This is a genomic window from Flavobacterium sp. 9R, assembly GCF_902506345.1.
Lineage (GTDB): Bacteria > Bacteroidota > Bacteroidia > Flavobacteriales > Flavobacteriaceae > Flavobacterium.
In genome coordinates this window covers 2,552,954-2,668,296 of sequence record NZ_LR733413.1, presented here as the reverse complement: position 1 = coordinate 2,668,296, position 115,343 = coordinate 2,552,954, and the positions used below count along the sequence as shown (strand labels likewise).

At 36.1% G+C, this 115,343-nt stretch carries 96 protein-coding genes, 2 tRNA genes and 1 pseudogene (2 of these 99 running past the window's edge); 54 read left to right on the top strand and 45 right to left on the bottom strand.

Features of this window, described 5'->3' with window-relative positions; all coding sequences use genetic code 11:
• The 4 genes from FLAVO9AF_RS11870 to FLAVO9AF_RS11855 form a co-directional block, all read left to right on the top strand.
• A protein-coding gene (locus tag FLAVO9AF_RS11870; protein WP_159688912.1) for an Ig-like domain-containing protein crosses the window boundary here: on the top strand, nucleotides 1-9,103 show its 3' portion. Its footprint begins 464 nt before the window's first position; 9,103 of the gene's 9,567 nt are visible here — the last part of the coding sequence; its start codon lies off the left edge, out of view; it ends in the stop codon at nucleotides 9,101-9,103.
• A gap of 45 nt (nucleotides 9,104-9,148) precedes the next feature.
• Complete coding sequence (locus FLAVO9AF_RS11865; RefSeq protein ID WP_159688909.1) at nucleotides 9,149-10,060, top strand: type IX secretion system membrane protein PorP/SprF; 912 nt, start codon at nucleotides 9,149-9,151, stop codon at nucleotides 10,058-10,060.
• Between the two features lie 78 nt (nucleotides 10,061-10,138).
• The gene (locus tag FLAVO9AF_RS11860; RefSeq protein ID WP_159688906.1) at nucleotides 10,139-11,530 is read left to right on the top strand and encodes a S9 family peptidase; all 1,392 of its coding nucleotides are present in this window, start codon (nucleotides 10,139-10,141) and stop codon (nucleotides 11,528-11,530) included.
• 129 nt (nucleotides 11,531-11,659) lie between these two features.
• Complete coding sequence (locus tag FLAVO9AF_RS11855; RefSeq protein WP_159688903.1) at nucleotides 11,660-12,577, top strand: hypothetical protein; 918 nt, start codon at nucleotides 11,660-11,662, stop codon at nucleotides 12,575-12,577.
• Nucleotides 12,578-12,695: 118 nt separating this feature from the next.
• Here FLAVO9AF_RS11855 and FLAVO9AF_RS15705 read toward each other — a convergent pair whose 3' ends face one another.
• Entirely contained in the window at nucleotides 12,696-12,866 is a 171-nt protein-coding gene (locus tag FLAVO9AF_RS15705; protein WP_236552315.1) for a hypothetical protein, read from the bottom strand.
• 74 nt (nucleotides 12,867-12,940) lie between these two features.
• Between FLAVO9AF_RS15705 and FLAVO9AF_RS11845 the strand changes: the two genes are divergently transcribed.
• Complete coding sequence (locus FLAVO9AF_RS11845) at nucleotides 12,941-13,783, top strand: site-2 protease family protein (RefSeq protein ID WP_159688900.1); 843 nt, start codon at nucleotides 12,941-12,943, stop codon at nucleotides 13,781-13,783.
• Nucleotides 13,784-13,923: 140 nt separating this feature from the next.
• Here the strand turns inward: FLAVO9AF_RS11845 and FLAVO9AF_RS11840 are convergent, their stop codons facing one another.
• Nucleotides 13,924-16,578, bottom strand: a complete 2,655-nt coding sequence (locus tag FLAVO9AF_RS11840; RefSeq protein WP_159688897.1) for a glucosidase — start codon at nucleotides 16,576-16,578, stop codon at nucleotides 13,924-13,926.
• A gap of 261 nt (nucleotides 16,579-16,839) precedes the next feature.
• Here FLAVO9AF_RS11840 and trpS point away from each other — a divergent pair, with 261 nt between their 5' ends.
• Nucleotides 16,840-17,820: a tryptophan--tRNA ligase gene (trpS, locus tag FLAVO9AF_RS11835; protein WP_159688894.1), complete on the top strand. Its 981-nt coding sequence runs from the start codon at nucleotides 16,840-16,842 to the stop codon at nucleotides 17,818-17,820.
• A 118-nt stretch (nucleotides 17,821-17,938) separates the two neighbouring features.
• On the opposite strand, the gene FLAVO9AF_RS11830 is transcribed toward trpS, so the two are convergent.
• Nucleotides 17,939-18,217, bottom strand: coding sequence for a DUF1294 domain-containing protein (locus FLAVO9AF_RS11830; protein WP_159688891.1), 279 nt, complete (start codon nucleotides 18,215-18,217; stop codon nucleotides 17,939-17,941).
• A gap of 55 nt (nucleotides 18,218-18,272) precedes the next feature.
• Between FLAVO9AF_RS11830 and FLAVO9AF_RS11825 the strand changes: the two genes are divergently transcribed.
• Complete coding sequence (locus FLAVO9AF_RS11825) at nucleotides 18,273-20,396, top strand: Tex family protein (RefSeq protein WP_159688888.1); 2,124 nt, start codon at nucleotides 18,273-18,275, stop codon at nucleotides 20,394-20,396.
• 413 nt (nucleotides 20,397-20,809) lie between these two features.
• On the opposite strand, the gene FLAVO9AF_RS11820 is transcribed toward FLAVO9AF_RS11825, so the two are convergent.
• From FLAVO9AF_RS11820 to rseP, 4 genes are all read right to left on the bottom strand, one after another.
• Nucleotides 20,810-21,307 (bottom strand): DUF4411 family protein, encoded by a 498-nt coding sequence (locus tag FLAVO9AF_RS11820; protein WP_159688885.1) that lies wholly within the window; start codon nucleotides 21,305-21,307, stop codon nucleotides 20,810-20,812.
• A 4-nt stretch (nucleotides 21,308-21,311) separates the two neighbouring features.
• Entirely contained in the window at nucleotides 21,312-22,442 is a 1,131-nt protein-coding gene (locus FLAVO9AF_RS11815; RefSeq protein ID WP_159688882.1) for an ImmA/IrrE family metallo-endopeptidase, read from the bottom strand.
• Between the two features lie 410 nt (nucleotides 22,443-22,852).
• Nucleotides 22,853-22,926: transfer RNA gene (locus FLAVO9AF_RS11810), tRNA-Asn, on the bottom strand.
• Between the two features lie 133 nt (nucleotides 22,927-23,059).
• Entirely contained in the window at nucleotides 23,060-24,403 is a 1,344-nt protein-coding gene (gene rseP, locus FLAVO9AF_RS11805; RefSeq protein WP_159688879.1) for an RIP metalloprotease RseP, read from the bottom strand.
• A 198-nt stretch (nucleotides 24,404-24,601) separates the two neighbouring features.
• Here rseP and FLAVO9AF_RS11800 point away from each other — a divergent pair.
• The 9 genes and pseudogenes from FLAVO9AF_RS11800 (at nucleotide 24,602) to hflX (ending at nucleotide 35,661) form a co-directional block, all read left to right on the top strand.
• A pseudogene (locus tag FLAVO9AF_RS11800) lies at nucleotides 24,602-25,672 on the top strand (NADH:flavin oxidoreductase/NADH oxidase).
• 25 nt (nucleotides 25,673-25,697) lie between these two features.
• Nucleotides 25,698-26,750 carry a Gfo/Idh/MocA family oxidoreductase gene (locus FLAVO9AF_RS11795; protein ID WP_159688876.1) on the top strand — a complete coding sequence of 351 codons (1,053 nt, stop codon included), beginning with the start codon at nucleotides 25,698-25,700 and terminating at the stop codon, nucleotides 26,748-26,750.
• A gap of 293 nt (nucleotides 26,751-27,043) precedes the next feature.
• The gene (locus tag FLAVO9AF_RS11790) at nucleotides 27,044-28,255 is read left to right on the top strand and encodes an MFS transporter (protein ID WP_159688873.1); all 1,212 of its coding nucleotides are present in this window, start codon (nucleotides 27,044-27,046) and stop codon (nucleotides 28,253-28,255) included.
• A gap of 420 nt (nucleotides 28,256-28,675) precedes the next feature.
• Entirely contained in the window at nucleotides 28,676-31,513 is a 2,838-nt protein-coding gene (locus FLAVO9AF_RS11785; protein WP_159688871.1) for a TonB-dependent receptor plug domain-containing protein, read from the top strand.
• Between the two features lie 24 nt (nucleotides 31,514-31,537).
• Complete coding sequence (locus tag FLAVO9AF_RS11780; RefSeq protein ID WP_159688868.1) at nucleotides 31,538-32,893, top strand: DUF5689 domain-containing protein; 1,356 nt, start codon at nucleotides 31,538-31,540, stop codon at nucleotides 32,891-32,893.
• A gap of 102 nt (nucleotides 32,894-32,995) precedes the next feature.
• Nucleotides 32,996-33,124, top strand: coding sequence for a hypothetical protein (locus FLAVO9AF_RS15720; RefSeq protein ID WP_255478099.1), 129 nt, complete (start codon nucleotides 32,996-32,998; stop codon nucleotides 33,122-33,124).
• A 32-nt stretch (nucleotides 33,125-33,156) separates the two neighbouring features.
• Nucleotides 33,157-33,399: a DUF5053 domain-containing protein gene (locus tag FLAVO9AF_RS11775; RefSeq protein WP_159688865.1), complete on the top strand. Its 243-nt coding sequence runs from the start codon at nucleotides 33,157-33,159 to the stop codon at nucleotides 33,397-33,399.
• Nucleotides 33,400-33,494: 95 nt separating this feature from the next.
• Nucleotides 33,495-34,403 (top strand): hypothetical protein, encoded by a 909-nt coding sequence (locus tag FLAVO9AF_RS11770; protein ID WP_159688862.1) that lies wholly within the window; start codon nucleotides 33,495-33,497, stop codon nucleotides 34,401-34,403.
• Nucleotides 34,404-34,428: 25 nt separating this feature from the next.
• Complete coding sequence (gene hflX, locus FLAVO9AF_RS11765) at nucleotides 34,429-35,661, top strand: GTPase HflX (RefSeq protein ID WP_159688859.1); 1,233 nt, start codon at nucleotides 34,429-34,431, stop codon at nucleotides 35,659-35,661.
• A 200-nt stretch (nucleotides 35,662-35,861) separates the two neighbouring features.
• On the opposite strand, the gene FLAVO9AF_RS11760 is transcribed toward hflX, so the two are convergent.
• From FLAVO9AF_RS11760 to FLAVO9AF_RS11730, 7 genes are all read right to left on the bottom strand, one after another.
• The gene (locus tag FLAVO9AF_RS11760) at nucleotides 35,862-36,791 is read right to left on the bottom strand and encodes a DUF3078 domain-containing protein (protein ID WP_159688856.1); all 930 of its coding nucleotides are present in this window, start codon (nucleotides 36,789-36,791) and stop codon (nucleotides 35,862-35,864) included.
• A 277-nt stretch (nucleotides 36,792-37,068) separates the two neighbouring features.
• Entirely contained in the window at nucleotides 37,069-37,578 is a 510-nt protein-coding gene (locus FLAVO9AF_RS11755) for a DUF2480 family protein (protein ID WP_159688853.1), read from the bottom strand.
• An 82-nt stretch (nucleotides 37,579-37,660) separates the two neighbouring features.
• On the bottom strand, nucleotides 37,661-37,984 hold the full coding sequence (locus tag FLAVO9AF_RS11750) for an SUF system Fe-S cluster assembly protein (RefSeq protein ID WP_159688849.1): 324 nt from the start codon (nucleotides 37,982-37,984) through the stop codon (nucleotides 37,661-37,663).
• Nucleotides 37,985-38,124: 140 nt separating this feature from the next.
• A complete protein-coding gene (locus FLAVO9AF_RS11745) occupies nucleotides 38,125-38,514 on the bottom strand; it encodes a GxxExxY protein (protein ID WP_159688846.1) in 390 nt (129 codons plus the stop codon).
• Between the two features lie 30 nt (nucleotides 38,515-38,544).
• Nucleotides 38,545-38,967, bottom strand: coding sequence for a SufE family protein (locus FLAVO9AF_RS11740; RefSeq protein ID WP_159688843.1), 423 nt, complete (start codon nucleotides 38,965-38,967; stop codon nucleotides 38,545-38,547).
• 2 nt (nucleotides 38,968-38,969) lie between these two features.
• Nucleotides 38,970-39,395, bottom strand: a complete 426-nt coding sequence (locus tag FLAVO9AF_RS11735; protein WP_159688840.1) for a hypothetical protein — start codon at nucleotides 39,393-39,395, stop codon at nucleotides 38,970-38,972.
• A gap of 13 nt (nucleotides 39,396-39,408) precedes the next feature.
• Nucleotides 39,409-40,623 carry an aminotransferase class V-fold PLP-dependent enzyme gene (locus FLAVO9AF_RS11730; RefSeq protein ID WP_159688837.1) on the bottom strand — a complete coding sequence of 405 codons (1,215 nt, stop codon included), beginning with the start codon at nucleotides 40,621-40,623 and terminating at the stop codon, nucleotides 39,409-39,411.
• A gap of 199 nt (nucleotides 40,624-40,822) precedes the next feature.
• Here FLAVO9AF_RS11730 and FLAVO9AF_RS11725 point away from each other — a divergent pair, with 199 nt between their 5' ends.
• Nucleotides 40,823-42,169 carry a serine hydrolase gene (locus FLAVO9AF_RS11725; RefSeq protein ID WP_159688834.1) on the top strand — a complete coding sequence of 449 codons (1,347 nt, stop codon included), beginning with the start codon at nucleotides 40,823-40,825 and terminating at the stop codon, nucleotides 42,167-42,169.
• 63 nt (nucleotides 42,170-42,232) lie between these two features.
• On the opposite strand, the gene FLAVO9AF_RS11720 is transcribed toward FLAVO9AF_RS11725, so the two are convergent.
• From FLAVO9AF_RS11720 to FLAVO9AF_RS11685, 8 genes are all read right to left on the bottom strand, one after another.
• On the bottom strand, nucleotides 42,233-42,808 hold the full coding sequence (locus FLAVO9AF_RS11720) for a chalcone isomerase family protein (protein ID WP_159688831.1): 576 nt from the start codon (nucleotides 42,806-42,808) through the stop codon (nucleotides 42,233-42,235).
• A gap of 233 nt (nucleotides 42,809-43,041) precedes the next feature.
• Nucleotides 43,042-43,797: a DUF5995 family protein gene (locus FLAVO9AF_RS11715; protein ID WP_159688828.1), complete on the bottom strand. Its 756-nt coding sequence runs from the start codon at nucleotides 43,795-43,797 to the stop codon at nucleotides 43,042-43,044.
• Nucleotides 43,798-43,967: 170 nt separating this feature from the next.
• The gene (sufD, locus tag FLAVO9AF_RS11710; protein ID WP_159688825.1) at nucleotides 43,968-45,281 is read right to left on the bottom strand and encodes a Fe-S cluster assembly protein SufD; all 1,314 of its coding nucleotides are present in this window, start codon (nucleotides 45,279-45,281) and stop codon (nucleotides 43,968-43,970) included.
• Between the two features lie 82 nt (nucleotides 45,282-45,363).
• Nucleotides 45,364-46,116, bottom strand: a complete 753-nt coding sequence (gene sufC, locus FLAVO9AF_RS11705; RefSeq protein WP_159688822.1) for a Fe-S cluster assembly ATPase SufC — start codon at nucleotides 46,114-46,116, stop codon at nucleotides 45,364-45,366.
• Between the two features lie 14 nt (nucleotides 46,117-46,130).
• Complete coding sequence (locus tag FLAVO9AF_RS11700) at nucleotides 46,131-46,403, bottom strand: Txe/YoeB family addiction module toxin (RefSeq protein WP_064715961.1); 273 nt, start codon at nucleotides 46,401-46,403, stop codon at nucleotides 46,131-46,133.
• Nucleotides 46,394-46,591, bottom strand: a complete 198-nt coding sequence (locus FLAVO9AF_RS11695) for a DUF2683 family protein (RefSeq protein WP_159688819.1) — start codon at nucleotides 46,589-46,591, stop codon at nucleotides 46,394-46,396. The genes FLAVO9AF_RS11700 and FLAVO9AF_RS11695 overlap by 10 nt, the downstream gene beginning before the upstream one ends.
• A gap of 42 nt (nucleotides 46,592-46,633) precedes the next feature.
• Entirely contained in the window at nucleotides 46,634-48,082 is a 1,449-nt protein-coding gene (sufB, locus tag FLAVO9AF_RS11690; protein WP_159688816.1) for a Fe-S cluster assembly protein SufB, read from the bottom strand.
• A gap of 80 nt (nucleotides 48,083-48,162) precedes the next feature.
• Nucleotides 48,163-48,492 carry an iron-sulfur cluster assembly accessory protein gene (locus FLAVO9AF_RS11685; RefSeq protein WP_159688812.1) on the bottom strand — a complete coding sequence of 110 codons (330 nt, stop codon included), beginning with the start codon at nucleotides 48,490-48,492 and terminating at the stop codon, nucleotides 48,163-48,165.
• A gap of 244 nt (nucleotides 48,493-48,736) precedes the next feature.
• Here FLAVO9AF_RS11685 and FLAVO9AF_RS11680 point away from each other — a divergent pair, with 244 nt between their 5' ends.
• Nucleotides 48,737-49,696: a YjgN family protein gene (locus FLAVO9AF_RS11680; RefSeq protein ID WP_159688809.1), complete on the top strand. Its 960-nt coding sequence runs from the start codon at nucleotides 48,737-48,739 to the stop codon at nucleotides 49,694-49,696.
• 3 nt (nucleotides 49,697-49,699) lie between these two features.
• On the top strand, nucleotides 49,700-50,809 hold the full coding sequence (locus tag FLAVO9AF_RS11675; RefSeq protein ID WP_159688807.1) for a M48 family metallopeptidase: 1,110 nt from the start codon (nucleotides 49,700-49,702) through the stop codon (nucleotides 50,807-50,809).
• A gap of 71 nt (nucleotides 50,810-50,880) precedes the next feature.
• Here FLAVO9AF_RS11675 and rpiB read toward each other — a convergent pair whose 3' ends face one another.
• Together rpiB and FLAVO9AF_RS11665 are read right to left on the bottom strand one after the other, a co-directional pair.
• Entirely contained in the window at nucleotides 50,881-51,312 is a 432-nt protein-coding gene (gene rpiB / locus FLAVO9AF_RS11670; protein WP_159688804.1) for a ribose 5-phosphate isomerase B, read from the bottom strand.
• Nucleotides 51,313-52,037: 725 nt separating this feature from the next.
• Nucleotides 52,038-52,271 carry a DUF2007 domain-containing protein gene (locus FLAVO9AF_RS11665; RefSeq protein ID WP_159688800.1) on the bottom strand — a complete coding sequence of 78 codons (234 nt, stop codon included), beginning with the start codon at nucleotides 52,269-52,271 and terminating at the stop codon, nucleotides 52,038-52,040.
• Nucleotides 52,272-52,390: 119 nt separating this feature from the next.
• Between FLAVO9AF_RS11665 and rnr the strand changes: the two genes are divergently transcribed.
• The 3 genes from rnr to FLAVO9AF_RS11650 all read left to right on the top strand — a co-directional run bounded on the left by rnr (nucleotide 52,391) and on the right by FLAVO9AF_RS11650 (nucleotide 56,003).
• Nucleotides 52,391-54,571, top strand: coding sequence for a ribonuclease R (rnr, locus tag FLAVO9AF_RS11660; RefSeq protein ID WP_159688795.1), 2,181 nt, complete (start codon nucleotides 52,391-52,393; stop codon nucleotides 54,569-54,571).
• A gap of 13 nt (nucleotides 54,572-54,584) precedes the next feature.
• Nucleotides 54,585-55,250, top strand: a complete 666-nt coding sequence (locus tag FLAVO9AF_RS11655) for a head GIN domain-containing protein (RefSeq protein WP_159688793.1) — start codon at nucleotides 54,585-54,587, stop codon at nucleotides 55,248-55,250.
• Nucleotides 55,251-55,328: 78 nt separating this feature from the next.
• On the top strand, nucleotides 55,329-56,003 hold the full coding sequence (locus tag FLAVO9AF_RS11650; RefSeq protein ID WP_159688790.1) for a LysE family translocator: 675 nt from the start codon (nucleotides 55,329-55,331) through the stop codon (nucleotides 56,001-56,003).
• 1,086 nt (nucleotides 56,004-57,089) lie between these two features.
• Here FLAVO9AF_RS11650 and FLAVO9AF_RS11645 read toward each other — a convergent pair.
• Together FLAVO9AF_RS11645 and folB are read right to left on the bottom strand one after the other, a co-directional pair.
• A tRNA-Cys gene (locus FLAVO9AF_RS11645) sits at nucleotides 57,090-57,160 on the bottom strand.
• A 109-nt stretch (nucleotides 57,161-57,269) separates the two neighbouring features.
• Entirely contained in the window at nucleotides 57,270-57,626 is a 357-nt protein-coding gene (folB, locus tag FLAVO9AF_RS11640) for a dihydroneopterin aldolase (RefSeq protein WP_159688786.1), read from the bottom strand.
• A gap of 142 nt (nucleotides 57,627-57,768) precedes the next feature.
• Between folB and FLAVO9AF_RS11635 the strand changes: the two genes are divergently transcribed.
• The 4 genes from FLAVO9AF_RS11635 (at nucleotide 57,769) to FLAVO9AF_RS11620 (ending at nucleotide 61,058) form a co-directional block, all read left to right on the top strand.
• On the top strand, nucleotides 57,769-59,808 hold the full coding sequence (locus FLAVO9AF_RS11635; protein ID WP_159688784.1) for a glutamine--tRNA ligase/YqeY domain fusion protein: 2,040 nt from the start codon (nucleotides 57,769-57,771) through the stop codon (nucleotides 59,806-59,808).
• Nucleotides 59,809-60,109: 301 nt separating this feature from the next.
• The gene (locus FLAVO9AF_RS11630) at nucleotides 60,110-60,439 is read left to right on the top strand and encodes a YtxH domain-containing protein (protein ID WP_159688781.1); all 330 of its coding nucleotides are present in this window, start codon (nucleotides 60,110-60,112) and stop codon (nucleotides 60,437-60,439) included.
• A gap of 11 nt (nucleotides 60,440-60,450) precedes the next feature.
• Entirely contained in the window at nucleotides 60,451-60,801 is a 351-nt protein-coding gene (locus FLAVO9AF_RS11625) for a competence protein (RefSeq protein WP_159688778.1), read from the top strand.
• Between the two features lie 2 nt (nucleotides 60,802-60,803).
• Nucleotides 60,804-61,058: a DUF6327 family protein gene (locus tag FLAVO9AF_RS11620; RefSeq protein WP_159688775.1), complete on the top strand. Its 255-nt coding sequence runs from the start codon at nucleotides 60,804-60,806 to the stop codon at nucleotides 61,056-61,058.
• Between the two features lie 15 nt (nucleotides 61,059-61,073).
• Here the strand turns inward: FLAVO9AF_RS11620 and FLAVO9AF_RS11615 are convergent, their stop codons facing one another.
• Both FLAVO9AF_RS11615 and gltX read right to left on the bottom strand, forming a co-directional pair.
• Nucleotides 61,074-62,054: an SPFH domain-containing protein gene (locus FLAVO9AF_RS11615; protein ID WP_159688771.1), complete on the bottom strand. Its 981-nt coding sequence runs from the start codon at nucleotides 62,052-62,054 to the stop codon at nucleotides 61,074-61,076.
• A 90-nt stretch (nucleotides 62,055-62,144) separates the two neighbouring features.
• A complete protein-coding gene (gene gltX / locus FLAVO9AF_RS11610) occupies nucleotides 62,145-63,659 on the bottom strand; it encodes a glutamate--tRNA ligase (RefSeq protein ID WP_159688768.1) in 1,515 nt (504 codons plus the stop codon).
• 145 nt (nucleotides 63,660-63,804) lie between these two features.
• On the opposite strand from gltX, the gene FLAVO9AF_RS11605 reads away from it, so the two are divergent.
• The 6 genes from FLAVO9AF_RS11605 (at nucleotide 63,805) to FLAVO9AF_RS11580 (ending at nucleotide 73,712) form a co-directional block, all read left to right on the top strand.
• A complete protein-coding gene (locus FLAVO9AF_RS11605) occupies nucleotides 63,805-67,101 on the top strand; it encodes a DUF4175 family protein (protein ID WP_159688765.1) in 3,297 nt (1,098 codons plus the stop codon).
• Nucleotides 67,094-67,513 (top strand): rRNA maturation RNase YbeY, encoded by a 420-nt coding sequence (gene ybeY, locus FLAVO9AF_RS11600; protein WP_159688761.1) that lies wholly within the window; start codon nucleotides 67,094-67,096, stop codon nucleotides 67,511-67,513. Before FLAVO9AF_RS11605 ends, ybeY begins: the two co-directional genes overlap by 8 nt.
• 144 nt (nucleotides 67,514-67,657) lie before the next feature.
• Nucleotides 67,658-69,529 (top strand): tRNA uridine-5-carboxymethylaminomethyl(34) synthesis enzyme MnmG, encoded by a 1,872-nt coding sequence (gene mnmG, locus FLAVO9AF_RS11595; protein ID WP_159688758.1) that lies wholly within the window; start codon nucleotides 67,658-67,660, stop codon nucleotides 69,527-69,529.
• 97 nt (nucleotides 69,530-69,626) lie between these two features.
• Nucleotides 69,627-70,475 (top strand): bifunctional 2-polyprenyl-6-hydroxyphenol methylase/3-demethylubiquinol 3-O-methyltransferase UbiG, encoded by an 849-nt coding sequence (locus FLAVO9AF_RS11590; protein ID WP_159688755.1) that lies wholly within the window; start codon nucleotides 69,627-69,629, stop codon nucleotides 70,473-70,475.
• A 243-nt stretch (nucleotides 70,476-70,718) separates the two neighbouring features.
• Nucleotides 70,719-71,282 (top strand): OmpH family outer membrane protein, encoded by a 564-nt coding sequence (locus FLAVO9AF_RS11585; RefSeq protein ID WP_159688752.1) that lies wholly within the window; start codon nucleotides 70,719-70,721, stop codon nucleotides 71,280-71,282.
• Nucleotides 71,283-71,441: 159 nt separating this feature from the next.
• Nucleotides 71,442-73,712 (top strand): helix-turn-helix domain-containing protein, encoded by a 2,271-nt coding sequence (locus FLAVO9AF_RS11580; RefSeq protein WP_159688749.1) that lies wholly within the window; start codon nucleotides 71,442-71,444, stop codon nucleotides 73,710-73,712.
• A 47-nt stretch (nucleotides 73,713-73,759) separates the two neighbouring features.
• On the opposite strand, the gene FLAVO9AF_RS11575 is transcribed toward FLAVO9AF_RS11580, so the two are convergent.
• Nucleotides 73,760-74,752: an SPOR domain-containing protein gene (locus tag FLAVO9AF_RS11575; protein WP_159688746.1), complete on the bottom strand. Its 993-nt coding sequence runs from the start codon at nucleotides 74,750-74,752 to the stop codon at nucleotides 73,760-73,762.
• Between the two features lie 220 nt (nucleotides 74,753-74,972).
• Here FLAVO9AF_RS11575 and dprA point away from each other — a divergent pair, with 220 nt between their 5' ends.
• From dprA to FLAVO9AF_RS11555, 4 genes are all read left to right on the top strand, one after another.
• Nucleotides 74,973-76,073: a DNA-processing protein DprA gene (dprA, locus tag FLAVO9AF_RS11570; protein WP_159688741.1), complete on the top strand. Its 1,101-nt coding sequence runs from the start codon at nucleotides 74,973-74,975 to the stop codon at nucleotides 76,071-76,073.
• Nucleotides 76,074-76,251: 178 nt separating this feature from the next.
• Nucleotides 76,252-77,109: an MBL fold metallo-hydrolase gene (locus FLAVO9AF_RS11565; RefSeq protein ID WP_159688738.1), complete on the top strand. Its 858-nt coding sequence runs from the start codon at nucleotides 76,252-76,254 to the stop codon at nucleotides 77,107-77,109.
• A 136-nt stretch (nucleotides 77,110-77,245) separates the two neighbouring features.
• Entirely contained in the window at nucleotides 77,246-78,841 is a 1,596-nt protein-coding gene (locus tag FLAVO9AF_RS11560) for a S8 family peptidase (protein ID WP_159688735.1), read from the top strand.
• Between the two features lie 234 nt (nucleotides 78,842-79,075).
• Nucleotides 79,076-80,950 carry a M1 family metallopeptidase gene (locus FLAVO9AF_RS11555; RefSeq protein ID WP_159688732.1) on the top strand — a complete coding sequence of 625 codons (1,875 nt, stop codon included), beginning with the start codon at nucleotides 79,076-79,078 and terminating at the stop codon, nucleotides 80,948-80,950.
• Between the two features lie 340 nt (nucleotides 80,951-81,290).
• On the opposite strand, the gene FLAVO9AF_RS11550 is transcribed toward FLAVO9AF_RS11555, so the two are convergent.
• Nucleotides 81,291-81,590 (bottom strand): helix-turn-helix domain-containing protein, encoded by a 300-nt coding sequence (locus tag FLAVO9AF_RS11550; protein WP_159688729.1) that lies wholly within the window; start codon nucleotides 81,588-81,590, stop codon nucleotides 81,291-81,293.
• A gap of 192 nt (nucleotides 81,591-81,782) precedes the next feature.
• A complete protein-coding gene (locus tag FLAVO9AF_RS11545) occupies nucleotides 81,783-82,412 on the bottom strand; it encodes a hypothetical protein (protein WP_159688725.1) in 630 nt (209 codons plus the stop codon).
• Between the two features lie 495 nt (nucleotides 82,413-82,907).
• Here FLAVO9AF_RS11545 and FLAVO9AF_RS11540 point away from each other — a divergent pair, with 495 nt between their 5' ends.
• Together FLAVO9AF_RS11540 and FLAVO9AF_RS11535 are read left to right on the top strand one after the other, a co-directional pair.
• Nucleotides 82,908-84,161 carry an NAD(P)/FAD-dependent oxidoreductase gene (locus FLAVO9AF_RS11540; protein ID WP_159688722.1) on the top strand — a complete coding sequence of 418 codons (1,254 nt, stop codon included), beginning with the start codon at nucleotides 82,908-82,910 and terminating at the stop codon, nucleotides 84,159-84,161.
• A 124-nt stretch (nucleotides 84,162-84,285) separates the two neighbouring features.
• Nucleotides 84,286-86,304: a M13 family metallopeptidase gene (locus FLAVO9AF_RS11535; protein ID WP_159688719.1), complete on the top strand. Its 2,019-nt coding sequence runs from the start codon at nucleotides 84,286-84,288 to the stop codon at nucleotides 86,302-86,304.
• A 66-nt stretch (nucleotides 86,305-86,370) separates the two neighbouring features.
• Here the strand turns inward: FLAVO9AF_RS11535 and FLAVO9AF_RS11530 are convergent, their stop codons facing one another.
• The 3 genes from FLAVO9AF_RS11530 to FLAVO9AF_RS11520 are packed head-to-tail and all read right to left on the bottom strand — an operon-like array spanning nucleotide 86,371 to nucleotide 87,552.
• Nucleotides 86,371-86,655 carry an addiction module antidote protein gene (locus FLAVO9AF_RS11530; protein WP_064715997.1) on the bottom strand — a complete coding sequence of 95 codons (285 nt, stop codon included), beginning with the start codon at nucleotides 86,653-86,655 and terminating at the stop codon, nucleotides 86,371-86,373.
• 3 nt (nucleotides 86,656-86,658) lie between these two features.
• Entirely contained in the window at nucleotides 86,659-86,958 is a 300-nt protein-coding gene (locus tag FLAVO9AF_RS11525; protein WP_159688715.1) for a type II toxin-antitoxin system RelE/ParE family toxin, read from the bottom strand.
• A gap of 45 nt (nucleotides 86,959-87,003) precedes the next feature.
• Nucleotides 87,004-87,552, bottom strand: coding sequence for a hypothetical protein (locus tag FLAVO9AF_RS11520; RefSeq protein WP_159688712.1), 549 nt, complete (start codon nucleotides 87,550-87,552; stop codon nucleotides 87,004-87,006).
• Nucleotides 87,553-87,663: 111 nt separating this feature from the next.
• On the opposite strand from FLAVO9AF_RS11520, the gene FLAVO9AF_RS11515 reads away from it, so the two are divergent.
• Together FLAVO9AF_RS11515 and FLAVO9AF_RS11510 are read left to right on the top strand one after the other, a co-directional pair.
• Complete coding sequence (locus tag FLAVO9AF_RS11515; protein WP_159688709.1) at nucleotides 87,664-88,551, top strand: winged helix-turn-helix domain-containing protein; 888 nt, start codon at nucleotides 87,664-87,666, stop codon at nucleotides 88,549-88,551.
• Nucleotides 88,552-88,746: 195 nt separating this feature from the next.
• Complete coding sequence (locus tag FLAVO9AF_RS11510) at nucleotides 88,747-88,956, top strand: hypothetical protein (RefSeq protein ID WP_159688706.1); 210 nt, start codon at nucleotides 88,747-88,749, stop codon at nucleotides 88,954-88,956.
• 345 nt (nucleotides 88,957-89,301) lie between these two features.
• Here the strand turns inward: FLAVO9AF_RS11510 and FLAVO9AF_RS11505 are convergent, their stop codons facing one another.
• A complete protein-coding gene (locus FLAVO9AF_RS11505; protein WP_159688701.1) occupies nucleotides 89,302-90,240 on the bottom strand; it encodes an L-threonine 3-dehydrogenase in 939 nt (312 codons plus the stop codon).
• A gap of 238 nt (nucleotides 90,241-90,478) precedes the next feature.
• Between FLAVO9AF_RS11505 and FLAVO9AF_RS11500 the strand changes: the two genes are divergently transcribed.
• From FLAVO9AF_RS11500 to FLAVO9AF_RS11480, 5 genes are all read left to right on the top strand, one after another.
• On the top strand, nucleotides 90,479-91,087 hold the full coding sequence (locus tag FLAVO9AF_RS11500; protein WP_159688698.1) for a hypothetical protein: 609 nt from the start codon (nucleotides 90,479-90,481) through the stop codon (nucleotides 91,085-91,087).
• Complete coding sequence (gene mfd, locus FLAVO9AF_RS11495) at nucleotides 91,080-94,451, top strand: transcription-repair coupling factor (protein WP_159688695.1); 3,372 nt, start codon at nucleotides 91,080-91,082, stop codon at nucleotides 94,449-94,451. The genes FLAVO9AF_RS11500 and mfd overlap by 8 nt, the downstream gene beginning before the upstream one ends.
• A gap of 138 nt (nucleotides 94,452-94,589) precedes the next feature.
• Complete coding sequence (locus FLAVO9AF_RS11490) at nucleotides 94,590-94,826, top strand: hypothetical protein (RefSeq protein ID WP_159688692.1); 237 nt, start codon at nucleotides 94,590-94,592, stop codon at nucleotides 94,824-94,826.
• The gene (locus FLAVO9AF_RS11485) at nucleotides 94,808-95,107 is read left to right on the top strand and encodes a type II toxin-antitoxin system RelE/ParE family toxin (protein ID WP_159688689.1); all 300 of its coding nucleotides are present in this window, start codon (nucleotides 94,808-94,810) and stop codon (nucleotides 95,105-95,107) included. The genes FLAVO9AF_RS11490 and FLAVO9AF_RS11485 overlap by 19 nt, the downstream gene beginning before the upstream one ends.
• Nucleotides 95,108-95,177: 70 nt before the next feature.
• On the top strand, nucleotides 95,178-95,741 hold the full coding sequence (locus FLAVO9AF_RS11480) for a DUF4256 domain-containing protein (protein ID WP_159688686.1): 564 nt from the start codon (nucleotides 95,178-95,180) through the stop codon (nucleotides 95,739-95,741).
• Between the two features lie 9 nt (nucleotides 95,742-95,750).
• Here FLAVO9AF_RS11480 and FLAVO9AF_RS11475 read toward each other — a convergent pair whose 3' ends face one another.
• Nucleotides 95,751-96,119 (bottom strand): PKD domain-containing protein, encoded by a 369-nt coding sequence (locus tag FLAVO9AF_RS11475; RefSeq protein ID WP_159688683.1) that lies wholly within the window; start codon nucleotides 96,117-96,119, stop codon nucleotides 95,751-95,753.
• Nucleotides 96,120-96,275: 156 nt separating this feature from the next.
• On the opposite strand from FLAVO9AF_RS11475, the gene FLAVO9AF_RS11470 reads away from it, so the two are divergent.
• Together FLAVO9AF_RS11470 and FLAVO9AF_RS11465 are read left to right on the top strand one after the other, a co-directional pair.
• Entirely contained in the window at nucleotides 96,276-96,731 is a 456-nt protein-coding gene (locus FLAVO9AF_RS11470) for a VOC family protein (protein ID WP_159688680.1), read from the top strand.
• Between the two features lie 64 nt (nucleotides 96,732-96,795).
• Complete coding sequence (locus FLAVO9AF_RS11465) at nucleotides 96,796-97,521, top strand: metallophosphoesterase family protein (protein ID WP_159688677.1); 726 nt, start codon at nucleotides 96,796-96,798, stop codon at nucleotides 97,519-97,521.
• A 207-nt stretch (nucleotides 97,522-97,728) separates the two neighbouring features.
• Here the strand turns inward: FLAVO9AF_RS11465 and FLAVO9AF_RS11460 are convergent, their stop codons facing one another.
• Entirely contained in the window at nucleotides 97,729-99,282 is a 1,554-nt protein-coding gene (locus FLAVO9AF_RS11460) for an aldehyde dehydrogenase family protein (protein WP_159688674.1), read from the bottom strand.
• Nucleotides 99,283-99,528: 246 nt separating this feature from the next.
• Here FLAVO9AF_RS11460 and FLAVO9AF_RS11455 point away from each other — a divergent pair, with 246 nt between their 5' ends.
• Nucleotides 99,529-100,485: an MBL fold metallo-hydrolase gene (locus FLAVO9AF_RS11455; RefSeq protein ID WP_159688671.1), complete on the top strand. Its 957-nt coding sequence runs from the start codon at nucleotides 99,529-99,531 to the stop codon at nucleotides 100,483-100,485.
• Nucleotides 100,486-100,822: 337 nt separating this feature from the next.
• Here the strand turns inward: FLAVO9AF_RS11455 and FLAVO9AF_RS11450 are convergent, their stop codons facing one another.
• Entirely contained in the window at nucleotides 100,823-101,362 is a 540-nt protein-coding gene (locus FLAVO9AF_RS11450; RefSeq protein ID WP_159688668.1) for a 3-hydroxyanthranilate 3,4-dioxygenase, read from the bottom strand.
• 193 nt (nucleotides 101,363-101,555) lie between these two features.
• Between FLAVO9AF_RS11450 and FLAVO9AF_RS11445 the strand changes: the two genes are divergently transcribed.
• Nucleotides 101,556-102,512 carry a Fic family protein gene (locus FLAVO9AF_RS11445; RefSeq protein ID WP_159688665.1) on the top strand — a complete coding sequence of 319 codons (957 nt, stop codon included), beginning with the start codon at nucleotides 101,556-101,558 and terminating at the stop codon, nucleotides 102,510-102,512.
• Nucleotides 102,513-102,521: 9 nt separating this feature from the next.
• On the opposite strand, the gene FLAVO9AF_RS11440 is transcribed toward FLAVO9AF_RS11445, so the two are convergent.
• Nucleotides 102,522-103,631 carry an endonuclease/exonuclease/phosphatase family protein gene (locus FLAVO9AF_RS11440; protein WP_159688662.1) on the bottom strand — a complete coding sequence of 370 codons (1,110 nt, stop codon included), beginning with the start codon at nucleotides 103,629-103,631 and terminating at the stop codon, nucleotides 102,522-102,524.
• A 234-nt stretch (nucleotides 103,632-103,865) separates the two neighbouring features.
• Here FLAVO9AF_RS11440 and FLAVO9AF_RS11435 point away from each other — a divergent pair, with 234 nt between their 5' ends.
• From FLAVO9AF_RS11435 to FLAVO9AF_RS11415, 5 genes are all read left to right on the top strand, one after another.
• Nucleotides 103,866-104,762: an LD-carboxypeptidase gene (locus FLAVO9AF_RS11435; protein ID WP_159688659.1), complete on the top strand. Its 897-nt coding sequence runs from the start codon at nucleotides 103,866-103,868 to the stop codon at nucleotides 104,760-104,762.
• A 111-nt stretch (nucleotides 104,763-104,873) separates the two neighbouring features.
• Nucleotides 104,874-105,233 (top strand): YraN family protein, encoded by a 360-nt coding sequence (locus tag FLAVO9AF_RS11430; RefSeq protein WP_159688656.1) that lies wholly within the window; start codon nucleotides 104,874-104,876, stop codon nucleotides 105,231-105,233.
• 122 nt (nucleotides 105,234-105,355) lie between these two features.
• On the top strand, nucleotides 105,356-106,012 hold the full coding sequence (locus FLAVO9AF_RS11425; protein WP_159688653.1) for an aspartate kinase: 657 nt from the start codon (nucleotides 105,356-105,358) through the stop codon (nucleotides 106,010-106,012).
• Nucleotides 106,013-106,290: 278 nt separating this feature from the next.
• Complete coding sequence (locus FLAVO9AF_RS11420; protein WP_159688650.1) at nucleotides 106,291-108,390, top strand: FAD-binding and (Fe-S)-binding domain-containing protein; 2,100 nt, start codon at nucleotides 106,291-106,293, stop codon at nucleotides 108,388-108,390.
• Nucleotides 108,391-108,585: 195 nt separating this feature from the next.
• Nucleotides 108,586-109,293, top strand: coding sequence for a (Fe-S)-binding protein (locus FLAVO9AF_RS11415; RefSeq protein WP_159688647.1), 708 nt, complete (start codon nucleotides 108,586-108,588; stop codon nucleotides 109,291-109,293).
• A gap of 59 nt (nucleotides 109,294-109,352) precedes the next feature.
• On the opposite strand, the gene FLAVO9AF_RS11410 is transcribed toward FLAVO9AF_RS11415, so the two are convergent.
• From FLAVO9AF_RS11410 to FLAVO9AF_RS11385, 6 genes are all read right to left on the bottom strand, one after another.
• Nucleotides 109,353-109,949, bottom strand: coding sequence for a DUF6705 family protein (locus FLAVO9AF_RS11410; RefSeq protein ID WP_159688644.1), 597 nt, complete (start codon nucleotides 109,947-109,949; stop codon nucleotides 109,353-109,355).
• A gap of 100 nt (nucleotides 109,950-110,049) precedes the next feature.
• The gene (locus tag FLAVO9AF_RS11405; RefSeq protein WP_159688641.1) at nucleotides 110,050-110,874 is read right to left on the bottom strand and encodes a hypothetical protein; all 825 of its coding nucleotides are present in this window, start codon (nucleotides 110,872-110,874) and stop codon (nucleotides 110,050-110,052) included.
• A gap of 615 nt (nucleotides 110,875-111,489) precedes the next feature.
• The gene (locus tag FLAVO9AF_RS11400) at nucleotides 111,490-112,089 is read right to left on the bottom strand and encodes a DUF6705 family protein (protein ID WP_159688638.1); all 600 of its coding nucleotides are present in this window, start codon (nucleotides 112,087-112,089) and stop codon (nucleotides 111,490-111,492) included.
• A gap of 9 nt (nucleotides 112,090-112,098) precedes the next feature.
• Complete coding sequence (locus FLAVO9AF_RS11395) at nucleotides 112,099-113,583, bottom strand: hypothetical protein (RefSeq protein ID WP_159688635.1); 1,485 nt, start codon at nucleotides 113,581-113,583, stop codon at nucleotides 112,099-112,101.
• A gap of 91 nt (nucleotides 113,584-113,674) precedes the next feature.
• Nucleotides 113,675-114,826 carry an ATP-binding protein gene (locus FLAVO9AF_RS11390; RefSeq protein ID WP_159688633.1) on the bottom strand — a complete coding sequence of 384 codons (1,152 nt, stop codon included), beginning with the start codon at nucleotides 114,824-114,826 and terminating at the stop codon, nucleotides 113,675-113,677.
• Nucleotides 114,827-115,116: 290 nt separating this feature from the next.
• On the bottom strand, nucleotides 115,117-115,343 hold the final stretch of the coding sequence (locus FLAVO9AF_RS11385) for an SDR family NAD(P)-dependent oxidoreductase (RefSeq protein ID WP_159688630.1). 526 nt of this gene lie beyond the right edge of the window; only the last 227 of its 753 coding nucleotides appear in the window; its start codon lies off the right edge, out of view; it ends in the stop codon at nucleotides 115,117-115,119.

The window sequence follows — 115,343 nt, the reverse complement described above, 5'->3', positions numbered from 1 at the left end:
TACCAACTCTTCGGACCCCTTAACGGGTACTGGGGTTCCTACCACACCTTCTTCAACAGGTACTGAAATAGAACCCAATAATGATTGTAATACTGTTACTGTAATACCAGGCCCTGGATTATATACAGGTACAAGTGATACTGGAAGTGAATCCGATTTCTGGGTGTTTACGCCAAAAGTTCCCGGTATTGTCTATTTTACTATAGATGGGTTAGGAAAAGATTTTGAATGGCAATTTGAATATACCGAATTTACCGCTGGACCACAAGACTATTGTGCACCTTTTACAATAGTACAGCCAGATTATACAAGTGTTGGAGCAGGAATTCTGAAAGGTTCAGGGTATATCGTAGTTTCAGATAATCCTGGTAGTCAAGATTTAAAAACGAATACCCCAATACGTTTTAGGATATACCAACCCGATGGAGAAGCAGTCCCCTACAACCTATTTCTTGATTTTAGAACCCCATCAAATCCTGGAGGAGTTGCCAATTCTAAACTATGGCTTAGAGCCGATGCAGGAGCAAATGCAAACGGAGCAAATTTAAGATATTGGCTAGATCAGGTCTCTCCAAATATTTATAATATTAATGGAACAATCGGGTATAACACTAATGCGCTTAACTTTAATCCTACGGTTTCTATAAGCAATACTACTCCTGCAGGAACTATTCCAACAAACAATATAACGGGTAATCAGCCTCTTTCTGTTCAAGAAGCCATAGTGGTGTATTCTCAAACAGCTGGAGGTACCCTTATGGGCGATCCAACTGCAAGTAGTAATAAAGTAGTATTTGGCGGAAATAATGGAGATACGAAGACTTACCATTCATCAAATGTTGGGTCTCAAAATTATATAAATCCTACTACTTCAACATTTTCAATCAGTCAAATAGATTATTCCACAACTACTTCACAAGTCTCTATAAATGGGGTACCTATCAGTCCCATTAATTCAACAGGTGTGGATTTTACTTCCATTGATTTTACTCCAATTATAAGGGGCACAAATGATTCAAGATGGGGTGCTTTTAATGGACAAATAGCCGAAATCATAACGTTTCAAACAGCTATAACCCCTCAAGAGAGAGAAAAACTAACCTCCTATTTGGCTTTAAAATACGGTATTAGTCTTGGTAACAATACCAATGCCTTATCTTACAGAAGTTCATCTTATGCCGAGATTTGGGCGGCTAATGCTACATTCAAATACGATATTTTTGGGATTGGGAAAGATACTAGTACTGGTTTGAATCAAACGAGCAGTAATAGTATCAATTCGGGTAGTGGTAATGGTGCAGGGCAATCAGGAAAAGGGAATATTGTAATGAATAATCCTTCCTCATTAGACGATACTGATTTTTTATTGGTGGGTCATGATAATGGCGCTTTAACGGAACAACGCACCGATTTGCCAACCGCTTTTAAGGACTCTAAACGATTAATTAGAGAGTGGAAAGTGAAAAGTACTGGCGGTGTTGGCACTATTTCATTAACCTTTAACACTCTTGGTCTTGCCCTTTCCGGCACAACTAGCAGTGATTTTAAATTACTAATCGATACGGATGGTGATGGTGATTTTTCAAATAGTACAGTAAGCATAGATGCCAATTCTTTCGCGAATAATGTTGTAACCTTCAATGCTGTTACTTTACCAGATAATGCTGTGTTTACTATCCTCTCAAAAGTACTTATTCCAACAGGCCCGGGTGTATTGGGTGCCAGTCTTTGGTTAAAAGCCAACGAAGGGGTGACCAATAGTGGCGCAAATTTGACCAATTGGGTAGATCAAACAAATATAAATACGTTTACAAATTCAGGTACAATTGGTTTTGCAAACAATGCTATTAATTTTAACCCATCGGTTTCATTTAATAATACCGATGCGATAGGATCAAACCCATCGAATCGATTGGACGGTAGTGATAACATTACTGTTATTGAAGCATTTGCTGTCTATAAAAAACAGAATACTACAGAAGGTGGTACCGTTCTAGGTTCTATTACCCCTGGATCTGTCTATGGAATTGCATTATTTGGAGGGGTGAATAGTAATGATGCTTGGGTAGGAAATGGTGTTTACCAGCAATATAGTCATTTTACGAATTCTGAATTATCCTCTAAGTATGGATTGGTTGATTTTGATGTTAGCGCCAGTGCCCCATCTAAAGCCAATGGTTATTATAATGGAGATCAACAATCCATAACAGATGGGGTAGGGGCTGATTTTTCTAGTATCACTTTTACTCCAAGAATAGGAGGAACAAACAATGCAGGTACCAACCCTATTGATGGATGGAAGCATTTTAGAGGAGAAGTAGCTGAAATTATCACTTATCCTACCGCTCTAAATCCTACGGATCGACTCAAAGTTTCCTCCTATTTAGCATTAAAATACGCAATCTCTTTAGGAAACAATGTCAGTACTGTTAATTACTATGCTTCTGATGGTACAATTATTTATCCCGCAGATGCAGTCTATAAGTATGATATTTTTGGTGTTGGAAAAGATTCAGGTAGTGGTCTTTCTCAGAGAAAATCAAACAGCATCAACTCAGGTCTTGGAGATGGTACACCCATATCTGGCAAGGGAAATATTATTTTGGAATATCCAACTTTAGCGGACAAGCATTTCATAGTCATTGGTCATAATAATGCTCCTTTGACTACTACTACAGCAAATTTACCTCCACCAGGCACATTCAATATGCCGGCTGCAACTGCTTGTGCTGTACGATTAAATAGAGTGTGGAAATGTGAAATAACTGGGACTATAGTATCCTTTACTTTAAAATTATCCAAATTAGGGATTAATTTACCGGGAGGGGTACATGATTTCAAAATGATAACGAAAGTAGCCAATGATGATTTTACAGTAAGTCAAAGTGGTGTAAATAATCGTGTAAGAATATATAATGTTACATTAGATGTAAATAAAGATGAATTAACTTTTACCACACCTCAGCAAGGTCTCAATGGTGTTTTTTATTTTACTTTTTTAGGAGTAGATCCTTTGCCTACAGTACCCACCATTACAGATCCAGGAAGTGCTAATGTTTGTATTACGGCTACCCTACAATTATCTAATACAACAGCCAATGGGATTTGGTCAAGCGATGATGCGACTATTGCAACGGTTGATGCAAACGGTCTAGTTACTGGGGTTAGCCCAGGCAAAGTAACTATTAAATATACGGTAGCAAATTCTAGTGGCTGTACTACAATTGTTACCAAAGAAGTTACTGTAAGCCCAAACAATACGGTGGGTACAGCTTCGAGTAGTCCTACCTTGTGTATCAATAGTCCTTTAAATGCGATAACTCATACTACAACAGGCGCCACTGGCATTGGAGTAGCATCTGGGATACCAGCTGGAGTAAGTGCTTTTTGGAACAACGATACGGTAACAATTTCCGGTACTCCCACTACAAGTGGTGTTTTCAACTACAGTATTCCTTTAACTGGAGGGTGTAGCTCGTTAAACGCAACCGGCACCATTACTGTTACTGCTTTACCGACCAAACCCACTATTTCAGCTAGCGGCCCTACGGCTTTCTGTGCTCCGGGGTCTGTATTACTAACCAGTAGTGCTGCCTCAGGAAACCAATGGTACAAAGATAGTACTGCTATTTCTGGTGCAACAGCTCAAACCTATAGTGCAACGGATACCGGTGCATATACTGTGGTAACCACCAGTACAAATTGTGATAGCGAAACAAGTGACCCAATTGTGGTAACCGCTAATGCTACGCCAAGTATTCCAATTATAAAAGCAGCTAAATCAACAACGGCTTGTGGAAGTGATACCGTGACCTTACGCACCTCCTCTCCAGTCAATAAATGGTTTAAAGATGGTAATGAAATTCTAGGGGTAACTTCTAATTCTTATACCGCCACAGCTAGCGGTTCCTATACCGTTGAAGCTGTCAATCCTTCGGGATGTATCAGCGGATTGAGTACTCCTATTGTAGTTACTATTAATCCTTATCCTGTGGTAAACCCTATTGTAGGAGCTACAACTGTATGCGCAATGTCATCCCTACAATTAACCAATACAACTCCAAATGGAGTATGGTCTTCTGATAATACTGGTATTGCAACAGTGGATAGTAACGGAGTAGTTACAGGGGTAAATCCCGGAACGATTGCTATCAACTATACTGTCGCAAACTCTAGCGGTTGTACAACTGTTGTAAGTCAAAACATTACCGTTACTGCTAAACCAACTAAACCAACTATTTTAGCTGGTGGGCCTACAACTTTCTGCGCTCCTAGTACTGTGACACTTACCAGTAGTTATCCTACTGGGAACCAATGGTACCAAAATGGGGCAATTATTTCTGGGGCAACTAATCAAACCTATAGCGCAGCACTAACTGGTGCGTATACTGTAGTAACCACATTAAATAATTGTACTAGTGATATAAGTGATCCCGTAACGGTAACCGCTAATCCAACTCCTACTGTGAATCCAATTGTTGGTCCCACAATAGTGTGTGCAATGTCAACCCTACAATTAACCAATGCAACTCCAAATGGGGTATGGTCTTCTGACAATAATGGTATTGCAACTGTGGATGGTAACGGAGTAGTCACAGGCGTTAATGCGGGTACGATTGCTATCAATTACACCTTTACAAATTCTAATGGTTGCTCAACTAAAGTAACCCAAAATATCACCGTTACCGCCAAACCAGCGCAACCAACTATTTCAGCTAGTAGCCCTACGTCTTTCTGTGCTCCTGGGTCTGTGTTACTAACCAGTAGTGCTGCCTCTGGAAACCAATGGTACAAAGATGGAAAACTAATTACTGGAGCAACAAATCAAACGTACACAGCAACTGATACAGGGGCCTATACGGTGGTAACTACACTTACAAATTGTGCTAGTGATGTTAGCAACCCAATTGTGGTAACTGCTAATGCTACACCAAGTATTCCAGTCATTAAAGCAGCAAAATCCACATCGGCTTGTCAAGGGGATGCTGTGACCTTACACACTTCCTCTCCAGTCAATAAATGGTTTAAAGATGGTAATGAAATTCAAGGGGTAACTTCTAATGCTTATACTGCAACAGCTAGTGGTATCTACACCGTTGAAGCTACAAATCCTACAGGATGTATCAGTGGAAAGAGTACTCCTATTGTCGTTACTATTGATCCTTATCCTATTGTTGACCCTATTATAGGAGCTACAACAATATGCGCAATGTCAACCCTACAATTAACCAATGCAACTCCAAATGGAGTATGGACCTCTGACAATAGTGGTATTGCATCGGTTGATAGTAACGGATTAGTAAGAGGGGTTAGTGCGGGTACCGTTGGGATTCATTACACCCTTGCCAACCAACCTAGCGGCTGTGCAACCGAAATAACAGAATATGTAACTGTTACTGCTTTACCAACCAAACCATCTATTTCCGCTGGTGGATCTACGGCTTTCTGTGCTCCTGGGTCTGTATTGCTAACTAGTAGTGCTGCCACTGGAAACCAATGGTACAAAGATAGTATTGCAATTTCTGGCGCTACAGCTGCAACATATATCGCAACAGATACAGGTGCGTATACCGTGGTAACAACCCTTAACAATTGTGCTAGTGACCAAAGTAATCCAATTGTAGTAACCGCTAATGCTACGCCAAGTATTCCAATTATAAAAGCAGCTAAATCAACAACGGCTTGTGGAAGTGATACCGTAACCTTACACACCTCCTCTCCAGTCAATAAATGGTTTAAAGATGGTAATGAAATTATAGGGGTAACTTCTAATTCTTACACTGCCACTGCTAGCGGTTCCTACACCGTTGAAGCCGTAAATACTTCAGGATGTATCAGCGGATTCAGTACTCCTATTATAGTTACTATTAATCCTTATCCTGTTGTAGATCCTATTGTAGGAGCCAATACTGTATGTGCGTTATCAACACTACAATTAACCAATGCAACTGTTGCTGGGGTATGGTCTTCTGATAATACTGGTATTGCAACAGTGGATAGTAATGGAGTAGTAACAGGGGTGAATCCCGGAACGATTGCTATCAACTATACTGTGGCAAACTCTAGCGGTTGTACTACTGTTGTAAGTCAAAACATTACCGTTACTGCTAAACCAACTAAACCAACTATTTCAGCAGGTGGGCCTACAAATTTCTGCGCTCCTGGGTCTGTGACACTTACCAGTAGTAATCCTACTGGAAACCAATGGTACAAAGACGGAAGCCTTATTGCTGGTGCAACGGCTGCAACGTACATCGCAACCAATACTGGTACTTATACTTTAGTAAATACAATTAGTAATTGTGGTAGTGATTTAAGTGATCCCGTAACGGTAACCGCAAATCCAACACCTGTTTTGAATCCAATTGCTGGTCCCACAATAGTTTGTGCTAAGTCAAAAACACAATTAACCAATACAACTCCAAATGGGGTATGGTCTTCTGACAATAATAGTATTGCATCGATTGATGGTTACGGATTTGTAACTGGGGTTAATGCGGGTACGGTTGCTATCAATTACACCTTTACAAATTCTAATGGTTGCTCAACTAAAGTAACCCAAAATATCACTGTTACCGCCAAACCAGCACAACCAACTATTTCAGCTGGCGGTCCTACGGCTTTCTGTGCTCCTGGGTCTGTGATACTTACCAGTAGTGCTGCCTCTGGAAACCAATGGTACAAAGATAGTGTGGCAATTTCTGGCGCAACTAATCAAACGTACTCAGCAACTGATACTGGGGTCTATACGGTGGTAACCACACTTACAAATTGTGCTAGTGATGTTAGCAGCCCAATTGTGGTAACTGCTAATGCTACACCAAGTATTCCAGTCATTAAAGCAGCAAAATCCACATCTGCTTGTCAAGGGGATACTGTGACCTTACACACTTCCTCTCCAACCAATAAATGGTTTAAAGATGGTAATGAAATTCAAGGGGTAACTTCTAATGCTTATACTGCAACAGCTAGTGGTATCTACACCGTTGAAGCCGTAAATCCTACAGGATGTATCAGTGGATTCAGCACTCCTATTGTGGTAACTATTGCTCCTTATCCTGTTGTTGACCCTATTATAGGAGCTACAACAATATGCGCAATGTCAACCCTACAATTAACCAATGCAACTGCTGCTGGGGTATGGTCTTCTAACAATACTGGAATTGCTTCTGTTGATGGTAACGGATTAGTAACAGGTGTAAATCCCGGAACAGTAGCTATCAACTATACCTTGGCAAACTCTAGCGGATGTACAACTGTGGTAACTCAAAATATTACTGTTACTGCTAAACCAACTAAACCAACTATTTCAGCTGGTGGGTCTACGGCTTTCTGTACTCCTGGGAATGTTTCTCTCACCAGCAGCTATTCAAATGGAAATCAATGGTACAAAGATGGTATTGCTATTTCTGGAGCTACAGCTGCAACATTTATCGCAACAGATACAGGTGCGTATACGGTGGTAACTACACTTACTAATTGTGTTAGTGACGAAAGTGATCCAACTGTGGTAGCCGCTAATGCAACTCCAAGTATTCCAATTATTAAAGTTGCTAAATCAACAACGGCTTGTGGAAGTGATACCGTAACCTTACACACCTCCTCTCCAGTCAATAAATGGTTTAAAGATGGTAATGAAATTATAGGGGTAACTTCTAATTCTTACACTGCCACTGCTAGCGGTTCCTACACCGTTGAAGCCGTAAATACTTCAGGATGTATCAGCGGATTCAGTACTCCTATTATAGTTACTATTAATCCTTATCCTGTTGTAGATCCTATTGTAGGAGCCAATACTGTATGTGCGTTATCAACACTACAATTAACCAATGCAACTGTTGCTGGGGTATGGTCTTCTGATAATACTGGTATTGCAACAGTGGATAGTAATGGAGTAGTAACAGGGGTGAATCCCGGAACGATTGCTATCAACTATACTGTGGCAAACTCTAGCGGTTGTACTACTGTTGTAAGTCAAAACATTACCGTTACTGCTAAACCAACTAAACCAACTATTTCAGCAGGTGGGCCTACAAATTTCTGCGCTCCTGGGTCTGTGACACTTACCAGTAGTAATCCTACTGGAAACCAATGGTACAAAGACGGAAGCCCTATTGCTGGTGCAACAGCTGCAACATTCAACGCAACCAATACTGGTACTTATACTTTAGTAAATACAATTAGTAATTGTGGTAGTGATGTAAGTGATCCCGTAACGGTAACCGCTAATCCAACACCTGTTTTAGAATCAATAACAGGAAATTCATCCATCAATATTGGAACAACTACTCAATTAGCTAATTCAACTAAAGGCGGAGTGTGGAGCTCAGCTGATAACACAATAGCCACCGTTTCATCAAATGGTCTTGTATCTGGTATTGCTACAGGAGATGTTTTAATAAGTTACACCGTAACCAACACATTTGGTTGTAGCTCCGTTCAAACAATTTTAGTTAAAGTAAATTCATTTACACTTTTAATCATTGATGATGACTTTACCAATAACCCAATTAATTCATCAAAAGGTGATTCTTTAGATGTTTTGTCAAATGATAAACTAAATAATTTACCTATTCCAATATCAAAAGTATCGGTAACTATATCCGATTCAAATGGACTGAGTGGTCTAACGGTTGATAATTTGGGTAGAATAATCATACCAATAGGCGCGCCAATAGGAAACTATACTATTACTTATACTGTATGTGATATTTTAAATCCAAATAACTGTTCCTCTGCTATATTAAAAGTAGTAATAAAAGATTCCTGTGATTTTGATGATAGTACAACCTCTTGTGATATTTTAGTTCATAATGCTATGTCACCAAATAATGATAATTACAATGATCTTTTCATCATTGAAAGAATTGAAAACTATCCTAACAATAGTGTAGAAATTTATGATCGTTACGGAAAACCAGTTTTTAGAATTGAAGGGTATAATAATAATAGTAAAGTGTTTAAAGGCTTATCTAATGGACCAATAACTATCGACAGAGATGATTATTTACCTAATGGCACTTATTATTATGTGATTAAATACTTCAAACCTATCAGTGGAGTTACCAATCAAAAAGCTGGTTATTTATACATATCCAGATAAACTAGAGTGATAATAAAATTTTAACAATTGTCAAAAACATCTATTATGAAAACAAGATTGATTAATTTCATTATGATATTATTATCGTTTGTTAGTTATGCACAACAAGATGCTCAGTTTACGCAATATATGTACAACACCATTAATATCAATCCTGCTTATGCTGGAAGTCGTGGAGCTATGAGTATTTTTGCGCTACATCGAACCCAATGGGTAGGTCTTGATGGAGCGCCTACTACGAATGCTGCATCATTAAATACTCCGTTAAATAATAGTAATCTAGGTCTAGGTGTTTCATTTGTAAATGATGAAATAGGGCCCACAAGTGAAAATACCATTTCTGCAGATTTATCATATACGATTCCAACCTCAGAAACATTTAAACTTTCATTTGGTATGAAAGCTACTGCTAACTTATTTGATTTGAATATAAACAAACTCAATCCTCTTGACCAAGGTGATCCACAATTTCAAAACTTAAGAAATGTTTTTACACCCAATATAGGTGCGGGAATTTATTTTCATTCCGACAAAGCCTACATTGGATTTTCGGTTCCCAATTTTATTCAAACGAATCGTTATGACGATAATGAAGTGGCCATTTTCAAAGAAAGGATTAACTATTACTTAATGGCAGGATATGTCTTTGATTTATCCGATGACATAAGATTCAAACCTGCTTTCTTGACAAAATTAGTTGAAGGTGCTCCACTACAAGTTGATGTTTCTGCAAATTTTTTATTTATGAAAAAAGTTGTGATTGGAATGTCATATAGATGGAGCGCAGCATGGACTGGATTGGTTGGTTTCCAAGTAACAAATGGAATGTACATTGGCTATGGATATGACCTTGAAACCACCAATTTAGCAAACTATAATTCTGGTTCACACGAAATTTTAATTCGTTATGAAATTTTCAAAAATAATGGAAAGATTGTAACTCCTCGTTTTTTCTAGTTTTGATTTAACACAATATATATATTTCTGTTTTTTAAAAAAAATGTAACTTGTCTTATAATCTTAAAACAAGTTTCTATGAAAACAAAAAGCGTTTTATTTCTTCTTTTTTTATGCTTTCAATCCATTTTTGCTCAAGATATTCAAGGAGCTTGGGAAGGAAGTCTTAGTATTCAAGGAACATCTTTACCTTTAATTTTTAATATTCAAAAAAAAGGAGATTCGTTTCAAACTACGCTTGACAGTCCAATGCAAGGCGCCAAAGGAATTCCTGTAAAAGAGACTACATTCGTAAACAACGAATTACAACTAAGTGCTCCAAATCTTAATTTGAAATATAGTGGTCTGTTTAACGGTACAGCTATTGAAGGAACTTTTGTCCAAAACGGTGCGTCCTTTCCTTTAGTCCTTACCAAAATGAAAGCCGGAACAAAAGCACTTGTTCGCCCTCAAGAACCGCAACCGCCTTTTGATTATCCTATTGAAGAAGTAACTTTTGTAAATCCAAAAGATAAAAATACCCTGGCGGGAACTTTGACATTGCCCAAAAACAAAAAGTCCTTTCCAGTAGTAGTCCTAATTACGGGATCTGGTGCACAAGATAGAAATTCAACGTTATTTGGTCATCAACCTTTTGCTGTAATAGCTCATGATTTTGCCCAAAAAGGAATTGGTGTATTGCGACTAGACGATCGCGGCGTTGGCGGATCTAGCAAAGGAGGTCCAGAAGATACTTCTGCCAATTTTGCCACTGACATCTCTTCCGCTGTTGATTTTCTTTATTCCAAAGGCTATAAAAATATTGGTATACTTGGTCACAGTGAAGGGGGATTAATTGCTCCAATGGTAGCCAATCACAACAAAAAAGTACAATTTGTTATTTCAATGGCAGGCCCAGGTATTCCTATTGACCGAATGATGCTCTTACAAAGCCAATCGATTATGAAAGCCGAAGGAGCCAATGCCAACCAAATTGCGACAACCACTGCTTTTAATGAAAAAGTATATGCTTATATCATAAACTACACTGGCAATAACTTAAAAGCAGATTTTAAAGACTATATCAAACAAGAATTCAAAAAACCAACCCAAAATCAAGGGTTAACTGAATCACAAATCGATGAATTTGTATCCCAACAAACCAACTCGATAACGAATCCTTGGTATGTCTATTTCTTAAAATTCAATCCTGATACCTATTGGTCCAAAATAAAAATTCCGGTATTAGCACTCAATGGCACTTTGGATGTTCAAGTAAAATCAGCAGAGAATTTGGCAGGAATACAAACTTCACTTCAAAAAGCGGGTAACAAAAAAGCAACAATTACGGAACTTCAAGGCCTCAACCACTTATTTCAAGAAGCCAAAACAGGAACCGTAGCTGAATATGCTACAATTGAGCAAACAATTGCGCCAAAAGTACTCAACACTATGAGTAACTGGATTTTGAAATGGGGATCAAAAAATTAAAGCAAAGTCCAAAAAGGTAGTTGAAAGAGTTTGGATGTTTTTGTTTTCTATGAAATGAATTGAAATAGAATATAAATTTTAGTAATTTTAATACTTTAAGAAAATCTATTTAGCGAAACGCTCCGCAATATGAATCGTCAACTTCTTTTGTTGCTATTAATTCCAACCTTTTTACAAGCGCAACTTCGTAATTTTAGAAAAACGACGCTCGATTCTTTGCAATCCAAAATCATAAAAGGTACCGCCTCTTTGAGTATGAGCTATACCAAAGATTCTGATAAAAACTTAATTATTTATTCTGATGTTTCGCTGTTATACCCAGACAGTCATCACTTATATTCATTTGGCAGTAACCTCCGCTACAATAGTTTTTACACCGGAAGTGCAAGTAGCAACAACCGATTTTATGCAAGTGTTAATGTTCATTTATTCAATCATACCCTTTTAGAAAACAATCATTTGAAAGAAAAAGTCATTGCACCAGAACTTTTCTCTTTTTATCAATATGATGAAAATCAGGGGCTCAAGCAACGCATACAACTGGGTGCAAATGCAGCAATCAAATTGGTACGATCCAAAAATTTCCGAATCAATACGGGAGTTGGCTTTTTTTATGAATTTCAGCGATGGAGTATGCTCACCGATGAAGATATTGAAACGATACAAGCCTTACCTGATTCTTTTTTAGAATACATCAAAGATTTATATGAAATGGACAACAAGTTTAATGTGATTCGAAAAAATGTTAGGGCTCAAGTATACCTCAGCTCGCATGCTATTTTGAACAAAAAACTTGACTTTGATTTTATGTTTAGCTACCAACAACCTTTCAAACCTCCTTTTAGAGGATTACCTGATGATGGCCCTTTTCCTGTCATCACAAGATTGTATCCCAGATATACTTTTGAATGTGTACTGAGTTATAAGTTCTCCAAAAAAATCTCTGCGCAAGGTCGCGTGTACTTGCAACACGACAAAGGCCATGTGTCACCTTTTGCTTCAAACGAAACTTTTAATTTTATCCCAAGTCTCAATTTTAGATGGTAAAATAGAGTCCTGTCTCGACAAAAACAAAAAGAAGCTTACCTCTAGAAGAATTCAAATCTTGTCAAATGTTTCGCTTTCTTTTACCATACAAAATGTTGCCTGTTTTTTTGAGTATTTTTTAAAATAAAAATCCCAATGCTTCTGCCGACAAAGAACAACTAATCGATGGGCATAGACCTATCAAGATCACCCAATTCATCAAGACTTCGTCAAAAAGTATTCGCATCTCTGGCAAAAAGTTGTGGTTTATGACGCTATTGATGTGTAAGGTGCCAACTCCCTTTTTCATAACCTAGTTGTAACGTTTGACTCAAATAAATACTAACTAAAAACGAATCAAACAACAACTAAAACAGTGCTGTTATGAATAAAAAAATGATCATCGAATCGTTACTAGGGATGGTAATTGGAGGTATTGCAATGTTTACTTTTTTACATTTCATTCCCAAAGAACTCCTTATGAAATTCTATCCAAAAGGTGATTTTGAAACTTTTGCTTTTTTTGTTTCACTTTTAGTGGGTCCGTTTTTTGCTATTGCTTTGCACGAATTAGGACATTTAACAGCAGGACTTTTGCAAAAACACCAATTACAATTGTTTGTTGTGGCTTTCTTTGGTTTAAAAAGAGAAAACCAGCGAGTACGATTATTTTTCAACAAAGAAATGCAATACTTTGGTGGTATTTCTGCCACTTCACCAATAAATTTAGAGGGTAATTTAAAGATACAATTTGCAAGAATTTTGGGTGCCGGACCCTTGTTTTCATTGCTTTTTGGTGGTGTTTTTCTTTTTCTTTTTTATTACTTTGATTCCGCTTGGAATGGTTTCAATGGAATAGTTGGCCTCATTTCAATTGCACTTTTTTTTGCTACTACCATTCCGTCAAAATCTGGTCTTTTTTTTACGGATAGAAAAAGATTGCAGCGTTTGTTGAACAAAGGCAAAGTTGGCGAAATAGAATTAGCGCTTTTGCAAGCATCCTTCCAAATGTTATTAGATCAAAATGCCAAGAATTTGGAGATCAATAAACTTCAATTGATTCAAACCGATACTGAACCTGTGGTCCAATTTTGGGGTTTCTTCTTTGAATACGCTTACTACAAAGACCATCAAAACACAGAAAAAGCCACTTTACTTAAAAATAACTTACTGAATTATCAAACACTCATTCCAAAAGGGATATGGAAAAGTCTAGCTATTGATTAGAGCTTAAACCACAACGTCTATCATTCAATTTTAAATTCAAGATAAAGGATTGATTTCGAATCTGAGAGTTCATTTATTCCGAGCCTAAATTTTAACTCGAAAAAAAAGAGTACTATCTCGGAGGAAATAGTACTCTACATTTAAATTTGTTCCGAATCGTTATTCAAATGATGAATAATTTCGGCTATGAGGCCCGTCCATCCTGTTTGATGATTGGCGCCCAATCCTTTTCCGGTATCGCCATCAAAATATTCAAAAAACAAATGATTCGAATTGAAGTTGGGGTCTTTTTGAAACTTTTCATAAGGCCCATACATTGGTATAAATTGCTCTTTATTAGGAACAAAAAGTGAGAGTAAACGATTCGCAACGCCATCAGCTGCATCTTTTATATTCATCATTACTCCCGAATGCGTTGGAAACTCTACTTTGTAATCGTTTCCGTAATAGTTACAGAACTTCTCGAGTGAGTCCAAAATCAAATAGTTCATTGGAAACCAAATCGGACCTCGCCAATTGGAATTTCCTCCAAACATATCTCCAGTAGCTTCGGCAGGTGTATAATCTACTTGAACGGTTCCACCATCATAGGTAAATCGATAGGGATGTTCTTTGTGAAATTTAGACAACGAACGAACACCAAAATCAGACAAAAACTCCGATTCATCGAACATACGTTTCATAATCATCTTCATTCGGTGCCCACGCAGAATAGACAATAACTTGCTCTCTCCTTTTCCGGGATTGTACCAACTTGAAACTAAGGCCGCCAAATCTGGTCGGTTTGAAATAACCCATTCCACCCTACGCTTGAAATCTGGCAACTGATCTAATAATTCTGGGGTTAAAACTTCAACAGCAAAAAGCGGAATCAATCCAACCATCGAGCGCACTTTGAGCAATTCGGCTTCGCCATTTTCCTTATGCAACATATCATAATAGAACTGATCGTCTTCGTCCCAAAGATTCAATTTGTCTCCACCAATGGCTTGCATAGCACCAGCGATATGCAAAAAGTGTTCAAAAAACTTAGAAGCCATATCTTGATACACCGGATTTTCAATCGCAATTTCACAAGCAATTCGCAACATATTCAGGCTATACATTGCCATCCAACCCGTTCCGTCGGCTTGTTCTAAATGACCGCCTGTTGGTAAAGCTGCCGAACGGTCAAAAACACCAATGTTATCCATTCCAAGGAATCCGCCTCCAAAAATATTGTTTCCACCTTCGTCTTTCAGGTTGACCCACCAAGTGAAATTGAGTAACAATTTATGGAAAATGCGTTCCAAGAAAACACGGTCGCCTTTACCACCATTCATTTCTTTATCAATGGCATACACTTTCCAAGTTGCCCAAGCGTGCACGGGAGGATTTACATCCGAGAACGACCATTCGTAAGCAGGAATCTGCCCGTTGGGATGCATATAATATTCTCTCAAAATCACCGATAATTGACGTTTGGCAAAATCGGGATCTAATCGTGCCAAAGGCAAAGTATGAAAGGCTAAATCCCAAGCGGCAAACCAAGGATATTCCCATTTATCAGGCATTGACAAAATGTTGGAAGTGTACAAATGTTTCCAAGCATTATTTCTTCCTTTACTTCTATTCGCATCGGGTTTAGGCATCGAAGGATCGCCTTTGATCCATTCATAAACATTGTAGTAATACCATTGTTTGGTCCACAACATTCCAGCATAAGCTTGACGTTGTACCGATTTCAAATGCTTCTCTTTGATGTTTTTTTGCAAACTATCATAAAACAAATCGGCTTCCTTGAGACGTTGCGCATAAATAGCATCAAAATCTTCAAAAGGAGCTTTTGGCGTTTGATTGGTAAAACGCAAACGGATTACTTTTTTCCCTTTGGCAGGAATAAGTTGTTCGTATTTTGCCGAAGCTTTTGTTCCAATTTTATTAGGATTAACGGCTTCTTTTTTCTTGTTGATGATATAATTATTAATACCATCTTTGGTATATTTAGTCAAATTTTCCGAATGATACAAACGCTCAAAATTCGTTTCGTTTTCACAAAAAAGGAGTTCATCTGCATTTTCAGCATACAAAGTATAATGCCCCACCACACGATGATTGACTTCAATTACTGACTTTCCGTTGCCAACCAAAGAAGGTTTGTGCTTGTAATTGTCATAGCCCCAGCACCAAGTATTTCGGAACCAAATAGTAGGTAAAACCGTTATAGGTGCAGGTAAATCTGAGTGATTCTCTATAGTAATTTGAATCAAAATATCCTGCTGATCGGCTTTGGCATATTCAATGCTAATATCAAAATAAGCATCTTTATCAAAAATGCCTGTATCCAAAAGTTCGTACTCGGGTTGCTGGCGATTGCGCTTTTTGGATTCTTTGACTAACTTTTCATATGGAAATGCCGCCTGTGGATACTTGTACAGCATTTTTTGGTAGGAATGCGTAGGCGTAGCGTCTTGGTAATAATAAATTTCTTTGACGTCTTCTCCGTGGTTGGACTCGTTTCCGGTAAGACCAAAAAAACGTTCCTTAAGAATTTTGTCGTGATGGTTCCAAAATGCCAAAGCGAAACAAATGTGTTGTTTATTGTCTGAAATGCCACCTATGCCTTCTTCTCCCCATCGATAGGCTTTGGAACGCGCCATATCGTGAGTAATACTATTCCAAGCATCTCCATTGGCAGAATAATCTTCTCTAACAGTTCCCCATTGCCTTTCAGTCAAATAGGGACCCCATTTTTTCCAGCCTTTGTTATCTTTTCTTTCGAGTAATCGGGCTCTTTCTGCGTCTATCTCTGTCATAGCACTATTTGTTTTTGTCTTTTGCAATTTATAGAAATACGGTTAAAAAAAGAGAAAAAAATCCATAAAAATCCCTAATCAATTCTTTCCAATTGATTTTTTTTCGAAGTGTAAAATACTAAATCTCTAAATTCTGTTCTTTTGAAAAGGTTTTCTGAGAAATGAACAACGCCTTTTGAACACTTTACCCATAAAATTTTAGCCAAAAATGATAGGAAAGCGGGCAAACTTTGCGAACTTTGCGATTCAGAAACTACAACAATGGCAAAAATATTAACGGGAGTACAGAGTACAGGAACTCCGCATTTGGGTAATTTATTAGGCGCAATTATACCCGCAATTGCATTATCGAATGATCCAAAAAATGAATCATTCCTTTTTATCGCCGATTTGCATTCGATTACACAAATCAAAAATGGCGAAACCTTAAGAAACAATACTTACAGTACCGCAGCTGCTTGGTTGGCGTGTGGACTAGATGTTAATAGAGTTACTTTTTACCGCCAATCCGATGTGCCTCAAACAGCAGAGTTGTCTTGGTATTTGAGCTGTTTTTTCCCTTTTCAACGTTTGACTTTGGCGCATTCTTTCAAAGACAAATCCGATCGTTTAGACGATGTCAATGCTGGATTGTTTTCGTATCCAATGTTGATGGCTGCCGATATTTTATTGTATGATGCCGAATTTGTACCTGTAGGAAAAGACCAGTTGCAACACCTCGAAATCACTCGTGATGTCGCTTCTCGTTTCAATCACCAAATGGGAGAAACTTTCGTGTTGCCCGAAGCCAAAATCCAAGAAGACAGTATGTTGATTCCTGGTACCAATGGCGGAAAAATGAGTAAATCAGCCAATAATGTCATCAATATTTTCTTGGATGACAAAGCGTTGCGCAAGCAAATCATGAGCATCGAAACGGATAGTACTCCATTAGAAGATCCAAAAAATCCTGATACTTGTAACGCTTTTGCTATCTACAAATTATTGGCCAATGAAGACCAAATTACCACGATGAGAGCCAACTATTTAGGAGGTAATTATGGCTACGGTCACGCCAAACAAGCCTTGTTCGAACTGATTGTAGAAAAATTCAAAACTGAAAGAGAACGTTACAATTATTACATCAATAACCTGATAGAAGTAGACGCCTTATTGAAACAAGGTGCCGAAAAAGCAGCAACTATCGCCAATGGTGTTTTAGATCGCGTACGCTTGAAATTAGGTTTCGAGTCGTTACAGTAAACGTTACTACGAATAAATTATGAAAAGGAATATTCCGAATTGGGGTATTCCTTTTTTTTATAGCTTTTAGCAATAGAAAAAGAATAGTACTCCAAAGTATATTTGTTGCAATATAAAATTAAAAGGATACCGTTTTAGCATAAAACCAGCCAAATGTTGCCAAAATTTGCAATATCACTATTAACCAAAACTTCAAAAGATAACTATTTTTACTTGTTTTGTGTCTGAACAAAAGCATCGCTAATCCACTACCGACAGTTCCTCCGAAGAACACGAAGGTTAAAAGTGTTGTTTCGGGGATTCTTTGTTTATGACTTTTTGCTTGCTGTTTATCAAAAACAGTCAACAGAAAACCGATGACGTTCAGAATCAAAAAATAATACAATAAAATATCCATTGCGATACATTTACGCTCCAAAGATATTATTTTAGCTGTCCGAAAAATTCAAAAAATGACCAACCTACAATTCATCGCCCAAAAGGTAGCTACCGCAGCCATCAATATTCAAAACACCGTTCAATTATTACAAGAAGATTGTACCATTCCGTTTATTTCGCGTTACCGAAAAGACAAAACAGGCAATCTAGACGAAACACAAATCGAACAAATTGCCAAACTCCAAAAAGAGTACGAGGCCATCTTGAAACGAAAAGAAGCCATCGTAAAATCCATCGAAGAGCAAAACGCTTTGACGCCCGAATTGGATAAAAAAATCCAACAAAGTTTTGACCTACAAGAGTTGGAGGATTTGTATTTGCCGTACAAAAAGAAAAAAAGAACCAAAGCCGATGTTGCTCGTGAAAACGGACTAGAGCCTTTGGCCAAAATTATAATAGCACAGAAAAATGACGATGTCGATTTCTTGGCTACACAATACTTGAACGACGCTATTGTCAATGAAGAAGGGGCTTTACAAGGCGCCAGAGAAATCATTGCCGAATGGATTAACGAAAATATTTACGTTCGTAAACAATTGCGCCGTTTGTACGAACGCAAAGCGACCATCACCACCAAAGTAGTCAAAACGAAAAAAGACGAACCTGATGCACAAAAGTATTCGCAATATTTCGATTGGTCAGAACCGTTGACCAAAGCGCCTTCGCACCGACTCTTGGCGATGCTGCGTGCCGAAAATGAAGGTTTCATCAAGTTCAAAGTAGAGGCTGATATTGACGAGGCCTATGATGTAATCGACGAATTAGTTTTGAAAGGTCAATGTCCTAGTACCTCCCACGTACAATTAGCCATAGAGGATTCTTATAAAAGATTGCTGCAACCTGCCATTGCCAACGAAACCTTGCAAGAAGCCAAAGCCAAAGCTGATGCCAATTCCATTCAGGTTTTTGCGAATAATTTAGGGCAATTATTATTGGCTCCACCTTTGGGCGAAAAACGAATTTTAGCCATCGACCCAGGATTTCGTTCGGGTTGTAAAGTGGTTTGTTTGGACGAAAAAGGCGACTTGCTCTACAACGAAACCATCTATCCGCACGCGCCACAAAATGAAACGGCGATGGCGATGAAAAAAATCAAATCGATGGTCAATTCCTATAAAATTGACGCCATTTCTATAGGGAACGGAACCGCCTCAAGAGAAACCGAATTCTTCATCAAGAAAATCGCTTTCGATAAACCTGTTCAAGTATTTATTGTTTCGGAGGCAGGAGCTTCTGTGTATTCCGCTTCAAAAATTGCCCGTGAAGAATTCCCCAATTACGACGTCACCGTTCGTGGTTCGGTGTCTATCGGACGTCGCTTGTCGGATCCTTTGGCCGAATTGGTAAAGATTGACCCCAAAGCTATTGGTGTAGGACAATACCAACACGATGTGGACCAAACCAAACTCAAAGAAGAATTGGATGCAACGGTAATTCGTTGCGTGAATTCGGTGGGAATCAACATCAATACCGCTAGCAAACATTTGTTGAGTTATGTGAGTGGTATTGGAGAAAAGCTGGCCGAAAATATAGTGACGTATCGTTCTGAAAATGGTCCTTTTGACGATAGAAAACAACTCAAAAAAGTACCGCGTTTGGGAGATAAAGCCTTCCAACAAGGCGCAGCATTTATCAGAATTGCCAATGGCAAAAATCCATTAGACAATTCGGCAGTACATCCCGAAGCTTATGCCATAGTAGAAAAAATGGCCAAAGATTTGAAAACTTCTGTTACTGATTTGATTGCCAACAAAGAAAAAATTGCGCTCATCAAACCCGAAAACTACGTAACGCCCGAAATTGGAATTTTGGGTATCAAAGACATCCTCAAAGAGCTCGAAAAACCAGGATTGGACCCTAGAAAATCGGCTAAAATATTTGAATTCGACCCGAATGTTAAATCCATTAAAGATTTGAAAACCGGAATGATTTTGCCCGGAATCGTAAACAACATCACCAATTTTGGTTGTTTTGTCGACATAGGAATCAAAGAAAGTGGCTTAGTTCACATTTCTCAACTCAAAGCCGGTTTCGTAAGCGATGTCAACGAAGTAGTCAAACTCCACCAACACGTTGAAGTAAAAGTAACCGAAGTCGATGAAGACAGAAAGCGAATACAGTTGACGATGGTTATTTAAAAGTGGAAATCTCAAAAAAGAAATTCCAATGCGTTACATTGAGGTATCATTTTAAACTAAAAAAGCAATATAAAATGACATTATTCTGTTTAAAAGTTGTCTTTTAAGAAGTGATACTCCCCTTTCGAGAGGGACTGGAGATGTGTTTTCATTTTGAGAAGATGTTTAATTCCAAAACAAAAACCGTCAATATTAGCTCGGTCGAAGTGCAAATTTCGAGGAATTTCTAAAAGTCTTTCCATTGGAAAATGTATAAATGAACAAAACCCGGCAAGAAAAATTGTCGGGCTTTGTTTATGAATTTCTGTTGTGAATATAGAACTTAATTTTAAGCTATAATAATACCTTAATTAAGTTTTATGTGGATTTCTTTCAATCTATCAATATAGCTTTAATATTAATTATAGGGTTATTTAAATCTTTACACCCAAAACTCTAAATAAATCAATTGTTTTAATACAAGAAACATTATGTGGGGTAGCTGCATCTGGGAGCATAACTCTTTTTCGACTGTTTGGACTACTTGTTTCGTGTGTTACAATTTGATTGCCGTTTGTCATTGCATAAGCTATCAACCAAGCGTCTGCTTCGTCAGCATCCAAAAACTCGCTTATAGCTGGTTTTGAGTATTGATCAGATTTTGAATATACCCAGCCACTAAGCAATGCATAATTTGCAATTGTAGAAGTTGTATCTTTAAAAAAATCAGGAGGTAAATTATCAATACACCATTGTGACAGTTCATCATTATTCTTTAACAACTCTTTCTGAACTTTATCAATCGATATGATTTTCCCATTAGAGACCAATTCCTTTACCTTTATCCAAAAACTAGGAACAACGTCAAATGGATAGCTCGTTCTGTGAGCTTCAATAAAAAAATTACTATCGAGGAGGAAAGGTTCTGACATTTTATTAATGCAAATGTTGTGTTACAAACTTTTGATAAGTATCTCCTTTCAAACCAGTTATCTTATAGGCATCACGATAAAGCAATTTATTCTGATTAACAGCTTGATTTACAACAGAAGCAAAACTAACGCTAACACGCTTTCGAGCTGTAGCATAAAAATCACCACCACTTCCTTGCTTTTCTTTCTTTTGTCTATAGCTTTCCATATAAGCATTATAAAAAACAAAGAATTCACCTCTTGTTATAAGACCTAAATCCATAGCTCTTCTACCAATAACTACTGGGCTTACTTTAAAAACACGTCTTGCATAATCAATACTTGGTTTGTCTTTCCAAATATCGATTAAAGAACTAGCGGGTACTAAAAATTCTGCGGCAATAGCATCACATAACTTTTCAATTGGATCGTTGGCAGGCAACAAATTTTGATTATCAAAACCAGCACTTTCGCCTAACCAAACGTGAGCCAACTCATGAATAATTGTGAATAACTGAGCCGCTTTAGCATCTGCGGCATTAATAAACATAAAAGGTGCATATTGATTTACTAACACAAATCCTCTACATTCACTAACACTAATAGGTCTATGTGTATTATTTTCCACCACTCCATTAAAATTGATAAAAACACCAATCTCTTCAATTTTGTGCGTTATAAAATTTAAAGTGTCTTCAAACGTTGCAAAATCACAAGCCCAATTAGGGTGTAAACCTAGAGTATTCCTCATATTTACAACAACATTATTAGCGTTCGCGTTTTTATCAAATTTTCCAACAAAAGCCAGAGGTTTGTGTTCGTTATCTATTAAATAATCAGTTATCCAATCTTGGCGTCTTTGTAGTATTTGAATAGTATCAAACACATTTAAGCTCACTTTTTCAGTATTGATATTACCCGTTCTAAAAAAAGGAAAAGGAATGCTTTCTTTAGGTGGTTCAGGAAGAAATAAATATCCAAACGGAATATGAACCTTGTTTGCAAAATCTTCAAGTTGCTTAACGGTTGGTTTTTTTATCTCTTCTATCCATTTTTGAATAATGGGATGATTATTGAGAAACTGCTCCATATCAAACCCTGCTCGAGTAATAGCCCAAGTAAGCAAGGTAGGGTTTATGGTGACTTCTGTTCTCATAGCTACAAATGTAGTAATATAAATTAATTTTTACTCTCCATCCAAAATGTCTTTAGCAACGACTAAATTATATCCTAGACATTTTTTGATACATAACTCAATACAAAAAACATTAATTCTTTATAATTGGTAGCATTTACTCTTATCCATCTGTGTAAGTTATAGACATATGAAGCAATTTAAATTCTGTATTTTTTCTACCAAAAATACTTTAATAAATAATTTGTCTGTCCACACAAACATACAAAAAATGTATTGGGAAGTACCTTCGTAAATAGAAGAAAAACAAAATTATCTTACAAGTAATTAGTATCGGTAAACGATAATAGAAAGGATAATATTTAGAATGAAACCAAGTCCGAAAAGTTTATTCCATAAAAAAAGCCTGACATTGCTGTCAGGCTTTTAAGCTCCCCCTCTTGGGCTCGAACCAAGGACCCTCTGATTAACAGTCAGATGCTCTAACCAACTGAGCTAAGGAGGAAACTGTGTATTATAATGCGTAGTAGGAACGTTTTCTGTGGCTTTGACTGACATTGTTTGTTTGTCTAAGCGGTTGCAAAGATACACCTAATTTCAAGTTTTGCAAACAAAAAATAAAATTTTTTTGATTTTTTTTATCTGCCTACAATCGCTTTGTAAATGTCGTTTCCGTTAGCAAATAAAAGCAATGAGATAAGTAAAACAAAACCAACCATTTGAGCATTCTCTAAGAATTTGTCACTTGGTTTTTTGCCGCTAATGATTTCGTACAACAAAAACATTACGTGTCCACCATCCAACGCTGGAATCGGCAATAAATTCATTACCCCCAACATAATCGACAACAAAGCGGTGATGTTCCAGAACACTTCCCAGCTCCAAGAACTAGGGAAAATATTAAAAATAGCCGCAAATCCTCCCACTTGCTTGTACGCTTTGGTTTCTGGATTGAAAATCATTTTCAATTGTTTACCGTAGCCTAACAATTGGTCTTTCCCTCTTTCAATTCCAACCGGAATTGATTCGAAGAAACCGTATTCTTGTTTGCTGATTTTATAGTAGCCTAATTTCTCTAAAGATTCCAATCCTAAACTACCCATATTTATGCCCAATTTCGCTTCTTGGTTCACGATTAGTTGTACAGGTACTTCTTTTTCGTTGCGAATTACAACTGCTGGAAGGGTCTTACCTTTGTTCGCATTTAGGATGGCCTTAACTTGGTCGTAATATTTGGCAGGTTGGCCATTAATAGAAACGATAACATCTTTAGGCTGTAATTGTTTATTTAAGGATTCTTCAGGAATAGCAGTAACCGCAAATGGCATACGGATATTCACCAAAGGCCCTTTTTCTAATTTTGACAATTGGTCCACTAAATCAACTGGCATTTGAATGATTTGAGTAGTGCCATTTCTTTCGATTTGGACTTGTTTCCCCATAATCAATTTTATGTTGATTTCGTTGTCGTATTTTTCGATTTTTTCGCCATCAATACTAAGGATTTTATCTCCCGTTTGGAAACCAATTTTGTTCATCACCGGATTTTCTATCAATAATCCGTCTTTCATATCGGCCATCGCTACAAAAGCATCACCATAAGCAAAAGCCATTCCTATATAAATAATGAAAGCTAAAATGAAGTTTACCGTAACACCACCCAACATAATAATCAAACGTTGCCAAGCGGGTTTCGAACGGAATTCCCAAGGTTGTGGAGGCAATGCCATTTGTTCCTTGTCCATACTCTCGTCAATCATCCCAGAGATTTTTACATAACCACCAAGAGGCAACCAACCAATACCGTATTCGGTTTCGCCTATTTTCTTTTTGAGTAACGAAAATTTAAGGTCAAAAAACAAGTAAAATTTCTCTACTCTAGTTTTGAATAATTTGGCAGGAATAAAATGTCCCAATTCGTGAAGAATAATTAATAAGGACAAACTCAATAAAAATTGAGCAAACTTGATAACGATTTCCATTGTTTACTTTTAGTTCTTAAATAACGCACAAAAGTAGCGTTTCTATTTTAATTTGATAGCGCAATATACTACATACGGCTTTAAATGTTTGTTAAATACAAAAATTTAGAACACTCCTTTAAAGAGATGCTTTAACTTTACTTTTTAAACCGTACAGCCTTCATAGGTCGATGTACCACCCTAAAAGTTACAGTATATATGAATAGTCTTTTGTTTTCTCCGCTTACGCTAAAAAGTATCACTTTCAAAAACCGTATCGTTATTTCTCCAATGTGCCAATACTCTGCTACAGATGGTTTTGCCAATGATTGGCATTTGGTGCATTTGGGCAGTCGTGCGGCTGGAGGTGCTGGATTGCTGATTCAAGAAGCTACGGCAGTTTCTCCCGAAGCTCGCATTTCACCAGAAGATTTAGGCCTTTGGAAAGACGAACATATCGAAAAACTACAGTCCATTAACCAATTCATAAAATCCCAAAACGCGATTCCCGGCATTCAACTAGCACACGCTGGAAGAAAAGCCAGTGTTTCGGCACCTTGGTTGGGTAACAAAAAATTAAGTGAAAACGAAGGCGGATGGACCACCGTAGCCCCAAGCGCAATAGCGTATCACGAGAATGAAACCACTCCAATCGCTCTCGACAAAATAGGCATTCAAAAAGTACTAAATGATTTTCAATCGGCGACTCGACGTGCTGTAGAAGCGGGTTACGAAGTGCTGGAAATACACGCAGCTCACGGCTATTTGTTGCATCAATTTTTGTCACCTTTAACGAATCAAAGAACCGATGAATATGGTGGTAGTTTTGAAAACAGAATTCGATTAACGTTAGAAACCGTAACTGCGGTGCAAGCCGAATGGCCTTCGGATTTGCCTTTGTTCGTTAGAATATCAGCAACAGATTGGGCTGAGGGCGGTTGGTCGGTAGAAGAATCGGTGCAACTTTCACAAATTCTAAAAGAAAAAGGCGTCGATTTGATAGACGTCTCCTCTGGCGGATTGGTGTCCCATCAAAAAATCACCATTGGCCCCAACTATCAAGTTCCGTTTGCCGAAAAAATTAAAAAGGAAACCGGCATACCAACTGGCGCTGTAGGAATGATTACCGAAGCCCATCAAGCAGAAAACATACTGTCTGAATCACAAGCCGACTTAGTGTTTTTTGCTTGAGAGTCCCTTCGCAATCCTAATTTAGGGTTAGATTTTGCTACTGCTTTAGAGGAAACGGTAGCTTGGCCGAAACAATATGAAAGAGCCAAAACAAGATAAAAAGTCCCACTCCAAACCCATTTTTATGCAAAAAATTAAAACAGCACTACTCTCCTACGGAATGTCTGGAAAAGTATTCCACGCTCCTTTTCTCGATTTACATCCCGGTTTTGAAATAACGGGCGCTTGGGAACGCAGCAAAAGACTCATCCAATCCGATTTCCCTGAAGTAAAAAGCTACCCTACTTTAGAAGCTTTACTCCAAGACGATTGCGATTTGGTAATTGTGAATACGCCTGTGGGAACGCATTATGAATACGCCAAACAAGTCTTGCTAGCCGGAAAACACGCCATAGTAGAAAAAGCCTTCACCACAACCGTTGCCGAAGCCCAAGAACTAGCCGCTTTGGCCAACGAAAAAGGACTGCAATTGGCCGTTTTTCAAAACCGAAGATGGGATAGTGATTTCAAAACGGTTCAAAAAGTACTACAAGAAGAACTCCTTGGCGATATCGTAGAAGCCGAAATTCATTTCGACCGCTACAATCCTAATTTAAGTCCAAAAGTCCACAAAGAAACCCAAAATGCTGGTGCTGGAATTCTGAAAGATTTAGGGCCTCACATCATCGACCAAGCCTTATGCTTGTTTGGTTTTCCAGATGCCGTAAACGGAGACATTCGAATTACTAGAGCTCATTCTTTAGTAGACGATTGGATTGATATTACCCTATTTTATCCTGACCTAAGAGTCCGACTAAAAGCTGGTTTCTTTGTGCGCGAACCGCATCCATCGTATACCCTTCACGGCAAAAAAGGTTCGTTTTTGAAAGCTCGTGGCGATGTGCAAGAAGACGAATTAAAATTAGGCAAAAAACCCAACACCACAGACTGGGGCACCGAACCCGAACACCTAAAAGGATTACTCCACACCGAAAGGAACGGAACCATAATCAAAGAATTCATCCCCACAGAACAAGGCAATTACTATGCTTTTTTTGAGGGAGTGTACCAAGCCATTCTTCACGGAAAAAAAGTCCCTGTTTCTGCTGCAGAAGGCGTTCAAGTGATGCAAATCATAGAAGCGGCCATCGCTAGCCATCAACAACAGCAAAGAATCAAGGTAAGTAGTTTTGATTAAAGTTCAAATAAAATTTAATCACATAGAGCCATAGATTAATAGTACAAGGTATAAAGAGAAAATAGAAATAGTGCTATTTCTCACATAGTATTATGTAGCTATGTGAATAGTAAAACGTCTATACCTTTCTTTGTAAAACTATAAATTCTATGATTCTATGTGGTAAAAAAAATAAACACAACGTATTTAAATTATAAACAATATCGTTGTAAATCATTAAAATGTGTTATTATGACACAATAAGCCGTTCTTTTTTGTAATTTTGGCACTTAAAACTCTAAAAACCAATACCTTTGATTTACCTCAACTTCTTAGGCCGACTGAAACCCAAAGGGAAATACAAAAAAGCTTACGCCGAAGCCAAAGTCTCTTACCTCAACAGAATACGTTGGGCAGTGGCTATGTTTTATTTCGGAATGGGACTTACTTTTGCCACTTGGGCGAGTAGAATTCCAACCATCAAAACCGCTTTACAACTCAGTGAGGGTACTTTGGGCACCATATTATTTGCGCTTCCTGTGGGGCAACTCACTATGATGTTTTTCTCAGGAAAATTGGTCACACGTTATGGAAGTCACAGAGTATTGCCTGTCTCAATTTTGTTATATGCTGTTAGTTTGACCAATTTAGCTTTGGCACAAAACGCTTGGCAATTGGCTTTGGGACTTTTTGCCTTTGGACTTACCGCCAACTTAACCAATATTTCCGTAAACACCCAAGGTGTCTATACCGAAGGCCTTTTTAAACGCAACATTATGCTGTCTTTTCACGGAATGTGGAGTTTGGCTGGTTTTACAGGAGCCTTGGTGGGCTTGGGAATGTTGGCTTTAGATTTGACGACCTATACCCATTTTATTATTGTCGCTTGCATCGTTTTGGGACTGGTAGCCTTCAATTACAAATTGCTCATCCGCGCCAAAGAAACCCAAAAAACCGAAAAGAAAAAACCCTTTTTCAAACCCGACCCCACCTTAATTTGGCTGGGCGTTATTGGCTTTTGTTGTATGGCTAGCGAAGGCGTAATGTTTGATTGGAGTGGCGTATATTTCAAAGATGTAGTCAAAGTTCCGGGTCCTTTAGTCGTTTTGGGCTACACTTCCTTTATGATTATGATGGCCAGCGGCCGCTTTTTCGGCGACCGTCTTACTCAAAAATGGGGACGCAAAAAAGTAATGCAAATCAGTGGATGTGTCATTTCAACGGGTTTATTCACCGCCGTATTTTTTCCGTACATAATCCCCGCAACCATCGCCTTTATGTTTGTTGGACTAGGCGTTTCGACCATCATTCCAACCTTGTATAGCATCGCAGGAAAACACCCAACCATCCCAACAGGCGAAGCGCTGACGGCAGTCTCAAGCGTAAGTTTCCTCGGCTTTTTAATGGGACCACCCGTTATTGGGCATATTGCTCAAGCTTTTGGCTTACAATTTTCATTCGCATTTATTGGCATTTTCGGATTTTTAATCGCCTTTATGGTATCCAAAATAAAAATCGAAGCCTAATATTAAGGAGCACACGACCCTGCTATTCCAGACGAGTTGTCCTGCTGTACGCTATATCTTTTTTCCCTAGCTCACCGTTTTTCAAACGGCCAGCTAGGAAAAAAAGGATGCCGCTCCCATCAGGGCTAGACGAGAAATTTTCGTATTTCAACACAAGAAAAAAAAAATTCAATCGTTATCGTACAAGTTAATAGTTTTTTTATTACATTTATAAAACATAATCTATGATTATCAATTAGTTATAAAAAAAAACACTTTTTAATACCATTATATAAAGCAACGCATTTGAGTTTCGTGCTCAAATTTCCAAAAACGTTTTATTAATTAATGGGAGTGTTGCACTCCGCAAACTGTTGTATTGGAGGATTCCATTTTGTTGGGTCCTCCAATGTAACAGTACTTTATTTTTTATAAACGCCTATGCTGAAAAAATTATCAATTCTTGGTTGCCTATTATTCATTCAAAAAAATTACGCACAAAACACGGCTGGTTTTACGCTCAAAGTAATCGAAGCCCAATCCCAAAAAGCGCTGCCCTCAGTGGTCGTTAGTGTTCAAAACACTAGTTTTTTACAACTTACCTCCGCTTCTGGAACCGTGCTTTTCGACCAATTACCGCCCAACGCCTATTACGTACTGCTTCACAGTCAAGGCTACAAAGACCAATTACTAGCCGTTACCGTAGCGCCCAAAACCATCACCGATTTAGGGACTATTCCACTCTCCACAGACCCAATGGCCGAAATACAAAGCGCCACCATCGCCCTATCCGAAGAGCAATTGAATGATGATTTTAATGGTTCAGAAAGTACCGCACCGTTATTACAAGCGTCTCGGGATGTGTTCCAGCAAGCCGCCGCTTTTCAATGGGGACAAAGCCGTTTTAGGATTCGAGGACTCGATGCCGAAAATGCCACTTTACTGCTAAATGGATTGACATTGAACAAAGTATACGATGGTCGACCACAATGGGGCGATTGGGGCGGCATCAACGATGTGCTCCGCAATCAAGAAATCGTCATTGGCACCGCCGCTTTCGACTACAGTTTTGGCGGACTTTTAGGAGCACAGCAAATCAGCACCAGAGCCTCTAGTTATCGTTCGGGTTCCCGACTCTCTTTTGCTAGAACCAATACCACTTACAACTGGCGGATGATGGCAACCTATGCTTCTGGAGTAAGCAAAAAAGGCTGGGCATTCGTAGTTTCTGCTGGAAAAAGAATCGGAGAAAATCCGTATTTCGAAGGCACGCATTTTGACGGCAACTCGGCTTTCATCAGCGTCGAAAAACAATTCGGTGAAAAACATTCGCTCAATTTCACTGGTATCTATACACCCAACTCAAGAGCCAAAACCGCTCCCAACACCGCCGAAGTTTATAATCTAATGGGTTCGCGATACAATTCCTATTGGGGTTTTCAAAACGGCAAACAACGAAACGCCAGAATCAAAACCGTAGAAGAACCGCTGCTCCTTCTCAACCATTATTTCAAAATCAACGACAAAACACAACTACAATCGGGAGTGCTTTATCAGTGGGGCAACATCAGCAATAGCAATATCGATTTTCAAAATGCCAACAATCCCGACCCGACCTATTATCGCAAAATGCCAAGCTATTACACTTCGTTGTACGAAAAAGACCAAGGCGAATTTTCAGGTGCTTTCATTCCCGACGAAGAGAATGCCGAAAAAAGTCGATTGGCCTTTTTAGAAAATCCACAAATCAATTGGTCGACACTCTACCAAGCCAATCAACAACCTATTTTAAATTCGAATGGAACCATCATTGGCTACGAACCTTCCAAAAGCAACTACATCGTCTATGAAGACCGAGCCGACGAAACCATCCTAGCAGCAAATACGCTTTTGAATTCTCAACTTTCAGAAGCTGTTGCCTTAACGGCTGGCGCGAATTTCAAAAGCTCAAAAACACAACACTATCAAAAAGTAATCGACCTTTTGGGCGGCAGTTATTTTGAAGACATCGATGCGTTTTATAACGGCAATCAAGCCCAATCCGATTTGAATCATCCCAACCGACAAGTAGTCGAGGGCGATACCTATGGTTATAACTATTTTATAAGAGCGCAAGTAATCCAAGCCTTTACGCAGTTTCAATTCCGATTCCGAAAGCTGCATTTTTACCTCGGACAAGAATTTTCAATGACCAACTATCAGCGCGAAGGATTGTACAAAAACGGACTCTATGAGAACAATTCTTTAGGCAAGAGCCACACAATCAACTTCGAGAATTTTGGTTTCAAGGCAGGAATGACCTATTCGATTTCTGGAAAACAAGCTGTTTTATTTCACGCTGCTCACCTAAGTAAAGCCCCTACGATTCAAAACACTTTCCCCAACGCCCGCTTGAACAATAGCCTTGTGAATGGTCTTACCAATGAAACCCATAGTAGCATTGAAGCGACGTATTTGTATCGAACGCCAATCATAAAAGTAAGAGCGACTGCCTATTATTCTTACCTAAAAAATACCACCGAAAATTCTTTTTTCTACGCCGAAGGCATTTTCGATGACGGAGCGGGTTACACCAATACCGATGCTTTTGTGGGGCAAACGCTTACCCAACTCGACAAACAAAATTATGGCGCCGAATTAAGTATCGAATATCCCATTAGTACCACACTGAAAACAACTTTAGCAGCCGCCTACGGACGCTATACTTATGCCAGCAACCCCAACGTTACCATAACGAATGATGCCCAAGCATCGCTAGACAACAGCAATACTGTATTTGATTTTGGAAAAGCCATTCTCAAAAATTACTATCAAGCAGGTTTACCCCAACAGGCCTATAGTGCGGGATTAGAATATCGTAATCCTCACTATTGGTGGATTGGTACCAACATAAACTACATCACCGATTCCTATATCTCCATTTCCCCCATTGCTAGAACGGCTATTTTTTTCAGAAATCCAGCCAATGGTTTTCCTTTTCCTGAAGCCACCGAAGAACGAGCCAAAGCATTACTGCGCCAAGAAAAATTAGACCCTGTGCTTCTGCTCAATCTCACTGGTGGAAAAACGTGGAGAATCAAAGGAAAAACACTTGGATTGTTTATGAGTGTTACTAATCTTTTAGATACCCATTACAAAACCGGAGGTTACGAACAAGCCCGAAATGCCAATTTTAGACAACGCAACCAAGATGTCTCAAGCGGGACGCCCAACTTTGGCAACAAATATTTCCAAGGCTATGGCCGCAATTACTTTGTCTCCTTATATCTAAATTTATAATCAACCTCATTAAAATGTAAAAATATGAAGCGTTATATTTCTTCACTTTCAATCCTGTTTGTCTTTTCCTTCTTCTTGATGAATTGTGCACAAGAAGATTTTGACATTCCAAAATTAGAATGCACACAACCCGATTTAAAAGTCAACCAAACCGTGGCTCAGGTGAAAGCCAATGCTAATGCAATTGTAGCGCAATACCCTTATGACGATAGCATCGAAGCCTATGTGGTTTCAAGTGACGAAGGCGGGAATTTTTTCAAAACCATTAGTTTTCAAACGTTGGCCACGCCTACCTCGCCAGCCATTGGTTTTAGTGTGCCTATCGATGCTACTAATTTGTACATCGATTTTCGATTGGGGAATAAAGTCTATCTTAAACTCAAAAATCAATATACCGACATCAATTTCGGCGGACTCAGAATTGGGTCAATTTATGTCAATTCCTATAACGAAGGTAGCGTGGGAAGACTTTCGCAAAACGACTATAAAAAAGTGCTGTTCCCCTCCTGCACCATTATCGAAGAATCGCAATTGACCAAAGCTACGACCATTCCAGAATTACTGAATGACGCCAACTTAAACACTTTGGTCGAATTGCAAAACGTACAATTTACAACCGATGCTGTAGGACGAAAATACTATGAAGAAAGCGAAGATATCGGTGGCGGCACCAATTGGAATTTGATGGACCAATTGGGAAATCAGGTTATTTTTAGAACCTCTAGTTTTGCCAATTTCGCCACAAAAACAGTCCCAAAAGGAAGCGGAAAAGTCAAAGGTATTTTGACCAAATTTGGCACCGATTACCAACTCATCGCTCGTTCTGAAAAAGATGTAAACCTTACAGGCGCTAGTATCACACCCTTCTTCAAAGAAGATTTTGAAAAAGTAGTCGATAAAACCAACCTAAGTTTACCTGGCTGGACAAATCTAGCACAAAAAGGCACGCCAGTGTGGAAAGGTACGGTTTACAATGGCAATGGGTACGCCGAGTTTGCAATTTCGGGAACCAAAGTGGTTTCGAATGTGGCTTGGTTAATTTCACCCAAAATCGACTTAGATATTCACACTAACGAAATCTTGACCTTCCGCTCCGCCCAACATCATCTCGATGTCGATTCGCCTCTGAATACTTTAGAGGTTTTTATTTCCACCAATTTTGATGGCGTAAACATAGCTACCGCCACTTGGACTCCCTTAAAAGCCATAGTGCCCAAACAGGCCACTCCTTGGTACCAATTCATAGGCTCGGGCGCTATAGATTTAAGTGCGTTCAAAGGCAAAGTCAATATTGCCTTTCGCTACACAGGATCAGGAAAAAATGCCGCATTAGATGGTGCTTTTATGGTAGATGATGTGCAACTATTTGGGGATAAGTAGAGAATTATAAAATCACCGAATAGCAACCTTAGGAGAGTATAAATAAATTTGTTTACTGCGAATATTCGCAGTACATTTACAAAGTAAAATCAAACCCATAAAATGGAATTAACCGACCAAGAAAAGGAATTGATTGAGCAAATTAGAAATTATAAAAATGCCAAACATAATCCTTCTAAAACGTTAAGAGTTTTAATAGTAGAGTTGTTTTACAATTTATTAGACGGCTAACTTGAAAATTAAGTTTAATAAAATATAATAGTATGAAAGTCGCAGAGAAAAAAACAGCAAGACAACAATTAGATGATATAATTTTAGACATATCTTGGGCAGATATTGCTAAAACCTATTTTGGTAAATCAAGTTCTTGGATGTACAACAAACTCAATGGCAGAGATGGAAACGGCGGTCACGGCGAATTTACTGATGAAGAAAAAGAAATGCTACGAAATGCTTTGTTTGATATTTCGGCACGAATTAGAATGGCTGCTGAAAATCTAGAATAGCTCTCTATTTTACCTTCAAAGAAATGATTTTCTAAATCGCGTTTACTAAAAATCATTTTTGTATTTTGGTCGTCCCAAATCAATACTAAACAAAAATGAAAACCTATTTCGCGGCCTTCGCTCTGATGGCTTTTTCGTATGGCTTACAAAGTCAAACCTTAGACAAATCGTTGCAATTAAAGCAAATTGCCGTAGTCAAAACCAATTTTAGAAACCTAAAAAGTGGTGAAATGGTCAACAAAACCTATGCTTTTGACAACGGAAAATTAACCACCATCAAAACCTCGGATGTCACCCAAAGTTTCTTTTATAACAAAAAAGGATTACTCGATCACACTGTAAAAGACCGCAACGGAAGCAATTGGAAAGAAGTAATTAGCTACGCTTATGACGCTGAAGACCGCTTGATTTTGTTTACCAAAAAATACGACGAAGACGGTAAATTTGTAACCAAAACCGTAACGTATACCTATGACGGTTCCCGAATCAAGCAAGTCACCAAAAAAAGTACCACCCAGCAACTTTTTGTGGAAGAAGTAGATTTTGTAGTCGAAAACGGGAAGGTCGTTCGCCGCTCAGTTCGTGACAGAAACAAACAAATCATCCACAAAACCGAATTCTATTACGACAAAGAAAATCAAATCAAACAAACAGGACTTTTGGGCGACAAGACCATCAAGTATTTTGGTTATGATGACAAAGAATCAGCTAATTTGTTGATGGTAAAAAACATTTTTGGTCCCAATTACCAAGTGATTATTCCTTTGGTTTCGTTCCAAGAAGAGGAATTTGAGTTTACCTTTATAAGTCCTAACAACGAATTAAAATTTACCTCAACTGCTAACACAATAGTTCGCGCAGGAACGTTCAAATACAATGCTCAAAATTATCCTGCTTCTTATTCCCTAATCGAAGACAGTGGAATGATTAAGACTGTAAAAACCTATACTTACGAACCAACATCGGTTTTTAACGGAACAGCATCAGAAGTACAAAGCAAATGATTAAATTTGCGACTTATTTGATGATATGTTAGAAAAAGAAAAAATAAATTTCGAAAAAACGGCTATCGTCGGGATTGTTACTCAAAATCAAAGTGAAGACAAACTGAGTGAATACCTTGACGAATTAGAGTTTTTGACCTTTACTGCTGGTGGACAAGTAGTAAAACGCTTTTGGCAAAAAATGGACAAACCCAATCCCAAAACGTTTTTGGGTACAGGTAAAATAGACGAAATTCATCTTTTTGTAAAAGAAAATGACATTTCGACCTTGATTTTTGACGACGAATTAACCCCTTCGCAACAAAAGAATATCTCCAAAATTATCGACTGCAAAATCCTTGACCGTACCAATTTAATCTTGGATATTTTTGCGCAACGCGCCGAAACTTCTTATGCCAGAACGCAGGTAGAATTGGCGCAATGCATCTATTTGTTGCCTCGTCTTTCGGGTTTATGGACGCACTTAGAACGACAAAAAGGAGGAATCGGGATGCGTGGTCCGGGAGAAACCGAGATCGAAACCGATCGACGTATTGTTCGTGATCGTATCTCGTTGCTAAAAGACAAAATCAAAACCATTGACAAACAAATGGGGATTCAGCGCAGCAATCGCGGCGCTATGGTTCGTGTCGCGCTGGTAGGATATACCAATGTCGGCAAATCAACCTTGATGAATGCGGTGGGCAAAAGCGATGTTTTTGTGGAAAATAAATTGTTTGCCACCCTAGACACTACCGTTCGAAAAGTGGTCATCAAAAACTTGCCTTTCTTGCTTTCAGACACCGTAGGATTCATACGAAAGTTACCTACGCAATTGGTCGATTCGTTCAAAAGTACGCTAGACGAAGTACGCGAAGCCGATTTGTTATTGCACATTGTGGATATCTCACACCCTGATTTTGAAGACCACATTGCATCTGTAAATCAAACCTTGTTAGACATCAAAGCCAATGACAAACCTACGCTAATGGTGTTCAACAAAATCGATGCTTACCAACATTTAACGATAGACGAAGACGATTTAATGACCGAAAAAACGCCACGTCACTTTACGCTAGAAGAGTGGAAACAAACTTGGATGAGTCGCGTGGGCCACGAAAATGCCTTATTCATCTCGGCCACCCACAAAGAAAACTTCGAGGAATTTAGAGAACGAGTATACGAAGCCGTGCGACAAATTCACATCACGCGCTTCCCGTACAACAAATTCTTGTATCCAGATTATAAGGATGCCATTGAGAAAGAAGAAAAAGAATAATACTAAAAAAGCCCTTTTGAGAAACCATCAAAAGGGCTTTTTTTTATTATTAGGAGCAGTCTGCATTGGGCTTTCTTGTTAGCATCGTCCCGTGATTCGCTATATCTTTGTTGTCTCGTTCAAAAAAAACGAGACAACAAAGGATGCCGCTACTCCCGGGGCTAAAAGGAACTATTTTGATTTTTGGGTTACATCAGCTACTAAAACCCATAATTCACTCCTAAACCAAAAACTTGTCGGGTTTGAAATCCCTGAAAAGCATTGTCGTCATAAATGGCTTGAAAGTTCAAATTGGCTGATAGAAATTTATTAATTTTCATCACGATAGCCAATGAATAATCCATATCGACGTTTTGAGGGTCTTCTAAATAATTGGTGTAAAGATTCAGCGTATTCTCTGCAGAAACATTCGTCATTAAGTTGAATTTATAATAAGCCGAAGCATAAAAACCCAATTCGTAGCGCAAGCTTTTATTGGCATCAACCCCAAAATACGCTCCATCTACATAACCTGGTTGAGAGGTATAAAAATCGTCTACGAAGGTCATTTTGGAGGTCAATGGTGCAAAATTCAAACGCAAATGGTCACCTTTTTTCCAGAACAAACCAGGACCAAAAGTAAGATACCCAGGCGATAAAAAGTTGGTGTTTTCGGTTCTTATCTCGGCTCCATTGGCATCTTTGCCATAAACATAACCACGAGTAAATTGAGTCCTAAAATTAAGGAATAAAGAGTAATACCAATTACCAAAAGCGTGTTGCCCTAGCGTAGAATTGAATTCGAAACGGTCATCGGTTTTTTTCTCAAAATCGGCATTTTTGGTTTGTAGTAAACCGTAAGATGCAATGATTTTGTTGTCCCAAGTCAGTTTGTCTTTTTTGTAGTTGAAATCATAGTTGATGCCTAAATTTCCAGACAAGTTATTTTCTCCACCTGCAATCCAGTTATTAAAATTGGACTGACTGAAAAGAAAAGCAATATTTCCTTTTTTGCGCCAGCCGTTAGGTAAAGTATCGTTGATGTTCTTAACCGCAGCTTCGGTGTTTTTGATTAGCTCTTTCTCGGTGTTTTGTGCTTGTGCTTCAGTAACGGAATAAAGCAAAAACAGGGTAATTACAATGGCTCTCATTTCGTTTGGTTTTAAGGTTCTTACTCAAATGTAGTAAAAACCATTAAAACACTGAAAAATAAATGGTTATAAACTACAAAAATCATAACAAAAAGGAAAGTTGTAGCTCCCTAACCCCGATTGCTTCGCCAGTTCGCTATCGCTCGGGTGCAGCGAAAATCCTTTTGTGCTGGGATTCAGCACAAAAGATTACTTCGTCAGTTCGCTATCGCTCGGGTGCAGCGGATAGCGGGACTTTGCATCCTGAAAATGCCCATTGCTGGGGTTTCTGAAAAAATTATGTTTTGGGCCTTTTGTACAAAGGCACTGCTGAACAAGCCTCACCATACATAATGCTTTTGGCCAAAGGTTGCAGTTTTTGAATGGCGGCTATGTAAGCACTCTCTGGAACGGGCTTTTTGGAACAGCCCTTTAGTATTACTGCTTTATCCAAATAGTCTGAATAATCTATCGTATTCAAGACCTCGAGATACAAAGCTGTGTTTAGTTCAGGAACGGTTCCCAATACTACTTTCTTGGCATAAGGCACCAAATAAGTAGCTGCCAATATGCAGGCCCAAGCAGGAACAATAGCATCTGTACCACAATATACTGCCACATAATGGTCTTGATATTGGGTCCAATCGTGTTGCTTTAATGCTTGTCTATACTCTGTTTCTTTGAGTAAGAATCCTTCGACTAGCCATTGTGATATGTCTATTTGAGAACGAATACCAACAGGCCAATAATCTTCTAAATCAAAAACTTGTAACGAACTGTTCGCTACTTTATTAATTATTTCGTCCATCTTTTTAAATTAGTAGTCAGTGGTCAGTCCTTAGTGGTCAGTAAAACTGGGTACTAAAAACTGAACACTGAGCACTTTTTAATTAAAGCATTCCCAATTCTAATTTAGCTTCTTCGCTCATTAAATCCTTGCTCCAAGGTGGGTCGAAAGTGATTTCTACATCGGCATCTTTTACGTGCTCAATCGATTTGATTTTCTCTTCTACTTCTCTTGGTAAACTTTCTGCAACAGGGCAATTTGGTGAAGTTAAAGTCATCAAGATTTTTACTTCATAATCGGTATTGACCATCACGTCATAAATCAATCCCAATTCGTAAATGTCTACTGGAATCTCTGGGTCGTAAATCGTTTTTAATTTCTTTACGATGGCTTCTCCTAACTCGGCGGTATTTATTTCTTCTGTCATTTTTTTTAATTTATTAAAACATATTAGTCATATGAGTTTTTTTGTTTTCTAAAGTCTGGATATAAGTTCATTTAATAAACTTATAAAAATATCATCTAATTAAATCTGAACCAACATTAATCATCTAGCTTTCTATAATATTAATTTACCATTGTTTTTTGTCCTTCATAGTATATATTCTTAACGCCAAAATTAATTAACAAACCCATTGGAGCCTTCAATAAATTCATATAGGTAAGTAGTTGAGCATCAAAAATTGGATTGATTTCAGCAACAGATTTTAATTCAACAACCAACGAATTCTCAATAAACAAATCACATCTAAGTTTTGATTCCAATTCAAAACCTTTATATGTTAAAGGAATTTGAAGTTCAGAAGAATAATTTATTTTGCGCAATTCTAATTCCTTTTTAATACATTGATGATAAATGTTTTCTAGTAAACCTGGTCCTAAAATTTTATGAACTTCTATCGCTGCTCCATTTACCTGATACACCAATTCTTTTAAAAAAGTTCTTGTTATTTTCATCTTTGAAAAAAACTTTAATGGCTTATATGTTTAATTATTTTTTGCATCAAACGCCAAAGCATACATTTTGATGTTTTTAATCATCGATACTAAACCATTGGCTCTGGTGGGTGATAAATGTTCTTTAAGTCCAATTTCATCAATAAAATCCATCTCGGCGTTCAAGATATCAGCAGGTTTCTGGTTCGAGAATGCGCGTATTAAAATAGCGATAATCCCTTTTGTCAAAATCGCATCACTATCAGCAGTGAATACAATTTTGTCCTCGTTTTGCTGGCCTTGTAACCAAACTTTCGACTGGCATCCTTTGATTAAATTATCATCGGTTTTGGCAGTTTCTTCTATTAAAGGCAAATTTTTTCCTAACTCAATAATGTATTCGTAACGCTGCATCCAGTCGTCGAACATCGAAAATTCATCTACAATTTCGTCTTGTATTTCTTTGATACTCATGCTTATCTTTCGCTATATGAAACTAATAAAGTTACTATTTTTTCTATGTCTTTTGGGGCAAATCCGTGGTCAAAACTTTTGGAGATGTAGGCCTTTCCACCAGCTGAAATGGCTAGGTTGGCAATGGCAGCTCCGTCATATAATCGCTTTGCCGTTGGGGCTTTCAATGATGGTACTTTTTCTAAATTCAATACAGAAAAAGTGCTTTCTAGCTCCTTCATTTCTTGTGCTGTCAGCACAACTTCATAGGGCTTTTCATTCCTACCTTTGATGACCCAAACCTTTTGATTTTCCATCCAAACACTCAAATATACTCCTCTAGATTGCGCAGTATACGTGATGGATGAAGTACTAAAATCATTGATTTTTTGACTTTTACAACTACTCATGATAACAAAAACAAAAATCAATTGACTAATCCACTTCATCTTTTTTAGGTGTTTATGACAGCATCATTTTGGCTTTTTTTACCGCCTCCACTAAGCTATCGATTTCTTCTTTGGTGTTATAAAACGAAAAAGACGCTCGAATCGTTCCTGGAATTTCAAAGAAATTCATAATTGGTTGGGCACAATGGTGTCCCGTTCGAACAGCTATTCCTAATTTATCGATAATGGTTCCAATATCATACGGATGAATTCCATCAATATTAAATGAAATTACCGAAGTTTTATTTTCTGAAGTACCAAAAATACGCAAGCCTTCTATTTCTAACAAGCGTTGTGTACCGTATTCTAAAAGTGCCAACTCTTGGGCCTGAATGTTTTCAAAACCTATGGCATTCATATAATCTACGGCTGTTCCAAGGACAATTCCTCCAGCAATATTAGGCGTTCCAGCTTCAAATTTATGTGGCAAATCGGCATAAGTGGTCTTTTCAAAAGTCACCTCTTTGATCATTTCACCTCCACCTTGATAGGGTGGCAATTTGTTCAACCAAGCTTCTTTTCCATACAAAATTCCAGTACCTGTTGGTCCACACATTTTATGCCCTGAAAAAGCATAAAAATCACAATCCAACGCTTGCACATCGGGTTTCAAATGTGGCACCGCTTGGGCGCCATCAATAAACACTGCTGCTCCAAATTCGTGCGCTTTATCAATGATATATTTTATGGGATTAATAGTTCCTAAAGCATTAGAGATATGATTTACCGTAACGATTTTGGTTTTTTCGGATAGTAATTGATCAAAAGCTGACAAGATCAACTCCCCTTTTTCGTTCATCGGAATGACTTTTAGCGTAGCGCCTGTACGTTCGCAAAGCATTTGCCAAGGCACAATATTGCTATGATGCTCTAAAGCGGACACTAACACCTCATCACCCGATTTTAATAGAGAGGCAAACCCATTCGCTACCAAATTCACACCATGAGTCGTACCTGAAGTAAACAAAACTTCGTGGGCGTGCTTGGCATTGATATGGCGTTGCATTTTCCCTCTGGACAATTCGTAAGCATCTGTAGCTAATTGGCTCAAGGTATGTACGCCACGATGAATGTTGGCGTTGATTTCTTGGTAATACTTTGCAATCGCATCAATCACCACTTGTGGCTTTTGCGAAGTCGCTCCGTTATCGAAATAAACCAAAGGTTTTCCATTTACTTTTTGAGAAAGTATCGGAAAATCGGTTCTTATTTTTTGAAGGTCTAACATGACTTAATTTAGAATTTTTCTAAATACAAAAGTAGTGAAACTGTAGCTAATTTTTAGCAAACAGTTGTTAATAAAACTTGATACCAAAATAGGCATCATTTATTGAAAAAACCATTCTTAGTTTGAGCAAGGAAAGAAAAAAATAAAACCAAACACAAGGTTTCTAACTTTTTGCTACATTGCTTAAAAATAACATTTTATGAAGAATATAATAAAAAGTATCGGAATCCTTCTTTTGCTTGTTCTTGGGTATATTGGATATACCACCTATCCTAAACTCGATTTAATCTCTGGTTTTTCGGCCAAAAGTATGGCTTCAGGGCATTTTATTGACCATCGCTCACAAGAGATGATCGAAAAAGGAGATAACGATATTGACCTGATTGATCTTGCCAAAAATGAAATCGAAGACAACGCCAAAACCGCTACTTCATCTGTTTACGGATTAAAAACTAGAAAAGCGATTTATCGAGAAGGTTTAGGGGCCACCTTAATCAATGATGATTTTGATGTTTCAAAACCCTATTTAATACCAAAACGCAACTTTACAAAAAACAATTTGCCCTTTCCCTATGGAAATAATGAGCCCAAAGACACTGTTTTTGCTAATGTGGATTATTCAAAACTAACAGCCGCAGTAAACAATGCCTTCGATCCAAAAGGGCAAAAGAAAAAAAGATCAAGAGCTGTTTTAGTGATTTATAAAGACCATATTGTTGCCGAAAAATACGATACTGGATTTACCAAAAACAGTAAAATTTTGGGATGGTCTATGACTAAAAGTATTACTGCTACGTTTTTTGGGATACTTCAAAAACAAGGAAAATACGACATCAACAAACCCGCTCCAATTCCCGAATGGCAAAACGATGAACGAAAAAAAATCACGACCAACGATTTGTTGCATATGAATTCTGGATTGGAATGGGAAGAAGCTTATGATAAAATATGTGATGCTACCAAAATGTTGTTTATAGCCGAAGACATGGGACGCGTACAGCTCGAAAAACCAGCCGCTTTTGCTCCCAATACCCATTGGAATTACTCCTCGGGAACTAGTAATTTATTGTCTTACATCTTGCGTAAGCAGTTCAAAACCCATCAAGAATATTTGGATTTTTGGTACACTCAATTGATTGATAGAATTGGAATGCATTCTATGCTAATCGAAACCGATATGGTTGGGAATTATGTTGGATCTTCCTATGGATGGGCTACCGCAAGAGATTGGGCCAAATTTGGATTATTGTATTTGCATAAAGGCAACTGGAATGGCGACCAAGTATTTGATCCCAGTTGGGAAAATTATGTAAGCACACCTACTAACGATTCTAACGAAGGTTATGGAGCGCACTTTTGGCTGAATGCAGGTGGTCATTTCCCAGCTGCGCCGCGAGATATGTACTCTTGCAATGGCTACCAAGGACAAAAGGTATTTATTATTCCATCTTTGGATTTAGTTATTGTTAGAATGGGATTAAGCGACGAAGGAAAATATGATGTAAATGAATTGCTAAAAGGAGTGATTGGAAGTTTTAAGAAGTAACACCTACCCTATTGAACCACAAACCCGACAATTTAGAAAGTCGTCGGGTTTGTTGTTTTTAAATTATTTTATTCCGAGTAAATCCTTTTTCAATTGTTCGTCTACAGGGTTGTTGGAAAGCCAAATTCCAAATAATGCAATTTTAAAATCAATCCCGGGAACGGTGCCTTTTAATTCATCATTTTTATACACATACACTGAGGCGTCAGCAGGATTGTATATCAAATTAAATACATCTTTCTCTACAATTTGATCTGATAAATAGCTTTTAAATTTTTCAATTCTTGGGCGTAAGGCCTCCAAGTTGGCTCCCGCAGATCGTTCAAATCCACTATTAAAATTTCTAGTCAATTTTCCTGAGGAAACCATAGCAGAAGTAATTTGGATACGAATAGCCATTTCGGTATTGCTTTGCATTACTTCAAAAGGTTTGTCGCTGTAAAAAGATTGATAAAGCGCCTGTACATATACGTCTATCCACATTTTCGATCGAACACCAAAACCACTTAACTCCATCACTTTTCCTTTAAATTCTAGTGTTCTAGGAATAACTACGCCATTGGCGACAAATGTATTTTGAGCAGAAAGTGAGGTAAATTGAAAAGCAACAAACAATACGGATAAAATAATTTTTTTCATATATGTAAAATTTATTGGTTAAACATTTTGGAATACTCTATCTTTTGTTTTTTGACAACAGCGAAAGGAGAGTTGTAATGACAATTGTATTTTGACATACCAAAATCTATTCTAAAAACTAAGTTTAGATGATTGATAAAAATTTTGCTTTAAATTAAGAATAAAAAAATATTCTTACGCTAAAAATACTGAATTTTTAATGCTAATGATTTTATGTTAGAAAAAAATTTCCTTTAGTCTTGTAAATCTTTAATTTTTTGATCTACAGTTCCAACCTCAAACAGGCGCATAATTTTGAATAAAAAAACAGGAATTCCGCCCAAATTGGTTATCAATTTTGCTTTTTGAGCGACTTTAGCATCTCTAATTGTAATAGATTCCTCTGCCTTATTTCCTTCAAGAGGAGCTAATTCTAAAGCATATTTCCAAGCACCTTCTCTAGCTTTTTGCATACTAAAATCGATAAGAAAAGTGTCTATGGATTTTGTTTTTTCTAGAATCCACTTTAAAATTGGCCAAACTTCGGTCAAATCCTTCTCGATATCGGCTACCAAAGAAGATAAAATAGTATTGATTGTATTGAAATCATTTTGCAAACTATGGATTTCGTCTTTTGGGCTTACTTGAGCCGCTGCAATTCCTAAATCAAGGTTGATGTGTGCGTTCATTCCGAGTAATAAATGCTGTAATACAATAATCCAATAATTATCTGCTTCTACAAAAGCTGCTTCCCAAGATTTTGATGTAGGTTGCTGTGTTTGGTATTGATAATAAGCTTTAATGTATCGATTGGCAAAAATTACATCCAATTTTTCCATTCTCGGCCCGTTTTCGAAAGTTCCGTTTTGAATTCCTTCTTTTACTTTTTGTGTGACTTTGAGATAAAGTACTGCAAAATACCCTTTGGTCGATTTTTGTGTAATGGATTGTTGAATAATTTCTTGAAGCAATTGTATCACTTCGTCAATTGTGGTTGCTTGTGGAATCATCGATTACTTTTTTATAAAATATTTATTATGAATGGTTTAAGTTCATAATATTACAAAAAAATAATTTTTAAATGAAAACCTATGTTCAAGATTGAAAAAAAAGGACAAAGTTTAAGGTTAAACTTTGTCCTTTTGAGAGGTTTAAAAGATATATTTCTTAAGAATTAGATTTACAAATCAAACCCTAGTTTTACACCTAATTTATCAGCTATAATAGCGGTAATTCGTTTTTTAAGTTCCGGTATTTTGATGTTTTCGATTACTGCATCCGAGAAAGCGTACATCAATAATGCTTTGGCTTCTTTCTTTGGAATTCCTCGTTGTTGCATGTAAAACAAAGCCGTTTCGTCTAATTGACCAACCGTGCAACCGTGAGAACATTTTACATCATCGGCAAAAATTTCTAACTGTGGTTTCGCATTAATTGTCGCTTTGTCACTCAACAAAATATTGTTACTCTTTTGGAAAGCATTGGTTTTCTGAGCTTCTTTTTCTACGTAAACTTTCCCGTTAAAAACACCTGTGGCTCTATCTGAAAATATTCCCTTGTAATCTTGAAAACTTTCACAGTTTGGAGCTGCATGGTGTACTAAGGTATAGTGGTCAACGTGTTGCTTCTCTCCTATTATCGTAATTCCGTTTAGCGTACTGGTAAGACGTTCTCCAAAATGATAAAAGTTCAAATTGTTTCTAGTCAAATTACCTCCAAAAGAAAAGGTTTGTACAGAAACATGACTTTCTTGTTTTTGCGAAACGTAGGTATTATCAATTAGGTTCGCTTCGGCAGCATCATTTTGAATTTTATAGTAATCCACAATAGCGCGTTTTGCAGCAAAAATTTCAGTAACCGAATTTGTCAATACCGCATTATCATTCAAACATTGGTGTCTTTCAATGATTTGCACATGCGAATTCTCGCCTACAATCACCAAATTACGTGGCTGAACCAACAAAGCTTTTTCAGAACCCGTAGAAAAATACATGATTTCGATAGGCTTATCTGCTACTTTACTTTTTGGAATGTTGATATAAGCACCTTCATTAGCAAATGCCGTATTTAAAGAAGTCAATGACTCGTCTTTACTTGCAATTTGATTAAAATAGGTATCAATAACCATTTTATATTTAGGCTTGTTTAATGCCGATGACATCAAACAAACATCAATTCCGTCATGGGTAGTTGAGGACAAATTCGAGCTAAAAACTCCGTCTACAAAAACCACTTTATAGCTATCTATTTCGTGTAAAAAATATTTTTTTACATCTCTATATTCAATCGTATTTTCGGTTTTAGGGAAAACACTAAAGTCATTTTTTAGAATAGCATTTAAGGATGTATATTTCCAAGCTTCCTCTTTTTTGGTTGGAAAACCTTTATTTTCAAAGTTCTTTATTGCAGCAGTACGAATATCATGAAGATCCGTTTGGACATCAATCTTTTCTTCAAAAGCCATAAAGGACGATACTAATTTTTCTCTTAACATATTTCTTATTGTTTAAAGTTTAAGGTTTAAAAGTTTAAAGTGATCATAGGATCGCATTAAGCTTTAAACTTCAAACAAATTTTTACGCTTCTTGTTCTTGTTTGATCCAATCGTATCCTTTTTCTTCTAGCTCATAGGCCAATTCTTTGGTACCCGATTTTACAATTTTACCATTGTATAAAACGTGTACAAAATCAGGAACGATATAATCTAATAAACGTTGGTAGTGCGTAATCACAACAATTGCGTTTTTGTCGCTTTTTAGCTTGTTTACGCCATTTGCTACAATTCTAAGCGCATCAATATCCAAACCAGAATCTGTTTCGTCTAGGATGGCTAATTTTGGCTCTAACATTGCCATTTGAAAAATCTCGTTACGTTTCTTCTCTCCTCCAGAAAAACCTTCGTTAAGCGAACGAGATAAAAACTTACGGTCAATTTCTAACAATTCTGATTTTTCGCGAATTACCTTCAACATTTCGTTGGCTGGCATTTCTTCTTTACCATTGGCTTTACGCGTTTCGTTGATAGCCGTACGCATAAAATTGGTTACAGAAACTCCTGGAATCTCCACCGGGTACTGAAACGAAAGAAATACTCCTTTGTGCGCTCTTTCTTCTGGACCTAATTCTGCAATATCTTCGTTGTCTAAGATAATTTCTCCTTCGGTTACATCGTAGTTTTCATTTCCAGCAATAATGGCCGAAAGTGTACTTTTTCCAGCACCGTTAGGTCCCATAATCGCATGTACTTCGCCAGCTTTTACCTCAAGGTTGATTCCTTTTAATATTTCTTTGTCGCCTATCGAGGCGTGTAAATTTTTTATTGATAACATAAGTTGTTTTGTTTTTATTCGTAGTGTCCTTTTAACGATAATATATCAAGGATTTCTATTGTATTTTCTTCTGTAACTTTATAAATAATTCTATGTTCTTTATTTATTCTTCTGGACCACCTTCCCGAAAGTTGGTGCTTTAATTGCTCTGGTTTTCCTAGGCCTTCGTATGGATGCAATTGAATATCTTCAATCAAAGCAGATATTTTATTCATTATTGCTTTGTTTCCAGATTTTTTCCAAAATTCTCTGTCTTTCTGAGCTTTTTCAGAATAAATTACTTCCACAAATCTTCTAATTTAATTCTAACTCCTTTCCCTTCTTTAATACTCTGTTCAGCCTCCAATATTTCTTTTACAAATTCTGGATTATAAGGTTTTTCTACTTCTTGAACGATTTCAAACCCCAATGATTTTGCCAATGATTTCAAGACTGGAAAATCTTTTTTCTTAACGTTTTTTAAAATGAGTTCCATAAAATTCTGAATTAAATAATGCTTTTGTAAATTTATAAAAAATTACCCCACAGAACCTTCTAAACTTATTTCTAATAATTTTTGGGCTTCCACAGCAAACTCCATCGGTAATTTATTCAAAACGTCTTTACTAAATCCGTTTACAATCAAAGCAATTGCTTTTTCGGTTGGAATACCTCTTTGGTTACAATAAAACACTTGATCTTCTCCAATTTTACTTGTTGTAGCCTCGTGTTCAATTTTTGCTGTTGGATTTTTACTTTCGATATAAGGAAAAGTATGTGCCCCACAATTATTACCCATTAACAATGAGTCACATTGCGAAAAGTTACGAGCATTTTCAGCTCTTGGGCTAATTTGTACTAAACCTCTATAGCTGTTTTGTGATTTTCCTGCCGAAATACCTTTAGAAATAATAGTCGATTTGGTGTTTTTTCCCAAATGAATCATCTTAGTTCCCGTATCGGCTTGTTGGAAATTATTCGTTACTGCAATAGAATAAAACTCTCCTACTGAATTATCTCCTTTTAATACACAAGATGGATATTTCCAAGTTACAGCTGATCCTGTTTCTACTTGAGTCCAAGATATTTTAGCATTGGTTTCGCATAATCCTCTTTTGGTTACAAAATTATACACCCCACCTTTACCCTCTTTGTTCCCAGGGAACCAATTTTGTACGGTTGAATATTTAATTTCGGCATTATCCATTGCAATCAATTCTACCACAGCAGCATGCAATTGATTTTCGTCTCGACTTGGAGCGGTACAACCTTCCAAATAAGAAACGTAACTTCCTTCATCAGCAATTAAAAGAGTTCTCTCAAATTGTCCGGTTCCAGCCTGATTGATTCTAAAATATGTAGAAAGTTCCATTGGGCAACGAACGCCTTTTGGAATATAACAGAAAGAACCATCTGAGAAAACAGCCGAATTCAATGCGGCATAAAAATTATCTTTTTGAGGAACAACCGTGCCTAAATATTTACGTACTAATTCTGGATGTTCTTTAATGGCTTCAGAAATACTCATAAAGATTATCCCTTTTTCGCCTAATGTTTTCTTGAAAGTTGTAGCTACCGAAACCGAATCAACTACAATATCCATAGCCACATTGTTCATCATTTTTTGTTCATCGACAGAGATACCTAACTTTTTATACATTTCTAAAAGTTCAGGATCAACATCATCTAATGTCTTGTTTGGATCTACTGCTTTTGGAGCAGAATAATAGGAAATAGCCTGAAAATCTGGTTTTTCATAATGCACATTGGCCCATTCTGGCTCGATCATTTCTTGCCAAGCACGAAATGCTTCGATACGCCAATCGGTCATCCATTGTGGTTCTTCCTTTTTTTGAGAAATCGCACGAACAATATCTTCATTTAAGCCAATGGGAAAAGTTTCCGATTCCAAATTAGTGTAAAATCCGTACTCGTATTCTTTATTTTCTAATTCGATTTTTAAATCGTCTTCAGTGTATTTACTCATTTTTTTGTAATAAAAATTTAAAAATCTAAGGTCTTAAAGTCAGTTTATAGTCTTCCTACATTTTGGCTTTAAACGTTAGACTAAAGTGAAAATGACTCTCCACAGCCACAAGTTCTTTGCGCATTTGGATTATTGAAAACAAAACCTTTACCATTTAATCCACCAGAGAACTCTAAAATAGTTCCCGCCAAATAAAGAAAAGATTTTTTTTCTACTGCAATTGTAATATCATTGTCAACAAATATCTTGTCGTCCTCGCCTTTGGACTTGTCAAATTTTAAATCATAAGACAAACCTGAGCACCCTCCGCTTTTTACGCCTACTCTCACGTAGTCGCTGGCAGCATCAAAACCATCTTCTTGCATTAAATCGATGATTTTCTTTTTGGCTGTATCAGAAACTTTTATCATGTGTTTGTTTTTTTATTTTAATTAAAATTTCTTGCTTTGATAACACTATAAATTGATGATAAATCAATCTTATATTGATTTTGTCTAAATTAACTGCAAATGTATTACATTAAAAAGTTTTTGCTACTCTTCTTAACATTTTTATGATTGATAACTCAATAAGAAAAATTGATACTGCTATTAATTAAAAAAATAATATATTTAGCCAATCGTATTTATTAACAAGAAAAATAACAAATCCAAAATGGAAGAAACCACTACCAAAAAACTTGATTACCAATTGTCTTATACTGGAAAAGGGGGCGATTTTTTTAGCATCATTATTGTTAACTGGCTATTAACATTGATTACATTAGGTCTTTATTACCCTTGGGCCAAAGCCAAACAACTTAATTATCTGTATGGAGAAACCCATCTTAATGGTGACTCATTTGCCTTTCACGGCACCGGAAAAGAAATGTTTAAAGGTTTTATCAAAGCCATTCTGATTTTCGGAACACTTTATGGTTTATTATTTTTATTTATTTACTTAGAAATTCCTGCAGTTGGTTTAATCCTTTTTTACTTGGGTTTTTTGGCACTTTTACCATTGGCTATTCATGGTTCTTACCGTTATAGAATGTCTAGAACTTCTTGGAGAGGGATTCGATTTGGCTATAGAGGAGATCGCAAAGAATTTACTTTAAATTTCTTCAAATGGATTCTTTTAACTATCGTTACCTTAGGTTTTTATAGCTTTTGGATGTCGATTAATATGAGAAGATATGTTCTTGGAAATGTTCGTTTTGGAGATGCTGAATTTAATTATAGCGGAGACGGAACAGATTATTTCTTTTTATACATAAAAGGTTACTTTTTGAGTATCATTACTTTTGGTATCTATATGTTTTGGTGGCAAAAAGACTTATTTGATTACTATGTTTCCAATTTAAGTTTACACAAAGACGACAAAGAATTACAGTTGACCTCTACAGCTACTGGTGGAGATTTCTTAACATTAGGAATAACAAACCTTTTGATTTTGATTTTTACTTTAGGACTTGGATATGCTTGGGTAGCTACAAGAACGATGAAGTATATTTTCGAACATATTGAAATTGAAGGAAATATCGATTTGGATAGTCTTACGCAAACAGAGGAAAACTTCAAAGATGCAACAGGCGAAGATATTAGTGACTTCTTAGATTTAGGATTTATAATTTAAAAAATGATTACAGCTTCTAAAAGTGTTTTTTACGACGGACAATCAGCAGCGCCAAAAGATATTCAGTTATGGTTTGATTCCAATACTGCACAATTTACATTCGAAATAGAAAATAAAAGTGTTGACAATGAAGAATTGGAATCGTATCCTAAACCTGTAGAGTCCTTTACTTGGTTAATGAGTGATATCGTTTTTGAGAATAGAAGTAATGTTCTGTTTTTACAACACGGTCAAGATCCTATTCAAAGTATTAAAATAACAGATGTTGCTTTAATAACAACCATTAATCAGTACAGAAAAGATTCGGGTCAACTAAATTGGTATCAAACGCTTATACAAAAGCCCTTACAATTTCATGTTTTATTAGCGTTTTTTCTGTTAGCAACTATAGGATTATCATACATCTATATTTTACCATGGGTTGGTGAGAAATCTGTAGTGTTAATTCCAGAAAGTTACGACGACGCATTGGGTAGCACTTTTATAGATGAAAACTCTCTTTTGGGGACTAATGATACTTTGAAATCAAAACTTCTCAATCAATTTGCAGCTGAATTACAATTGAATAACAAAAAAAGATTGAAATTTAATGTAATCGACTCAGAAATCATGAATGCCTATGCATTACCTGATGGAACAATAGTGGTATACACTGGTATTTTAAATGAAATGAAAAGTTATGATGAGTTAGTTGGTTTGATAGGTCATGAAGCAGCGCACGTAAACAATCGTCATTCGATGAAAATGCTTTGTAGAAATCTATCTGGCTATATATTCATTTCGACTGTTTTGGGTGATGTTAATGGCGTTATGGCAGTATTAGGAGACAATGTGAATACTTTACAGTCCTTATCTTTTTCAAGGGAATTTGAGCGAGAAGCAGATGAAGATGGTTTTGCAATTGTAACCAAGAATAAAGTTAATCCTAAAGGTATGGTGACTTTATTCAAACGTTTACAAGAAGAACACAGTATAGAAGTCCCAGAGTTTCTAAGTACGCATCCTGTTACTAAAGACAGGATTGAAACTATAAAAACATTAATCGACTCGAAAAAGTATTCTTATGAACAGAATACAAACTTGAAGTCAATTTTTGAAAAATTGAAAAACTAAAAAAAGCCGCTTTGAAAATAATCAAAGCGGCTTTTTTATCATAAATGGTGCGAAGCACCTCGAAATTTTTTTTATTGACAAGCAATTTTATTCACTCTATTTTGATGTCTTCCACCTTCAAAATCAGTAGTTAAAAAGGTTGCTACAATCTCAACAGCTTGTTGAATAGAAGTGTAACGTGCTGGAATACTAAGAACATTAGCATCGTTATGTAAACGTGTTAAATAAGCAATTTCTTTGGTCCAACAAAGACCAGCTCTTACACCAGCGTGTTTGTTTACCGTCATTGCAATTCCATTTCCACTACCACAAATCACAATTCCAAAATCGGCTTTACCTTGTTCTACGTCATTGGCAACAGGATGTCCAAAATCTGGGTAATCTACTGAATCCTCTGAATCTGTTCCATAATTAGTCACTTCGTGTCCTAAAGATTCTAAATAGTGAACAATTGCTTTTTTATAATCTGGTCCTGCGTGATCGTTTCCGATAGAAATTTTCATTTGTCAATATATTAAGTTGTGAGTTTGCAAATTTAACCAATCTAATTGAGTTTTAATGATAAATTTTACTTTTGCAACGGCTTACATTAAGAGCTTATTTAATTAAAAATTACAAAAAAAGTACAGTACGATTAACTCACATAAAACGAGCATTTTAGTCACTTTTAACAATTTCTATATTTCTATAAAATACTAAAAATCAAGTCATTTACTTTAATTAAAATGTTAATTTTTTGCAGTGTTAATAGCAAAACGTAAATACTTGATATTCAGTTAACTTTAAATTAACATTAAATGTTAATAAGTTCGGAAAGAAAATTAGAAGTTTTTTTAGGTAGTATTTAAAAAAAATGTAATCCAAAATAGGAATGAATAAAACAAAAAAAGTTTGGCAAATTTTTAGAATACTTATCAATAGCTAGTCATAGTTTATTAACAATTTTTTTAAAATTACTTATTTACATTTTGAATTCAATTTTGGTTATTAACCGTTGTTAATTAAAAATAAAAAAGTGCTAAAAATAAACCTTTTACGTATTAAAAACAGTGTTAATAACTCTAAATAAAAAAGTAAAACTCCATATTTAAACATTTACTAAAAAAATTATTGCCATTATTAACAGGCTATAATAACCATCAAAAAATATTTAAATTTTAAATTTTCTTTTTTATTATTTTAATGAATGTTGACAACTTTGAATTTTGAAAAAGTAGGCTTGGAGCTGTTAGACAATTTTCAAATGGTTATTGAGATTGTCTAAAATGGTTTGAACAGTTTCGAAATCGTTGGGATGTACTTTGAGTTTGATTCCGCCCAGCGCATTGGTGTAGAAAGGAGCTACCGAGAGAGTGATTTCGTTTTCAAAGAAAAAAGGGATTTTTTCTAGCTCTAAAATGTGTTTTAAAACCACTATTTCATGTGGATAAGTAAAGACTGCTATAGTTTTAAAATCTTCCATGAGGGTTGTTTTTATAAAGATAAAAAAAATATTTAAAGTTATATTTTATTTAAAACTAAAGCACATGCACTGTTTACCGTTAACTATTTTGTAATTTTAGACTTTATAAGAAAAGATATATGCGTAAAAGATTAAGAAAGCCAATCAAAAAAGAGAAAGATTTTAGTGATAAAATTTTAAAAATATTGGCTCAAAACCCTAACAAAGGGTTTAACTACAAACAAATAGGAGCTACGCTTGAACTAGATGATACTCAAAGTAGAAATCAAATTATCAAAGATTTGAAGCTTTTGGCCGCTGCCAAAAAAATAATTGAAACTGAACCAGGAAAGTATCTTGTAAAAGCCATAAGTCAAGATTATTACGAAGGAACCATCGATATGACAGGGCGTAAGACCGCTTATTTCATCTGTCCTGATTTTGAAGAAGACGTTTTCATTCCAACCAATAATCTGAATAGAGCTTTAGACAAAGACAAAGTAAAAGTCTATGTTTATAATCGAAGAAAAGGAAAACGTCCTGAAGGCGAAGTAATTGAAGTAGTAGAAAGAGCCAAAACTGATTTTGTGGGTGTAATCGACATTCAAAAGAATTTTGCTTTTGTTTCTACTGCCAATCCAAAAATGTACACCGATATTTTTATTCCAAAGGATAAAATTGGAGAGGCAGAACAAGGAGATGTCGTTCTGGTTCATATCGAAGATTGGCCTAAAAGAGCCGATAGTCCTTTTGGTAGAGTAGAAAAAGTACTTGGTAAACCAGGAGAACACGATACAGAAATTCACGCTATTTTGGCAGAATATGGTTTGCCTTCTGAGTTTCCAATAGAAGTTGAAACCTTTGCTCAAAAAATTGATACTACGATTCAAGAAAGTGAAATAGCCAAACGTCGCGATATGCGAGATACACTCACTTTTACCATAGACCCAAAAGATGCCAAAGATTTTGATGATGCTTTGTCTTTCAAAAAATTAGAGAATGGTAATTTCGAAATTGGGGTTCATATTGCCGATGTTTCGTATTATTTAGAAGAAGGAACGATACTTGATGATGAAGCCTATCAACGAGCCACTTCGGTGTATTTAGTAGATAGAGTAGTACCTATGTTACCTGAGGTTTTATCTAATTTTGCTTGTTCGTTGCGTCCTCAAGAAGAGAAATATACGTTTTCGGCTATTTTTGAATTGGATGCCAAAGCAAAAGTAGTGAACCAATGGTTTGGAAGAACGGTTATTTTTTCAGACCAACGATTTGCGTATGAAGAAGCACAATACATCATTGAAACCAAAGACAATACGATTCCAGTTGAAACTTCTATCACAGGAAGTAGTTATGTTGTTGCCGATGAAATTGTGGAAGCTACGCTTAAAATGGATGAATTAGCCAAAATTTTAAGAAGAAATAGAATGAATGAAGGGGCTATTTCTTTTGATAAAGTCGAAGTAAAATTCAATTTAGATAAAGAAGGAGAACCTGAAGGAGTGTACTTCAAAATAGCCAAAGATGCCAATCATTTGATTGAAGAATTTATGCTTTTGGCCAACAGAAAGGTAGCTGAATATATTGGGAAACAAAAGAAAACGTTTATTTACAGAATTCACGATGAACCCAATGAAGATAAGCTAATCGCAATGCAAAATGTGATAGCTAAATTTGGATACAAAATTGACTTTAGAAACAAAGGCGATATCTCCAAATCATTGAATGCTTTGATGGAAGAGGTGAGTGGTAAAAAAGAACAGAATCTTATTGATACTTTAGCCATTCGTTCGATGAGTAAAGCCAAATATTCAACCGATAATATTGGCCATTACGGATTAGCTTTCGATTATTATTCTCATTTTACTTCACCCATTCGTAGGTATCCTGATGTAATGGTGCATAGACTATTACAGTTTTATTTAGATGGAGGAAAATCTGTAGATGAAGAAACCTATGAAACCAAATGTTTGCATTCTTCGACTATGGAAGGTTTGGCTACTAATGCAGAACGTGATTCTATCAAATACATGCAAGTGAAGTACATGCAAAACCATGAAGAGCAAGAATTTTTGGGTGTAATTTCAGGAGTAACCGAGTGGGGAATTTATGTTGAAATCATCGAAAATAAATGCGAAGGAATGGTAAGAATTCGCGATATTAAAGAAGATTATTATACTTTTGACGAGAAACAATATGCCTTGGTAGGAGCTACTTCGCATGATTTGTTGCAATTAGGAGACGAAATTTATGTAAAAGTTAAGAACGCTGATTTGGTTAAAAAACAATTGGATTTTAATTTTATCAGAAGAAATAATTAAAAAAAAGTAAGTTATGAAAAAGATAGTTGTTGTTGTTACCTTGTTTTTAACGAGTTATTTACAAGCGCAAGTCACCAAGAATTTAGGTGATTTTGATAGCGTAAAAGTATTCGATAAACTTACCGTTAAACTAGTTCCATCTAATGAAAATAAAGTAAGCATAACCGGAACTAGAGCAAATGAAGTTGAAGTAATCAATAAAAATGGTGAAGTTAAATTGCGTATGCCTTTCCCAAAATTATTAACAGGGAATGACATAAAAATACATTTGTACTTCAAAAAAATAGAAAGTATTGATGCCAGCGAAGGCAGTTATGTGTCTAGTGATTTGCCATTCAAACAAACTGTTTTATCGGTTAATGCCAAAGAAGGAGCACAAATAAAAGTAGAATTTGATACCGAAAAAGCAACGATTAGAGCAGTTTCCGGAGGTATTTTAGACTTGACAGGAAAAACCAACAATCAAACGATTACGATTGCTTCTGGTGGTGTTTTAGAAGCTAAAGATTTAATCAGTTCTCAAACTACTGTAAACGTTTCTGCAGGAGGAAAAGCCGAAATACACGCTACAACCTTAGTGGATGCAAAAGTGAAGGCTGGAGGCTCTATTTACATTTATGGTAAACCCAAACAAATCAATCAAGAAACCATCCTTGGTGGAACTATAATTGAAAAGTAGTTCCTAGTGAACAGTACTTAGTGATTAGTAGTTAGCACTAGTTTTATTATTCAGGAAATAAACATTTTAAAATTTATAATGATTAATGATATTTTAGCTGGAATTCCTTGGGGAATTTTTTTAAGTTTTATGATTGGCCCAGTATTCTTTATTTTACTAGAAACTAGTATTAGTAAAGGATTTAGAGCCGCAATGGTATTTGATTTAGGTGTTATATTTGGTGATATTGTCTTTATTTCTATTGCTTATTTAGGAAGTTATCGTTTAATAACTAGTCTTAAAGACGAACCTTCTTTATTTATTTTTGGTGGAATTGTAATGTTGGCTTATGGTATAATTTCTTTTATCAAATTGCGAAATACCGAGAAATCTCCAGAAGAAATTTTACAAGATGAAATTCTAAAAAAGAACTACGGAAGCTTATTTATGAAAGGCTTTTTTCTGAATATTATCAATATTGGTGTGTTGGGTTTTTGGTTAGCCGTTATCATTTCTGTTGGTCCAAAAATGGACATGCAAACTTCTAGAATGCTCACTTTTTTCACATCGGTTATCCTTTCTTATTTGTTAATTGATTGTATTAAAATTGTTTTAGCTAAAAAATTAAAATCAAAAATGACACCTACTAACATTCATAAAATTAAAAAAGGAATTGCTGTAGTTTTGATGATTTTTGGAATTGTTTTAATAGCACAAGGTGTTTTTCCAGGTAAAAAAGAAATGGTAAAAAATGCCTTAGAAAAGATAGAGTAGGAGCAATTTCTATTCAAAAAAAGATAAAAAAGCTTCTGAATTTCAGAAGCTTTTTTTGTTTAAGACTACACTTTATTTAGTCTTCTATACTATCATATTTTTTAAAATAGTGAGTAACTAATCAGGTTTTTTTTGACATTAATTGCCTCCAACTTTAGTTGGAGAAATGAAATTTGAAATTTTTAAAGGCTTTATCCAAAATTTGTTGCTTTTATTTGGCTAAAGCCAATACAATCAATCCCCATCATAACTCCAGCTAAAGCTGGAGGCAATTGAAAGTAAGACAAGCTGAGTAGTTACAACAATGATAAAAAAAGAGATACATTTATGCATCTCTTTTGAGTCATCGTCCGGATTTGAACCTTTTCTTTATCTAATTTTTTCTAAAAATTTATCATAAAAAAAACTCAAATTTTTCTTGAAGGTTTATAAAGTATCTTCTGGATTCGAACAATTCTTTATCTAATTTTTCCTAAAAATTAACCCTAAAAAAACCTCCAAGTTTCCTTGAAGGCATTAAAGTTATCGTTCGGATTCGAACCTTTCTTTATCTAATTTTTCTTAAAAATTATCCATAAAAGAAACCTCCAAGTTTCCTTGGAAGGCATTAAAGTTATCGTTCGTATTCGAACAATTCTTTATCTAATTTTTCTTAAAAATTATCCATAAAAGAAACCTCCAAGTTTCCTTGAAGGCATTAAAGTTATCGTTCGTATTCGAACAATTCTTTATCTAATTTTTCTTAAAAATTAACCATAAAAAACCCTCCAAGTTTCCTTGAAGGTTTCAGAGGAATCGTCCGGATTCGAACCTTTACTTTATCTAATTTTTCTTAAAAATTATTCATAAAAAAACCTCCAAGTTTCCTTGAAGGTTTCAGAGGCATCGTCCGGATTCGAACCTTTACTTTATCTAATTTTTCTTAAAAATTATTCATAAAAAAAACCTCCAAGTTTGCTTCGCCAATTCACTTTGTTCGTGTCCTTGAAGGCATTAAAGTCATCGTTCGGATTCGAACAATTCTTTATCTAATTTTTCTTAAAAATTATCCATAAAAAAACCTCCAAGTTTCCTTGAAGGTTTCAGAGGCATCGTCCGGATTCGAACCGGAGTAGGAGCTTTTGCAGAGCCCAGCCTAGCCGCTCGGCCACGACGCCATTGTTTAAACGGATTGCAAATGTAATACAAAAATTCCAAAAAGCAAATTTCAGATTCTAAATAAAAAGAGAATCCCTTTTCTTTTGGTCTTTCAATTTTTGAAATTTATTAGCGTGTTTTACTCATAACTATGGTAACCGCTTCTACATCACCACCAATAGGAGGATTTATTTTTGAAACTTCAACCTCAATTTTTGTAATAGTCGGAGCTTCATTCATAGCACGAACAATGATTCTATGAGCTACATTTTCCAATAATTCCGCTCTAATTGCCATTTCTTCAACCACAATTCGGTTCAATAATACATAATCTACGGTATCATTTAATTTGTCTGATAGCGCAGATTGTGTTAAATTGGTTTCAATTTCTAAATCAACTCGGTAATCTGAACCTATTTTTGATTCTTCAATCAGACAACCGTGATAAGAAAAGGTGCGTATATTTTTTAGTTTAATTTTGCCCATTATTTGATGAAATAAAGTATTTTTTTCTTGCGTTAAAAGTACAAATTCTTTTGTTTTTTTAGTGGAATAAATAAATAAAGAACCCTATTATATCTAGATTCCTCAACAATTTTGATAACTTTGCCGTTCAAATTTCAATATAATGGCTGCAGAAGAAAAATCACTTCATTTTATAGAACAAATCATTGAAGATAGTATTGCTAATGGTTTTCCTAAAGAGCAATTACGCTTCCGTTTTCCACCCGAACCTAATGGTTATTTACACATTGGCCATGCCAAATCTATTTGTCTCAATTTTGGTTTAGGTTTAAAATATAATGCCCCAGTTAATCTTCGATTTGATGATACGAATCCTGCAAAAGAAGAGCAAGAATACGTAGATGCTATCAAAGAAGATATAAAATGGTTAGGTTTTAATTGGTCTGAAGAATTGTATTCTTCTGATTATTTTCAGCAATTGTATGATTGGGCTATTGTTTTGATTAAGAAAGGAAAAGCTTATGTAGATAGCCAAACTTCTGAAGAAATGGCCGCTCAAAAAGGAACTCCAACGCAACCTGGTGTTGATGGACCTTATAGAAATCGTACGATTGAAGAAAATCTTCAGTTATTTGAAGGCATGAAAAATGGTGATTTTCCGGAAGGAAGTCATGTTTTGAGAGCCAAAATAGACATGGCTTCTACTAATATGTTGATGCGTGATCCATTGATGTACAGAATTTTACATCGCCATCATCATCGTACAGGTAATGACTGGAATATTTACCCTATGTATGATTATGCTCATGGTGAAAGCGATTATTTGGAACAAATTTCTCACTCTATTTGTACTTTGGAATTTGTAATGCATCGTGAATTGTATGACTGGTTTTTGGATCAAATTTATGATACCAATAAAGTAAGACCTCATCAATATGAATTTGCTCGTTTGAACTTGAATTATACCGTTATGAGCAAACGAAAATTATTACAATTGGTTCAAGATAAAGTAGTTAATGGTTGGGATGATCCAAGAATGCCTACTATTTCAGGTTTACGTAGAAGAGGGTATACCGCTGCTTCTATTCGTAAATTTTGTGATACTATAGGTGTTGCTAAACGTGAAAACATCATTGATATTTCTTTATTAGACTTCTGTTTACGAGAAGATTTGAATAAAAAAGCACCTAGAGTAATGGCTGTTTTGGATCCTGTTAAATTGGTTATTACCAATTATCCAGAAGACAAAGTAGAATGGTTAGACGCTGAAAATAATCAAGAAGATGAAACTGCTGGTTTTAGAAAAGTTCCTTTCTCACGTGAATTATACATTGAAAAAGAAGATTTTCTTGAAGTGGCTCCAGCTAAATTTTTCAGATTAAGCATTGGTAATGAAGTACGTTTAAAAAATGGTTATATTATTAAGGGTGAGTCTGTTGTTAAGAATTCTGACGGTTCGATAAAAGAAATCCACGTTACTTATGACACGGATTCTTTGAGTGGAAGTGGGAGTGAAGCCAGCAAACGTAAAGTAGCTGGAACGCTTCATTGGGTTGCTATTAATCACGCTATTGAAGCAGAAGTTCGTTTGTATGATCGTTTATTTACCGATGAAGCACCTGATAGTCATAAAGAGAAAAGTTTCTTAGAATTTGTAAATCCTTCTTCTTTGCAAATTGTAACTGGTTTTGTAGAACCAAGTTTACAAGAAGCAGTTTCTGGTACGCATTATCAATTCCAAAGATTGGGTTATTTTTCTGTTGATAAAGATGCAACTGCAACAAAATTAGTGTTTAACAAAACAGTTGGTTTGAAAGATGCTTGGGAAGAGAAAGACAAAAAAGAAGCAAATCTTTTGATGAATACTCAAAAAGAAATTAACAAATACGTAAAAGAAAAAGATAATAATGTAGCTTCTACTTTGCTAGCTTCCATTGTTAATAATATTGAAAGTATTGATAATTATAGTTTATTGACTCAAACAGTAACCAAGAACATCAAAAATGATAATAATGCATTATTGTTTTCTAATTTAATTTTGAAATATTCAAATAAAGTATCTTTTAAAGATATAGAATCTGAAGCGTTACAAAAATTGTATACGATGTCTCTAAAAAGTCAATCTACTTTGGTTCGTGAAATCGTTATTCATAATTTACAGAATGATGTTGTTCATTTGAATCAATTTCAAACTTTAATTTAAGATTTTAAAGTATAAGTTTTTATTATAGAAAGCATCCTTTATTGGGATGCTTTTTTATTATTAATAATTTCTATTGTTTTATGTTAAATAATTAATTTTTATTATTAAAAATGACTTTCATAAATTAATTTTAAGACATTTTTTTTATTTCTTCGACTCAATTTATGTCTTTTAAATTTTCTTTAAAATAGAGGCTTTATTTTAATTTTAACTACCCTTTTTAATAGTTTTACACGTTATTAACTTTGTTTTGTTAATAAAGTAGTATCTTTATATTTAATAACACTAATTTTTAAGTATCATGGCAAGTAACACTGGAAATACCATTTTAGCACTTTTAACAGGAGCTGCTATTGGAGCAGGAATCGGAATTTTATTTGCTCCCGACAAAGGAACTAATACAAGAAGAAAAATTCGTGAAGGAGTTGATGAAGCTAAAGAAAATTTAAATGAAAAGTTTTCTGAGGTTTCTGAAAAAATTGTTGAAAAGGCTTTTTTAACAAAAGACAATTTCGATGAAAATTTCGAAAATTTTGTTTCTACTGCAAGTCATAAAACTGAAGACTTGATTACATTACTAGAAGAAAAATTGGCAGCTCTAAAATTAAAGAATGCTAAATTTCAAAAATAATTCTTTCTATTATGGCATTAGACGAACTTAAAGAAAAGACAGAAGACATTCAAGAGCAACTCCAAGCATATATAGAAAGCAATGCTGCTTACTACAAACTTTGGGGCTTCAAAGTAACTATGAAGTCCACAACCATGATTCTGAAGTTTTCGTTGATACTTCTATGTTTCTCAATGGTTATGTTATTTTGTTCTATTGCAGCCGCTTTAGCCATTGGTAAGTATTTAGATAATAATGCTTTAGGTTTCTTAGCTGTTGGCTCTTTTTATCTTTTGATAACTTTTGGTTTGTTTTTGATTAAAGATAAAATTGTCGAAGGACCTATTTTAGAGAAGTTTTCAGAAATCTTTTTTAACGATTAATTATGGAACCAAAAAAATATTCATCTTATGCAGATATTGATCGTGATTTAGAAATTCTGAAAATAGAAAAAGAAATCCATTATCAAAAATTACTATTGAGTGTTCAAAAGACCAAAGAGAGTTTTGAACCGCAGAATATAATTAATAGTTATTTAGGTTCTTTTAAAACCACCATTTCAAAAAATTACGTTCAAATCATACAAACAGCCATTCCCTATATTATTGGTTGGTTTATAAATAGAAAAAGAGGCCGCTAAGCCTCTTTTTTTTGATTATACTTCTTCTGAATTTGGTTCTTGAGTTTCTTCAGGTGGTTGCGGTTTAACAATTTCTTTTGGTTTAATACGTTCTGTTTTTTTCATCATTTCTCCAACTTGATTGGAAGCTGAGAACGAAGCTACCATATTATTTAGCATATCGCTTCCTGCTTGTGGTGAATTTGGCAACAAAATCAAATTAGAATTTGTATCAGCACCAATGGCTTGTAAAGTATCATAATGTTGCGTAACTACTATAAGTGCTGATGCTTCTTGTGAATTGATTCCCACTTTGTTTAAAACATCCACACTTTCTACTAAACCTCGTGCGATTTCTCTACGTTGATCTGCAATACCTTGTCCTTGTAATTTTTTACTTTCTGCTTCAGCTTGTGCTTTTGCTACAATTCGGATACGTGATGCTTCGGCTTCAAATTCTGCTACTGTTTTTTCTCTATCTGCTGCATTGATTCTGTTCATGGCATTTTTTACTTGAATATCAGGATCAATATCTGTAACCAATGTATTGATAATTGTGTATCCATAAGTTGTCATAGCTTCGTTCAGCTCTCTTTTTACGGCAATAGCAATGTCATCTTTTCTTTCAAAAACATCATCTAGTTTTAGTTTAGGAACTTCGGCGCGAACAACATCAAATACATAGGATGTTATTTGATCATGTGGAAATTCTAGTTTATAAAATGCATCATAAACTGTTTCTTTTACCACCATAAATTGAACAGATACTTTTAGTTTAACGAATACATTATCCTTTGTTTTAGTTTCAATGATAACATCTAGTTGTTGAATTTTTAGATTTACACGACCTGCAATTCTATCAATTAATGGAATTTTTAGTTGCAAACCAGATTGTCTTATACTGTGGAATTTTCCAAAGCGTTCAACAATAATACTAGTTTGTTGTTTCACAGTAAAAAAGGAAGACAATAAAATTAATAATCCGAAGACTAGTAACACAATTAAAATAGGATTCATAATTCTTTTTTTAAGATTAGTTACTGTTTATACGTAAGAATACTTTTAATGTTACAAAAAAAAATAGCTCTCCATTTGGAGAGCTATTTTTTACAAAGTTTTAATTGCATTTTGTATTCTTTTTATGGTTTCTTCTTTTCCAATTAGTTCTACAATATCGAATAGGTGAGGACCTTTTAATGCACCAACTAAACTTAATCGGAAAGGTTGCATAATTTTCCCCATTCCAATTTCATTTTCTGTCATCCAATCTTTTACGGTTGTTTCGATTGTATTGGAGGTAAAATCTTTTATATTTTCCAAGATTTTTATTAATTCAAGCATTAATCCTGGTGTTTCTTCCTTCCAATTTTTTGCTGCTTTTTCATCATATTGATCAGGGGCTTCAAAAAAGAAAACACTTAAATCCCAAAATTCATTTACGAAATGAGCTCTTTCTTTGATTAAAGAAACAATTCTGGTCAATTTATTGATTTCTATTTCTTCAATTTTTCCAGTATTCTCAGCAACAATTAGTTGAAATTGTTTCGCTAATTTTTCATCACATTTTTGGATCAAATATTGGTGATTGAACCATTTGTTTTTCTCAGGATCAAATTTTGCACCTGCTTTATGTACCCTTTTTAAATCAAAAGTTGCAGCTAATTCCTCTAAACTAAATAATTCCTTTTCGGTTCCGTCATTCCATCCCAATAACGCTAAAAAATTGACAACAGCTTCTGGGAAAAATCCTTTTTCTCTGTATCCTGATGATATTCCTTCTTCTGTTTTCCATTCTAATGGAAACACAGGAAAGCCCATTTTATCACCATCTCTTTTAGATAATTTACCATTTCCAATTGGTTTTAGAATTAATGGTAAATGTGCAAATTCTGGAGCTTCCCATCCAAAGGCACGGTACAACATAACATGTAACGGCATTGATGGTAGCCATTCTTCACCTCTAATTACGTGTGACGTTTCCATTAAATGATCATCTACAATGTTTGCTAAATGATAGGTTGGCATTCCATCACTTTTAAAAAGTACTTTATCATCCAATAGACTAGTTTCAAATTTTACATCACCACGAATACTATCTTTTAGATGTAATGTTTCATCTATCGGTGTTTTAAAACGTATAACAAAATCTTCTTTGTCAGCTATTCTTTTTTCTGTTTCTTCTTTTGATATAACTAGAGATGTATCCAGTTTTTCACGAATAGTATGATTGTATATAAATGTTTTACCTTCAGCTTCGTATTGTTTCCTTATCGTATCTAATGCTTCTGCAGTATCAAAAGCATAATAGGCATTACCTGATGCTATTAATTGATCAGCATATTGTTTGTACAATTCTTTTCTTTCGCTTTGTCTGTAGGGTCCAAATTTTTCGTTTTTTCCAACGGTTTCTTCTGGCGCAATTCCTAACCAGTCAAGTGCTTCCATTATATATTCTTCCGCACCTTCAACAAAACGTGTTTGATCTGTATCTTCTATTCTCAAATAGAAAGTTCCATTATTTTTTTTTGCAAATAAGTAGTTAAAAAGGGCAGTTCTTACACCACCAATATGTAATGGTCCTGTTGGACTTGGTGCAAACCGCACGCGTACTGGTTTTGACATTTTTTCAATATTTTTTTGCAAATATACGATTTTAGTCTCCTTTATGATTTTACATGAGCTATATACCATGTTTTTGATGGTCTTTTAACTTTGTAATTCATATAAAATTGTACTTTTATAGGTTATATCATCAATTTTAATTATTGTGAATACATCTACTATCATATATCAAAAATTAGAAGCTTTTATAAAGAAGTTTTACACTAATGAACTTTTGCGTGGAACATTATTATTCATTGGTTTTGGTCTTTTGTATTTCTTATTTACGCTTTTTATCGAATACTTTTTATGGTTGCAACCAGCGGCTAGAACGTTTTTGTTTTGGACATTTATCCTTGTTGAAGTTTATTTGCTAACTCGTTTTATTGCATTTCCAATTTTTAAACTTTTTAAGTTGAAAGAAGGAATTTCTTACCTTGAGGCATCTAAGATTATTGGTAGTCATTTCCCAGAGGTGAGTGATAAACTACTTAATTTTCTCCAGTTATCACAGAATTCAAACGCTGGTTCAGAACTTTTATATGCTTCAATTGAACAAAAGTCTCAAAATTTAGCACCTATTCCATTTGGTAGAGCTATAAACTTTGGTGAGAATAAGCGTTATCTTCCTATAGCTTTAATTCCTTTAGTTTTCCTTTTACTTTTTTTTATTTCTGGCAACAGTAGCGTTATTTCTCAAAGTTTAAATCGTGTTATTCACTACAAGGCATCATTTATTAAGCCCGCACCTTTTAATTTAGTTATTCTTAATCCTAATTTGGTTGTACAACAGAATAGTGATTTTGTTCTGAAAGTTAAAGCGGAAGGCTCAATTTTACCTGAAAATATTCTTCTTTTTATAGGGGATGAAAGTTATTTTATGGAGAACAATGGCTCGGGTATTTTTCAATACAAAATCAATTCCCCTTCAGAAACAGTCTTTTTTCATCTAGAGGCTAATACTGTTATTTCACCCGATTATGAGTTAAATGTCGTTTCTGTGCCTACAATTTCTAGTTTTGAAATGAAGTTAACTTTTCCCAATTACTTAAAAAGAAAAACGCAAATAATCAAGGGTACTGGTAATGCGGTTATACCCGAAGGAACTCTAGTGGAATGGAAAATTATTGGTTCTTCAACTGAATCTATAGTTTTTAATTCAAATAAAATGTCATCAAAATTTGTAGCTAATGATAATTCTTTTGTTTTTGCAAAAAAAATAAATCAAAATACAGAATATCAAGTAATTACATCTAATAGTAATCTTAAAAACTTCGAAAAATTACAATATCAGATAGCTATAGTAAAAGACCAGTTTCCTTCCATAGATGTACAACAAGCTCCCGACAGTCTTAAGGTTGATAAGAGTTTCTTTATTGGTAAAATTGCAGATGATTATGGCTTTTCTAAACTTCAAATTGTTTATTATGAAAAAGGAAAACCTGCTACTGCCACACGTGGAACATTAACTACTAATACAGGAGTTTTTGATCAATTTGTTTTTTCTTTTCCTGGTAATTTAAAAGTTAATCAAGGTGTTGCTTATGATTTTTACTTTGAGATTTTTGATAATGATATACTTCATAATTTTAAAAGTGTTCGTTCTTCTGTTTTTAGTAATCGTATAAGTACTGAAATTGAACAGCAGGATGCTTTGATTGAGAATCAAAATTCTAATTTGAATAGTTTAGCAAAAACGCTAAAGAATCAGTCTAAACAATTTTCTGATATTGATAAGCTAAATAAATCAGATAAAGAGAAGAAAGATTTAGAGTTTAAGGACCAACAAATGATCAATGATTTCATCAAAAAACAAGAAGCACAAGATCAGTTGATGAAAAATTTTTCTGAAAAAATCAAAGAAAATTTAAATCAAGATAAGAAGGATGCTAATGACAAAACCAAAGAATCTTTAGAAAAAAGATTAGATAAAGTTACGGATGCTTTAGATAAGAATAAAAAGTTATTAGACGAATTAAAAGAATTAAATGATAAACTATATAAGGAAGAACTTCAAGATAAATTACAGCAATTTAAGCAATCTAGTAAGAATCAAGTAAAGACTTTAGAGCAATTAGTCGAATTGACTAAGCGTTATTATGTTGATAAAAAAGCTAATCAATTGGCTGATAAATTAGAGAAATTATCAGAAGATCAAAAAAAAATATCAGAAGAACAAGATGGTAATACACTTAAAGAGCAGGATAAAATCAATGATGAATTTAAATCAATTGAAGAGCAATTGAATGAATTAACTAAAGATAATAATGCCTTAAAATCTCCGCTAGATTTACCTAATACTAAAGAGTTAGAAAATAGGATTCAAAATGACCTTAATAACGCCAAGGAGCAGTTAAGTAAAAAGAACCCATCTAAAGCAAAAGATTCTCAAAAGAATGCTTCCCAGAATTTGAAGAAAATGAGTCAATCACTTAAACAAGCTATGGAAGGGGGAGAGCAGGAACAATTGCAAGAAGATGTTAAAATGCTACGTCAAGTTCTAGATAATTTATTGGCATTTTCAAATTCTCAGGAAGACGTTATGAAGCAATTTAAAGCCACCAAAGTTGGTTCTGCTACTTATAACAAATATTTAAAAACGCAGCAAACTCTAAAAACGCAATTCAAGCATGTTGATGATTCTTTATTTGCTATGTCATTGCGTAATGCTAAAATTGCTGAGGATGTTACAAAAGAAATCGGTAATGTTCAGTATAATATAGATAATGCAATTGATAAATTAGGAAACGGCATAGTATCTAAAGGTATTTCTCATCAACAATTTAGTGTTGCATCTGCTAATAAACTTGCGGATTTTTTAAGTGAAATTCTTCATAATATGCAAATGGATCTTTCTGGTATGAGTAGTGGAAATCCAAAACCTGGACAAGGTAAAGGTATGCAGCTTCCTGATATTATTTCCAAACAAAAAGGTCTTGGTGAAAAAATGAAGCAACAAATGAAGGGTGAGGGTAAGCCTGGTGAGGGTAACTCTAAACCTTCTTCCAGTGGTAGTAATTCTAAGCAAGGTGAGGAGGGCTCAAGTGGGGAAGGTGATGCAAAATCTATTTTAGAAATCTATAGAGAGCAAAAACAATTGCGTGATGCATTGCAAAAAGAGTTGAATAAAAACGGCATCAATGGTGCGGGACAAAATGCATTAGAACAAATGAAACAGATAGAAAAGCAATTATTGAACAAGGGTTTTAAGAATGAAGTATTACAACGTATTCTAAATCTCAACCACGAATTGCTTAAACTTGATAATGCTTTACAACAGCAGGGTCAAGACACAAAACGTCAATCTGAAACTAATCTTAAGTCTTTTTCTAACCCTGTTAAACAGCTGCCAACTAACTTACTTCAATTTATAAATAGTATAGAAATATTAAACAGACAATCACTACCTTTGCGCTCCAATTTTAACCAAAAGGTTCAAGAATATTTTAATAAAAATGATTGATTTTAATTACGAACTAGAGTTTACTCTAGATGATGAAGCGGTTTATGCTTCTTGGCTTACAAAGGTTATAGAGTCTGAAAACAAAAAGTTGGGTGAAATTAATTACATTTTTTGTGATGACGAATATTTACTTGCTATAAATGTTGAGTATTTAAATCACGACACTTTAACGGATATTATTAGTTTTGACTATTCATTAGGCAATGAATTGAATGGTGATATTTTTATTTCTATTGAAAGAGTTAGAGATAATGCTAATGATTTTAATGTTTCATTTACTGAAGAATTGAAACGCGTTATGGTTCATGGTGTTTTACACTACTGCGGATATAAAGACAAATCGGAGTCCGATGAATTTTTAATGCGTCAAAAGGAAGATGAAAAAATACAACTGTTTCACGTGGAACAGTAATTTATAAGCTCTCTTTTATGTTTCACGTGAAACATTTTTTAAGTATGTTTTTTTGTTTGTTCCACGTGGAACTCTAACACGGGTTTTATTTGTAACTGAAGTATAGTTTCACGTGGAACATTTATAGATTTTAATTTTAGTTTTATGTTTTTAAATGAGTATGATGTTATTGTGGTTGGTGCAGGACACGCAGGTTCTGAAGCTGCTGCTGCCGCCGCAAATTTAGGTTCTTCGACTTTATTGGTTACAATGAGTCTTCAAAACATTGCTCAGATGTCTTGTAATCCCGCTATGGGTGGAATTGCGAAAGGTCAGATTGTTCGTGAAATTGATGCTCTTGGTGGATATTCTGGGATAGTTTCTGATCGTACTGCAATTCAATTTAAAATGTTGAACAAATCAAAAGGTCCAGCAATGTGGTCACCACGTGTTCAAAGTGACCGTATGCGTTTTGCTGAAGAATGGAGAATGATGTTAGAAGGTACTCCTAATCTTGATTTTTATCAAGAAATGGTTAGTGGGCTTATTATTGAAAATGGTCGTATAAAAGGAATTAAAACTTCACTTGGTGTAGAGATTCGTTCTAAAGCAGTTGTTTTAACTAATGGTACTTTTTTAAATGGTTTAATTCATATTGGAGAAAAACAATTTGGTGGTGGTAGAGCAGGGGAAAGTGCTGCTTATGGTATAACCGAAGATTTGGTAAAAGTAGGTTTTGAATCTGGAAGAATGAAAACAGGTACACCGCCAAGAGTTGATGGTCGTTCCTTGGATTACTCAAAAATGAATGAAGAAAAAGGGGATGCACGTCCTGATAAATTTTCTTATTCTGATGTGACTTCTCCGCTTACTCATCAGCGTTCTTGTTTTATGACATATACTTCAAATGAGGTGCATTCTATTTTGAGAGAAGGTTTTGACCGTTCGCCAATGTTTAACGGACGTATTAAAAGTTTAGGTCCTCGTTATTGCCCTTCTATAGAAGATAAAATAAATCGTTTTGCGGATAAAGAGCGTCATCAACTTTTTATTGAACCAGAAGGGTGGAATACTTGTGAAGTTTATGTAAATGGTTTTTCTACATCTTTACCCGAGGATATTCAATTTAAAGCATTGCGTTCCGTTGTAGGTTTTGAAAACGTAAAATTTTTTAGACCTGGTTATGCTATCGAGTACGATTATTTTCCACCAACTCAGTTAAAGCATACTTTAGAAACAAAATTAATCGAAGGTTTATATTTTGCTGGTCAAATTAATGGAACGACCGGTTATGAAGAAGCTGCTTCGCAAGGATTGATGGCTGGTATCAATGCGCATTTGAAAATTAATGAAAAAAAGTCATTAATTTTGAAACGTGATGAAGCGTATATTGGTGTTCTTATAGATGATTTAATTACCAAAGGAACTGAAGAGCCTTATCGTATGTTTACTTCTAGAGCAGAGTATAGAACTTTATTGCGTCAAGACAATGCAGATTTTAGACTTACTCCTTTATCTTATGAGATTGGTTTAGCTTCTGAGAAAAGATTGCGTAGAATGGAGCACAAGTTAAATGAATCGGAAAAAATGGTTTCCTTTTTCAAAGAAACGAGTGTTACTGTTGCTGAAGCAAATCCAATTTTAGAATCCAAAGGAACTGCTTTGATTTCTCAAGGGGATAAAATGTTCAAAGTATTTTCACGTCCACAGATTGATTTAGAAGATATTTTAAAATTTGAAAAAGTGCAGCAATACGTTCAGGATAATAATCTAGACCAAGAAATTTTAGAACAAGCAGAAATACAAGTTAAATATTCTGGTTACATCGAAAAAGAACGTAATAATGCAGATAAATTAACCCGTTTGGAAGAAGTAAAGATTCCTGAAAATTTTGATTATTCTAAAATTAAATCAATGTCTATTGAAGCAAGACAAAAGCTGAGCAAGATACGTCCAGTAACGATTTCTCAGGCATCACGTATTAGTGGAGTGTCTCCTAGTGATATATCTGTGCTTTTAATCTATATGGGCAGATAAAATTTTTAATCGAATTGTTCCACGTGAAACTTAAATAAAATAATATTGGCATTACTCTTTTCGAGTAGTGCCTTTTTTAGCAATTAATCAACCTCAAATGAATTTAACTGATAAAAAACATTTTCTTACCGTAAAAGATTATTCCGTTTCCCAAGAAATTTTTGATTTGCATCACGATGCAACTTTGGATATGTTAGTTACCTATCCACAACCAGAATTGGATAAATTAGGAAGGTACTACGAAAGTGTAGATTATATTTCGCATACTGACTCAAAACGCAGTTTATTTGAAAAAGCCTATCATTTTGTAAAAGGTATTGCTTTGAAAAATAAATTAGAATTAATCAATACAGAGCAAACTTCAAAAGGTCAGCTTTTGGATATTGGTGCTGGTACAGGTGATTTTTTGTTAGTAGCCAAAAATAATGGCTGGAATACGACAGGTATCGAACCAAGTGAGAAAGCTAAAGCCATAGCAATTACAAAAGGAATTTCTTTTGTACCCGATACATCTTCTTTAGCTTCTCATAGTTTTGATTGTATTACTATGTGGCATGTATTAGAACACGTACCTGATTTAGATTTTCAAATAAAAGAATTAAAGCGATTATTGAAACCTACTGGAACTTTAATTGTTGCTGTACCCAATTTCAAATCCTATGATGCCAATCACTACCAACAGTTTTGGGCAGCTTATGATGTACCCATTCATTTTTGGCATTTTTCGAAAAAAGCTATCGAAATACTTTTTCAAAAAGAAAATATGAAATTGAAAAGAGTACTTCCAATGAAGTTTGATTCATTTTATGTGAGTCTATTATCAGAAAAATATAAAACGGGAAAAATGAATTATTTTTCAGCTTTTTTTGTTGGATTGCGTTCTAATTGGAAAGCAAGACGCACAAATGAGTATTCTTCGTTAATTTATGTGCTAAAAAACAAGTAGAATCTATTTTTAAGCTTTTTTAGCCACGATTTTAATAGAAAACAGTCTATTTGGTCGTTTTTTTTAAAACGCGCCTTATTTTTAATTTATGAAAGTCATTTTTTATCAAGTATTCTTATTGTATTTAAGGCTTTAATAATAAAAATTGATGTTGTTAATTTTGTTCATTTTTTAAACTTTATGTCGCTACTAACTATTTTTTTATATTTTTGTCAAACATCTTAAAATAATAAATTAACTCAAATGAAAAAATCATTACTTATCCTTGCACTAGCAATTTCTATCGTGTCTTGTGATAAAAAAGCAGAAGTAAAAGAAGTAAAAACGGCGTATGTAGATACTTCTGAATTAATGAAGGAATATACAGAGGCAAAAGACCTTGAAGCTAAATACAAAGCACAAGCACAAGAGAAAGGTCGTCAATTAGAAGCTGAAATTAATCGTTTCAAACAAGAAGCTTCCAATTTTCAAGCTCAAGCACAAGCAAATGGTCAAGAATGGGCTCAAAAGAAAGGTGCTGAATTGCAAAAAAGAGAGCAACAGTTAGGTTATGCTCAACAAGCATTGTCTCAGCAGTTGCAAATGGAAAGTGGTAAAGAGATGGATTCATTAGTTAGTGGTGTAAAGAAATTTATAAAGGCTTACGGTAAAGAAAAAGGATACGCTTACATCTACGGTACAGGCGATGCTGCTTCAATTTTGTACGCGGAAGATAAATTTGATATTACTAAAGATATTATCAAAGCTTTAAATGAAAAATATAAAGCTTCTGGTTCTACTAAAGAAAAAGAAGAAACAAAGAAATAAGCTTTTTTAGCTATTGAAAAGCCTTCATCTATTAAAGATTGAAGGCTTTTTTTTTACTTTTTATGGAGTGATTTCAAGATACTTATTTCTATTTTTTTGATTAAAGTTTATTTGATGCTCTCTATTTTTATATTATTTTAGTTTTTTATTATACGCCTTATGAAAACTTTATCACCAGCTGCTGCTTATACGTTGCAATTTATCAACCAAACCAATCGTTCTATTTTTTTGACAGGGAAGGCAGGTACTGGAAAAACTACTTTGTTAAAAGAGATTATTAAAACGACTCATAAAAACACAGTTGTTGTAGCTCCTACAGGTATCGCTGCTTTAAACGCAAATGGAGTAACTATTCACTCTATGTTTCAATTGCCTTTCGGTGCTTTCATACCAGACCATTCTGACCCACAGTTCTTTGAAAGCACTAAGTTTGAAACCAAGTCCACGCTTAAACGCCATTTTAAGATGAATGGTGTCAAGAAAGCGGTTATTCGCAATATGGAATTGCTTATAATCGACGAGGTGAGTATGTTACGTGCTGATTTATTGGATGCAATGGACTTTATGATGCAGACTGTTCGTAAAAATTCATTTCCTTTTGGTGGGGTGCAAATATTATTTATAGGAGATTTACTACAATTACCTCCTGTTGTTAAAGATGAAGAATGGCGTATTTTGCGTAATCATTATAGAGGAAAATTCTTTTTTCACGCTCAAGTTTTAGTCCAATTTCCGCCTTTGTATATTGAGTTGTCACATATTTACAGACAAACAGATGAGCGATTCATTACGGTTTTGAATCATTTGAGAAATAATCAAATCACTAATCAAGATATTGCTACTCTAAATCAATTTGTTAAGCCCGATTTTGATTTGAAAGAGAATAAAGGTTTTATTTGTTTGACCACTCATAATGCTAAAGCAGATACGATTAATACGGAATCCTTAAAAGAATTAGCAGGGAAATTATATCGTTTTTATCCTGAAATAACTGGAGATTTCCCCGAAAAAATTTATCCTCTAGATTCGCAGTTAGAATTAAAAGTGGGTGCACAAATTATGTTTGTTAAAAATGATTTATCTTTTGATAAACAATATTTTAACGGTAAAATGGGAACTATTGCCTCTTTGACCGAGAAAGAAATTAGGGTACATTTTCCAGAGGAGAACAAAACAATAGACGTTGAAAAGTACGAATGGCAAAACATCCGTTATCAAGTAGATCCTCTTACCAAGGAGATTCAGGAAGAAGTTTTGGGTACTTTTGTTCAGTATCCCATCAAATTGGCTTGGGCAATTACAGTGCATAAAAGCCAAGGTTTAACTTTTGACAAAGCTGCAATTGATGTATCGCAAGTTTTTTTACCCGGACAAGCATATGTGGCATTATCTCGTTTACGTTCCTTAGAAGGGCTTATTTTGCTTTCTCAGCTACGAATGAATGGTATTTCTAGCGATCAAGATGTGATGGAGTATGCTCAAAACAAAGCTAGTGATACGTATTTGCAATCTGCATTACATTTTGAAACCAAACATTTTATTTTAGACTATTTGTGTACGACCTTCAATTGGAAGGAATTAGCACAAGAATGGCGCAATCATCGATTTAGTTACGCAGAGGTTTCTGATTCTTCTCTTAAATCTAAGAATGCAAATTGGGCAAAGGAACAAGCTGATACTATGGAACAGCTATTAGAGCCTGCGTCTAAATTTATTTTGCAATTGCAAAAACTATTCGCAAATGAAACGGTCGACCTCAATCTTATTTTACAACGTATCAATGCCGCATTCGATTATTTTTGGAAGCCAATGGATGCAATGGTAGAATCACTACTTTGGAAATTGCAAGAAACACAGTATAGTAAGAAATCCAAAGGTTATTTTGAGGAATTATCCCTTTTGGAAGAATTACAGACCAAAGCAGTTCTTAGATTGATGAAAGCTCAACTTTTAGTCACAACGGTAGTTGCTGGCGAAGCTATTTCAAAAGAAAAGTTATCCTCTCCCGAAATAAAAAATTATTTGTCCCATAAAATTGAAAAAGTAAAAAATGCTTTTAATGAACAATATGCCAATTTAATTGAAGAGGAAACATCTGTTATACGCTATAAATCAAAGGATATAGGAACCAAAAAACAAAAGAAAAATACCGTTGAAGAAACCTATGCTTTGTGGTTAGAAAGTAAAACCATAACAGAAATAGCGCTTCTTCGAATGTTGACAAAAGAAACTATTTTGTCGCATTTAACTAAGCTAATAACGCAACAAAAAATAAAAATAGAAGCTGTTTTATCAGAGGATAAACTCAAAGCACTTTCGGAAGCTTTTTACGGTTATAGTGAAGAAACATTGGCACCTCTAAAAGAAAAATACGGTGAAACCTTCACTTGGGAGGAACTTCGAATGTTTAAGGCGAGTTTAAATAGCTGATTTACAAAAAAAACCTATTCGTTTGTGAATAGGTTTTTTTTATTTATTTATAAAGATTGAATTAAAATCCAAGCATCAGGATTATGGTCTTCTATGATTTCTTTTTGAGCTTTTTGAGCTTCGGCAAACGTAGCATAGCTTCCATAAACAACGGGGTAAAGACCATTTTTGTTCTCTGGAATTCTTTTGGCATCATAGCCTAATTTTTTTAATTCTCTAAGTTCTTTATTGGCATTAACTTCACTTCTGTAAGCTCCTGCCATAATGTGATATTTAAACGAAACTACTTCTTTTTTCGGATTCGTTTTAACTGACAATGTTACTGTTGGGATTGGGCTTTCTATAAAAAAAGTAGCTTCTTGTATTTTGTTTTGCACTTTCTTTTGTACAGATGTCTCTACCAAAAGAGTAGCATCTTCTATTTGTTTTTGGTAAATGCTATACCCAACACTAGAAGTGATACCCAAACCTAATACAAAGATTGCTGCATAACGTAAAAACGGGTAACGTTGTCCTTTTGTAACTTCTTCTTCCTCTTCTTCAGGAGATAAAGTAAGTGTATGTTTAATTATCGGTTCTTCAACCAAAGTTTTAGCTTCTACTGCTTTTTCGAACAGCTCTCTTTTAACCATTGGAGAAACAAACGGACTAAGTCCAAATGAACTAGTCAAGTAATTGTTGCTATCTTCGGCAGTAAAGACCAAGTTAGCATCAGCGTTCAAACGAAAAGTACCAATGTTTTTGAAAGAAAGAACACCGTGTGTCTCTAACCTTTTTTTCCAATTAAATACTTCAAATTGAATGGCACTTACGGCATAATCGTAAGAAGTCTTTTCCGCTTGAGCGATGTGATGCGCTAGTAATCCATCATTGTTTTTTAAATTCGCATTAAACGAAATCATTTTTTTGGGCGGAAAAAAAGACGTGCTACTTTCATGCAATTGAGCAGACTGTGTTTCAGTTAAAAAAGCACCAAAACCCGGTACAGCTACACATTGGTAACGGTACAAAAGCTGAGAGATGTATTGTTCGATTTTCATAGTAACAAAGTTAGCCAACCAAAATAGTTATCAAAATTTTATTCACAATTTTTATTAACAAATTCCATTAAAATTTATATATTTCACTTTCAATAACTTATTACATTTGAATCAGCGATAGTTCCATTTGATTCCTCTTAAAAAAAAAATTTTTTGAGGATGTTTTTTGGTTTATTTCTGTTCAATTTTTTTCTATACGCCAAAATTTTAAAGTAAAAGCATGACCAATCAAGATTTATTTTTTCTGCTAGCCCTGCAGCGTGTTGAAGGGGTTGGCGATATAGTTGCTAAGAAATTACTACAACATTTAGGTACAGCCGAAGCCGTTTTCAAAGCAAAACCACAGCAATTGGCTGCTATTGATGGAATAGGAGCGACCCTCATTAAAAATTTAAAAGACCCAACCGTATTTTCGAAAGCACAAGCGGAACTCGATTACCTTCTTAAAAATCAGATAAATGTTTCGTTTTTTCAAGACAAAAATTATCCAGAATCTTTAAAACAATGTGTTGATGGTCCACTACTTTTGTTCAGTACAGGCGAACAAGATTGGAACAATAAAAAAATGATTAGCATTGTTGGTACGCGTCAAATCACCGCCTATGGTACCGAATTTTGCAAACAATTCATCTCCGATTTGGCTCCTTTAAATCCAGTAATCATTAGCGGATTTGCTTACGGTGTAGATATAGTGGCGCACCAAGCAGCAATGGATCATGGTCTTCAAACTATTGGAGTCTTGGCACATGGGATGCAACATATTTATCCCAAAAACCATAAAAAACACATGGTCAAAATGGAACAAAATGGCGGATTTATCTCCGAATTTTGGAGTACAACACCACCAGATAAAGAAAACTTTGTCCGTCGCAATCGCATTGTAGCCGGTATGGCTCAGGCAACTATCGTCATAGAGTCTGCCGAACGTGGGGGTTCATTAATCACCGCTCAAATGGCCAACGATTATAATCGTGACGTATTTGCGGTTCCGGGTCGATCAACCGATAAGTATTCATTAGGTTGCAACAATCTTATCAAAACTCAAAAAGCTGCAATGCTTACCAGCGCTGCCGATTTAATATATAATCTCAATTGGGATATACAAACCAATCCAAAAGCCATTCAAAAACAACTCTTTGTGGCTTTAGAGCCCGATGAACAAAAAATCTACGATTACCTTTTACAATCCGGCAAAGAAATGCTCGATAATATTGCAATAGATTGTCAATTGCCTACTTTCAAACTTTCGAGTTTACTCTTAAATATGGAACTCAAAGGGGTCATTCGTCCTTTACCAGGGAAATTGTTTGAGGCGATTTAGTTATGATTTTTTATATGGGCGTGCCCCTACGTAAAAACTTCGGGTCGGGCTGTACGTTCCCGCTTCCCGATGAAAAATCGGGAGAGCTCCACTGCCATCCCTCACGCAAATCCCTATCTTAACTTATAATTTTCATTTTTCTTCACAATAAATCATACTTTTGAAATAAAAATCAAAAATGAAGTTATACGCTATAGAAACAGGAAATTTTAAGCTTGACGGAGGCGCTATGTTTGGCGTGGTGCCCAAAACCATTTGGAACAAAACCAATCCCGCCGATGCTAATAATTTGATAGACATTGCCGCACGTTGTTTGTTAATCGATGAAGGCAATCGCTTGATTTTGATAGATACTGGAATGGGAAACAAACAATCCGAAAAGTTTTTTGGGTATTATTCGCTTTGGGGCAGTCATTCTTTGGACGCTTCCTTGGCAAAGCATGGATTCCATCGCGATGATATTACCGATGTTTTTATGACCCATTTACATTTTGACCATTGCGGAGGAAGCATTCAATGGAATAAAGAGAGAACAGGCTATGAACCCGCCTTCAAAAACGCTAAATTTTGGACCAACGAAAACCATTGGCAATGGGCCACACAACCCAATGCGCGTGAAAAAGCCTCTTTTCTGTCCGAAAATATTTTGCCCATGCAAGAAAGCGGTCAGCTTCATTTTATCCAACGTCCAGAAGGTGATTTTGGTGTATCAACCGAAATGGGTTTTGACATTTTCTACGCCGACGGCCACACCGAAAAACAAATGCTGCCCCATATTTCATACAACGGAAAGACCATCGTTTTTTGTGCCGATTTGCTAGCTACTGCAGGTCATATTCCGCTGCCATATGTGATGGGTTACGACACCCGCCCGTTGTTGACTATGCCTGAGAAAAACAAAGTACTCACCGCAGCTGCTGACCACAACCACTTTTTGTTCTTAGAACACGATGCCCATAACGAAATCATTACGGTACAACACACCGAAAAAGGCGTTCGTTTAAAAAATGTTTTTAAATGTGAAGAGGTGTTGTAAAAACAAACGCCTATCAATAAAGAGGGTTTGAAATAGATGCAAGTTGCTTTTCTCACAAAAAACAGTTAACAATTGCACGCTATCTAATTCACTTCTCTTATTTTTGGAAAGAAAAACTAATTCTAATACTTCATCAATGAAAAAAATGAAATATACCCAATGGGCTTTGGCAGTTGCTTTGGCCTTTTGTTTATCAGGGAACGCACAGACATTTACCGGTAAAAAAGGAAAATTAACCGAGAAAGAATTGCAACGTTGGTCGCATTTAGATTTGGGGAAAGACAGCATACCTGGGATGAGCGTCGACAAAATGTATGCGGAATTAATCAAAGATAAAAAAGGAAAAAAAGTCATTGTGGGAATCATCGATTCTGGAGTGGATATCGAGCACGAAGACCTGAAATCAGTGCTTTGGACCAACAAAAAAGAAATTGCTGGCAACGGTATTGACGATGACAAGAATGGGTTTATTGACGATGTACACGGATGGAATTTCTTGGGCAACGATTTGCACGAAACCTTAGAAATGACGCGTGTTGTCAAAAAAGGTGACGATGGTTCAGCTACTTACAAGCAAGCCAAAGCAGCCTATGATAAAAAATATGCTGAGGCGATGCAAGGTAAGCAACAAGTTGATTTTATTATCAATGTTGATAAAGTCGTGCAAAAACACCTTCAAAAAGAGGTATATACGCTAGATGAAGTAAAAGCTATTACGACTACAGAGCCTGAGTTGACCAATGCGAAAGCCGTGATGACTCAAATTTTGACCAATGCTGGAGCAGACTTTAAAGGGCAAATCGAAGAATACCGTAAGTATGTCTACGATCAATTGAACTACAATTTGAATTTGGAGTTAGACGGACGTAAAGCGGTTGGCGACAATCCAGACGACATCAAAAACACCAAATACGGTAACAATATTGTTTTTGGTCCAGACAAAGAAGAGGCTTTACACGGGACTCACGTTGCGGGGATTGTTGCACAATCACGAAACAACAATTTAGGTGGAGATGGAATTGCCAACAATGTTGAGATTATGACCATTCGTGCCGTTCCAGATGGAGATGAATATGATAAAGACATTGCTTTGGCTATTCGTTATGCGGTAGACAATGGAGCGAAAGTCATTAACGGAAGTTTTGGAAAAAGTTTCTCACCACACAAGCAATGGGTGTATGACGCTATCAAATATGCTGAGAAAAAGGATGTGCTTTTTGTACACGCAGCGGGTAATGATGGACTTAATATAGATTTAGCCGAAAATGCTAATTTCCCAAATGATTCAGACGATAATAAAATAGAATTTGCTTCGAATGTAATCACGGTTGGCGCTTTAAACTATAACTATGGCGAAGGAGTAATTGCTTCTTTTTCAAATTATGGCGCTTTCAATGTAGACGTTTTTGCTCCAGGTGAAGAAATCTATGCTACCATCCCGAATAACAAATACAAATATTTGCAAGGAACTTCAATGGCTTCTCCAAATGTAGCGGGTGTAGCGGCAATGATTCGTTCTTATTTCCCAAAATTATCAGCCAAACAAGTAAAACAAATTTTGATGAGTTCTGGAACACCATTACCATCAAAAGTAGTTGTTGGCGAAAAGAAAGAATTGAAAAACGCTACCGAAGTAGGCAAATCGGCTTCAATGATTAATGCCTATAATGCTTTTAAAATGGCAGAGCAATTGAGTAAAAATCCAAAAGCAAAACTGAAAATCCAAGGATAAAACCTTGTTATGAATAATAATAAACCGTTGGTGAATTTCAAATAAATTATAACCACATAGAAACATAGGTCAAAGCTAATTAAACAAAGAAGGAATAGAAATAGTTTTATTTCGCACATAGATGGCTATGTGAATAGTAAAACGTCTATTTTCATTCTATTAAAAACTATAAACCCTATGTCTCTATGTGGTAAAAAAAAGTTTCACTTAACGGGTCATAATAAATAAAAAAGTATGAAAAAAATAGTTTTAGTCTCCTTTTTATTATCCGTTTTTGGATGGCTTTCGGCTCAAAACACTAGCTATTGGCAACAGCACGTCGATTACAAAATGGAGGTGTCAATGGATGTCAAAACCTATCAATACAAAGGCAAACAAGAATTGGTGTACACCAATAATTCGCCTGAGACCTTGACTAGAGTTTTCTATCATTTGTATCCCAATGCTTTTTCACCTGGAAGCGAAATGGATGCGAGAATCCAAAGCATCAAAGATCCTGATGCGCGTATGGTGCACAAAGCCACGGTAAATGGAGTGGAAACCAAACAAAGCCGCATCAAAGATTTGAAACCCAACGAAATTGGTTTTTTGCATATTGCTAATTTTAAACAAGATGGAGTAGCGGCTTCGGCGAAAGAAGTTGGAACGATACTCGAAGTTACTTTGGCTAAGCCTTTATTACCAGGCGCAAAAACGATTTTCACTCTAGATTTTGAAGGACAAGTTCCCGTTCAAATTCGTCGTTCTGGGCGCAATAACAAAGAAGGTGTTGAATTATCGATGACGCAATGGTACCCAAAAATGGCCGAATTCGATTTTGAAGGTTGGCATGCCGATCCGTATATCGCTCGTGAATTTCACGGTGTTTGGGGTAATTTTGATGTGAAAATTACGATTGACAAGGCCTACGTTTTGGGCGGATCGGGTTACTTGCAAAACAAAAACAACATTGGTTATGGCTACCAAGATGCTGGTGTTACGGTGCCAGTCAACAAAAAAGCAAAAACGCTGACTTGGCATTTTTATGCTCCAGACGTGCACGATTTTACTTGGGCTGCCGACAAAGACTATTTGCACGATGTGATAAAAGGACCGAACAATGTCGATTTACACTTTTTGTACAAAAACAATCCAAAGATAATTGCCAATTGGAAAGCCTTGCAACCCAAAACCGCAAAGCTAATGGAAATCTATAATGAAACCGTTGGCAACTATCCTTACAAGCAATATTCTGTAATTCAGGGAGGCGACGGCGGAATGGAGTACGCAATGTGCACTTTGATTTTAGGCGAAGGAACTTTCGAAGGTTTATTAGGAGTTACGGGTCACGAAATGGCGCATTCTTGGTTCCAACACGTTTTGGCGTCTAACGAATCTAAACACGGATGGATGGACGAAGGATTCACCTCGTTTTTGGAAGATTTTGGTCTGAATGCCATTTCCGATAAGCCCGTTGAAAATCCTTTTATTAATGCTTACAAAGGTTACCTTGCTATGGCCAATTCTGGTGAAGAGCAGCCTCAAAGCACGCACGCCGATCGTTTCGACAAAAACCGTTGGTACAGCATTACCTCTTACAGCAAAGGCGAAGTTTTCTTAACGCAATTGGGTTATTTGATTGGGAAAGACAACCTATTGAAAACCCTAAAAAAGTACTACCAAGACTTTCAATTCAAACATCCAACGCCAAATGATATCAAAAGAAGCGCAGAACGCATTTCTGGCGCCAATTTGGACTGGTATTTGACCGACTGGACCCAAACCACCAACACGATTGATTACGCCATAAAAGACGCCAAAGACGCCTCCGGAAAAACCGTGGTGACGTTAGAACGTATCGGGCGTATGCCAATGCCTATCGATTTGTATGTAGAATACACCGATGGCACTACCGAAAGCTTCTACATTCCGTTGCGAATGATGAGTTTTGAAAAAGAAAATCCAACGCCAGCCATCAAAAGAACGGTGGCCAAAGATTGGGCTTGGGCGTATCCCACCTATGAATTAATGATTGGCAAACCCAAGTCAGCCATCAAAAAAATCACCATCGATCCTAGTGGTTTACTAGCCGATGTAAAACCCGCCAACAACATTTTGGAACTGAAATAATTTTTTCGAAATATCTTAAAAAGTCTAGTGAAAGCTAGACTTTTTTTATTTAACCCTGTCAGAGTTCAAAACTCTGACAGGGTTGAAGAAGGGACTACCATTTGACTACGAATTCGTGCCCATTCGTGTTTATTTTTTTTGGAGCAGCACTTCTTTGCGTACCACACGAGTTGTCCCGCTTTCCGTTATAATCTTATGCCCCGAACCCCGGGCCATAAGGATTTCCACTACAATCGGGTCTAGGTGAGAATGTTTTGTTTTCATAATAAAACAGCACTATCGTTTTAATACTATATGCTGTTCTCCTTCGCTAGAGCGATGTCTTTGTCTTAAAGTTTTTTTATAAAAAAGTGAACCCAATTCGTTTATTCAACCCAATTTCGAAAATTCTGATTAGTGTGGAGAGCTGAATGTTTCCTTTTCCATTTTCAATTCTCGAAATGTAGCTTTTCTTGGTACCTGTTTTTGCAGCAAGCTCTTCTTGTGTGATTTTGGCTTCTCTTCTGGCTTCTTTGAGCATTTCACTAATGATAAACATCTGAGATTTTTCTTCGTAAGTATTTCTGCTTTCTGTACCAATTTTTCCGTGTTCAACTTCAATAAGTTGATCAAAAGTTTGAATGTTTTTATACTCTTTCATAGTTATTCGTTTTTCTGTTGAAAAAATTCCTAAATAGTTATAGTAGAATTATGTTCAACAGCTAGCGCGATGCCTCTGGCTCGTGCGCACAAAGATAAATATTTCAGATTTGTCTCGAGAATGTTGAAGTTTATAAACTATTTTTATATTGGGTACGAGCGTGACGCTCGCACTAACGGGGAATAAAAGAGATTATTTAGAGTTATTTTTTTTATGATATGGATGAGCTCCTGTTTTTTTTTCCAATTCTTCAATACGTTTTTTTTGCTCTTTCATTACATATTTTATTTCTTGTAGTTCTTTATCGGATTGCATTTTTAATATTGTAAATTTAGCTGTTAATGATAATACAGCAACCAATAGAGCTAATACAGGTATAACAATTTGAACAAAAAGTTTAAACCAATTAATAATTATGTCTTCATTTTTTTTTAAATACTTTTTATTTGAGAATGAAGAAACACCATTTTCATTTATAAAACATCCATTTACAGAAAGAGAAAAAGAAATTATTTCATCATTTTTGTATAACTCAGAAAGAATTAACTCTCTTTCTGTACTAGTAACTTTTAAAAAACGGTCAATTTCATCTAAACTTAAACCTATTTCATTTGCGTCTATTCTAGCATTTCTAACATCAATTTTAGTATTGCGTTTTTCTACTAATTTCTTTAGAATGAAATGTCTTTTTCTGTTAAAATGCATCTTTTTTTTATATTTATTAATCTTATTGCCAAGTTGTTTATAGTCTAAATAGACCTTGTATATACATCCATAATCAGGGAGCCAAGCAAAGCTTAATCTTGTTTTATGTTCTTTCAAATATATTCAATTATTCCTACAAAACATAATCAAACTATTTATTTTATAGCAGTTTCTAAGTAAAGACTAAAACACCTACAAGGTTTTAAAAACCTTGCAGGAGCTAGGTTTATAGCTTATACTACGCGTTATTTAAACAATACGTCTCGATTAGCCTCGGGAGGAGCGGCATCCTTTGCTGACGGGGTTCGGCAGCAAAGATATAGCGGATCACGGGAGGAGTCGTGTGGTAAAGACCGTTCGTGTGCTCCAAATGCTATGAACAATACTGCTATTGTTGGAGTCTAGTCGACCTATTTATTTTTTCATTAGGATGCATTTTGAGGCGATGATAACTTGGCTTTTTTGTTCCGCCGAAACTATTGTGATCGAATAAATTAAAGCGTAGTTTTGTGAGGACATCAATAGATTCAGAACTATGAAATCGCCATTAACAACAGCTTTGTTGCAAACAAACAGCTATAAAAAAAGGCGTAACAAATAACTTTTACATATATGAAACCAAAGGTAACCATTATTGGCGCAGGAATTTCGGGGCTTTCGGCGGCTTTGCATTTGCACCGTCAAGGATTTTCTGTAAAAATTATAGAGGCTAGTGATCGACCCGGCGGACGCATCAAGACGGATATGGTGGAGGGATTTAGGCTAGATCGCGGGTTTCAGGTCTTGCTTACTTCTTATCCAGAGGCTCAAAGTCTTTTGAATTATGAGGCGTTGCAGCTCAAAACTTTTTTGCCGGGCGCTACCGTTTTGTATGACGGTGGTCAATTTGACCTTGCGGATCCGTTCCGAAGACCGTCGGCTTTTTTGGCAACGGTTTTGGCTCCTGTTGGTTCGCTTAAAGATAAAATCAACACTTTTGTATTGAAGCAAAAATTGCTAGGCAAATCGATTCAGAAGATTTTTTCGCAAGAGCAACAATCCAGCTTGGCGCAACTTTCGGACTACGGTTTCAGTGCCAAAATGATCAATCGTTTTTACAAACCGTTTTTCTCTGGGATTTTTCTAGAAAACGAATTTTCGACACCCAACCGAATGTTTGATTTTGTAATGAAAATGTTTTCCGAGGGCGATGCGGCTATTCCGGCATTGGGTATGGAGGAAATTTCAAAACAATTGGCGGATCAATTGCCTTCGAATACTTTTATGTTTCATACTAATGTCACTGCTATTCAAGATGTAACAATCGTGACCAGTGAAGGTTTGGAAATCACTTCGGATGTTATTGTGATTGCGACTGAGGCCAATGCTTTACTTTCGAAACATAAAGAAAATGCAATTACGGATCATCATTCGGTAACCAATGTCTATTTTCAAGCTACGGTAGCGCCTTCTCATCAAGCGGTGGTTATTTTGAATGCTTCTGAAAACAAACAATGGGTGAATAACCTCACGGTGATGACCAACATAAGTAAAGCCTATGCTCCTGAAGGGAAGGTTTTGATTTCGGTGTCTTGCAATGGAGCTTATGATCTCAGCGATGCCGAATGGTCTCAAAACATCAAAGCAGAATTGCGACCTTGGTTTGGAAATCAAGTCGAAAATTGGTCGCATTTGAAAACTTATACCATTGCGTATGCGTTACCCAAGTTACCAGTACTCCAAGATGAGGTTTCGGAATCGGAACTGAAATTGGCTCCCAATCTATACTGTTGTGGGGATCATTTGTTAAACGGTTCCATCAATGCCGCAATGAAATCCGGTCGATTGGTAGCGAATTTAATCGCTTCGGAATACGGAAAAAAGTAATTTTCTGTTACAAAAACCAATTCAAAGCTTTCATTTTCAAAATAATGTAACAAATCGTTAGGAAAGCATACCAATACCAATAATTAAATAACCATTAGATTAGCCTTAATCAAAAAAACACTTTATGAAAAACATCAAACTATCGCTTTTGGCGGCCACATTGATTTTGGCTTCTTGCGATAAAAAACCAGAGCTGGTTTCGGGAATACTCCAAAAAAATATGGATACTTTAGTGAAACCGGGAGACAATTTTGCGGCTTATGTCAACGGAACTTGGGTAAAAAATACCAAAATTCCTGCCGATAAATCCAATTATGGTGCGGGTTATATGCTGTACGAACAAGCTCAAAAAGACGTAAAAACGATTATCGAAGAAGCTTCGAAAGGGAATTTTTCTGAAGGTTCGGATGAGCAAAAAATCGGTGACTTCTACAATTCATTTTTGAACCGAAAAGACCGAGACGCCAAAGGGATTACACCACTTCAACCCGAATTAAAAGCCATAGACGCGATTGCTACCTATTCGGATTTGGCGGCTTATTTTGGCGAAGCCAATAGAACGGGGCTTTCTGTGCCGTTTTCGATTGCAGTTACAGAGGATTTTAAGGATCCAAAACAATACACTTTGATGACTTGGCAAGGTGGCTTGGGCTTACCAGAACGTGAATATTATCTTCAAAGCGATGCCAAAACAGCGGATATTCGTAAAAAATATGTGGCGCATATTGAGAAAAAACTTCAATTAGGAGGGATTGCTAATCCAAAAGAAAATGCGGCAAAAATTATGGACTTGGAAACAGCTATAGCGAAGATCCAAATGACCAAAGAAGAAACAAGAAATACCGCAGCTTTGTACAACAAATACGCCATCAAAGACTTGAAAACGGTGATGCCAGATTTTGATTGGTCGGCTATGCTCAAAAAAGCGGGAATGGATAAAGAAAAAAGCCTTGTTTTATCGCAAGTGGCGTATACTAAAAACTTGAACGGCTTGATCAAAAATACACCAATTGATACTTGGAAAACTTATTTGAAATGGGGATTGATCAATAAGAGCGCGAGTAGTTTGACCACTGCTTTGGATAAAGAGGATTTTGAGTTTTATAATAAAATATTGTACGGAACTCCAGAGCAAGAAGAGGATTGGAAAAGAGCCGTGAATGCCGTAAATGGTGGTTTGGGCGAAATCATCGGGAAAGTCTATGTGAAAAAACATTTTACACCTGAAGCCAAAGAGCGTATGACCGAATTGGTGAAAAACTTGTTGAAAGCCTATGCCGAAAGCATTAAAAATTTGGATTGGATGAGTGCTAAAACCAAAAAAGAAGCCTTGGCTAAAGTGGATAAATTTATGATCAAAATTGGTTATCCAGACCAATGGAAAGATTATTCTTCTATGAAAGTAGTAAAGAATGATTTGTATGGCAACCGTGCCCGTGCGAAAGCCTTTGAATACAACAGAATGATTGCCAAATTAGGTAAGCCTGTAGACAGAACCGAGTGGGGAATGACACCACAAACGGTAAACGCTTACTACAACCCAACGCTAAACGAAATTGTATTTCCAGCGGCTATTTTGCAAGCGCCTTTCTTTAATTTAGAAGCAGACGATGCCGTAAATTATGGTGGAATCGGGGCTGTAATCGGTCACGAAATTGGTCACGGATTTGACGATCAAGGGAGTACTTTTGACGGAGATGGCGTAATGAAAAACTGGTGGACGCCAGCAGATTTGGCTGCATTCAAAGCCAAAACCAATGCTTTGGTGGCACAATACAATACCTTCAAAGTTTTTCCAGATTTGAATGTAAACGGAGCGTTTACTTTGGGAGAAAATATTGGAGATTTGGGTGGATTAACCATTGCCTTAAAAGCTTACAAAATGTCGCTAAACGGCAAGGAAGCTCCAGTGATGGATGGTTTTACAGGCGTGCAACGTGTATTTTTGGGTTGGGGACAAGTTTGGTTGGAGAAATCGCGTGAAGCTTCTTTGCGCAACCAAATCGCCACGGATCCACATTCGCCAGCTAAATTTAGAGTAAACGGTGTGGTTCGTAACATACCGGAATTCTACGAAGCGTTTAAAGTACAACCTAAAGATTCTTTGTATTTAGCACCAGAAAAGCGTGTTAAAATTTGGTAATCGATAAAGTTAATAAAGCAAAAGCCCAACAGACGTTGGGCTTTTTTTGTGGTTACTCAATGGAGCTTAAGCGGGTAATGGATTTATTTGTATTTGTCCACCAATTGCTTTTAAAACTTTCATTATAGTTGAAAATTGTGGATTTGCCCCTTCTGATAATGCTTTGTACAAACTCGGTCTGCTCATACCTGTTTCTTCGGCTATTTTAGTCATACCAATGGCTTTTGCAATATGTCCGATAGCAGTAACCATTTCTGTGTCATTTCCTTCTTCTAATACCGAATTTAGATACTCGGCAATCATTTCGTTGCTATCCAAATAATCTGAGATATCAAATTTTGATGTTTCCATTTCCTATTGTTTTAATTTTCTCCAAATCTCTTTTGCTTTTTCAATGTCTCTTTGTTGACTTGATTTGTCTCCTCCAATAAGCAGAATGATAATTTTGCCATCCATTTCTTTGAAATAGACTCGGTAGCCTTTTGCATAGTTAATTTTTAGTTCCCTAATGCCTTCTCCAACCGCTTCACAATCGCCAAAATGTTCGTCTTTTTCTAATTTTTGAAGTCGGAATAAGATTTTAGCTTTTGCTTTAAGGTCATTTAGCTTTCGCAACCATTTATCAAATTCTACTGTTTTTTCAAGAAAGTACATTTAAAATTGTATTCGTTTGGATACAAATTTACACAAAAAGCTGTATTAACAACCATTATTTTTGCTCAAATCACGTTCATAAAGCACCTTATTATCGTGCTCAATATAGTCGCTAGATAAAATCAAATGGGGATGATTATCAGAAAGTCCGGCGCTGCGGCTTTTGATAGTTATTTTGTCGTTAACTTTTAAGTCTTTTAATAGCTCGAATTCTTTAGGAATGAATTGCATCATATATCGTTCACCATTAATTTCCACAATAAGCCATTTAGGACCCGAATTATTTGTGCTTGGACGCTGATAATTAACACAAGTAACCACGGCTTCCATTTTGCTGAAAGCTTTTAAAGAAGGCTTTATTTTTTCATAACTAGCCTGTACTTTTTTCCCCAATGGAGAAACTTTCCAAGCCATATACCGTTTGCCGTCAGGGGAAGCTTCCCATTTTTTTCTTGCTTTTTCATTGGCTTTTTTGTCAGCAATCGAGCTTGGTTTCTTGGGGACATTGTTTTCATTTTTCATTTCATAATTAGCCAATACAACTCCGCTTACTAAAGTCAGGACTAAGGTCAATAAATAGATGGTTTTTTTCATAGCGTTGCCGTTTTTTAAAATTGATACTGCGAATGTATTTGAATATTTTAAGGCTGAAGCAATTGGGATTGTAAATAAAAATGTAAACTTTGTAAATATAAACTTGACACTATGCAATTTACACAATATCTCCTTTCCAGACAACGCAACTACCTTTTCGTATGGATGGGCATCTTATTCATTGTGGTAATCTGCGTTGGGTTTAGCTTTGGGGATAATGACAACTATGCTAGTTCTAAACGAGAAGTGTTATTGCGCCGCATCGGACACGATATACTCCTGCAGTCTGGCGACAGTACTTCAAGAGTGCTTCCCATAAAAAAGATAGCAGAAAACGAGTATCAAATTACTTTTGAGAGTGCGTTTAGCTTTCAACCCGATGCTCTGGTGAAAACGACGCAGCGTTGGTTAGCCAAAGACCCGCTCGCCAACGATTATGTGGTTAGCGTGCTTAACTGCGCCAACTCGACTGTCGCTTATGGATACGCCATTTCCAAAAATAAAAAAGATGATATTGTAGCCTGTTTAGGAAGAAAACAACCGGTGGCTTGTTATACCATCATTATTACCTTTAAACCCAATGGCATCGCAACAAACTATGCTTACATTTTGGGAGGTTTGTCCTTTTTTGCCCTGCTTGGTTTTGTCTTTTTTAAGCCAGCTAAGCCGAAAAATACAGTAGCTAAAACGGAGGATGCCAAGCTTTTCACTTTTGGTTCGGTGGTTTTTGATGCACAGCAACGACAACTGAAAATCAACGAAACAACCGAAGTCCTCACCGCAACCGAAACACGTTTGTTGCGCATTTTTGCTTCAGCTCCCAACGAAACTATTGAGCGAAGCCGCTTGCAAAAAGAAATTTGGGAAGACGAAGGTGTCATCGTGGGCCGTAGTCTGGATATGTTCATCTCAAAACTCAGAAAAAAACTAGAACTTGACCCAAAGAGCAACATCGTAGTGGTACGCGGCAAAGGATACAAGCTGGAAGTAACGGTTTAAAGGAAAACTAACACGGCTGCCAAAAGTGGGGAGTGGGAAGAAAACATTTTAAAATAAAACCCTTTCAGAGTTCAAAACTCTGAAAGGGTTTTTTATTTAGAAAAAATGGCTCATTTCTATTGAATACCAAACTTTCTTAAAAGGTACACTTTATGAATTTTTCGTTTAATAAGTGTAACAAAAAATTCATCGATTATGATTGATAAAATACAACTATTTTTAGAAAGTTTTGAAGATGCTAACGACGTTCTTGAAGGTCTTTTTACCGTAATTAAAACAGTAAAAAAGACAATCGGTTTTTTTCGTTTTTTAAGAAGTTTTGTAATTAGTAAAATAATGCTGAAAAATGATATTAATCAAAAACAATCTGCAGAACAAAATAGTTCAAAAAACAAGAGCAAATAATTTAAGATAAGTTGCTTTTTTTTGGAAATTTTGAAAACAATTCGCCTCTACTAGCCCCGGGTGGAGCGGCATCCTTTGCTGACGGGGTTCGGCAGCAAAGATATAGTGTATCACGGGAGGGGATGTGTGGTACAATCTGTTTGTGTGCTCCTAATGAATTGTTCAAAAAAACTAAGGCACATAAAGATTTAAGTTAAAAAAAGGAATAACTTAAATGTCCTTATGTGCCTTATATGGTTTTAAAAATGCAGCCACGAATACAACTTCTATGCGCTACTTTCTGCTTACTATTATAAGAAAAACTTCAATGACTTATATGTTCGAAAACATCAGCCAGTTGCCGTTTTATTTCAAATGTTCGAGCATATCTACCGTCATATTGTCGAGGGCAAAATGGTGGTTCCAACCCCAATCTTCGCGCGCTCGGCTGTCGTCGATGATGGCAGGCCAACTGTCGGCAATTTTTTGACGGAAATCGGGTGCATAGCTGATGGTGAAATCAGGAATGTGCTTTTGGATTTCGGCAGCGATTTCGGTGGGTGTAAAACTCATAGCGGCCAAGTTATACGACGAACGAATTTTGATTTGCTCCGCTGGCGCCTGCATAATTTGGATGGTAGCCGCAATAGCGTCGTCCATATACATCATAGGCATTTTGGTTTCGGCCGACAAGAAACATTCGTACGATTGGTTTTCGAGGGCTTTGTGGTAAATGTCTACCGCATAATCCGTAGTACCGCCGCCCGGAGGTGAAGACCAGCTAATCAAGCCCGGATAACGGATACTGCGCACGTCTACGCCAAAAATATTATGGTAGTATTCGCACCATCTTTCGCCTGATTGTTTGCTAATGCCATACACGGTCGAAGGCTCCATTATGGTGTATTGAGGCGTGTTTTCTTTGGGAGTAGTAGGTCCGAAAACCGCAATACTTGAAGGCCAAAATATTTTTTTGATTTTTCCGGCTTTGGCCAAATTCAGGACGTGAAACAAGGAATTCATATTCAAATCCCAAGCAAAGGCTGGGTTTTTTTCGGCAGTAGCCGAGAGCAAAGCGGCCATCAAATAGACATCGGTGATTTGGTGCACTTCGACTAAATGTTCGATTTGGTTAAAATCGAGCGCATTGATGACTTCAAAAGGACCCGAGTTGACCACATCTACATTCAGTTTTCGAATATCGGAAGCGATGACGTTCTCGGTACCGTAAATTTTTCTCAATTTTTGGGTCAGTTCGGTTCCGATTTGACCACACGCGCCAATGATTAATATTTTTGGATTCATAAGTTGCCGTTTTAAAAGAACAAAGATAGGAATTTATCTTAAAAATATCGATTTCGCAAAAATGACAATAAATTTAATAAAAAAATGTAATTGAACTCAGATTAATCTTTAAAAAAATAGAAACAACACAAAAGAATACAACATTCATAAATTCGAGGATAGATTCAGAAAAGAGAAAATCCGGAAACCAATAACTTAAATTTACTTTGTAACTTTGTGCTTTTAATATATTCTTCAGATGAAACACCAATTCTGGTTCCTTTTTGTAGTCGTACTTTTTTTGTCTTCTTGCAACGATGACAACAAACTCCGAATGGAAGCCCAAAAAAAGGAAGCCCAAAAAAACGAAATCATTTTTACCAATATCAACAAAGGCTGGGTTTTTCAGTCTGCGCCAATAAATGCAGTTGCTGAAAATAGTATGTCTTTTTGGCCACAATGGCGTACGTTTATGGATGAATTGTCACAGAAACCAAAAAGTTCAATTAGTGCTTTTCAAAAGAAATCCAAAGTATTGACCAAAAAAGCGTTGGAATTAAAAGATAATATTCCAGGACAATACAACAATCCCGCCATCAAAAGCAGGATTTCGATTTTGATAACCAATGTAAGTTTGTTGGATATGTACTTGCATTTGACTCAAATTCCACATAAAAAAGTAGTCAAACAAGTTGCTGAAATTAACTTGGAATTGATTGCTTTGCAACGCGAAATGGACAAGATTGATGTAAAAAGTAAGATACCTGTTGAAGCGGGAGAGTCTGAAATGTTACAAATGATAAGAGATACTGCAAGAGCGATTCCATCTAGTATGCCACCTTCACAAAATACCCCACGCGTTGAGTAAGCCAATTTTATACAGTACCTACGAGAAATCACCCAAGTGTATTCAAATAAGTTCGAGTTTGACGGTGCAACCCGCCAGCAAATGGCATTTGACAGGTTTGTTAGGTTCAGGATTCTCATTTGTGACGCGTTCGTTATTTACCCAAACCGAATTGCCTTTTTTGTTGGTGTTCAATAACAAAGAGGAAGCAGCGTATTACTTGAACGATATGGAGCAATTGGTGGGCGAAAAAGATGTGTTGTTTTATCCCGCCTCTTTCCGAAGACCGTATCAAATAGAAGAAACCGACAACGCCAATGTACTGTTGCGCGCTGAGGTGTTGAACCGCATCAATTCGCGTAAAAAACCAGCTGTAATTGTCACTTATCCCGAAGCGCTTTTTGAAAAAGTGGTTACCCGAAAGGAATTGGACAAGAACACTTTGAAAGTCGCCGTTAATGATAAGATTTCTATCGATTTTATCAACGAGGTGTTGTTTGAATACGAGTTCAAAAGAGTCGATTTTATTACCGAACCCGGAGAATTTTCCGTGCGCGGAGGAATTGTAGACGTCTTTTCGTTTTCGAATGATAATCCGTACCGCATCGAGTTTTTTGGCAACGAAGTCGAAAGTATCCGAACCTTTGATGTCGCCACCCAATTGTCGATTGAGACTAAGAAAAAAATCACGATTATTCCCAATGTAGAAAACTCCTTTTTTCAAGAAAATCGGGAATCTTTTCTAGATTATATTTCGCCACAAACGGTGATTTTTATTCAAAATACCGAGTTGTTGTTAGCTGATTTAGACAAACAATTTGGCAAGGCCGAAGAAGCTTTCGCAAAATTATCCCAAGAAATCAAACGCTCCACACCAGAGCAGTTATTCTTGAACCAAGCCAGTTTCATCAAACGTGCTTTGGATTTTTCGGTCGTAGAATGGGGGAGTAAAGCGGTTTTCAAAACCACAAAAACGTTTCCTTTTCATTTTCAGCCACAACCGTCATTCAACAAACAATTCGATTTGTTATTGAATAACCTGAACGAAAACCATTTCAACGGTTACAAAAATTATTTATTTTGTTCCAATGACGGACAAGTCAAACGCTTTCACGATATTTTTGAGTCATTAGATGAAGCCAATGCCGAAAACATTCGAAAGCAATACCATACTATCGTGTTGCCAATGTATCAAGGCTTTATCGATGAAGAAAACCAAATAGCCTGTTACACCGACCACCAGATTTTTGAGCGCTATCACAAATTCAGCATCAAAAACGGCTATTCGAAAAAGCAAAATTTAACGCTCAAAGAACTGACCTCACTTTCGGTTGGCGATTACGTGACGCATATTGACCACGGAATTGGGAAATTCGGAGGCTTGCAAAAAATACAGGTCGAAGGCAAAAACCAAGAAGCGATTAAGTTGGTGTATGCCGATAATGACATTGTGTATGTGAGCATTCATTCGCTACACAAAATCTCCAAATACAACGGCAAAGACGGAACACCTCCCAAAATTTACAAATTAGGCTCGAATGCTTGGAAAGTTTTAAAACAAAAAACCAAAGCGAGAGTCAAACATATTGCGTTCAATTTGATTCAGTTGTACGCCAAACGTCGCTTGGAAAAAGGCTTTCAATTTGCACCCGATAGTTATTTGCAAAACGAGTTGGAAAGTTCGTTTATCTACGAAGACACCCCTGACCAAGTAAAATCGACTCAGGATGTCAAAGCCGATATGGAAAGCGAACGCCCAATGGACCGATTGGTCTGTGGGGATGTAGGTTTTGGTAAAACCGAAGTGGCGATTCGTGCCGCTTTCAAAGCAGTGGACAATAGCAAACAAGTGGCGGTTTTGGTACCCACCACGATTTTGGCCTACCAACATTTCCGAACGTTTAGCGAGCGTTTGAAAGATATGCCTGTGACTGTAGGTTATTTGAACCGTTTTAGAACCGCCAAGCAAAAAGCAGAAACCCTAAAGCAACTCGCTGAAGGAAAATTAGATATTCTTATTGGTACGCACCAATTGGTCAACAAAAATGTGGTCTTCAAAGATTTAGGTTTGTTGATTGTAGACGAGGAGCAAAAGTTTGGCGTAAATGTAAAAGACAAACTGAAAACCATTGCTGCCAATGTAGATACTTTAACTTTGACAGCAACGCCTATTCCAAGAACCTTGCAGTTTTCGTTGATGGCGGCCAGAGATTTATCGGTAATTACTACGCCACCGCCCAATCGTTATCCGATAGAAACCCACGTGGTAGGTTTTAATGAAGAAACCATTCGAGATGCGATTTCGTATGAAATTCAGCGCAATGGTCAAGTGTATTTCATCAATAACCGCATTGAAAATATTAAGGAAATCGCGGGTATGATTCAGCGTTTGGTGCCCAACGCACGAGTAGGTATTGGTCACGGGCAAATGGATGGTAAAAAACTCGAAGAATTGATGTTGGCCTTTATGAACGGCGAATTCGATGTTTTGGTAGCGACCACCATCATCGAAAGCGGATTGGATGTGCCTAATGCCAATACCATTTTCATTAATAATGCGAATAATTTTGGACTGTCGGATTTGCACCAAATGCGAGGACGTGTGGGACGAAGCAACAAAAAAGCGTTTTGTTATTTCATTTGTCCGCCGTATTCTGCGATGACCGAGGAGGCTCGAAAACGCATCCAAGCCTTGGAACAATTTAGTGAATTGGGAAGTGGTTTCAATATTGCGATGAAGGATTTAGAGATTCGTGGCGCAGGCGATTTGTTGGGAGGCGAACAAAGTGGTTTCATCAATGAAATTGGCTTTGATACCTATCAAAAAATTATGAACGAAGCTATTGAGGAACTCAAGGAGAATGAATTCAAAGACCTATATCCAGAAGAGAACAACATCGAAACCAAACAATACGTAAAAGACCTGCAACTCGACACCGATTTTGAGTTGTTATTCCCAGATGAATACATCAATACCGTTTCGGAGCGATTGCTGTTGTACAACGAATTAGGAGAGGTCAAAAACGAAGAAGAACTGACCGTTTTCATCAACAAGTTGATAGACAGATTTGGACCTTTGCCAGCAAGAGCCAATGCCTTGATGAACAGTATTCGCATTAAGTGGATTGCAACCCGCGTAGGTATCGAAAAACTAGTGCTCAAACAAGGCAAAATGATTGGGTATTTTGTTTCCGACCAACAATCGGATTTTTACCAATCGAATCGTTTCAATAAAGTTTTGGATTTTGTACAAAAGCATCCTAATCTATGCAAAATGAAAGAAAAGCAAACCCCAGCAGGCCTGCGTTTGTTGCTGACTTTCGATAATGCCAAAACTACCCGTAGATGTTTGGAGTTGATGGAATTGTTGGGAGGGGAGAAGTAGTTATTAAGAAGAAAATCATTTACTTTAAAATTATTGATTCTGTTTGAAGTACTATAACTATTGTACTTTTAAAGGTTTTGTAACTTTCTGTTAATTAGAAATAAATTGTTTATTTTTGATAATTAAAAAATTGGCGTAATGGATAGTACTTCACAATTAAAGAAAAATTTGATTTCAAGGATAAAAGAGTCAAAGGATGTAAATTTTTTAAGTGCTTTACAGACCATTTTTGATTCCTCAGAGCAAGAACTCTATCAGTTAACAAACGAACAAGAGGCTTCAATTGAAATTTCGAGAGCAGAACTACAAGAAGGTAAATTTCGTAAAAACGACCAAGTAATTTCAGAATTGAGAGAATGGTTCCAAAAGAAATAGTTTGGTCAACTTTATCCGAAATTCAGTTCAAAACGATACTTGAATTTTATTACTACAGAAATGGAAATGCAAATTATAGTATGAAATTTCTGTCGGAAGTAGAAGATTTATTAGAAACGTTATCCAAAACACCTTTTATTGGAAGACTAACTTCTAACAAATTTACTCGTGTTATTCCTGTAAAAAAGTACTTGATTTTTTATGAGATACGAGAGAATACTATTGAAATTGTAGCTTTTTGGGATAATCGACAAGATTCAGAAAAACGAAAAGTTAGATAATTTCTGTTTTCTTCTTTTTATATTCGATTTCGAAAAGGAATTTCGATTATAATTTTCTAATTCAAAACCTATGCTCCCTCTACAGCCCCTTACTTCCGAAGAACAAAAGCAATTGTTGCAATTGCTACAAAAACGTTTTGAGCAAAATAGCCATCGGCATCAGGGCATACTGTGGGAGAACGTAGTAACAAAACTACAGCAACAACCGTTGAAGTTGCATTCGCTCCAAGCTATGGAAGAAACTGGTGGTGAACCAGATGTGGTGGGCTATGATGAGGTTACTAATGAATATCTTTTTTATGATTGTTCGGCTGAGAGCCCCAAAGGGCGTCGCAGTTGGTGTTATGATGCCAAAGCTTTAGACGAAAGAAAAGAATTCAAACCTGAAAATTTTGCGGTAGCAGCGGCTGAAGCTATGGGAATTACGCTACTAAACGAATCCGAATACCGCTATTTGCAACAATTTGGACCATTCGACACGAAAACTTCTAGTTGGTTGTTGACGCCCTCTCCAATTCGCGCTTTAGGAGGTGCTTTATTTGGCGATTACCGTTACAAAACGGTTTTTGTATACCACAATGGCGCATCATCTTATTATGCAGCCAGAGGGTTTAGAGGTAGTTTGCGAGTGTAACTTCAAAATCTACGGAATAGTAACCGTAGTTTCTAAAGTAGTCGTACAAGAAGAATTTCCTTTATTCAGGGTTACTTTTGCTTTTACAGTGTATTTGCCTGCTGCGGTAAAAATATGTTCTGCCGTGGTGCCACTTAACGTTGCTTTTTGACCGTCACCAAAATCCCATTGAATGGTGTTATTCAATGAAAGTGACCCAGTGTATCGGACCGTGTACAAGCTTTTCTTTTGATTTTGAGTATCTAATGAATGCGAAAGCTTTAAGTTGATTTGTTCCGTTAGACAATCTACAATTCTTTCGGCATCTGAAGAACAAGAGCTATAAACTCCACCAAAACCAATGCAAACAATTGCTAAAATAAGTACTAGCTTTTTCATTAAATGAATTTTTTTAAATTACTAGTACAAATTTATTTATTTTTTGCTAATTACCAATTTAGCCAAATAGTGATTCCTATTTGAAGGTCTTGACCATCAAGGTTTTTTGTAAATGACGATTAAACACTATATTTATGAAATAAAACCATAAAAATTATGAAAAAAGCAATTACGTGCATATTGTTTCTTTGGGTAATTTGCTTGTACTCTCAAGAAAAAACAACATTAGGATTAACCTTGAATCATTTGGCTATTTCGGTAAAAGATGTCAATACAGCCGCGACTTTTTATTCCAAAATCTTGTACTTGCCCGAGATTACCAATCGCACTCAAAAAGAAGGCATTCGTTGGTTTTCTTTAGGCGATGGCAAAGAGTTGCATTTGGTTTCAACGATTACTTCGCCTGTGACAATCAACAAGGCGGTGCATTTGGCTTTAACAACGCCACATTTTGAGGCTTTGATAAAACAATTGCAAAAAGAACACATTCCATACTCCGATTGGCCAGGAGAACCCAACAAAATCACCACCCGTGCTGATGGTATTCAGCAAGTTTATTTTCAGGATCCAGATGGGTATTGGATCGAGGTTAATAGTGTCGCAAGCAAATAATTTAAAATAATTCAAGCGTTTTTTTCCCCTATTTTTGCATTTCTATTTTAGAATACCACACTATATGAGAACATTAGTTATTGGAGATATACACGGCGGTTTGCGTGCCTTGCATCAAGTGTTGGAGCGAGCAAAAGTTACGCCCTCCGATCAATTGATTTTTTTGGGCGATTATGTCGACGGCTGGAGCCAATCTCCACAAGTTATCGATTTGCTCATCGAAATGAAAAAAACACATAACATAATCTGTATTAAAGGGAATCACGATGAACTTTTTTTAGATTACCTCGATAGCGGAAAAGACAATCCCTTGTGGTACAAACACGGTGGAGAAGCAACCGTATTGGCTTATGAAAAAGTGGACGATGCTACCATTCAACAACATATCGAATTCTTACACTCTTTAGAAAATTATTACCTAGATGATCACAATCGATTGTTTATTCACGCGGGTTTTACCAATCTTAATGGAATTCATTACGAATATTTTCCTCGCTTATTTTATTGGGATAGAACCCTTTGGGAAACGGCTGTAGCCTTGGATAAAGCATTGCCAAAAGACCATTTGTCGTACCCCAAACGCCTAACGCTTTATAACGAAATTTATATTGGCCACACTCCAGTCACTCGATTAGAGCAAACGATACCCGTTCAAATGGCCAATGTTTGGAATGTAGACACAGGTGCCGCCTTCAAAGGGCCACTCACAATTATGGATATCGATACCAAAGAATACTGGCAAAGCGAACCCTTACATCAGTTATATTTCGACGAAAAAGGAAGAAATTAAAGTTTTTTAGGAGCAGTAGTCATTAGGCTTTTTTTGGAGCAAAGTCCCGCTGTCCTTCCAATCTTTTTATCCCGAAAAAGGGATAAAAAGGATTTTCCCTCCCATCGGGGCTAAGGAGTTACATTAGTCTTTTTTTTGGAAACAATTAGCCATAAAAAACCCTTTCAGTTTTCATACTGAAAGGGTTTTCATTTATATAAATCGATATTACAAATCAAATTTAATCCCTTGTGCCAAAGGTAAATTGGTCGTGTAATTGATGGTATTCGTTTGGCGACGCATATACACTTTCCAAGCGTCAGATCCTGACTCTCTTCCGCCACCAGTTTCTTTTTCTCCACCAAAAGCACCTCCAATTTCCGCTCCAGAAGTACCAATATTCACATTGGCAATGCCACAATCCGATCCTGCTACAGATAAGAAACGTTCTGCTTCACGTAAATTATTCGTCATAATAGCAGAAGACAAACCTTGAGCTACACCATTTTGTATTTCAATCGCATTTTCAACATCGCCACTGTATTTCATCAAATACAATACAGGGGCAAACGTTTCGTGTTGTACAATTTCGAAATTGTTTTGAGCCTCAGCAATAGCTGGTTTTACATAACAACCGCTCTCATATCCTTCACCCGAAAGTACGCCACCTTCAACTAGAATTTTACCGCCTTCGGCTACTACTTTAGTCAACGCTTGGTTATACATTGCAACGGCTTGTGTGTCAATAAGTGGTCCCACGTGGTTTTTTTCATCCAATGGATTTCCAATTCGCAATTGTCCATATGCAGCCACAATAGCGTCTTTTACTTTGTCATACATACTTTCGTGGATAATCAATCTGCGTGTTGAAGTGCAACGTTGTCCTGCGGTTCCAACAGCGCCAAAAACAGCACCAATTACCGTCATTTTGATATCAGCATCAGGAGTCACAATTATCGCATTGTTTCCGCCCAATTCTAAAAGTGATTTTCCTAAACGACCTGCAACTGTTTGTGCTACAATTTTCCCCATTCTAGTAGAACCTGTAGCCGAAATTAAGGGAACACGAGCGTCTTTGGTTAACAATTCACCAATAGTGTAATCGCCGTTAATCAAACAAGAAATTCCTTCTGGAAGGTTGTTTTCTTTTAACACTTCGGCAATAATATTTTGACAAGCTACTCCGCAAAGAGGTGTTTTCTCAGAAGGTTTCCAAACGCAAACATCGCCACAAATCCAAGCCAAAGCCGTATTCCAAGCCCAAACCGCTACCGGAAAGTTGAAAGCAGAAATAATACCGACTACCCCAAGCGAATGGTATTGCTCATACATCCTGTGTCCCGGACGCTCGGAGTGCATTGTCAATCCGTGTAACTGTCGAGACAATCCTACTGCAAAGTCACAAATGTCAATCATTTCCTGAACTTCACCATAGCCTTCTTGCAACGATTTCCCCATTTCATAAGAAACCAGTTTTCCTAAAGCTTCTTTGTTTTTGCGTAATTTTTCTCCAAACTGACGTACAATTTCTCCACGTTGTGGGGCTGGCATCAATCGAAACGTTTTGAAAGCAACCGTAGCAGTTTGCATCACTTTTTCATAATCCGCAGCAGAACTTGTCGTTACCGATGCAATTAATTGTCCGTCTACAGGAGAATAACTTTCTAATAATGAACCGCTCGCAAAATGCTGCGTTCCAGTAGAAGTTCCTTCATTTACTGCTTTAATTCCTAGTTGCGCTAGGGCTTCGTTCATTCCGAATTGAGTTGCTATTGTTGTCATTGTAACTTTTTTAGTTAAAATTGTTATATTTTTTCGTAAAGATAATATTTAGATGCAAATTTCAAAGAAGTGTTTCTAGTTAAAATTAGTAAACACCAAAAAATCAAGACTTTCTGTTGATTGAAGTCCTTTTGAGAAGCCGTAAAAGTAACCTAAATCCCAAAATTAAGATAGATTTCATATAGAAAAAACAGTCATTTTCAGCAGAAGCCGTACTTTTAACCTTTAATTTTCAATGCAGAAAAGATGAGAAAGGTTTTTGGATGGGTGCTGTTGTTTTTAGTGTCCACGATAGTTTCTTTTGGACAAAAAGCGAAACCCGTTTTTGAAGTGGTGCCTTTGGGAGTTTATGGCGGAATCGATGAACGAAATTTGTCGGCCTATTTAGTGGCTCCTTTCGGGACAAAGGAATACGTTTGTTTAGATGCAGGAACCGTTCATTCAGGCATTGAAAAAGCAATTGAAAAAGGTACTTTCTCTGTACCTTCAAGTACAGTTTTGCGCCAATACATCAAAGGCTATTGTATTTCACACGCGCATTTGGACCACGTGTCGGGTTTGATTATCAATTCACCCGCCGATTCGACCAAAACCGTTTACGCCATAGCTCCTGCTATGAAAATGATGCAAAACCATTATTTCAACGACCAGACTTGGGCGAATTTTGGCGATGAAGGTTTGGGGAAACCCTTAAAAAAATACCATTTCGAAACGCTTTCTTTTGGGAAAACCATACCCATTTCGAATACCTCAATGACGGTACAAGCATTTCCGTTGAGTCACGTAAATCCTTACGAAAGCACAGCTTTTTTAATCAAAAAAGACAACAATGCGGTCTTGTATTTAGGCGACACAGGACCCGACTCCGTAGAAAAAACCACAAACCTAGCCGACCTTTGGAAGGCCATCGCGCCCTTGATTCAAAAACAAGAGTTGAAAGGCATTTTTATAGAAGTTTCGTTTCCTAACGAACAACCCGATGCATTCCTATTCGGACATTTAACACCAAAACATTTGATGAAAGAAATGCAGGTTTTAGCAGCACTCACTGGGAAAGAAGCCTTGCAAAAATGCAAAATCATCATTACCCATTTGAAACCTCCTGCAGCTTCAATCCAAAAAATAAAGCAACAATTAGCGGCTCCAAACGATTTGGGATTGACTTTTGTTTTTCCTGAACAAGGGGTACGTATGGAGTTGTAGAGTATTATTCAAAACATATAAGACATTTAAGTTTTTGTGTCTGTTTCGATTTTTTTCAATCATATAAGGTATTAAAGGTCATTTAAGTTTCGCTTGAATCTGGGTTAAAAGCTTAAACGCCAAGTTCGCAAGGGTTTACGCAATGGACGCAAAGTTTCTTTTTTTTTAATTTTTGTCGGTCTGTGTAATTCTATATAATTCTTTTCAATTTAACCAAAAAGTGCAAAACCTTGCGTGCCTTGCGTTTTTTCTTTGCGAACCTTGCGGTTAAAAATTGCAAAGCTCACAAAGAACAAACTCCTATGACTTATATGTTTTAAAAAATTTAGTTCAATGCTTATTTCTTCCCCATAAATCTTGGGTCGGTATCCATCACGGTGCCACAATTTTGGCAAGTACGCAACGTCTCAGAACTATAGAAATGTTGAAAATGAGGCAGAAAATCTTTTTCAATGTTGTGGAGTTCAAAATAGACTTCGTGCAGTTTATGATTACAAGACTCACAATGCCAAAGCAAACCATCGGTAAAACCCAATCCTGCTCTTTTGCGTTCAATGACTAGTCCAATAGAACCTTCGGAACGTACAGGCGAGTGCGGAATTTTAGCGGGATGCAAATACATATCTCCTGCGTGCAGTTCCATTTCTTTGCGCTGCCCTTCTTCTTGAATGATCACTTTTATGCTGCCTTCGAGTTGGTAAAACAGCTCTTCCGTTTCGTTGTAGTGGTAATCTTTTCGGGCATTCGGACCCGCCACAATCATCACGATATAGTCGCCAGAATCAACATAAAGATTCTTGTTGCCAACGGGTGGTTTTAATAACGCTCGGTTATCTTGAATCCATTGGTTGAGGTTGAAGGGTTTTGCTATGGCCATTGTTTTTGTGCTAAAATTGGAAAGGCTAAGATAAGGAAAAGGCTTGACTTTTGAATCGTTGAGCGTGTGAGAGCATACTATTCAATCTAATTTTATGTTTGTAAATGTTTACAAATTAATTTTTTTTGATTTAAAAATTGATAATGAAATCATAAAAATAGTACTTTTGATACTATCAAATGATACTATCATAATGAAACCACCCTACGATATTACTCCTGATATTTTGCGATTAATTGCTTCTATTTCAACTAAAATAGGAGAGGTTAATGCCAAATATCTAGTGAAACAAAGTCCAACATTAAGAAAGCAAAATCAAATAAAAACGATTCATTCTTCTCTTAGTATTGAAGGGAATACCTTGTCTGAGTCACAGATTACTGCAATTCTTGAAAACAAGAGAGTGATAGGTCCCGAAAAAGATATTGTAGAGGTGTTAAACGCTTTAGAGGTCTATAAAAAAATCCGTTCTTTTAAGTATCATTCCAATAAAGATTTTCTAAAGGCTCATCAAATGTTGATGAAAGGATTGGTCGAAAATCCAGGAAAATATCGAACAAAAGGTGTTGGTATTGTAAAAGGAACTCAAGTAGAACATATTGCTCCTCCCTACGAGAATTTACCTTTTTTGATGCAAGATTTGTTTCATTATTTAAAAGACACTTCAGAATTGACGCTCATTAAAAGTTGTGTTTTTCATTATGAGATGGAATTTATTCATCCTTTTATGGACGGAAATGGTAGAATGGGGAGATTATGGCAAACCATTATCTTAATGAATGAATATCCGATATTTGAATTCTTGCCTTTTGAATCACTTATTGCTAAAAACCAGGAGGCTTATTACAAAGCGTTGTCAACCTCTGACAAAGAAGGAAAATCAACTGCGTTTATTGTCTATATGCTTCAAATTATTGAAGTCTCATTGACTGAATTACTACTAAATAGTAACCGAAAATTAAATGAAACCGAACGATTGGAATTGTTTTTAGAACAACCTATCACTGTTTTTTCTAGGAAAGATTACTTAAAGTTTTTTACGGAATTGTCTACGGCTACAGCAAGTAGAGATTTAAAAAACGGAATTTTAAAAGGCTTAATCACTAAAGAAGGAGACCAGAAAAATACCATTTACCAAAAAAGCGTTTAGATTTTCCGCCTATTTCCCTTCTCTAATCAAATAGACATACACAGGGAAATGGTCGCTATACCCAACTTCGGTTAGGGAATGCCTGAGTGGATAGCCTTTGAATTTTCCTTGAGTTTGAATGAGGTAATTCCGTTGGAAAATGCCTGCTTTCCAATACTGCCAAGTCGAATAATCTGAACTGAGCCAAGTGCCTGTAAGCATAATTTGGTCAAAAACATCCCAAGCATCTTGGTGTGCAATCGTACCTAATCCTTTGCTCAACAAAGCTTCAAACGGATTGAAGATTTCGTATGGAGCTACCGCTGTTTTTATTCCTTTGGCTCCTAAAGCTACTTTTATACTCTTGTTATGAGGACCATCATTGAGGTCACCCATCGTAATGATTTTTGCATTGACATTGAGTTGTTGCAACGAATCGATAATTTTCTTGTTCAGTTTTCCTGCGGCTTCTCTGTACGCACTTGTTTTTTGCTCGCCACCCGAACGAGAAGGCCAGTGATTGACAAGGAGATGGATTTCTTCTCCATCTAAATAGCCACTAACGAGCAATTGGTCTCGAGTGTAAATCCTTTTGGTTGGTGCTAGAATGGGAACATCATCTTCTGTTTTTTCAGCTATTGATGCAGCGGTATTGTTTTTTTCAGATTCTGGACTAGCATTCAAATACAATGGAATCACACTGAAGTTTGTTGGTCGAAACCATTTTTTTCGGTATAACAAAGCCACATCAATACCGCGCTTGTCGGGCGAATCAAAGTGAATGATACCATATTCGGCCTCTTGTAGTTGAGATTGTTGAATCAAATCTTCGAGTACGGCTCGGTTTTCGATTTCACAACCACCGATAAAAGTGGGCAATTCTTTGTTTTCAGGAGTGCCTATTTCTGAAAGTACTTGTGCCAAATGATGGAGTTTGGTTTGGTATTTTGCTTTTGTCCATCGTTGCAAACCATCGGGCGTCCATTCTTCGTCAAAAGTATCGGGGTCGTTGATGGTGTCAAAAAGGTTTTCAAAATTGTAAAACGCAACCGTGTGTATTTTGAATTTTTTGGTTTGTGAAAATAGAGGAGATGTCCCCAAAGCAAGCAAGAATCCAAAAATCAACCATTTATATCTCATATTTATTATACTAAAATCGCTACAAGTAAAGTTAAGGGATTTCCGTTAGAAACCGCTGCATATTTTAGGATTTGCCTATATTTGTTTTTTAACTCAGTTTTGAATCTATTGAAACCCAATTTAAACATTATTACAAATCGACAAGCAAAAGCCAATAGCAAGAGTCATTTTTTATGGCAAGCTTTGTTTTTTGTTTTTGTATGCTCGATTACTAACAGTCAAGCTCAAAAAAAGATGATTACACCACCCGTACTTCAAAAAGGAGATACCGTTGCCATTTTGGCTACTGCTCGAAAAAATATCGAAGACAATTTACAACCTACTATCGATTTGCTGCACAGTTGGGGACTCGAAGTGGTCATTGGAAGCACCATTGGTTTAGACCAAAATCAATTGGCGGGAACAGATGCGCAACGTGCGGCTGATTTTCAAAAGCAAATGGACAACCCAAATATTAAAGCCATTTGGTGCGCTCGTGGCGGTTATGGAACGGTGAGAATGATTGATTTATTGGATTTTTCAACTTTCAAAAAGCATCCTAAATGGATTGTAGGTTTTAGCGATGTAACCGTTTTGCACAATCATTTGAATACGTTGGGTTATAAAACCATCCACGGAACGATGCCTGTGAGTATTCCTAGAACCGCTCCTGAATCGATTGCTACTTTGTACAAAGCCTTGTTTGGACAACCTTTAGCCTACACTATTGAACCTACTGCAATGAATCGTTTGGGCAAAGCCAAAGGAGAACTGGTAGGTGGAAATTTATCGATTTTGTATAGTTTGTTTGGTTCGCCTTCTGCTATTGATTGTTCGGATAAAATTCTTTTTATCGAAGATTTGGATGAGTATTTGTACCACATCGACCGTATGATGATGAATTTGAAACGTAACGGTTGTTTGGAAAGCATCAAAGGAATTATCGTAGGCGGTATGACCAAAATGAAAGATAATGATATTCCTTGGGGCAAAAATGCGCTTGAAATTATTGAAGATGTAACCAAATCCTATAACATTCCCGTGGTATATAATTTCCCAGCGGGGCATATTAAGGACAATCGCGCGTTGATTTTGGGAAACACCATTACACTTGAAGTCACGGCTACAAGAACTACTGTGGTTTTTGAATAGTTTTTGGGTTGAAACATAGGAGTCATATTAGTTTACAATTATTATATGGTGAATTTAAAAAACTACTATGACTTATATGTTTAAAATTTGAAAAGGATTTTGATTTAAAATATGGCAGCACATAACGAATTAGGAAAACTAGGTGAGGAGCTAGCGGTTGATTTTCTGAAAAAAGAAGGATACACGATTTTAGCAACGAACTGGATTTTTCAGAAGGCGGAGATTGATATTTTGGCTCAAAAAGAAGATATTTTGGCGGTTGTTGAGGTCAAAACACGGTCTTCTATCGAGTTTGGATTGCCTCAGGACTTTGTAAAACCCCAAAAAATCCAATTATTGGTAAAAGCTGTCGATGCTTATGTGACCCTCAACGAAATCGATGTAAATGTACGATTTGACATTATTGCGATTCATAAAGAGAAGGAATCCTTTGCTATTGAACACCTTACCGACGCTTTTTTTCACTTTTAATCAAAAAAAATCCAATGTTATATTTGTAACAAATTGTTTTTTATTTATATTTGCAAAGAGATTTAACACATTTTGTCAGTTAAATCTAATCTTTCTCTAAAAAAATTAAAAATGTATTTGTTATGAAAACTGTTTCTTCAATTGTTGAAAATTACATCAAAACCAAACCTTTTTTATTGAACGCTCTTTCTTTGGGTATTATCAACTTGACTTCATTATCTCGGAATATTATGACCGAATTAGAAAGTGAATTTGGTAAAGAGGTAAAACAAGGCGCAGTGGTGATGGCTTTGAAACGATTAACAGAAGAATTGGATTTCAAATTGAATCATAAAATCAATAAAGTAATCAAAAATATTGGTGAAATTACCGTTCGCTCGGAGTTGACGGATTACACTTTTGCGGTTTCTGACACTGTTTTGAACAAGCAAGCTGATTTGATTACCGACATTAATACGTTTTCGGATATTTTCTATACTTCCTCACGTGGAGTTAATGAGATTAACATTGTAGTGAGTAATAGCGTGAATCACTTGGTTGAAAAGCATTTTTCTAGTGAGAAATTAATTCAGAAATTAGAAAATTTGGCCTCGATTACGGTTAAGTTACCAAAAGAAAACATAGTGGTTCCGGGTATTTACTACTTCATTTTTCAGCGTTTGGCTTGGGAAGGAATCATTATTAATGAGGTGATTTCGACTTCGAATGAGTTTACAATCTTGGTGAGTGAGAATGAAGTGGATGTAGCCTTTAAAGTAATCAAAGACTTGAAAAATTAGGAATACATTCCAAAAATAGTATGAAAACGAGGCCTAGTGCTTCGTTTTTTTGTGCAAGAAAGTCAAAGAAATGTTTACAAAAAAAGACTATGCTTACTCTTAGCCCCGATGGGAGGGAATATCCTTTTTATCCTTTTTCTGGATAAAAAGATAGGAAGGACAGCGGGACTTTGCTTACTGATATATCCATTTTTTGCTGCTCCAAAAAACAATGGTGCGTCTTGGGGTGAAATTAATGGTCGCTAATGCTTAAATTTACATTTTTATTACGCAAAACAATGTCATTATCTCCTTCTTATCAAAAGTTTAAAGACCAAATTGCAGCTGTGCTCGACACTGGGCGCATATTGACGAATCCTTTGCAAACCTTGGCGTATGGAACGGATGCGAGTTTTTATCGGTTGATTCCGAAGATGGTGCTTTTGGTACATTCTGAAGCCGAAGTGGTGGCGATTATCAAAGCGGCAAATGCCTTGAATATTGCTTTGACGTTTCGAGCGGCGGGAACGAGTTTGTCGGGACAAGCGATAACGGACTCGGTTTTGGTCGTGGCGACGCACGGCTGGAAGAATTACGAATTACTAGATGATAAGCAAAAGATAAAGCTAGAACCCGGAATTGTAGGCGCTAGAGCGAATACTTTTTTGGCGCCATACGGACTAAAAATTGGTCCCGACCCGGCTTCTATTGGTGCGGCGATGATTGGTGGAATTGTAGCCAACAACGCCAGCGGAATGTGCTGCGGAACGGCTCAGAATTCCTATAAAACGATTGCAGATATTCGGATGATTTTGCACGACGGGACAGTCCTAGACACAGCCGATGCGGCTAGTGTGGCTTCGTTTTATGAAATTCAGGCGCATTTAATTGAGGAAATTAAAGACTTGCGACATACGATTGTTGCGAATCCAGCTTTGGAGGAACGCATTCGTCAGAAATTTAAAATCAAAAATACTACGGGATATAGCATCAATGCTTTGGTGGATTACGAAGAGCCTATTGAAATTATCAAGCATTTGATGGTGGGTTCTGAAGGAACTTTGGCGTTTATTTCGAATGTGACTTTTAAAACGGTTGTAGACGAAAAGCATAAATCTTGCTCGTTGTTGATTTTCAATTCGATTCAGGATGCTTGCAACGCGACGATTTTGCTGAAGTCAAGTCCCGTTGCTGCAGTAGAATTGCTAGACAGAGATTCCATTCGCTCGGTAGAAAATGACCCTGAAGCACCTGATTATTTTAAAACGTTGCACGAAGATGCTTGCGCATTATTGGTAGAATGTAGAGATAATGATAAAGAAGTGTTGTTGCAAAAACAACAACAAGTGAAAGCTCAAATTGTGAGTATACCGACTTTTACGGATTATGAATTCACATCAGACCCCAAACAATATTATTTTAATTGGAAGGCAAGAAAAGGTTTGTTGCCGACGGTAGGCGGTTTGCGAAAAACGGGAACTACGGTGATTATTGAAGATGTGGCTTTTCCGTTACCGCAATTGGCAGAAGCTTGTGTGGCTTTGAAAGGATTATTCAAAAAATACGAATACCACGACGCGGTTTTGTTTGGACACGCGCTAGAAGGGAATTTGCATTTTGTGTTTTCGCAAGATTTCTCGAATCCGAAGGAAGTGCAGCGCTATGAAGATTTAATGGCTGAATTGGCTATAATTGTTGTGGATCAATTTGGAGGTTCTTTGAAGGCGGAACACGGAACGGGGCGTAATATGGCGCCTTTTGTGGAAAAAGAATGGGGAGCGGCGGCTTATGATATTATGAAGCGGATTAAGAAGATCTTCGATCCTAAGAATCAAATCAATCCCGATGTTTTGATCAATCCCGATCCAAAAGTGCATTTGAAACACTTAAAACCTTTACCAGAATCTCACGCTATTATTGATAAATGTATGGAATGTGGATTCTGTGAACCGCATTGTGTCTCCGAAGGATTGACGCTTTCACCTAGACAACGCATTGTTATTGCCAGAGAAATCAGCCGATTAGAAGCAACTAATGACGACCCGCAACGATTGGCAGCCATTCGAAAAGATGTTACTTATCAACTGGATGAAACTTGTGCTACCGATGGTTTGTGCGCTTTGGCTTGTCCTGTTCATATTGATACGGGCAAGTTTGTCAAACATTGGCGAGCCGATGCGATTACGGATACGCAAAAGAAAGTGGCCAACTACATAGGTTCAAATATGGCAAGTACCACCGCTATGATGCGAATGGGATTAAAAGTAGTGTCGTTTTTTCATTCGATTTTGGGTACAAGTGTTATGTCATCGATTTCTAGTGGATTACATTGGATTTCAGGAGGCAATATCCCAAAATGGATTCCTCAAATCCCGAAAGGAGCGGATAAAATTAAGTAAACGAAATATTGACCGCGAATTCACAAATTGGTTTAAAAAAAAGGGCCACTGATTCGCAGATTTTAATTGGAATAGCATAAAGGAAATAACCGCAAATTCGCAAATTTTAATTTAAGTAGTTGTAAAACTTAATTTGCGAATTTGCGGTGAAATAAATTTAAAATTTAGTGCATTCGTGGCAAAAAATAAAGAAAGATGGCTGATTTAAAAGTAGTGTATTTCCCTTCCTGCATCAATCGTGCGATGGGAAAAAACGAATTTCAAAAAGAAGAAGACCTACAACTCACAGCACTGACCCATCAGTTGTTGTTGCGGGCGGGCTACACCATTATTTATCCAAAAGAAGTGGATGCGCATTGTTGTGGAATGCCTTTTTCGAGCAAAGGTTTTGTTGCCGTGAATCATAAGCAATCCCAACTTTTAGAAGCGGATTTGCTTCGTGTTTCAGGGAATGGCAAGTATCCTATTTTGTATGATATGAGTCCTTGTTTTTACCATTCCAAAGAAGAATTCACCAGTGCTTTGAAGATAGTAGACCCCATAGAGTTTATGTTGGATTTTGTGCTCCCAAAATTAACCGTAAAAAAGAAAAAGGAAGCAGTGACTATTTTCCCCGTTTGTTCGGTTAAAAAAATTGGAAAAATGGAGCAATTATTGGCTTTGGCGCACTATTGTGCTGAGGACGTAACGATGATTGACAGCAACTGTTGTGGCTTTGCAGGTGACCGTGGTTTCTTGATTCCTGAATTAAACGAACACGGATTAAGAGATATTAAAAATCAAATACCGAGTAATTGTACTAGTGGCTATTCTACTAGTAGAACTTGCGAAATTGGTTTAGAAAAAGCCAGCGGAATGTCGTTTACTTCTATTTTTTATTTGATTGAAGAAGTGACGCGATAAGCAGATACAAAAGGTTTTAGATTTTAGGAATTCCCTCAAATAAGCTTATAATTTTCATTCTATTGCTTTATCATGAGGTATTCTCCTGTATTTATGCTTGCTGGTGGTGGCGGTGGATCTCCCTCCTTTAAGGTTATGAATCCATCCCAAAAAATTTTTACTTTTATTGCGCTAACACCATTTACTTCTACTTTTCGGATGTCGATACCAGCAATGTTGGGCGATTTATCATCAACAAAACTAAGTCTTAGCCGTTTCTCTGTTGGGGAACAATCTGGGCAACCCAATTCGGTTCCAGTTATGATTCTATTTCCTGTTATAATATGGTTCAACTCTTCATCAGTATAATTAATTGCCATATTGGCTAAGGTATTTCCTTTTTCTATTCCGTTTTTGATAAACTGAAATTCTCCTACCACAAGATCTACATAATAATACCCATAGGATTTTATTTTTTTCTTCAAAATAAATTTTAAAGAGGTATTTCCATTAGTATAAAGGTAAGTACCATCATAGCCATCGAGTACGCCATTGATATCTTTGTAGTAAGCTCCTTGGGGACCTTCTTTAGGTTCTGAAATATCATAAACGGGACTTTGGGCTTTACAAGTAGTCCCTAGAATTATAAATACTATATAATTTAGATAATTTTTCATACAACAAATATTCTCTTAAATATTATTTTGAAAAAGCTTGTTTAAGATTGTTGTTAAGGTGTTATTTTCATAATTTTGATTTCTATATCGATTTTATAGGTTAGTCGTCAATTGTATGATAGGCACCTACTTTAGCCTTAAAAAAAAATGCTTTATTATCATTTTTTTGGACAAAAATCAACACATAATTGTCCATAAAATATGCAAGAGAAAAACATTCAGGTCCTCCATCTTTTAAGTTATAAAATCGTGAGGAGTGTATATACTTTTTTAAATCTAATATTAGTTGCGGTTTTAAGTTTTCTCTTAGCTCTTTGAATTCAAAATCAAACGAAAAAGCAGCTCCCCCTAAACAGTTTTCACCATTTAGAATAAATTTGTTTTTAGCATGCTTTGAGGGAGTTATATATTTTTCATCATAGTTAAAATAGAGAGTGTCTTTTTTGGTTAATGGATGAGGTAAACGATTACCTTCTTTATCCATATTAGTATAGTATTGCTTATATTCTATTACTCTAGGTTGGATAAACTCCTTTCCAATAACAAAAAATATAGTGTATTTTCTAAATAGTGAATCGTTTAACTTGTATACATCTACTACATTGTTGTATTTACCATCCATATAAAAATTTCTGTTTTCTATGAAATCTTTAATTGATAGAATTTTTTTAGGCTTTAGCCCTGTGTATAAAAATCCATTTCCTATAAAATAAATATATCCAAGAGTGTTTGTGTTTTTTAATTCATCTTCTGTTGCAGTAATTAAATCTGGGTTTCTTAAATTAGCCATATTTGGTGTAATTGTTGGCGATATGGTATAATATTTTTCCAATGCAAAAAAGAGAGTGTCCTTTGGTTTTTCTTGTGCGTAAATATTTGTGATGCATAAAATAGAAACTAAAATAATTGTAAAAATCACTTTCATAACTGGTTATTAGTAAAATAGCAGATAGTTAATTAAGAAAATTATTGTTTAGTCAAAATGATTTGTTCTTGCGGAATTATTTGTTCTAATTTACCGTATGGACACTCCTCAGACGAAATCATTATTTGCTCTGGCTCTAGAAATAATCTCATCTTACTTTTATTACTGTCTTTAAGCCAATCAATAAATATAGTTCCTAATTGTCCACATTTACAGTCTGTTCCAATATAATTTAATGCATATGTAGAACTTTCTATGTAGTCTCCTTTTATTACAAAAGGACTAGATTCTGCGAGTGCTCTAGTATCCGCAATGATTACTCCATTTGTGTTTGTAATAAAATAACGAATAATTAGTATATCTTCTTTTATTCTTCCGGGCTTGATAGTGCTTTTTACTATACTAAATTCAAAGATTTTATTACTGTAAGTGCCTTTCCAAGTCCCTATAAATTTATTTAATAAACTATTGGTATCTTGTAAATATGTAATATTTTCAGGAATACCATTTCTAGCGATAATATAATCTATCTTTTTTCAATTGAAACAGTTGATTGTGCTTTGAAAGAAAGCACAAATCTGTAAAGTAAACCAAAAAGCATTATTTTTTTTCAGTCTATTGCTTTATCATAAGGTATTCTCCAATTCTTATACTTGCGGGACCAGGAGCAGGATCACCTTCTTTGCGAGTGATAAACCCGTCCCACCAAATCTTTACTTTAATAGCTGCTACACCATTTACGGTTGTTTTTCTTACATCCATATCTGCGATGTTGGGCGATTTGTTGTCAACAAAACCAAGCCTTAGTCTTTTCTCTGTTGGAGAGCAATCCGGGCAACCCAATTCAGTTCCTATTATAATGGTGTTTCCTGTTATAATATGATTCACGGCTTCATCTGTATAGTTGATAGCCATATTAGCTAATGTGTTTCCTATTTCTACCCCTTCTAAGATGTACTGGAATTCCCCCACAACAAGGTCCTCATAATAATATCCATAGGATTTTACTTTTTTCTTTAAGAGGAGCTTGAAAGAAGTGTTGCCATTGGCATATAAATAAGTGCCGTCGTACCCATCGAGTACGCCATTGATATCCTTGTAGTAAGCTCCTTGAGGCTTACCTCTTTTTGGTTCTGAAATATCATAAACAGGACTTTGGGCTTTACAAGCAGTACCTAGAATTATAAATACTATAAAATTTAAATATTTTTTCATAATGTTTTTTTAGTTACAAGAAATTGAGGTTACGGTTGAGTTATTTAATACCAGCTTATTAAAGCCGCTAAGTGTGGCATCGGCTTTATAAATCGAGATGCCAAAGGCAGCAAATTGCTCTAGAAAACTTTTTTCTAATTGTCCGTTACTTTTGGCATAGAGTTTTGCTTGATCTTTGTGAATTGCTTTGATTCTTGCCTCTTCCTCTTGAAATATAACATAATTTGGGTCATTCCATACTGCATCGATTTGAGCTCTTAAGGCGTCTATGTTGTCTATTTTTAGTATATAGGTATTGATGTTTCCTGCTTTATCTTTGCAAACAACAGAATTAAATACTTCGCCCTTTCTTGTTGAACTCGCTCCATCATAAAGCGAAAGCAAAAAGCGGACATCTTGGAAAGAAAACATCGCTTCTCCATTTGTTGGATGTGAATGAGAAGCTCCAACATAACTTGAACCTGTTGATAAAGATACTGAAAATTCATCCTCAGATAAAACCTGAGCAAATTCATATCTATAACTTTCGTCAGGATTCATCATCTTTTTTACTTCTATACCACATTCTTTGTTGTTAACTGAAGCATTAACTTTGCTTTTTAACCAATTTAGACTAGCTTTTAGACTATTTGCATCATTCGGGTTATAGTTCATAACATTTTTAATTTGAGCACAAGGATCAACATACACATCTTCATAAGTAGTCACTCGATAGGGTACGTGGTGAAAATCTGCATCGGTTCCGCACGGATACGGCACACTCATATAGGTTCCTGTAATGGTGGTGGTATATGTAGAATAAGTGTATCCCCAATTGGTGTAGGTGCCCACAATAATAGTGGGTACATAATGACGGGTTTCATGTACATTAATGATTTGCACAAACTGTGTCATGTTGCATGAAGGTACTTTACTTGTGGTGTTTTTTGAAATGTAGAACGAGTTTATAGTTTCATCAAGGAGTGTGAGCTTATTGTTTTTAGATGTATTTGTGCTTTTCCCGTTAAAGACCACCAATTGTCCTATTAATTTTCCGCTTAACTCATACACACTAAGTGTACCTGTAAATTGTGCTAAATCGTCTATTTTATTGGTATATAATGAATGATTCACACTAGAATACGCTTCAATAAGATAGGAATGCATAAGCTCCCCTTTTTTAATAGCAATCAATCCATATTTTAATGGCGCCTGAAATATATTTGATTCAATGGTAGTTTGATTTTTTTCTGAAATTTGAACTTCATATATGGTTAATTGCTCTTTTTCAAGAGTTGTAATAGTTTCCCAATTAACCACAATGTTTTTAGCAAAGTTTTTCTGTGAAAAATCATCTAATTTTAATTCTTTTTTTAGTTGGTTTATAACCGAAGAAGAATTCTTGATTTCAAGATCATCATTGGTACAAGAAAAGAGGATCATAACTAAAAATAAATTCAAAGAAGAAAACAAAATTGTCTTCTTTACTTTATTTGTTCTTAAAATCAAACTCATATCATAAAAATTTATTAATCAAATACATATAATAATTTTGTAAAATAAATCTTTATTTTAATAATTGATTTTGTTAGATAAAAAAATACCTTTAATTAGCCGCCGACTGCCCATCATATTTCATTTTTCTCAAAATCCTCAAGGCTTCTTTGAAAGACAAATACACTTGAGGGAATGGTTTAAGAAAAGTTTTGGCATCAATTAATTTTTGTTTGGCATCGTCAAATCCGTTGAGGTAGCAAATCATCAAGGTTGAAGGTAAGTTTTCTAGGTCTTTTAACTCTCTATCGTTAAGTTGTTGTCCTTTTTCGAGTTTGTTGAGCAAAGCGCCGTTTGCATTATAAATGTGGTACAACATTTTGGTATTGAATTCGGGAGGTTCAAACAGAAAATCCCTGTCGATTTTGTAATAGCCATTATCGTGAAAACGCAAGGTTTGTTTTTCCAAAGGATAATAACTGGTTTTGTCATTCAATCCCAAAGGCACATATTCAATAATCGTAAAGGTATCCTCATCAAAAGTAATTTCTACCACGTCTTGAGCAGAGTAAAACAGCTTAATTTGTTCGTTGATAAGGGCAATATCTACTCTAGACAAATACGTTTTTCCTTTGTAATGTTTAGCTATTCCCGCCCAGCAAATCACGAACAACTCTTTGAAGACTTTGTATTTCGGCGACATATCTTTATGACGAAAATTCATAAAATCAATCACACCGTCTAATGTATACGCAATGCTGTTACGCGAATTATTTTCGATTCCAATAACTGTTTCGGTGTTTTGATGATTGCGTTCTATTTCGCCTTCTATCGGGAGCGTATTACTGCCTCTTCGAATAAAAACACTATTAGCAAGTATGGTATGAATTCCTTTTTTGAAAAAAGAGGTTTTCGGATTGGGTTTAATAGTGACAAGACCTACCACTTTATCTTTGGGCAGATTGGGGAAAGGCACATTTTCATACTGAATCTGAGGCGGATTTTCGAGAAAGGCATTGACTAAATTCTGAATCCGACTATCATCAAAAAAATCATCGCCTACAATGGCATTGTCTTGGTCTTCAACGCCGACGACTATATATGAATTGTTGGTAGGATTGGAATTGGATAAGGCGCAAATGTGTTTCAAAAATTTCGCTTTCCCTTCCCTAGAATGCAAATTCAATTGTCGCTTTTTGTCATAAAAACTGCTCTCATCATTATGAGCCAATAGGTTCTTAATAAGCAAGCGTTTATTAATCATAACTAAGGTTGTCTTTTATGGACTTTGGGTCTCTAAAAGTACACTTTTTTGATGGTATAGTAAAGAAAAAGAACTATCTAGCTTTTTTTGAATGTAATAAAAGGTTGAATAGCTCTTATTTCGAATAAAACAAAAATGTAACCACTTAGAATCATAGGTTAAGTTAATTTGAAGAAGCATAAAATAGAAATAGCACTATTTTACACATAGAATGGCTATGTGAAAAGTAAAACGTCTATTGCATACTTTTAAAAACTATGAATTCTATGTTTCTATGTGGTGATAAAAGGTTAATTCCTTTTTACAATAGTTGGCGAAGCCTGAGCCGTTGGATACACAATCAAGTCTGCGATATTGACGTGATAAGGTCGTGTCACCACAAAGTGAATAATATCCGCAATATCTTCCGGTCGCAAAGGCGTTAATCCTTTGTAAACAGTAGCAGCGCGTTCGGTATCGCCTTTAAAACGGACTTCGCTAAACTCCGTTTCTACCATTCCGGGATGAATGCCCCCAA

Bases quoted from the DNA above. Each gene is read 5' to 3' on its own strand.
- FLAVO9AF_RS11780 (WP_159688868.1), top strand. From the start codon at position 31,538: ATGAAGCGTTATATTTCTTCACTTTCAATCCTGTTTGTCTTTTCCTTC.
- rpiB (WP_159688804.1), bottom strand. From the start codon at position 51,312: ATGAAAATTTCTATCGGAAACGATCACGCAGGACCAGATTATAAAAAA.
- FLAVO9AF_RS11405 (WP_159688641.1), bottom strand. From the start codon at position 110,874: ATGAAAGTGATTTTTACAATTATTTTAGTTTCTATTTTATGCATCACA.
- mnmG (WP_159688758.1), top strand. From the start codon at position 67,658: ATGTTTTTAAATGAGTATGATGTTATTGTGGTTGGTGCAGGACACGCA.
- FLAVO9AF_RS11665 (WP_159688800.1), bottom strand. From the start codon at position 52,271: ATGGAAGATTTTAAAACTATAGCAGTCTTTACTTATCCACATGAAATA.
- FLAVO9AF_RS11825 (WP_159688888.1), top strand. From the start codon at position 18,273: ATGACCAACCTACAATTCATCGCCCAAAAGGTAGCTACCGCAGCCATC.
- FLAVO9AF_RS11550 (WP_159688729.1), bottom strand. From the start codon at position 81,590: ATGAAAGAGTATAAAAACATTCAAACTTTTGATCAACTTATTGAAGTT.
- sufD (WP_159688825.1), bottom strand. From the start codon at position 45,281: ATGTTAAGAGAAAAATTAGTATCGTCCTTTATGGCTTTTGAAGAAAAG.
- FLAVO9AF_RS11485 (WP_159688689.1), top strand. From the start codon at position 94,808: ATGGTTCCAAAAGAAATAGTTTGGTCAACTTTATCCGAAATTCAGTTC.
- FLAVO9AF_RS11865 (WP_159688909.1), top strand. From the start codon at position 9,149: ATGAAAACAAGATTGATTAATTTCATTATGATATTATTATCGTTTGTT.
- FLAVO9AF_RS11625 (WP_159688778.1), top strand. From the start codon at position 60,451: ATGGCATTAGACGAACTTAAAGAAAAGACAGAAGACATTCAAGAGCAA.
- FLAVO9AF_RS11500 (WP_159688698.1), top strand. From the start codon at position 90,479: ATGAAACACCAATTCTGGTTCCTTTTTGTAGTCGTACTTTTTTTGTCT.
- ybeY (WP_159688761.1), top strand. From the start codon at position 67,094: ATGATTGATTTTAATTACGAACTAGAGTTTACTCTAGATGATGAAGCG.
- sufB (WP_159688816.1), bottom strand. From the start codon at position 48,082: ATGAGTAAATACACTGAAGACGATTTAAAAATCGAATTAGAAAATAAA.
- FLAVO9AF_RS11410 (WP_159688644.1), bottom strand. From the start codon at position 109,949: ATGAAAAATTATCTAAATTATATAGTATTTATAATTCTAGGGACTACT.
- folB (WP_159688786.1), bottom strand. From the start codon at position 57,626: ATGGGCAAAATTAAACTAAAAAATATACGCACCTTTTCTTATCACGGT.
- FLAVO9AF_RS11415 (WP_159688647.1), top strand. From the start codon at position 108,586: ATGGCTGATTTAAAAGTAGTGTATTTCCCTTCCTGCATCAATCGTGCG.
- FLAVO9AF_RS11725 (WP_159688834.1), top strand. From the start codon at position 40,823: ATGAAGAATATAATAAAAAGTATCGGAATCCTTCTTTTGCTTGTTCTT.
- FLAVO9AF_RS11760 (WP_159688856.1), bottom strand. From the start codon at position 36,791: ATGAGAGCCATTGTAATTACCCTGTTTTTGCTTTATTCCGTTACTGAA.
- FLAVO9AF_RS11445 (WP_159688665.1), top strand. From the start codon at position 101,556: ATGAAACCACCCTACGATATTACTCCTGATATTTTGCGATTAATTGCT.
- FLAVO9AF_RS11580 (WP_159688749.1), top strand. From the start codon at position 71,442: ATGAAAACTTTATCACCAGCTGCTGCTTATACGTTGCAATTTATCAAC.
- FLAVO9AF_RS11820 (WP_159688885.1), bottom strand. From the start codon at position 21,307: ATGTCAGAACCTTTCCTCCTCGATAGTAATTTTTTTATTGAAGCTCAC.
- hflX (WP_159688859.1), top strand. From the start codon at position 34,429: ATGTTAGAAAAAGAAAAAATAAATTTCGAAAAAACGGCTATCGTCGGG.
- FLAVO9AF_RS15705 (WP_236552315.1), bottom strand. From the start codon at position 12,866: ATGAAAAAGGGAGTTGGCACCTTACACATCAATAGCGTCATAAACCAC.
- FLAVO9AF_RS11650 (WP_159688790.1), top strand. From the start codon at position 55,329: ATGATTAATGATATTTTAGCTGGAATTCCTTGGGGAATTTTTTTAAGT.
- FLAVO9AF_RS11430 (WP_159688656.1), top strand. From the start codon at position 104,874: ATGGCAGCACATAACGAATTAGGAAAACTAGGTGAGGAGCTAGCGGTT.
- FLAVO9AF_RS11680 (WP_159688809.1), top strand. From the start codon at position 48,737: ATGGAAGAAACCACTACCAAAAAACTTGATTACCAATTGTCTTATACT.
- FLAVO9AF_RS11795 (WP_159688876.1), top strand. From the start codon at position 25,698: ATGCAAAAAATTAAAACAGCACTACTCTCCTACGGAATGTCTGGAAAA.
- FLAVO9AF_RS15720 (WP_255478099.1), top strand. From the start codon at position 32,996: ATGGAATTAACCGACCAAGAAAAGGAATTGATTGAGCAAATTAGAAAT.
- FLAVO9AF_RS11505 (WP_159688701.1), bottom strand. From the start codon at position 90,240: ATGAATCCAAAAATATTAATCATTGGCGCGTGTGGTCAAATCGGAACC.
- FLAVO9AF_RS11425 (WP_159688653.1), top strand. From the start codon at position 105,356: ATGAAAACTGTTTCTTCAATTGTTGAAAATTACATCAAAACCAAACCT.
- FLAVO9AF_RS11815 (WP_159688882.1), bottom strand. From the start codon at position 22,442: ATGAGAACAGAAGTCACCATAAACCCTACCTTGCTTACTTGGGCTATT.
- FLAVO9AF_RS11535 (WP_159688719.1), top strand. From the start codon at position 84,286: ATGAAAAACATCAAACTATCGCTTTTGGCGGCCACATTGATTTTGGCT.
- FLAVO9AF_RS11745 (WP_159688846.1), bottom strand. From the start codon at position 38,514: ATGAAAATAACAAGAACTTTTTTAAAAGAATTGGTGTATCAGGTAAAT.
- FLAVO9AF_RS11755 (WP_159688853.1), bottom strand. From the start codon at position 37,578: ATGGACGAAATAATTAATAAAGTAGCGAACAGTTCGTTACAAGTTTTT.
- FLAVO9AF_RS11655 (WP_159688793.1), top strand. From the start codon at position 54,585: ATGAAAAAGATAGTTGTTGTTGTTACCTTGTTTTTAACGAGTTATTTA.
- FLAVO9AF_RS11620 (WP_159688775.1), top strand. From the start codon at position 60,804: ATGGAACCAAAAAAATATTCATCTTATGCAGATATTGATCGTGATTTA.
- FLAVO9AF_RS11720 (WP_159688831.1), bottom strand. From the start codon at position 42,808: ATGAAAAAAATTATTTTATCCGTATTGTTTGTTGCTTTTCAATTTACC.
- FLAVO9AF_RS11840 (WP_159688897.1), bottom strand. From the start codon at position 16,578: ATGACAGAGATAGACGCAGAAAGAGCCCGATTACTCGAAAGAAAAGAT.
- FLAVO9AF_RS11740 (WP_159688843.1), bottom strand. From the start codon at position 38,967: ATGAGTATCAAAGAAATACAAGACGAAATTGTAGATGAATTTTCGATG.
- FLAVO9AF_RS11565 (WP_159688738.1), top strand. From the start codon at position 76,252: ATGAAGTTATACGCTATAGAAACAGGAAATTTTAAGCTTGACGGAGGC.
- FLAVO9AF_RS11590 (WP_159688755.1), top strand. From the start codon at position 69,627: ATGAATTTAACTGATAAAAAACATTTTCTTACCGTAAAAGATTATTCC.
- rseP (WP_159688879.1), bottom strand. From the start codon at position 24,403: ATGGAAATCGTTATCAAGTTTGCTCAATTTTTATTGAGTTTGTCCTTA.
- FLAVO9AF_RS11480 (WP_159688686.1), top strand. From the start codon at position 95,178: ATGCTCCCTCTACAGCCCCTTACTTCCGAAGAACAAAAGCAATTGTTG.
- FLAVO9AF_RS11450 (WP_159688668.1), bottom strand. From the start codon at position 101,362: ATGGCCATAGCAAAACCCTTCAACCTCAACCAATGGATTCAAGATAAC.
- FLAVO9AF_RS11560 (WP_159688735.1), top strand. From the start codon at position 77,246: ATGAAAAAAATGAAATATACCCAATGGGCTTTGGCAGTTGCTTTGGCC.
- FLAVO9AF_RS11830 (WP_159688891.1), bottom strand. From the start codon at position 18,217: ATGGATATTTTATTGTATTATTTTTTGATTCTGAACGTCATCGGTTTT.
- FLAVO9AF_RS11775 (WP_159688865.1), top strand. From the start codon at position 33,157: ATGAAAGTCGCAGAGAAAAAAACAGCAAGACAACAATTAGATGATATA.
- FLAVO9AF_RS11490 (WP_159688692.1), top strand. From the start codon at position 94,590: ATGGATAGTACTTCACAATTAAAGAAAAATTTGATTTCAAGGATAAAA.
- FLAVO9AF_RS11860 (WP_159688906.1), top strand. From the start codon at position 10,139: ATGAAAACAAAAAGCGTTTTATTTCTTCTTTTTTTATGCTTTCAATCC.
- FLAVO9AF_RS11695 (WP_159688819.1), bottom strand. From the start codon at position 46,591: ATGGAACTCATTTTAAAAAACGTTAAGAAAAAAGATTTTCCAGTCTTG.
- FLAVO9AF_RS11730 (WP_159688837.1), bottom strand. From the start codon at position 40,623: ATGTTAGACCTTCAAAAAATAAGAACCGATTTTCCGATACTTTCTCAA.
- FLAVO9AF_RS11715 (WP_159688828.1), bottom strand. From the start codon at position 43,797: ATGATTCCACAAGCAACCACAATTGACGAAGTGATACAATTGCTTCAA.
- FLAVO9AF_RS11400 (WP_159688638.1), bottom strand. From the start codon at position 112,089: ATGAAAAAATATTTAAATTTTATAGTATTTATAATTCTAGGTACTGCT.
- dprA (WP_159688741.1), top strand. From the start codon at position 74,973: ATGACCAATCAAGATTTATTTTTTCTGCTAGCCCTGCAGCGTGTTGAA.
- FLAVO9AF_RS11630 (WP_159688781.1), top strand. From the start codon at position 60,110: ATGGCAAGTAACACTGGAAATACCATTTTAGCACTTTTAACAGGAGCT.
- FLAVO9AF_RS11585 (WP_159688752.1), top strand. From the start codon at position 70,719: ATGAAAAAATCATTACTTATCCTTGCACTAGCAATTTCTATCGTGTCT.
- FLAVO9AF_RS11615 (WP_159688771.1), bottom strand. From the start codon at position 62,054: ATGAATCCTATTTTAATTGTGTTACTAGTCTTCGGATTATTAATTTTA.
- FLAVO9AF_RS11540 (WP_159688722.1), top strand. From the start codon at position 82,908: ATGAAACCAAAGGTAACCATTATTGGCGCAGGAATTTCGGGGCTTTCG.
- FLAVO9AF_RS11770 (WP_159688862.1), top strand. From the start codon at position 33,495: ATGAAAACCTATTTCGCGGCCTTCGCTCTGATGGCTTTTTCGTATGGC.
- FLAVO9AF_RS11440 (WP_159688662.1), bottom strand. From the start codon at position 103,631: ATGAGATATAAATGGTTGATTTTTGGATTCTTGCTTGCTTTGGGGACA.
- sufC (WP_159688822.1), bottom strand. From the start codon at position 46,116: ATGTTATCAATAAAAAATTTACACGCCTCGATAGGCGACAAAGAAATA.
- FLAVO9AF_RS11845 (WP_159688900.1), top strand. From the start codon at position 12,941: ATGAATAAAAAAATGATCATCGAATCGTTACTAGGGATGGTAATTGGA.
- FLAVO9AF_RS11390 (WP_159688633.1), bottom strand. From the start codon at position 114,826: ATGATTAATAAACGCTTGCTTATTAAGAACCTATTGGCTCATAATGAT.
- trpS (WP_159688894.1), top strand. From the start codon at position 16,840: ATGGCAAAAATATTAACGGGAGTACAGAGTACAGGAACTCCGCATTTG.
- FLAVO9AF_RS11575 (WP_159688746.1), bottom strand. From the start codon at position 74,752: ATGAAAATCGAACAATACATCTCTCAGCTTTTGTACCGTTACCAATGT.
- FLAVO9AF_RS11420 (WP_159688650.1), top strand. From the start codon at position 106,291: ATGTCATTATCTCCTTCTTATCAAAAGTTTAAAGACCAAATTGCAGCT.
- FLAVO9AF_RS11475 (WP_159688683.1), bottom strand. From the start codon at position 96,119: ATGAAAAAGCTAGTACTTATTTTAGCAATTGTTTGCATTGGTTTTGGT.
- FLAVO9AF_RS11735 (WP_159688840.1), bottom strand. From the start codon at position 39,395: ATGAAGTGGATTAGTCAATTGATTTTTGTTTTTGTTATCATGAGTAGT.
- FLAVO9AF_RS11685 (WP_159688812.1), bottom strand. From the start codon at position 48,492: ATGATAAAAGTTTCTGATACAGCCAAAAAGAAAATCATCGATTTAATG.
- gltX (WP_159688768.1), bottom strand. From the start codon at position 63,659: ATGTCAAAACCAGTACGCGTGCGGTTTGCACCAAGTCCAACAGGACCA.
- FLAVO9AF_RS11455 (WP_159688671.1), top strand. From the start codon at position 99,529: ATGAGAAAGGTTTTTGGATGGGTGCTGTTGTTTTTAGTGTCCACGATA.
- FLAVO9AF_RS11460 (WP_159688674.1), bottom strand. From the start codon at position 99,282: ATGACAACAATAGCAACTCAATTCGGAATGAACGAAGCCCTAGCGCAA.
- FLAVO9AF_RS11855 (WP_159688903.1), top strand. From the start codon at position 11,660: ATGAATCGTCAACTTCTTTTGTTGCTATTAATTCCAACCTTTTTACAA.
- FLAVO9AF_RS11520 (WP_159688712.1), bottom strand. From the start codon at position 87,552: ATGAAAAAAACCATCTATTTATTGACCTTAGTCCTGACTTTAGTAAGC.
- FLAVO9AF_RS11510 (WP_159688706.1), top strand. From the start codon at position 88,747: ATGATTGATAAAATACAACTATTTTTAGAAAGTTTTGAAGATGCTAAC.
- FLAVO9AF_RS11675 (WP_159688807.1), top strand. From the start codon at position 49,700: ATGATTACAGCTTCTAAAAGTGTTTTTTACGACGGACAATCAGCAGCG.
- FLAVO9AF_RS11555 (WP_159688732.1), top strand. From the start codon at position 79,076: ATGAAAAAAATAGTTTTAGTCTCCTTTTTATTATCCGTTTTTGGATGG.
- FLAVO9AF_RS11470 (WP_159688680.1), top strand. From the start codon at position 96,276: ATGAAAAAAGCAATTACGTGCATATTGTTTCTTTGGGTAATTTGCTTG.
- FLAVO9AF_RS11750 (WP_159688849.1), bottom strand. From the start codon at position 37,984: ATGACAGAAGAAATAAATACCGCCGAGTTAGGAGAAGCCATCGTAAAG.
- FLAVO9AF_RS11635 (WP_159688784.1), top strand. From the start codon at position 57,769: ATGGCTGCAGAAGAAAAATCACTTCATTTTATAGAACAAATCATTGAA.
- FLAVO9AF_RS11525 (WP_159688715.1), bottom strand. From the start codon at position 86,958: ATGTACTTTCTTGAAAAAACAGTAGAATTTGATAAATGGTTGCGAAAG.
- rnr (WP_159688795.1), top strand. From the start codon at position 52,391: ATGCGTAAAAGATTAAGAAAGCCAATCAAAAAAGAGAAAGATTTTAGT.
- FLAVO9AF_RS11465 (WP_159688677.1), top strand. From the start codon at position 96,796: ATGAGAACATTAGTTATTGGAGATATACACGGCGGTTTGCGTGCCTTG.
- FLAVO9AF_RS11395 (WP_159688635.1), bottom strand. From the start codon at position 113,583: ATGAGTTTGATTTTAAGAACAAATAAAGTAAAGAAGACAATTTTGTTT.
- FLAVO9AF_RS11435 (WP_159688659.1), top strand. From the start codon at position 103,866: ATGATTACACCACCCGTACTTCAAAAAGGAGATACCGTTGCCATTTTG.
- FLAVO9AF_RS11515 (WP_159688709.1), top strand. From the start codon at position 87,664: ATGCAATTTACACAATATCTCCTTTCCAGACAACGCAACTACCTTTTC.
- FLAVO9AF_RS11530 (WP_064715997.1), bottom strand. From the start codon at position 86,655: ATGGAAACATCAAAATTTGATATCTCAGATTATTTGGATAGCAACGAA.
- FLAVO9AF_RS11785 (WP_159688871.1), top strand. From the start codon at position 28,676: ATGCTGAAAAAATTATCAATTCTTGGTTGCCTATTATTCATTCAAAAA.